Annotated in this window: 110 protein-coding genes, 5 tRNA genes and 2 pseudogenes (1 of these 117 cut by a window edge); 45 read left to right on the top strand and 72 right to left on the bottom strand. The window is 71.1% G+C overall.

Features of this window, described 5'->3' with window-relative positions; all coding sequences use genetic code 11:
- Window positions 1-962 (top strand): transposase (locus ACFYXB_RS12705; protein ID WP_389580943.1); only part of this gene is annotated, 962 nt, incomplete at its 5' end.
- A 60-nt stretch (window positions 963-1022) separates the two neighbouring features.
- Window positions 1023-3497: an SCO7613 C-terminal domain-containing membrane protein gene (locus tag ACFYXB_RS12710; protein WP_389581511.1), complete on the top strand. Its 2475-nt coding sequence runs from the start codon at window positions 1023-1025 to the stop codon at window positions 3495-3497.
- 8 nt (window positions 3498-3505) lie between these two features.
- Here ACFYXB_RS12710 and ACFYXB_RS12715 read toward each other — a convergent pair.
- From ACFYXB_RS12715 to ACFYXB_RS12725, 3 genes and pseudogenes are all read right to left on the bottom strand, one after another.
- Window positions 3506-3628 (bottom strand): annotated as a pseudogene (locus ACFYXB_RS12715) (sugar ABC transporter substrate-binding protein); the annotation flags it as partial.
- A gap of 158 nt (window positions 3629-3786) precedes the next feature.
- Window positions 3787-3858, bottom strand: a tRNA-Val gene (locus ACFYXB_RS12720).
- 78 nt (window positions 3859-3936) lie between these two features.
- Window positions 3937-4389 (bottom strand): TIGR02611 family protein, encoded by a 453-nt coding sequence (locus ACFYXB_RS12725; RefSeq protein ID WP_389580945.1) that lies wholly within the window; start codon window positions 4387-4389, stop codon window positions 3937-3939.
- A gap of 191 nt (window positions 4390-4580) precedes the next feature.
- Here ACFYXB_RS12725 and ACFYXB_RS12730 point away from each other — a divergent pair, with 191 nt between their 5' ends.
- Window positions 4581-4994: an SsgA family sporulation/cell division regulator gene (locus tag ACFYXB_RS12730; RefSeq protein WP_004002642.1), complete on the top strand. Its 414-nt coding sequence runs from the start codon at window positions 4581-4583 to the stop codon at window positions 4992-4994.
- Between the two features lie 269 nt (window positions 4995-5263).
- Window positions 5264-5824, top strand: a complete 561-nt coding sequence (locus ACFYXB_RS12735) for a CGNR zinc finger domain-containing protein (RefSeq protein WP_351350793.1) — start codon at window positions 5264-5266, stop codon at window positions 5822-5824.
- A 66-nt stretch (window positions 5825-5890) separates the two neighbouring features.
- Here the strand turns inward: ACFYXB_RS12735 and ACFYXB_RS12740 are convergent, their stop codons facing one another.
- Both ACFYXB_RS12740 and ACFYXB_RS12745 read right to left on the bottom strand, forming a co-directional pair.
- The gene (locus tag ACFYXB_RS12740) at window positions 5891-6043 is read right to left on the bottom strand and encodes a hypothetical protein (RefSeq protein WP_389580947.1); all 153 of its coding nucleotides are present in this window, start codon (window positions 6041-6043) and stop codon (window positions 5891-5893) included.
- Window positions 6044-6244: 201 nt separating this feature from the next.
- Complete coding sequence (locus tag ACFYXB_RS12745; protein WP_389580949.1) at window positions 6245-6697, bottom strand: hypothetical protein; 453 nt, start codon at window positions 6695-6697, stop codon at window positions 6245-6247.
- A gap of 254 nt (window positions 6698-6951) precedes the next feature.
- Between ACFYXB_RS12745 and ACFYXB_RS12750 the strand changes: the two genes are divergently transcribed.
- Entirely contained in the window at window positions 6952-7479 is a 528-nt protein-coding gene (locus ACFYXB_RS12750; RefSeq protein ID WP_389580952.1) for a DsbA family protein, read from the top strand.
- 19 nt (window positions 7480-7498) lie between these two features.
- On the opposite strand, the gene ACFYXB_RS12755 is transcribed toward ACFYXB_RS12750, so the two are convergent.
- From ACFYXB_RS12755 to ACFYXB_RS12765, 3 genes are read right to left on the bottom strand one after another with little or no spacing between them, the layout of a single operon-like run.
- Window positions 7499-8320 carry a GNAT family N-acetyltransferase gene (locus ACFYXB_RS12755; protein ID WP_389580955.1) on the bottom strand — a complete coding sequence of 274 codons (822 nt, stop codon included), beginning with the start codon at window positions 8318-8320 and terminating at the stop codon, window positions 7499-7501.
- Between the two features lie 53 nt (window positions 8321-8373).
- Window positions 8374-9195, bottom strand: coding sequence for an aminotransferase class IV (locus ACFYXB_RS12760; RefSeq protein ID WP_389580957.1), 822 nt, complete (start codon window positions 9193-9195; stop codon window positions 8374-8376).
- Between the two features lies 1 nt (window position 9196).
- Entirely contained in the window at window positions 9197-10237 is a 1041-nt protein-coding gene (locus tag ACFYXB_RS12765) for a chorismate-binding protein (protein ID WP_389580960.1), read from the bottom strand.
- Between the two features lie 178 nt (window positions 10238-10415).
- Here ACFYXB_RS12765 and ACFYXB_RS12770 point away from each other — a divergent pair.
- The 3 genes from ACFYXB_RS12770 to ACFYXB_RS12780 all read left to right on the top strand — a co-directional run bounded on the left by ACFYXB_RS12770 (window position 10416) and on the right by ACFYXB_RS12780 (window position 10676).
- Window positions 10416-10488 (top strand) — tRNA-Gly (locus tag ACFYXB_RS12770).
- A gap of 38 nt (window positions 10489-10526) precedes the next feature.
- Window positions 10527-10600: transfer RNA gene (locus ACFYXB_RS12775), tRNA-Cys, on the top strand.
- 1 nt (window position 10601) lies between these two features.
- Window positions 10602-10676, top strand: a tRNA-Val gene (locus tag ACFYXB_RS12780).
- Window positions 10677-10755: 79 nt separating this feature from the next.
- On the opposite strand, the gene xerC is transcribed toward ACFYXB_RS12780, so the two are convergent.
- From xerC to ACFYXB_RS12795, 3 genes and pseudogenes are all read right to left on the bottom strand, one after another.
- Window positions 10756-11493 (bottom strand): tyrosine recombinase XerC, encoded by a 738-nt coding sequence (xerC, locus tag ACFYXB_RS12785; RefSeq protein WP_389580962.1) that lies wholly within the window; start codon window positions 11491-11493, stop codon window positions 10756-10758.
- Window positions 11494-11914: 421 nt separating this feature from the next.
- Window positions 11915-12163: a helix-turn-helix domain-containing protein gene (locus tag ACFYXB_RS12790; protein WP_389580964.1), complete on the bottom strand. Its 249-nt coding sequence runs from the start codon at window positions 12161-12163 to the stop codon at window positions 11915-11917.
- A 2-nt stretch (window positions 12164-12165) separates the two neighbouring features.
- Window positions 12166-12675, bottom strand: a pseudogene (locus tag ACFYXB_RS12795) (replication initiator); the annotation flags it as partial.
- Between the two features lie 481 nt (window positions 12676-13156).
- Here ACFYXB_RS12795 and ACFYXB_RS12800 point away from each other — a divergent pair.
- The 6 genes from ACFYXB_RS12800 to ACFYXB_RS12825 all read left to right on the top strand — a co-directional run bounded on the left by ACFYXB_RS12800 (window position 13157) and on the right by ACFYXB_RS12825 (window position 19263).
- Window positions 13157-15649, top strand: a complete 2493-nt coding sequence (locus tag ACFYXB_RS12800) for a SpoIIE family protein phosphatase (RefSeq protein ID WP_389580966.1) — start codon at window positions 13157-13159, stop codon at window positions 15647-15649.
- A gap of 523 nt (window positions 15650-16172) precedes the next feature.
- Window positions 16173-16571 carry a hypothetical protein gene (locus tag ACFYXB_RS12805; protein ID WP_389580968.1) on the top strand — a complete coding sequence of 133 codons (399 nt, stop codon included), beginning with the start codon at window positions 16173-16175 and terminating at the stop codon, window positions 16569-16571.
- 251 nt (window positions 16572-16822) lie between these two features.
- Window positions 16823-17233, top strand: a complete 411-nt coding sequence (locus ACFYXB_RS12810; protein ID WP_389580970.1) for a VOC family protein — start codon at window positions 16823-16825, stop codon at window positions 17231-17233.
- 306 nt (window positions 17234-17539) lie between these two features.
- Window positions 17540-18061 (top strand): helix-turn-helix transcriptional regulator, encoded by a 522-nt coding sequence (locus ACFYXB_RS12815; protein WP_389580972.1) that lies wholly within the window; start codon window positions 17540-17542, stop codon window positions 18059-18061.
- On the top strand, window positions 18061-18723 hold the full coding sequence (locus ACFYXB_RS12820) for a glyoxalase (protein ID WP_389580975.1): 663 nt from the start codon (window positions 18061-18063) through the stop codon (window positions 18721-18723). Before ACFYXB_RS12815 ends, ACFYXB_RS12820 begins: the two co-directional genes overlap by 1 nt.
- 54 nt (window positions 18724-18777) lie before the next feature.
- On the top strand, window positions 18778-19263 hold the full coding sequence (locus ACFYXB_RS12825; RefSeq protein WP_389580977.1) for an iron chaperone: 486 nt from the start codon (window positions 18778-18780) through the stop codon (window positions 19261-19263).
- Between the two features lie 141 nt (window positions 19264-19404).
- Here ACFYXB_RS12825 and ACFYXB_RS12830 read toward each other — a convergent pair whose 3' ends face one another.
- The gene (locus ACFYXB_RS12830) at window positions 19405-19794 is read right to left on the bottom strand and encodes a Tn3 family transposase (protein ID WP_389580979.1); all 390 of its coding nucleotides are present in this window, start codon (window positions 19792-19794) and stop codon (window positions 19405-19407) included.
- Window positions 19795-20576: 782 nt separating this feature from the next.
- On the opposite strand from ACFYXB_RS12830, the gene ACFYXB_RS12835 reads away from it, so the two are divergent.
- Window positions 20577-20939 carry a hypothetical protein gene (locus ACFYXB_RS12835; protein WP_389580982.1) on the top strand — a complete coding sequence of 121 codons (363 nt, stop codon included), beginning with the start codon at window positions 20577-20579 and terminating at the stop codon, window positions 20937-20939.
- A gap of 150 nt (window positions 20940-21089) precedes the next feature.
- Here ACFYXB_RS12835 and ACFYXB_RS12840 read toward each other — a convergent pair whose 3' ends face one another.
- The gene (locus ACFYXB_RS12840) at window positions 21090-21236 is read right to left on the bottom strand and encodes a hypothetical protein (protein WP_389580985.1); all 147 of its coding nucleotides are present in this window, start codon (window positions 21234-21236) and stop codon (window positions 21090-21092) included.
- A 627-nt stretch (window positions 21237-21863) separates the two neighbouring features.
- Here ACFYXB_RS12840 and ACFYXB_RS12845 point away from each other — a divergent pair.
- Window positions 21864-21935 (top strand) — tRNA-Val (locus tag ACFYXB_RS12845).
- Window positions 21936-21990: 55 nt separating this feature from the next.
- Here ACFYXB_RS12845 and ACFYXB_RS12850 read toward each other — a convergent pair.
- The 4 genes from ACFYXB_RS12850 to ACFYXB_RS12865 form a co-directional block, all read right to left on the bottom strand.
- Window positions 21991-22284: a zf-TFIIB domain-containing protein gene (locus tag ACFYXB_RS12850; RefSeq protein ID WP_351353471.1), complete on the bottom strand. Its 294-nt coding sequence runs from the start codon at window positions 22282-22284 to the stop codon at window positions 21991-21993.
- A gap of 80 nt (window positions 22285-22364) precedes the next feature.
- Entirely contained in the window at window positions 22365-23309 is a 945-nt protein-coding gene (locus ACFYXB_RS12855) for a phosphotransferase family protein (protein WP_389580988.1), read from the bottom strand.
- Between the two features lie 469 nt (window positions 23310-23778).
- Window positions 23779-23976, bottom strand: a complete 198-nt coding sequence (locus ACFYXB_RS12860) for a hypothetical protein (protein WP_351353477.1) — start codon at window positions 23974-23976, stop codon at window positions 23779-23781.
- Between the two features lie 197 nt (window positions 23977-24173).
- Window positions 24174-24449 carry a hypothetical protein gene (locus tag ACFYXB_RS12865; RefSeq protein ID WP_351353479.1) on the bottom strand — a complete coding sequence of 92 codons (276 nt, stop codon included), beginning with the start codon at window positions 24447-24449 and terminating at the stop codon, window positions 24174-24176.
- A 196-nt stretch (window positions 24450-24645) separates the two neighbouring features.
- On the opposite strand from ACFYXB_RS12865, the gene ACFYXB_RS12870 reads away from it, so the two are divergent.
- The 3 genes from ACFYXB_RS12870 (at window position 24646) to ACFYXB_RS12880 (ending at window position 26941) form a co-directional block, all read left to right on the top strand.
- Window positions 24646-26034, top strand: a complete 1389-nt coding sequence (locus ACFYXB_RS12870; protein ID WP_389581514.1) for a serine/threonine-protein kinase — start codon at window positions 24646-24648, stop codon at window positions 26032-26034.
- A 31-nt stretch (window positions 26035-26065) separates the two neighbouring features.
- On the top strand, window positions 26066-26464 hold the full coding sequence (locus tag ACFYXB_RS12875) for a helix-turn-helix domain-containing protein (protein ID WP_389580992.1): 399 nt from the start codon (window positions 26066-26068) through the stop codon (window positions 26462-26464).
- 66 nt (window positions 26465-26530) lie between these two features.
- Window positions 26531-26941, top strand: a complete 411-nt coding sequence (locus ACFYXB_RS12880) for a VOC family protein (RefSeq protein ID WP_389580994.1) — start codon at window positions 26531-26533, stop codon at window positions 26939-26941.
- Window positions 26942-26949: 8 nt separating this feature from the next.
- On the opposite strand, the gene ACFYXB_RS12885 is transcribed toward ACFYXB_RS12880, so the two are convergent.
- The 9 genes from ACFYXB_RS12885 to ACFYXB_RS12925 all read right to left on the bottom strand — a co-directional run bounded on the left by ACFYXB_RS12885 (window position 26950) and on the right by ACFYXB_RS12925 (window position 39329).
- A complete protein-coding gene (locus ACFYXB_RS12885; RefSeq protein WP_388499351.1) occupies window positions 26950-27768 on the bottom strand; it encodes a TrmH family RNA methyltransferase in 819 nt (272 codons plus the stop codon).
- Between the two features lie 64 nt (window positions 27769-27832).
- Entirely contained in the window at window positions 27833-29077 is a 1245-nt protein-coding gene (cobA, locus tag ACFYXB_RS12890) for a uroporphyrinogen-III C-methyltransferase (RefSeq protein ID WP_389580998.1), read from the bottom strand.
- A gap of 262 nt (window positions 29078-29339) precedes the next feature.
- A complete protein-coding gene (gene cobT / locus ACFYXB_RS12895) occupies window positions 29340-33158 on the bottom strand; it encodes a nicotinate-nucleotide--dimethylbenzimidazole phosphoribosyltransferase (RefSeq protein WP_389581001.1) in 3819 nt (1272 codons plus the stop codon).
- Window positions 33159-33505: 347 nt separating this feature from the next.
- Entirely contained in the window at window positions 33506-34717 is a 1212-nt protein-coding gene (gene cbiE, locus ACFYXB_RS12900) for a precorrin-6y C5,15-methyltransferase (decarboxylating) subunit CbiE (RefSeq protein ID WP_389581004.1), read from the bottom strand.
- Window positions 34718-34828: 111 nt separating this feature from the next.
- Window positions 34829-35455 carry a GNAT family N-acetyltransferase gene (locus tag ACFYXB_RS12905; RefSeq protein WP_389581007.1) on the bottom strand — a complete coding sequence of 209 codons (627 nt, stop codon included), beginning with the start codon at window positions 35453-35455 and terminating at the stop codon, window positions 34829-34831.
- 152 nt (window positions 35456-35607) lie between these two features.
- A complete protein-coding gene (locus tag ACFYXB_RS12910; RefSeq protein WP_389581010.1) occupies window positions 35608-36441 on the bottom strand; it encodes a MetQ/NlpA family ABC transporter substrate-binding protein in 834 nt (277 codons plus the stop codon).
- Between the two features lie 100 nt (window positions 36442-36541).
- Window positions 36542-37267: a methionine ABC transporter permease gene (locus ACFYXB_RS12915; protein ID WP_389581012.1), complete on the bottom strand. Its 726-nt coding sequence runs from the start codon at window positions 37265-37267 to the stop codon at window positions 36542-36544.
- Window positions 37264-38307 (bottom strand): ATP-binding cassette domain-containing protein, encoded by a 1044-nt coding sequence (locus ACFYXB_RS12920; protein ID WP_351353508.1) that lies wholly within the window; start codon window positions 38305-38307, stop codon window positions 37264-37266. The genes ACFYXB_RS12915 and ACFYXB_RS12920 overlap by 4 nt, the downstream gene beginning before the upstream one ends.
- Window positions 38308-38678: 371 nt before the next feature.
- The gene (locus tag ACFYXB_RS12925; RefSeq protein WP_351353511.1) at window positions 38679-39329 is read right to left on the bottom strand and encodes an HAD family hydrolase; all 651 of its coding nucleotides are present in this window, start codon (window positions 39327-39329) and stop codon (window positions 38679-38681) included.
- A gap of 69 nt (window positions 39330-39398) precedes the next feature.
- Between ACFYXB_RS12925 and ACFYXB_RS12930 the strand changes: the two genes are divergently transcribed.
- Window positions 39399-39758, top strand: a complete 360-nt coding sequence (locus tag ACFYXB_RS12930) for a hypothetical protein (RefSeq protein ID WP_389581017.1) — start codon at window positions 39399-39401, stop codon at window positions 39756-39758.
- Complete coding sequence (locus ACFYXB_RS12935; protein ID WP_389581020.1) at window positions 39739-40179, top strand: hypothetical protein; 441 nt, start codon at window positions 39739-39741, stop codon at window positions 40177-40179. Before ACFYXB_RS12930 ends, ACFYXB_RS12935 begins: the two co-directional genes overlap by 20 nt.
- A 70-nt stretch (window positions 40180-40249) precedes the next feature.
- Here the strand turns inward: ACFYXB_RS12935 and ACFYXB_RS12940 are convergent, their stop codons facing one another.
- The 3 genes from ACFYXB_RS12940 to ACFYXB_RS12950 form a co-directional block, all read right to left on the bottom strand.
- A complete protein-coding gene (locus ACFYXB_RS12940; protein WP_351353602.1) occupies window positions 40250-40747 on the bottom strand; it encodes a GNAT family N-acetyltransferase in 498 nt (165 codons plus the stop codon).
- 45 nt (window positions 40748-40792) lie between these two features.
- On the bottom strand, window positions 40793-41299 hold the full coding sequence (locus ACFYXB_RS12945; RefSeq protein WP_389581023.1) for a sigma-70 family RNA polymerase sigma factor: 507 nt from the start codon (window positions 41297-41299) through the stop codon (window positions 40793-40795).
- 74 nt (window positions 41300-41373) lie between these two features.
- Window positions 41374-42546, bottom strand: coding sequence for a glycerophosphodiester phosphodiesterase (locus tag ACFYXB_RS12950; RefSeq protein ID WP_389581026.1), 1173 nt, complete (start codon window positions 42544-42546; stop codon window positions 41374-41376).
- Window positions 42547-42967: 421 nt separating this feature from the next.
- Here ACFYXB_RS12950 and ACFYXB_RS12955 point away from each other — a divergent pair, with 421 nt between their 5' ends.
- On the top strand, window positions 42968-43639 hold the full coding sequence (locus tag ACFYXB_RS12955; RefSeq protein WP_351353525.1) for a lysophospholipid acyltransferase family protein: 672 nt from the start codon (window positions 42968-42970) through the stop codon (window positions 43637-43639).
- Window positions 43640-43733: 94 nt separating this feature from the next.
- On the opposite strand, the gene ACFYXB_RS12960 is transcribed toward ACFYXB_RS12955, so the two are convergent.
- The 5 genes from ACFYXB_RS12960 to ACFYXB_RS12980 all read right to left on the bottom strand — a co-directional run bounded on the left by ACFYXB_RS12960 (window position 43734) and on the right by ACFYXB_RS12980 (window position 49765).
- Entirely contained in the window at window positions 43734-45257 is a 1524-nt protein-coding gene (locus tag ACFYXB_RS12960; protein WP_389581029.1) for an MFS transporter, read from the bottom strand.
- Window positions 45254-45805, bottom strand: coding sequence for a TetR/AcrR family transcriptional regulator (locus tag ACFYXB_RS12965; RefSeq protein ID WP_389581032.1), 552 nt, complete (start codon window positions 45803-45805; stop codon window positions 45254-45256). Before ACFYXB_RS12965 ends, ACFYXB_RS12960 begins: the two co-directional genes overlap by 4 nt.
- Before the next feature lie 80 nt (window positions 45806-45885).
- Window positions 45886-46857: an aldo/keto reductase gene (locus ACFYXB_RS12970; RefSeq protein ID WP_389581034.1), complete on the bottom strand. Its 972-nt coding sequence runs from the start codon at window positions 46855-46857 to the stop codon at window positions 45886-45888.
- A 155-nt stretch (window positions 46858-47012) separates the two neighbouring features.
- Entirely contained in the window at window positions 47013-48446 is a 1434-nt protein-coding gene (gene argH, locus ACFYXB_RS12975) for an argininosuccinate lyase (RefSeq protein ID WP_389581037.1), read from the bottom strand.
- A gap of 122 nt (window positions 48447-48568) precedes the next feature.
- Window positions 48569-49765: an argininosuccinate synthase gene (locus ACFYXB_RS12980; protein ID WP_389581039.1), complete on the bottom strand. Its 1197-nt coding sequence runs from the start codon at window positions 49763-49765 to the stop codon at window positions 48569-48571.
- A 116-nt stretch (window positions 49766-49881) separates the two neighbouring features.
- Between ACFYXB_RS12980 and ACFYXB_RS12985 the strand changes: the two genes are divergently transcribed.
- Entirely contained in the window at window positions 49882-50469 is a 588-nt protein-coding gene (locus tag ACFYXB_RS12985) for a pyridoxamine 5'-phosphate oxidase family protein (protein WP_351353542.1), read from the top strand.
- A gap of 3 nt (window positions 50470-50472) precedes the next feature.
- Window positions 50473-51180 (top strand): L,D-transpeptidase, encoded by a 708-nt coding sequence (locus tag ACFYXB_RS12990; protein WP_389581042.1) that lies wholly within the window; start codon window positions 50473-50475, stop codon window positions 51178-51180.
- Here ACFYXB_RS12990 and ACFYXB_RS12995 read toward each other — a convergent pair.
- Entirely contained in the window at window positions 51167-52648 is a 1482-nt protein-coding gene (locus ACFYXB_RS12995) for a sensor histidine kinase (RefSeq protein WP_389581044.1), read from the bottom strand. The two genes, ACFYXB_RS12990 and ACFYXB_RS12995, sit on opposite strands and share 14 nt — an antisense overlap.
- A complete protein-coding gene (locus tag ACFYXB_RS13000; protein WP_351353550.1) occupies window positions 52645-53385 on the bottom strand; it encodes a response regulator transcription factor in 741 nt (246 codons plus the stop codon). The genes ACFYXB_RS12995 and ACFYXB_RS13000 overlap by 4 nt, the downstream gene beginning before the upstream one ends.
- 151 nt (window positions 53386-53536) lie before the next feature.
- Here ACFYXB_RS13000 and ACFYXB_RS13005 point away from each other — a divergent pair, with 151 nt between their 5' ends.
- From ACFYXB_RS13005 to ACFYXB_RS13040, 8 genes are all read left to right on the top strand, one after another.
- Window positions 53537-54889: a ferric reductase-like transmembrane domain-containing protein gene (locus ACFYXB_RS13005; RefSeq protein WP_388499310.1), complete on the top strand. Its 1353-nt coding sequence runs from the start codon at window positions 53537-53539 to the stop codon at window positions 54887-54889.
- 7 nt (window positions 54890-54896) lie between these two features.
- Window positions 54897-55361: an FMN-binding protein gene (locus ACFYXB_RS13010; RefSeq protein WP_389581048.1), complete on the top strand. Its 465-nt coding sequence runs from the start codon at window positions 54897-54899 to the stop codon at window positions 55359-55361.
- A 59-nt stretch (window positions 55362-55420) separates the two neighbouring features.
- Window positions 55421-56803: a ferric reductase-like transmembrane domain-containing protein gene (locus tag ACFYXB_RS13015; protein ID WP_389581051.1), complete on the top strand. Its 1383-nt coding sequence runs from the start codon at window positions 55421-55423 to the stop codon at window positions 56801-56803.
- Window positions 56804-56849: 46 nt separating this feature from the next.
- Window positions 56850-57596 (top strand): FMN-binding protein, encoded by a 747-nt coding sequence (locus ACFYXB_RS13020; RefSeq protein ID WP_389581054.1) that lies wholly within the window; start codon window positions 56850-56852, stop codon window positions 57594-57596.
- Between the two features lie 4 nt (window positions 57597-57600).
- The gene (locus ACFYXB_RS13025) at window positions 57601-58389 is read left to right on the top strand and encodes an FAD:protein FMN transferase (protein WP_389581516.1); all 789 of its coding nucleotides are present in this window, start codon (window positions 57601-57603) and stop codon (window positions 58387-58389) included.
- Window positions 58390-58513: 124 nt separating this feature from the next.
- Window positions 58514-58696 carry a hypothetical protein gene (locus ACFYXB_RS13030; protein ID WP_351353568.1) on the top strand — a complete coding sequence of 61 codons (183 nt, stop codon included), beginning with the start codon at window positions 58514-58516 and terminating at the stop codon, window positions 58694-58696.
- 77 nt (window positions 58697-58773) lie between these two features.
- Window positions 58774-60609: an ABC transporter ATP-binding protein gene (locus ACFYXB_RS13035; RefSeq protein WP_389581057.1), complete on the top strand. Its 1836-nt coding sequence runs from the start codon at window positions 58774-58776 to the stop codon at window positions 60607-60609.
- The gene (locus ACFYXB_RS13040) at window positions 60606-61475 is read left to right on the top strand and encodes a serine/threonine-protein kinase (protein ID WP_389581060.1); all 870 of its coding nucleotides are present in this window, start codon (window positions 60606-60608) and stop codon (window positions 61473-61475) included. Before ACFYXB_RS13035 ends, ACFYXB_RS13040 begins: the two co-directional genes overlap by 4 nt.
- Before the next feature lie 12 nt (window positions 61476-61487).
- Here ACFYXB_RS13040 and ACFYXB_RS13045 read toward each other — a convergent pair whose 3' ends face one another.
- The 10 genes from ACFYXB_RS13045 to ACFYXB_RS13090 all read right to left on the bottom strand — a co-directional run bounded on the left by ACFYXB_RS13045 (window position 61488) and on the right by ACFYXB_RS13090 (window position 71836).
- Complete coding sequence (locus ACFYXB_RS13045) at window positions 61488-62255, bottom strand: anti-sigma factor family protein (protein WP_389581063.1); 768 nt, start codon at window positions 62253-62255, stop codon at window positions 61488-61490.
- 7 nt (window positions 62256-62262) lie between these two features.
- Complete coding sequence (locus ACFYXB_RS13050) at window positions 62263-62838, bottom strand: RNA polymerase sigma factor (RefSeq protein ID WP_351353604.1); 576 nt, start codon at window positions 62836-62838, stop codon at window positions 62263-62265.
- Window positions 62839-62934: 96 nt separating this feature from the next.
- Window positions 62935-63468 (bottom strand): arginine repressor, encoded by a 534-nt coding sequence (locus ACFYXB_RS13055; RefSeq protein ID WP_351353579.1) that lies wholly within the window; start codon window positions 63466-63468, stop codon window positions 62935-62937.
- A gap of 7 nt (window positions 63469-63475) precedes the next feature.
- Window positions 63476-64675, bottom strand: a complete 1200-nt coding sequence (locus ACFYXB_RS13060) for an acetylornithine transaminase (protein ID WP_389581067.1) — start codon at window positions 64673-64675, stop codon at window positions 63476-63478.
- Window positions 64672-65583, bottom strand: coding sequence for an acetylglutamate kinase (argB, locus tag ACFYXB_RS13065; RefSeq protein WP_389581069.1), 912 nt, complete (start codon window positions 65581-65583; stop codon window positions 64672-64674). The genes ACFYXB_RS13060 and argB overlap by 4 nt, the downstream gene beginning before the upstream one ends.
- The gene (gene argJ / locus ACFYXB_RS13070) at window positions 65580-66755 is read right to left on the bottom strand and encodes a bifunctional glutamate N-acetyltransferase/amino-acid acetyltransferase ArgJ (RefSeq protein WP_351353587.1); all 1176 of its coding nucleotides are present in this window, start codon (window positions 66753-66755) and stop codon (window positions 65580-65582) included. The genes argB and argJ overlap by 4 nt, the downstream gene beginning before the upstream one ends.
- Window positions 66752-67780 carry an N-acetyl-gamma-glutamyl-phosphate reductase gene (gene argC / locus ACFYXB_RS13075; protein ID WP_389581071.1) on the bottom strand — a complete coding sequence of 343 codons (1029 nt, stop codon included), beginning with the start codon at window positions 67778-67780 and terminating at the stop codon, window positions 66752-66754. The genes argJ and argC overlap by 4 nt, the downstream gene beginning before the upstream one ends.
- Window positions 67781-67805: 25 nt before the next feature.
- The gene (locus ACFYXB_RS13080; protein WP_388499286.1) at window positions 67806-68204 is read right to left on the bottom strand and encodes a GtrA family protein; all 399 of its coding nucleotides are present in this window, start codon (window positions 68202-68204) and stop codon (window positions 67806-67808) included.
- A complete protein-coding gene (locus tag ACFYXB_RS13085; protein WP_351353596.1) occupies window positions 68204-69154 on the bottom strand; it encodes a glycosyltransferase family 2 protein in 951 nt (316 codons plus the stop codon). The genes ACFYXB_RS13080 and ACFYXB_RS13085 overlap by 1 nt, the downstream gene beginning before the upstream one ends.
- A gap of 33 nt (window positions 69155-69187) precedes the next feature.
- The gene (locus ACFYXB_RS13090; RefSeq protein ID WP_389581074.1) at window positions 69188-71836 is read right to left on the bottom strand and encodes a YfhO family protein; all 2649 of its coding nucleotides are present in this window, start codon (window positions 71834-71836) and stop codon (window positions 69188-69190) included.
- A gap of 383 nt (window positions 71837-72219) precedes the next feature.
- Between ACFYXB_RS13090 and ACFYXB_RS13095 the strand changes: the two genes are divergently transcribed.
- Window positions 72220-72657, top strand: coding sequence for a carboxymuconolactone decarboxylase family protein (locus ACFYXB_RS13095; protein ID WP_389581076.1), 438 nt, complete (start codon window positions 72220-72222; stop codon window positions 72655-72657).
- Window positions 72658-72805: 148 nt separating this feature from the next.
- On the top strand, window positions 72806-73258 hold the full coding sequence (locus tag ACFYXB_RS13100; protein WP_389581078.1) for a DUF6314 family protein: 453 nt from the start codon (window positions 72806-72808) through the stop codon (window positions 73256-73258).
- Here ACFYXB_RS13100 and ACFYXB_RS13105 read toward each other — a convergent pair.
- The 3 genes from ACFYXB_RS13105 to ACFYXB_RS13115 all read right to left on the bottom strand — a co-directional run bounded on the left by ACFYXB_RS13105 (window position 73240) and on the right by ACFYXB_RS13115 (window position 75941).
- Window positions 73240-73833, bottom strand: a complete 594-nt coding sequence (locus ACFYXB_RS13105; RefSeq protein WP_351365483.1) for a histidine phosphatase family protein — start codon at window positions 73831-73833, stop codon at window positions 73240-73242. The two genes, ACFYXB_RS13100 and ACFYXB_RS13105, sit on opposite strands and share 19 nt — an antisense overlap.
- Window positions 73834-73936: 103 nt before the next feature.
- Window positions 73937-74443 carry a GNAT family N-acetyltransferase gene (locus tag ACFYXB_RS13110; RefSeq protein WP_389581081.1) on the bottom strand — a complete coding sequence of 169 codons (507 nt, stop codon included), beginning with the start codon at window positions 74441-74443 and terminating at the stop codon, window positions 73937-73939.
- Window positions 74444-74507: 64 nt separating this feature from the next.
- Window positions 74508-75941, bottom strand: coding sequence for a PLP-dependent aminotransferase family protein (locus ACFYXB_RS13115; protein WP_389581084.1), 1434 nt, complete (start codon window positions 75939-75941; stop codon window positions 74508-74510).
- On the opposite strand from ACFYXB_RS13115, the gene ACFYXB_RS13120 reads away from it, so the two are divergent.
- Both ACFYXB_RS13120 and ACFYXB_RS13125 read left to right on the top strand, forming a co-directional pair.
- Entirely contained in the window at window positions 75940-76860 is a 921-nt protein-coding gene (locus ACFYXB_RS13120; RefSeq protein WP_389581088.1) for a DMT family transporter, read from the top strand. The genes ACFYXB_RS13115 and ACFYXB_RS13120 overlap by 2 nt on opposite strands.
- 12 nt (window positions 76861-76872) lie before the next feature.
- Window positions 76873-77076 carry a DUF1918 domain-containing protein gene (locus tag ACFYXB_RS13125; protein ID WP_351365471.1) on the top strand — a complete coding sequence of 68 codons (204 nt, stop codon included), beginning with the start codon at window positions 76873-76875 and terminating at the stop codon, window positions 77074-77076.
- Between the two features lies 1 nt (window position 77077).
- Here ACFYXB_RS13125 and ACFYXB_RS13130 read toward each other — a convergent pair whose 3' ends face one another.
- The gene (locus ACFYXB_RS13130) at window positions 77078-78298 is read right to left on the bottom strand and encodes a glycoside hydrolase family 10 protein (protein ID WP_389581092.1); all 1221 of its coding nucleotides are present in this window, start codon (window positions 78296-78298) and stop codon (window positions 77078-77080) included.
- 165 nt (window positions 78299-78463) lie between these two features.
- Between ACFYXB_RS13130 and ACFYXB_RS13135 the strand changes: the two genes are divergently transcribed.
- Together ACFYXB_RS13135 and ACFYXB_RS13140 are read left to right on the top strand one after the other, a co-directional pair.
- Complete coding sequence (locus tag ACFYXB_RS13135; RefSeq protein WP_389581094.1) at window positions 78464-79324, top strand: 3-hydroxybutyryl-CoA dehydrogenase; 861 nt, start codon at window positions 78464-78466, stop codon at window positions 79322-79324.
- 194 nt (window positions 79325-79518) lie between these two features.
- Entirely contained in the window at window positions 79519-79776 is a 258-nt protein-coding gene (locus tag ACFYXB_RS13140) for a hypothetical protein (RefSeq protein ID WP_389581097.1), read from the top strand.
- Here ACFYXB_RS13140 and ACFYXB_RS13145 read toward each other — a convergent pair.
- The 10 genes from ACFYXB_RS13145 to infC form a co-directional block, all read right to left on the bottom strand.
- Complete coding sequence (locus ACFYXB_RS13145; protein WP_389581099.1) at window positions 79773-80309, bottom strand: NUDIX hydrolase; 537 nt, start codon at window positions 80307-80309, stop codon at window positions 79773-79775. The two genes, ACFYXB_RS13140 and ACFYXB_RS13145, sit on opposite strands and share 4 nt — an antisense overlap.
- A 57-nt stretch (window positions 80310-80366) precedes the next feature.
- On the bottom strand, window positions 80367-81707 hold the full coding sequence (locus tag ACFYXB_RS13150) for a transcriptional regulator (RefSeq protein ID WP_389581102.1): 1341 nt from the start codon (window positions 81705-81707) through the stop codon (window positions 80367-80369).
- A gap of 191 nt (window positions 81708-81898) precedes the next feature.
- The gene (locus ACFYXB_RS13155) at window positions 81899-83017 is read right to left on the bottom strand and encodes a PP2C family protein-serine/threonine phosphatase (RefSeq protein ID WP_389581105.1); all 1119 of its coding nucleotides are present in this window, start codon (window positions 83015-83017) and stop codon (window positions 81899-81901) included.
- Between the two features lie 169 nt (window positions 83018-83186).
- Window positions 83187-85691, bottom strand: a complete 2505-nt coding sequence (gene pheT, locus ACFYXB_RS13160; RefSeq protein ID WP_389581108.1) for a phenylalanine--tRNA ligase subunit beta — start codon at window positions 85689-85691, stop codon at window positions 83187-83189.
- On the bottom strand, window positions 85691-86815 hold the full coding sequence (pheS, locus tag ACFYXB_RS13165) for a phenylalanine--tRNA ligase subunit alpha (RefSeq protein ID WP_389581110.1): 1125 nt from the start codon (window positions 86813-86815) through the stop codon (window positions 85691-85693). Before pheS ends, pheT begins: the two co-directional genes overlap by 1 nt.
- A gap of 126 nt (window positions 86816-86941) precedes the next feature.
- A complete protein-coding gene (locus tag ACFYXB_RS13170) occupies window positions 86942-88093 on the bottom strand; it encodes an ATP-binding protein (protein ID WP_389581113.1) in 1152 nt (383 codons plus the stop codon).
- Window positions 88094-88144: 51 nt separating this feature from the next.
- On the bottom strand, window positions 88145-88993 hold the full coding sequence (locus tag ACFYXB_RS13175; protein ID WP_389581115.1) for a TrmH family RNA methyltransferase: 849 nt from the start codon (window positions 88991-88993) through the stop codon (window positions 88145-88147).
- Window positions 88994-89220: 227 nt separating this feature from the next.
- Window positions 89221-89604 (bottom strand): 50S ribosomal protein L20, encoded by a 384-nt coding sequence (gene rplT / locus ACFYXB_RS13180; RefSeq protein WP_189309714.1) that lies wholly within the window; start codon window positions 89602-89604, stop codon window positions 89221-89223.
- Between the two features lie 97 nt (window positions 89605-89701).
- Window positions 89702-89896, bottom strand: coding sequence for a 50S ribosomal protein L35 (gene rpmI / locus ACFYXB_RS13185; RefSeq protein ID WP_003977225.1), 195 nt, complete (start codon window positions 89894-89896; stop codon window positions 89702-89704).
- 110 nt (window positions 89897-90006) lie between these two features.
- The gene (gene infC, locus ACFYXB_RS13190) at window positions 90007-90708 is read right to left on the bottom strand and encodes a translation initiation factor IF-3 (RefSeq protein WP_389581120.1); all 702 of its coding nucleotides are present in this window, start codon (window positions 90706-90708) and stop codon (window positions 90007-90009) included.
- 333 nt (window positions 90709-91041) lie between these two features.
- Between infC and ACFYXB_RS13195 the strand changes: the two genes are divergently transcribed.
- On the top strand, window positions 91042-91410 hold the full coding sequence (locus ACFYXB_RS13195; RefSeq protein ID WP_389581123.1) for a DUF1844 domain-containing protein: 369 nt from the start codon (window positions 91042-91044) through the stop codon (window positions 91408-91410).
- 25 nt (window positions 91411-91435) lie between these two features.
- Here the strand turns inward: ACFYXB_RS13195 and ACFYXB_RS13200 are convergent, their stop codons facing one another.
- On the bottom strand, window positions 91436-92167 hold the full coding sequence (locus tag ACFYXB_RS13200; protein ID WP_389581125.1) for an SseB family protein: 732 nt from the start codon (window positions 92165-92167) through the stop codon (window positions 91436-91438).
- Between the two features lie 150 nt (window positions 92168-92317).
- Here ACFYXB_RS13200 and ACFYXB_RS13205 point away from each other — a divergent pair, with 150 nt between their 5' ends.
- Window positions 92318-93286: a serine hydrolase gene (locus tag ACFYXB_RS13205; protein ID WP_389581128.1), complete on the top strand. Its 969-nt coding sequence runs from the start codon at window positions 92318-92320 to the stop codon at window positions 93284-93286.
- 9 nt (window positions 93287-93295) lie between these two features.
- Here the strand turns inward: ACFYXB_RS13205 and mycP are convergent, their stop codons facing one another.
- Window positions 93296-94459: a type VII secretion-associated serine protease mycosin gene (gene mycP, locus ACFYXB_RS13210; protein WP_389581131.1), complete on the bottom strand. Its 1164-nt coding sequence runs from the start codon at window positions 94457-94459 to the stop codon at window positions 93296-93298.
- Entirely contained in the window at window positions 94456-95388 is a 933-nt protein-coding gene (locus ACFYXB_RS13215; RefSeq protein WP_389581134.1) for a hypothetical protein, read from the bottom strand. The genes mycP and ACFYXB_RS13215 overlap by 4 nt, the downstream gene beginning before the upstream one ends.
- An 874-nt stretch (window positions 95389-96262) precedes the next feature.
- On the opposite strand from ACFYXB_RS13215, the gene ACFYXB_RS13220 reads away from it, so the two are divergent.
- On the top strand, window positions 96263-97465 hold the full coding sequence (locus ACFYXB_RS13220) for an amino acid deaminase/aldolase (RefSeq protein WP_389581136.1): 1203 nt from the start codon (window positions 96263-96265) through the stop codon (window positions 97463-97465).
- Between the two features lie 9 nt (window positions 97466-97474).
- Here the strand turns inward: ACFYXB_RS13220 and ACFYXB_RS13225 are convergent, their stop codons facing one another.
- Genes ACFYXB_RS13225 through ACFYXB_RS13240 form a run of 4 tightly spaced genes read right to left on the bottom strand, consistent with a single transcriptional unit; the run spans window position 97475 to window position 101908 of the window.
- Window positions 97475-98359 (bottom strand): DUF2510 domain-containing protein, encoded by an 885-nt coding sequence (locus ACFYXB_RS13225; protein ID WP_389581519.1) that lies wholly within the window; start codon window positions 98357-98359, stop codon window positions 97475-97477.
- Window positions 98360-98385: 26 nt separating this feature from the next.
- Entirely contained in the window at window positions 98386-99168 is a 783-nt protein-coding gene (locus ACFYXB_RS13230) for a 3-oxoacyl-ACP reductase (RefSeq protein WP_389581138.1), read from the bottom strand.
- Window positions 99165-100538, bottom strand: a complete 1374-nt coding sequence (locus ACFYXB_RS13235; protein ID WP_389581140.1) for an aldehyde dehydrogenase family protein — start codon at window positions 100536-100538, stop codon at window positions 99165-99167. Before ACFYXB_RS13235 ends, ACFYXB_RS13230 begins: the two co-directional genes overlap by 4 nt.
- Before the next feature lie 11 nt (window positions 100539-100549).
- Window positions 100550-101908 (bottom strand): glutamine synthetase family protein, encoded by a 1359-nt coding sequence (locus ACFYXB_RS13240; protein ID WP_351353257.1) that lies wholly within the window; start codon window positions 101906-101908, stop codon window positions 100550-100552.
- A gap of 96 nt (window positions 101909-102004) precedes the next feature.
- On the opposite strand from ACFYXB_RS13240, the gene ACFYXB_RS13245 reads away from it, so the two are divergent.
- The gene (locus ACFYXB_RS13245; protein ID WP_351353254.1) at window positions 102005-102739 is read left to right on the top strand and encodes an FCD domain-containing protein; all 735 of its coding nucleotides are present in this window, start codon (window positions 102005-102007) and stop codon (window positions 102737-102739) included.
- Between the two features lie 79 nt (window positions 102740-102818).
- A complete protein-coding gene (locus ACFYXB_RS13250) occupies window positions 102819-103517 on the top strand; it encodes a gamma-glutamyl-gamma-aminobutyrate hydrolase family protein (protein ID WP_389581143.1) in 699 nt (232 codons plus the stop codon).
- Window positions 103518-103571: 54 nt separating this feature from the next.
- Here ACFYXB_RS13250 and ACFYXB_RS13255 read toward each other — a convergent pair whose 3' ends face one another.
- Complete coding sequence (locus ACFYXB_RS13255; protein ID WP_389581145.1) at window positions 103572-104513, bottom strand: LysR family transcriptional regulator; 942 nt, start codon at window positions 104511-104513, stop codon at window positions 103572-103574.
- A gap of 70 nt (window positions 104514-104583) precedes the next feature.
- On the opposite strand from ACFYXB_RS13255, the gene ACFYXB_RS13260 reads away from it, so the two are divergent.
- On the top strand, window positions 104584-105741 hold the full coding sequence (locus ACFYXB_RS13260) for a TDT family transporter (protein ID WP_389581148.1): 1158 nt from the start codon (window positions 104584-104586) through the stop codon (window positions 105739-105741).
- Here the strand turns inward: ACFYXB_RS13260 and ACFYXB_RS13265 are convergent.
- The 4 genes from ACFYXB_RS13265 to ACFYXB_RS13280 all read right to left on the bottom strand — a co-directional run bounded on the left by ACFYXB_RS13265 (window position 105653) and on the right by ACFYXB_RS13280 (window position 110584).
- Window positions 105653-106372 carry a helical backbone metal receptor gene (locus tag ACFYXB_RS13265; protein ID WP_351353244.1) on the bottom strand — a complete coding sequence of 240 codons (720 nt, stop codon included), beginning with the start codon at window positions 106370-106372 and terminating at the stop codon, window positions 105653-105655. The genes ACFYXB_RS13260 and ACFYXB_RS13265 overlap by 89 nt on opposite strands.
- A gap of 136 nt (window positions 106373-106508) precedes the next feature.
- Window positions 106509-107078, bottom strand: a complete 570-nt coding sequence (locus ACFYXB_RS13270; protein WP_351353241.1) for an XRE family transcriptional regulator — start codon at window positions 107076-107078, stop codon at window positions 106509-106511.
- A gap of 610 nt (window positions 107079-107688) precedes the next feature.
- Window positions 107689-109503 carry an ABC transporter permease/substrate binding protein gene (locus ACFYXB_RS13275; RefSeq protein WP_389581153.1) on the bottom strand — a complete coding sequence of 605 codons (1815 nt, stop codon included), beginning with the start codon at window positions 109501-109503 and terminating at the stop codon, window positions 107689-107691.
- Window positions 109496-110584, bottom strand: coding sequence for a glycine betaine/L-proline ABC transporter ATP-binding protein (locus ACFYXB_RS13280; protein ID WP_389581155.1), 1089 nt, complete (start codon window positions 110582-110584; stop codon window positions 109496-109498). The genes ACFYXB_RS13275 and ACFYXB_RS13280 overlap by 8 nt, the downstream gene beginning before the upstream one ends.
- 160 nt (window positions 110585-110744) lie before the next feature.
- On the opposite strand from ACFYXB_RS13280, the gene ACFYXB_RS13285 reads away from it, so the two are divergent.
- Window positions 110745-110944, top strand: partial view of a 5'-3' exonuclease H3TH domain-containing protein gene (locus tag ACFYXB_RS13285; protein ID WP_389581522.1) — the 5' portion only. Its footprint extends 730 nt past the window's final position; the window shows 200 of its 930 coding nt (coding positions 1-200); it begins with the start codon at window positions 110745-110747; the stop codon falls past the right edge of the window.

Genomic DNA, 110944 nt, shown 5'->3' on the forward strand with positions numbered 1-110944 from the left:
TGGGCCCCGCGGACGATTCCACACTCGTGACCGCCGCCCAACTGCGCGACGTCGTCGAGCGGTTGACACAGGCGGGGCACTGGCGGCCGGGCGATCCCGAGATCCTGATCGTCATGGACTCCGGCTACGACGTCGCCTACCTCTCCCACGCTCTGGCGGACCTGCCGGTCGTGCTGGTCGGGCGTCTGCGCTCGGACCGCGTCATGCTCCGCGACCCGGGCCCCGCACGCTCCGGGCCCAAGGGCGGCCGCCCGCGCCGACACGGCGGTGTCCTCACCTTCAGCAAGCCCGACAGCTGGCACCGGCCCGAGGTCACCACCCACACGGACACCACCCGCTACGGCACCGCTGAGGCGATGGCCTGGGACCGGATGCATCCCCGGCTCACCCACCGCGGCCCCTGGCTGGAACACGCGAAGGAAGAACTGCCCATCCTCCACGGCACGTTGGTGCGGCTCAAGGTCGAGCGCCTGCCGGGCGACCGCGACCCGAAGCCGGTCTGGCTGTGGTGCTCCGCCACCGCCGCCGCACCCGCGGACGTGGACCGCTGGTGGCAGTCGTTCCTCCGCAGATTCGACCTGGAACACACATTCAGGCTGATGAAGCAGACCCTGGGCTGGACCACCCCGAAGGTCCGCCACGCGGACACCGCCGACCTGTGGACCTGGCTGATCATCGCCGCCCACACACAGCTCCGCCTCGCCCGCCCCCTCACCGAGGACCTCCGCCGTCCCTGGGAACGGCCCGCCGAACCACGACGCCTCACCCCCGCACGTATCCGCCGGGGGTTTCGCAACGTCCACGCGACCGTGTCCCGCCCAGCAGCCGCACCAAAACCGTCCCGCCCAGGCCCGGGACGCCCACCCGGCTCGAAGAACAAGCACCGGGCCAAGCATCATGACGTCGGCAAGACGGTCAAACGAGCCGAATCCATCAAGGAGCACCAAGCCCGCCGAGGTTAAACGTCAAGCTGAGTACTCGTACTCATGGTTTGTGAAGTGACCGGGACCACACTCCTCGGCATGACGCACTTCCCGCCCCCGGCCGAAGAGCTGCGGCTCCTGGACGCCGAGCTGTACCGACTGGACGCCCGGCGCGCCCAGTTGCTGGCGCGCCGCGCCTGGCTGGTCACGGCCTTGCAGTCGGCGGCGCCGGGTCGCGCACCGGCCTTCGCCCCGCGCTCCGAGGCGTCCGCGCCGCGTGTGCAGAACGTGCTGCTTCTGCTGGGCGGCGTCCTGCTGACCATCGCGGCGATGGCGTTCACGCTGGTCAGCTGGGGGCATCTGGGGATTGTCGGGCGGGCGGCGGTCCTTGGCACGGTGACGCTTGCGACCCTCGCGGCTCCGCTGCCGCTGCTGCGCCGGGGGCTGCGCTCGACCGCCGAGGCGGTGGCCGGGTTGGGGCTCGCGCTCATGGTCCTGGACGCCTACGCCCTGCACGAGGCGGCGCTCACGGACACGGACGGCACGGCGTACGCGGCCTTCGCGACGACCGCGCTGGCCGTCCTGTGGGCCGCGTACGGCACCGCGCTCGACACCCTGCGCCTGCCCCGGCCGGCCGCGCTGATCGCGGCCCAACTCCCGCTGCTGCTGGGGGCAATCGCGGTCGACGCGGGTCCGTACGGCATCACGGCCGCGCTCCTCGTGACGGCGGCGGCCGACGCGGGCGTGGCACTTTTCGCGACCACCCCGTCCCTGCGCTCCGTACGGATCGCCGCCGCGATCGGCGCGTACGGCCTGGGCGGCTGGGGAGTCCTGGCAGCCGTTTGGCTGTCCTTGACGTCCCCCGGCCCGAGCGCCGCCGCCCGTGCGGCGGCGCTCCTGACCTTCGCGGCGGCCATCACGGTCACGGCCGCATGGCGGATACCGGAGACGGCGGGCCTGACGGCGACGGCAGCGCCCGGCGCGGCCGGGCGGGCCGAGGACACGGCGCCCGCGGGCAGCACGTCGCCCGGCGCCCTCCCCCAGAGCCCCCCGCCTGCCGACATCCCGATTCTCCGTCCCCCGTTCCTGTCCGCCGCCACCGCGCTGATCGGCGGTCTGTGTCTCCTCGCCGGAGTCGGTGGCGTGCTACGGGTGAGCGTGCCCGGAAGCTGGGCCTTGCCCGCTGAACTGGTCATCGCCGTCGTCCTGTTGGCGGTGGTACGGGGACGGCTGACCGAGACCGTTCGGCGTGGCGTCGGCTGGGCCTGCGCCGCCGTTCAGGCGTTCTCGCTGGTCTGGGCGCTCCCGTTGGCCGCTGTCGCCGTGCTGGGACCGCTCGGACTCCTTCAACACCCCTGGTCCGGTGTACCGGCGGATGCCCGGGCCGCGGTGACGACGGACATCCCTTGGCCGTCGGACACCGGTCCGGGTCTGGCCGTGCTCGTGATCGTCGCCTGGGTCCTGGTCCTGCTGGTCCGGGAGCCGGTCTGGCGTCCGCGGGCATCGATGGGCGCGGTGGTTCTGGTCTGGGCTGCGGCACTCGCCGTGCCCGCGACCTTCCAGCTCCCTTATTCGGTCGGCCTGTTGGTGCCTGGGCTGGTGACGGCGGCGGTTCTCGCGGCCCCGCTCCGGCCGCCCGTCGGTGTGATCCTCGCACTCGTCACGTCCGTCGACCTGGCTCTCCTCGCCCTGGCCGACCGCACCGCGACGCTGACCGTACTGTCCGCCCTGACCGCGCTGTTCGCGGCGGCGTCGACCCGTTCCCGCCTCGCCCCCGTCACGGCACCGGCCGCCCTCGCGTACGCGACCGCGTTGGCCTGTGCCACGGGCGCGGCCGCCGGCTGGCAGCCGCAGCACACGGCCCTGCTGGTCCTGGCCGTCCCGGCGGCCGCGGTGCTGGTCGCGCCCCGGCTCGGCGACGCGGCACGGCTCGGCACCGAGGTGACGGGCGCGGTCGCGGGACTCGTCGCCCTCGCACTCGCCGTCACCGACCCACCGCTGCTGGCCTTGGTGCTGGCCCTCCTCGGGGTGATCGTCGCGGCGACGGCGGTACATCCGGACCGCCGCCGCGTCGGCTACGTGGCCGCCGTCCTGTTCGTCCTGGCGACCTGGATCAGGCTGGCGGCGTGGGAGGTAGCCACTCCGGAGGCGTACACCCTGCCGGTGACCGTCCCGGCGCTGCTGGTGGGCGCCTGGCGCAGGCACCGCGATCCGCAGGCCCGGTCCTGGACGGCATACGGCCCCGGACTGACCGCGACACTCGCGCCCAGCCTGGTCACGACATGGCATGACGAGGGCTGGCAACGGCCCCTGCTCCTGGGCGCGGCGGCGCTGGTGGTGACCCTGCTGGGTGCCCGGCACCGGATGCAGGCCCCGCTCGTGCTCAGCGGCTCGGCGCTTGTGCTGGTCGCGCTGCACGAGCTGACGCCCTATCTGGTGCAGGTGGCCGACGCGCTCCCCCGCTGGGTGCCTCCCGCGCTCGCCGGACTGCTGCTGCTCGCCGTGGGAGCGACGTACGAGCAGCGCATTCGCGACGTCCGGCGGGTGCGGGAGGTCCTGGGGAGGATGAACTAGGCCTCGGCGACACCGGCACGGAAGTGATCCAGGCTCAGTTTTCCTGTCTGGACTCGGGACTTGAGGTCGAAGGGAATGCCTCTCTTGTCGTATTTCCGAAGAAATCCGACGGCATTCTGGAAAACTCCGGGGAATTTCCACCAACGGCCTTTTGATCTTTATCGCCCGTCTCTCGACATCTCACTCGGCATCTCACCACGAGTAACGGAGGATCCAGCCCCACACAGAGCGCCCGGCCACGCACGACGACGGCCCGCCTGCACGTATGCAGGCGGGCCGTCGTTCCGGGTGGGCGATACTGGGTTCGAACCAGTGACCTCTTCGGTGTGAACGAAGCGCTCTCCCACTGAGCTAATCGCCCGGATGCAGGAAGAACATTACCCCATGTCAGGGGGTGCGTCCGACCACGGTCACGCCGCGCCCGCGGCCGCGCGGCACCTCACTGGTCCTTGATGTTCCACGGCATCACGACGCCGAACCTCCAGACGTAGAAGCCGACCAGGACCACCACGATCACCAGGCCGATCACCGTCAATGTGATGTTGCGGCGGCGCACCTTGGGGTCGAGCGCACGCTGGGCCGCCTCGGTGACCTTGCGCTTGGTCCAGCGGAGCACGAGCTGCGCCCAGACGAACTCGGTCGCCCAGATCGCCATGCCGCCGAAGATCACGACCCAGCCCGGCCCGGGCAGGGGCAGCATGATGATGCCGGCGACGACGACCGCGAGGCCGATCAGGAAGACGCCGACCTGCCAGCTCAGGTGCAGAGCGCGGCGCGCCTTGACGAACGCCGGCGCCTTCGACCCGAGCCCCCGCTCGTCCCGCGTTCCCTCCGCGTTCGTGCGGTCCGATGCCACGGCGACCTCGCCCGGCTCGTTACTCCCCGTATTCATACGACCAAACTCTACCCGAGTGAAACCAGTCACCGGAATGGATGTACCTCCCGTACAGGTTCTCGGCCGGAAGAGTTACGTAAAGCCACGCAAAACACTCAGAGGGGTTTACAACGGCACCGTAGGTGGCATGTCGATTTCGCCGACGTGCGAATCCCCGAGCGCACACTGAGCGAAAGGCCCTGGCGCTTATGAACACCACGGTCAGCTGCGAGCTGCACCTGCGCCTCGTTGTGTCGAGCGAGTCCTCCCTGCCTGTCCCCGCAGGCCTGCGGTACGACACGGCCGACCCCTACGCCGTGCACGCCACCTTCCACACCGGAGCCGAGGAGACCGTCGAGTGGGTGTTCGCCCGCGACCTCCTCGCCGAGGGCCTCCACCGGCCCACCGGCACCGGCGACGTGCGCGTCTGGCCGTCCCGCAGTCATGGTCAGGGCGTCGTATGCATCGCCCTGAGCTCCCCTGAGGGTGAGGCCCTGCTCGAGGCCCCGGCGCGGGCCCTGGAGTCCTTCCTGAAGCGAACAGACGCCGCCGTGCCCCCAGGCACGGAACACCGGCACTTCGACCTGGATCAGGAGCTCTCGCACATCCTGGCGGAAAGCTAGGTCGCCCCACGAAGCCCGGCGCCGTCCACTCGGGGAGACGGCTCGGGCCGAGACAACCGCATACGGCATCGCCGACGCCGTCGCCGTGACCTGTCACGGAGGCGGCGCAGGTGTGCCCGGGTCGGCGCGCGCGGGCGCGCAGAACACGCCCGGGGCGCCTGCGGCCAGGAAGCTGGGGGCTCGCAAAGCCGTTCTAACAGGCGGCCAGCCACTACCATCGGCCAGCATCGGCGGGCGCCCGCCCGACCCCCCAGGCCAGGGAGCGAAACGTGCTGATCACCCACGACACCCGGTGCGCGCTCGACACCGTGGTGGATCTGGTGAACACCGTGCCGGAGCACGAGGCGGCGGCGGACGGACTGCCCGATGTGGCAGCGCTCGAGAATTTCGTACGAATGCACGAAATCAGCGATGTCGGGGTGCTTTCGGAGTTCGATCTGTCCGCCGTGCGCAAGATCCGCGGGCGGTTCGCGGGCATCTTCGCCCACCCGGACGCCCGGTCCGCCGCCGGGATGATCAATGACCTGGTGGCCGCCGCGGGCACGACGCCCCGGCTCACGGACCACGACGGCTACGACTGGCATGTGCACTACTTCGCGCCCGGCGCCTCCGTGGCCGACCACCTCGCTGCCGACTGCGGGATGGCGCTGGCGTTCTTCGTCGTCGCCGGGGAGCAGGAGCGGCTGCGACGCTGTGAGGCGCCCGACTGCCGGCGTGCCTTCGTCGACCTCTCCCGCAACCGCTCGCGCCGCTACTGCGACAGCCGCACCTGTGGGAACCGGCTGCATGTGGCCGCGTACCGGGCGCGGCGCAAGGAGGCGGCGGGCTGATCGGCCGGCGGGTTCCTCGATGCCGACGTCAGCCCGGCGGGTGGCGCCGGGACTGACGCGTACGGCTCACAGCAACAGCAGATCGTGCAGCGCAGCCATGAGGATCAGACACCCGATCACCGCAAGGAAGATCATCAGCGGTGGCTGGGAAAGGGCGAAGAGGCACCCGCGCGGCTCGTCCTCCGGCGGCGCGGCATCGCGCTGTGTCGTGTCCAGCATCTCGCGGCGATGATGGCCCAGCGAGCACCCCGTGCGCGATCAACACGCCCGAAATGGGCCGGAGTTCACCTAATTCCGTAATGTCCGGTTCGGTTTCGACCGCGCCATGATCGCTTCCGCGCGCCGCGAGGACGCCCTGTGTCGTTTCAGTGCGTCATGCGACCGACCCGGGCCGCGCTTCTAGCGCCGCCCCTGGTGAGGTCATATGCCGTGCTTCTTGAGGATGGACTCGATGTCGCTGAAATCGTCCGCGGAGTCGGTGGCGGTGGCGCGAGGCGCGGTCGCGGGCCGGGCGGCGGGGCGGGTCGCCGGTCCGAGGGAAGGTGCGGAGGCCGCGGGTGCGACGGCATCGCGCTGCTGCGCGGCGCGGGCCGCCTTCCGCTCGGCCCTGGTGCCCCCGCGGCGGCGTTCGACGGCGCGCGTCGTCGCGAACAGGCCCCATGCCACGCCGAGCACGCCGAAGCCCGCCCAGGCCGTGGGGCTGAACGCGGTGTCGGCCAGCCAGCCGACGACGCCCGTCAACACCAGGCCGACGGGAACGAGCGAGTAGGCCGCGATGCGGGTCGCCGCCAGGAAGCGCTTGCGGTAGACGGTGACCGCCGCGATGCCCAGGCCGGCCGCGGACACGGCGGAACAGACTGTCTCGGCAATCATCCGGTCCTCCGGGCGGGCTCGGTCGGGCAGGGTGAAACGCGCGGAGCGCGCTTCGTCCCTTCCATCCTGCACCGCCCCCCACCCCCAGTGCCATGGGCCGGCCCGACATCAGGGACATCTCCGGGTCACCTCCTTCCCAGGTGCCGGTCACCGGCGTACGCCCCGGAGGCGGGTCACCGCCGTACGACATAGGCGCGGATCACCGCCGTACGGTCGATTGGGTCGCCGGCGTCCGGCCTGGAAGACTGGTGTCCATGAACGACTCCTCCCCCGCACCCGCCCACTCCCCCGCTCCCGTTCTTGACGTGTGGTGCGAACTCCAGTGCCCGGACTGCCGTAGCGCCCGGGACGACCTCCGTGCCCTGCGGGCCCGCTACGGCGACCGGGTGGAGCTGCGGCTGCGGCACTTCCCGCTGGAGAAGCACAAGTACGCGTTCGCCGCCGCGCAGGCCGCCGAGGAGGCGCTGGAGCAGGGGCAGGGCTGGGCCTATGTCGAGGCCGTTCTCGGCCGGGTCGAGGAGCTGGACCGTAAGGGGGAACCCTTCCTGGTCGAGGTGGCCCGTGAACTCGGTCTGGACTCCGAGGAGTTCGACACCGCGCTGATCGACGGGCGGCACATCCTGATCGTCGACGCCGACCAGGCGGAGGGCAAGGCGATCGGCGTGACCGGCACTCCGACGTACGTCATCGGCGGCGAGCGCCTCGACGGCGGCAAGAGCCAGGAGGGGCTGCGGGAGCGGATCGAGGAGATCGCGGACCGGCTGCTCGCCGACCTGGGCTGACGACGGCCCGACCGGCGGCTCAGAGCAGGTTCTTGAACATCCCGTACGCCACCGGCAGATAGTCCAGTGACTCGTAGAGCCGCTCGGCCGGTGTGTTGCCCGCGAAGACGTTGAGGCCGAGGACTTGCTTGCCCGCGGCCACCGCCTGGGCCTCGGCGAGGAGCATCAGCGAGCGGCCGTGGCCTCGGCCGCGGAAGCGTTCGTCGGCCTCGACGTCGTAGACGAAGGCCTTCTCCTGCAGCGCGACCCACAGGGTGCCGACCGGGGTGCCCTTGTGTTCCAGGACGCTCAGGAGCATGTTCTCGGTGGCCAGGCCCCGGGGCAGGAACATGGTGTGGTCCCGCTCGGACTTCTCCCGGGCCTCGGCCTCGGGCACGCCCCGGTCGATCCAGCTCTGCGCGTAGCCCACGAGGCTCATCGCCCGCCATGCCGCGTACTCCGCCTCGGTCATGGGCCTGCCCCGACTGCCCTCGGGGAGCGAGGGCGCGATGGTGCCGAGCCGCTTCTCCATGCCGCGGTTGCGCTGGACGTAGCCCAGGGACGTGGCCAGGCGCAGGGCGGCGACGGCCTCGGCGGGCACCAGCGCCTCGATGCGGGTGCAGCCCCAGCCGCGTGCCACCTCCTCGGCGGCGAGCACGGCGACGGCTCCCCGGCCCCGTCCGCGGTCCGGTTCCTCGATGCGCAAGTCGCGTATCGAGGCGGCCTTCGGGCCGAAGACGGGGTGGGTGGTCAGGTGGATCTCGCCGACGGGGCGGCTGTTCACGCACACCTGGTAGTGGCGCGACAGCGCTCCGTCGGCGGCGCGCTGCAGCGGCTCGGTCGGCCGCAGGGTCGTGGTCATCAGGGGTGTTCTACCCGCCGTACCGACCCATGTCAGCCCGTTTTTCCGGGCTCTTACGGATCTTGGTCGTCCCCGGACCGCTCGTCGAAGATCCGCATCGCCTTGGCGGTCACCGGGCCAGGGGCGCCCGGTAGTTCACAGTCGTCGACCCGGTGCACAGCCTGGACGTCGCGCAGGGTGGACGTCAGGAAGACCTCGTCGGCACGTTCCAGGACGTCGAGCGGCAGATCGGTCTCCTTGGCGCCGGTCCACTCGACCGTCAGCGCACGGGTGATGCCGGCCAGGCAGCCGGAGGCGACCGGCGGGGTGTGGATCTCGCCGTCGAGGACGACGAAGACGTTCGAGCCGGTGCCCTCGCAGAGCTGTCCGACCGTGTTGGCGAACAGCGCCTCGGAAGCGCCCTGTTCGTGGGCGTGGGCGAGGGCGACGACGTTCTCGGCGTACGAGGTGGTCTTCAGGCCGGCAAGCGCGCCGCGCTCGTTGCGCGTCCACGGGACGGTGATCACTGCGGTGGAGTCGGGGCGGCGGCCGGTCTCGCCGAGGGCGACGACGAGGGTCGGGCCGTGTTCGCCGCGGTCGGAGCCGAGGGGGCCGTGGCCGCCGGTGTACGTGATGCGCAGCCGGCCCAGCGCCATCGGGTTGGCCTCGAGAACGGCGGCGCAGGCGCGGCGCACCTCGTCGAGATCGGGGTCGGGCAGCCCGAGGCCGCGCGCCGAGCGGGTCAGTCGGTCGAGGTGCCGGGTGAGCGCGAACAGCTTCCCGTCGACCGCCTTCACCGTCTCGAAGATGCCGTCGCCCACGGTCAGCCCGTGGTCGAACACGGAGACGCGGGCGGACTCGATGTCCTGCAACCCGCCGTCGAGCCAGATCTTCACCTCAGGATTCCTCCCCACGCACCTCGTACGTCCCCGACGCTACCGCGAGCAGCCGGGACGCCTTCAGCTCGGTCTCCCGCCACTCCCCCTCGGGGTCGGATCCCCAGGTGATGCCGGCGCCGGTACCGAAGCGCAGGACGCCTTCCGCGCGGTCGATCCAGAAGGTGCGGATGCCGACGGCCAGCTCGCCGGTGCCCCGGTCGGCGTCGACCCAGCCGATGCCGCCGCAGTACGGGCCGCGGGGCGCCGTCTCCAGCGCCTCGATGATCCTGAGGGCACTGGACTTGGGCGCGCCGGTGACCGAGCCGGGCGGGAAGGCGGCGGCGAACAGTTCCGGCCAGCCGGCGTCGACGCGCAGTTCGCCGCGGACCGTGGATACGAGGTGGACCAGGCCCGGGTGCTTCTCCACGGCGCACAGGTCGGGCACGGTGACGCTGCCGGTGGCGCAGACGCGGCCGATGTCGTTGCGGACGAGGTCCACGATCATCACGTTCTCGGCGTAGTCCTTCTCCAGCAGGTCCGCCTCGGTGCGCCCGGTGCCCTTGATCGGTCCGGACTCGACGGTCCGTCCGTCGCGGCGCAGGAACAGCTCGGGGGACGCGGTGGCGATCTCGACGCCGTGGCCCGGCAGCCGGATCGTTCCTGCGTACGGCGCCGGGTTGCCGCGCGCCAGCAGGGCGGTCAGGGTATCCACGTCGGCGTCGGGGGCGACGGGCGCGGTGAGGACGCGGCAGAGGTTGGCCTGGTAGACCTCGCCGGCGGCGATGTGGTCGCGGATGCGCCGTACGGCCGCGGTGTACGCGGCGTGGTCGAGGGACGACGTCCAGTCGTCCGCCGCCGGGCCGTGCCACTGTCCCGGCACCGGTGCGGGCACCGGCTCCTCGCGTACGTCCGCGAAGCGGGCGCAGGTCAGGCGGCCCTCGAAGTCCGCGCAGACGGCCCAGAAACCGGTGGAGTCCAGGGCGGCGGGATCGCTGGTGACGTCGAGCAGGCCGGCGGCGACGCAGTCGCCGAAGCGGGCGAGAGGAGGGAGGTGGACCACGCGGTCGAGTCTAGGGCGGGGTGTCCCGGGGGTGGCCCGGTGATGTTCCGCGGGTGCCTTGACCACGTCGTCCGGTGGGCATACCGCAGCACGCTGCGTAAACGTGTTTTTGTGCTGGCCCGGGAATCCGCTAGAGTTCAACACGTCGCCGGGACGCGGGAGCGTACCGAAACGACAAGCGGACGTAGCTCAGTTGGTAGAGCGCAACCTTGCCAAGGTTGAGGTCGCGAGTTCGAGCCTCGTCGTCCGCTCGAAGGAAGTGGGGGTTCTCCCGATCCCCTACACTCCTGGTGGAGTGGCCGAGAGGCGAGGCAACGGCCTGCAAAGCCGTCTACACGGGTTCAAATCCCGTCTCCACCTCCAAGGACGATTAGCTCAGCGGGAGAGCGCTTCCCTGACACGGAAGAGGTCACTGGTTCAATCCCAGTATCGTCCACCAGCTCAAGGGCCTGATCCACTCATTGGATCAGGCCCTTGACGTATCCGGGGAGCCACACGGGGAGCCACCGGCCGATTGATCAAGGCTCCGAGTCATCCTCGCCGAAGATCACATCCATGGTGTCGGCCCCCTCGGTGATCACCGGCCGGAGCTGCTTGCGGTAGACGACCTCCGTCGTGGTCGTGCTGCTGTGGCCGACCACGCGAGCGATCTTTTCCACGGGGATACCGTGATCGGACATCAGCGACACGAAGCTGTGCCGCAGCTCCCGAGGCGTCCACTCCGGCGCCAGCCCTGCCGCCTTGACGATCGACCGAAAGGCCCGGCGCACGTTGGCAGCATCGAGCACCTGGCCGGTGGTCGTGGCGAACACCAGGTCGGAGGGGTCCCACAGCAGTCCGTACGCGATCCGTTCGTCTTGCTGCCGGCGGCAATGCTCTACCAGGGCCGCGACGACCAGCGCAGGCAGCTTGAGCGTCCGACGGCTCTTGCGAGTCTTGGTGTCTCCATGCCGCCGCACCGACCGCCACACCTCCACATGGGGTGGCACAGTGCCAGAGGGCCGCAAGTGAACGTGTTCCCAGGTCATCGGCCGAGCCTCCTCGGTGCGCACGCCAACCAGCAAGGAGAGCACCACGTAGGCGTAGAGCCGAGACTCCCGCGCTGCAACCAGCACCGCCCGGGCCTGGTCCAGGGTCAGCGCCTTGCTGAGCCGTCCGGCCTGCCCCTCGGGCACCTCGACGAGCAACGTGACGTTGCGCCGTACCTTGTCCCGCCGCATCGCGTGATCGATGGAGCGGCGAAGGATCGACAGCACGCTACGGAGTGAGGACGTGGCCAGCACCTTTGCGCGATCAACAACCAGTCGTCCACGGCGTCGGCGGTCAGCTCCCGCAGCTTCGCCCGGCCCAGCAGAGGCAAGACGTGTTGCTCGGCCAAGATGCGGTTCTTGTTGACCGTGGCCGTGTCGCGCCCTTTGAGTCCCCGGGCCAGCCAGTCGTTCACGGCGTCTGCCACGGTGTAGTTCGCTGGCGTCCGGTCACCGACCTCCAACTCTTTCCGCAGCTCACGGAGTTTGCCGCGCACCTCGGTCTTGGTCTTGCCGTAGACCTTCGGGCGGCGGCGCTTGCCGGATGGCGTGTAACCCAGCGAAATCGCACCGGCCCAGCGCTGTTTCGACTCATCCCAGTAGATCGAGTCATCGCCATTGCCCGCCTTTGAGCGGCGCCTCTCCCCCGTCATGCCGCACCTTGCCTGACAACGCTCAGCCAGGGTCGTTGTGCCGCATCCTCGGCCAGCGCCTCGCGCTTGAGCAGGTCAACGTACTCCTCTACGTACTCGGCCGGGATCAGACGACGGCGCCCGATCCGAACCGTACGCAGTCGCCCAAGTCGGATCTCCTCGTAGACGGTCGAACGAGCCAGGTCGAGGAGCTGGGCCACTGTCTCTACCCGAAGGAGACGCTGAGGCTCAGTCAGTGCCGCCATAGTCACCACTCCCCCGCGTCGTTGAGATCGGCGAGTGCCTCGCGAGCGGTTTGGCGGTTGAGCTGGAGGTCGCGGGCGATGGTGGCGGCGAGGGCGGACTCGCCGGGGGTGTGGTCATGTCCGGTGTACTGCCAGTCCGCCAGGACGAGGACGGCGTCCGGCTCGACGTCCTCCAAGCCGTCGAGGCCGAGGGCGGCTCGTTCCTGGGCGGCGCGGTAGTCGGCGCGGGCCTGGCGGAGGCTGCCGAGGGTGGTCGAGTAGCGGCGGGACTTGGAGGAGAAGTGGCCGCGGAAGCCGAGCATGTGCGCCCAGGCCCACAGCCGCCGGTCCGGGTACAGCGCGTCGAGGTCGCGGCATGCGGTGATCAGGCGGCGGGCGTGGTCGGGGACGCCGTGGCGGTCGAGTTCGGCGAGTTCGCCGATGCGGCGATCGAGGGTGCCGGTGTTCTCGGCGGCCTTGGTGGCGTACTTGGCGACGTAGGAGGCGACGGCCTGTCCGGTGAGGTCGGAGCCGTACAGTGGCGCGCTCCACCTGGACGCCATGGACCACGCCCGCTCCACGGTGTGTGGGTCGACGGCGGACGGGATGGGAGCTGGGGAGAGTGGTGGGTGAAGGAAGCCCGGGACCTTGAAGTCCCGGGCTATATGCAGGGGGTGCGCGGTTGTGGTCTGTGCATCCCGGGAGGTCTGGCCGCTGCCCTGCCGGATCTGCGGTGCCCGCGTGTTCCCTTCCTCCCGCGGCCCTGCAGCGGCCGTGGTGGACCGCGTTGGTCTCAGCCACGGCTGCAGCCCTGTCACAGATCGGAGCCCTGTCCGGTCCATTACCCAAAAGGCACAAATCTGGTCGGATTGATCTCAGCAGGACCCGGCCGAGGCCGTCCACGTCCTGCCGGGACACATGCTGCTCCAGCCGTCCACCCCGCCGTGGTCCTGGTCGCCGCAACCGCAGCCGACCTACGTGAGAACGAATCGCCTAGGCGAGGAGGACAGCTCGATGACCAGCACTGACAGGGTGACCGTTGGTAAGCGATTGAACACGCACGAGATATCCGAGTCGGCGGTCGCGATGCTCGACGAGGGTGGGACGGTGTTCGCATGGACGCAGGCCGCCGAGCACCTTCTCGGGTACTCCGCCGGGGACGTGGTGGGCCGGTCTGCCGCACTCGTGCTGCCGTCTTCCGAGGAAACGCCGACGATATCGGCGCTCATCGAGCAGTGGCGTGCCCACAATGACTGGTCGGGCACGATGACGGTGCGCCACCGCGACGGCCGCATGCTCGACATCAACCACCGGATCTCGATGTTGTGGGGGCAGGACGGAACATTCCGGTGGCTTGTGTCCGTCACCGACATCGGCACGCTCTCCCGGGAAGCGAGAAACGGATCGGTGCGGGAGTCGCTTCTCACCCACGCGCCGATCGGCATCGTCGTTCGTGACCCGCAGCTACGTTGCGTCTGGGTGAACGACACGATGGAGAGCCACGACGGCATCTCCCGTGACCGACGGTTGGGCCAGCGACTCACCGATTCACGGCCCGGCTTCGAGGCCGAAGCCCTGGAAGCGGTGACGCGGAAGGTGCTGCGGAACGGCACCACCGCGGTCCACGAGTTCCGGGCGTGGCCGACGGAAGATCCGCGCCGGGAGCATGCATTCTCGGCCTCGTACATCTGCCTCCAGGACGCGGACGGCAAGACACTGGGGGTGTGCGGCATCAGCGTTGATGTCACCAGCAGTCAGCGGGCGCGCGAGCGCCTTGCCATCCTCAGCCAGGCCAGCACGCGTATCGGCAGCACCCTGGACGTCATGCAGACCGGGCAGGAACTGGCCGACCTTGCCGTGCCCCTGCTGGCCGACTACGCCTACGTCGACCTGGGGGAATCCGTCCCGTTCGGCGAAGAGCCCTCGACCCGAATCGACACGATGAGCGGTCGCCCTACCGTTTTCCTCCGTGCCGGTCAGGCCTCGATCCACCCAGGAATCCCAGAGTCGACCTTTTCGCGCGGGGAGACGGTTTTCGTCCCCCCAACCTCGCCGCTCGCCGGCGTTCTGCGCACGGGAAGGTCCCACCTGGAATCGGTGCTGGACGCCTCCCCTGGGACATGGGTCGACGAGGATCCAGCGCGGGCGCAAAAGATCCGTGAGTACGGGATTCACTCCCTGATGATCGTGCCCATCATTGCGCGGCGCGCCGTCCTGGGTATCGCGGTGTTCCTCCGCACCGAGGACCCCGTTCCGTTTCACGAGGATGACCTGCTCCTCGCCGAGGAGCTCGTCACCCGGGCCGCGCTGTCCTTGGACAACGCCCGCCAATACACTCGCGAACGCACCACGGCCCTCGCGCTGCAACGCAACCTGCTCCCTCACCGTTTGATGGGCAGCGCGGCGGTCGAGGCGGCCTGGCGCTACCTGCCGGCCGACACGGAAGCCGGCGTCGGAGGCGACTGGTTCGACGTGATCCCGCTGTCCGGCGCCCGGGTGGCCCTCGTCGTCGGTGATGTCGTCGGACACGGCATCAACGCCGCCGCGACCATGGGCAGGCTCCGCACCGCCGTACGCACGCTCGCCGACCTGGAGCTGCCTCCCGACGAACTGCTGGCCCATCTCGATGACACGTTCCAGCGACTGGCCGAGCAAGACGCCGACGCCGCGGACCAGACCCCCACGGTCGTAGGCGCCACCTGTCTGTACGCCGTCTACAACCCGATCACCCGCCGATGCACCATGGCACGGGCCGGACACCCCCCGCCCGCGATCATCGGCCCACAGGGCCGGGTCACCTTCCCCGACCTGCCCACCGGAAGCCCACTCGGCATCGGGCTGGGCGTCCCTTTCGAGGCCGTGGAGCTGGAACTGCCCGAGGGAAGTCTCCTCGCCCTGTACACCGACGGCCTGATCGAAACCCGCGACGACGACATCGACGTGGGAATGCGCCGCCTGGGCACCGCCCTGGCACAACCGAGTCGCTCCCTGGAAGACCTGTGCACCCGAGCGACGGAGACCTTCCCGGGCCAGGCACCATCCGACGACATCACCCTGCTCCTGGCGCGGACGCTCTCACTCAGCCCGCCCCAGGTCGCCTCCTGGACGCTGCCGAACGACCGGACCGCTGTCCCCAGCGCCCGGCACATGGCAGCCCGCCAGCTGACCGAATGGGGCCTGGAAGGTCTCCAGGATCCCACGCAACTGATCGTCAGTGAACTGGTCACCAACGCCGTCCGCCACAGCACAGGCCCGATCGGACTGCGTCTGATCCAGCACCAAGTCCTGACCTGCGAAGTATTCGACACCGACGCCAACTCCCCGCGTCTGCGTCACGCACGCGCCATTGACGAAAACGGCCGCGGCGTCTTCTTGGTCAGCCAGCTGTCCCGCAGATGGGGTGTCCGCTCGGAATCGGGCGGCAAAGTCGTCTGGGCCGACCAAGACCTGGACTCCGCACCCTCACACGCACGGGCCTCCGGCACGCCACCCCCGCGCAAGGAGTAACCGGGTCATCCCTCTCCGCCGCGAGCATCGGGCATGCTCCGCTGCGGGGGACACCCCGGCCGCCTAAGCGGGGCCGTCTGTGGGCCGTCCTCGGGAAACCAAGGACGGCCAACGACGACAGAGAACAACGGCGTCCTTGCTGGTCAGGAAAACAGTGGCGGCAATCCGCCGAGGTAGCCGAGCCAGGACATCACTTCTTCGGCCACTGGTGGAGGTGGGCCCGCCCGTCGACACACGTGCCGTGCCCATGCGTGCTCCTACCTGGCCGGGACCGTGCCCGTTGCGTGCCCGTTCCGGCGGGACGCAGCGGGGAATCACGGGGAAGAGCGGCGCCGATCGCGCTCCGGCCCAGGTCAGTGCCTTGCCAGGTCAGCCGCGATCCGCATACGGCGTCTTCCAAACTAGTGCTCCAGGACCCGGGCAGCGGCCCTTGACAGGATCATTGAGAGTCCAGCCCAAAGCCGTTTCGCCGACCTCGCGCTACGGTGTCCACTCAACATGGGAACTTGAGGGGCAGTGGCGGATGGCAGCAGAAGGCGATCGCGCAGTGCACGCGATGACAGAGCTGTACGAGACGCTGGAGAACACGCACGACGCTGCAGGCGACGAGACCTTCGCGAAGAGCGCTGCGTGCAGCTGCTCGCCCAGCTGGCCAGGATTGGAGACCACCGCCAATGGCTACGTGCTCCGGGCGGTGCCTTCCTCGCATTACAGCATCATGACGGACCCGGAGGTGGGGACCTTCGTGGCCCGCTGTTCCGGCTGCTACGCCCGGTATCCGGAGCCCTGGGTCATGGACAAGAAGGAGCGCATGCCCTACGCATGGGCACGTGAGCGTGACGAGCGCCCGCGACGACGCAACCGTTGGGGCCGTCTCTGGGCCGTCCGACGCCGCTCGACGCTGACAGACAACGACAACTAGTCCCGGCATCTGGGCAGGTCACCGGCTCAGCTACAGCGGGCCGCCGCACGTGAAAGACTTGGGTCACCACTTCCAGAAGAACTAGTCGGACTGTCCGACAGGGTCCCTGGAGGGCGGCTGACGGGGCGTCGGGTGCACTGTCGCGGGAAGCGAGTGCGCTCCGCGTGACATGCCCGTGAACGTCCCGGCGTGTCCGGATCGATCAGGAATCGAGAAGCGCGGTTCACGGAGTCGCCTCTAGCCTGCTCGTCATGGACATCACCATTCACACGACTTCTCTTCCGCACGACGACCCGGACGCGTCGCTCGCCTTCTACCGCGACGTCCTCGGCTTCGAGGTCCGCAGCGATGTCGGGCAGGGCAGGACGCGCTGGATCACGGTCGGCCCGGCCGGTCAGCCGGGCACGTCGATCCTTCTGGCGCCGCCTGCCGCCGACCCGGGAGTCACCGAGGACGAGCGCCGCACGATCACCGAGATGATGGCCAAGGGCACCTACGGCTGGATCCTGCTGGCCACCCCGGACCTCGACGCCACGTTCGAGAAGGTGCAGGCCGGTGATACTGAGGTCGTCCAGGAGCCGACCGAGCAGCCGTACGGCATCCGCGACTGCGCGTTCCGCGACCCCGCGGGCAACCTGGTCCGCATCCAGGAACTGCGCTGAGCTGTGCGGGTATCGATGCGGCCGTGCGGACCGACATCGCGACCACCCATAAGGAACGCGGCGGCGCACCAGAGCGGAAGTGCCTGCCCTGCCGGTTGCCCGCCAGGGCCGCGTCCGGGTCCTCGTTGAACCGGTCATGAGCCCGGACTCCGTCCCGCTATTGTCCGGCAGTTGCTCGACCGTCTGGTCGAGTCCGGCGGGCCGGTCGACACCACCGAGCGTCTGGGGTGCCCGCCCCGGCGGGCACCCCAGACGCTCGAAGACGTCGATGGAAATGGAAGATGAAAGACAAAGGGGAGGGTTCTCATGTGTAAGCCTGAATGGCGGCGTGCACGCGTCCAGGCGCAGCGCCTAGCTGATCTCGCGCGGCTGCGCCGCGTCCGCGACCGGATCGACAGGGAATACGCGCAGCCGCTGAACGTGGAGGCGCTCGCCCGTGATGTGAACATGTCCGCCGGGCACCTGAGTCGGCAGTTCCGGGCCGCCTACGGTGAGTCGCCGTACGCGTACCTGATGACGCGTCGCATCGAGCGGGCGACGGCGCTGCTGCGGCGGGGCGACCTCAGCGTCACCGAGGTCTGCTTCGCGGTCGGCTGCGCGTCGCTGGGCACGTTCACCACCCGCTTCACCGAGCTGGTCGGCATGCCGCCCGGGGCCTTCCGGCGCCAGGCGGCGGATGCGGCGGCCGACCATGCTGATGCTGCGGGTACGGCCCGCGATGCGGTGTCGGCGATCAAGGTGGAGGGGATGCCGGCGTGTGTGGCGAAGCAAGTCTCAAGACCGGTCAGGAATCGAGAAGCCCCGGCCGCCGCGCAGCCCCTAGCGTGATGGTCATGGCAACTACTTCCACCGCAGCCAACACGTCCCTCGCGTCCGTCACCCTTGAGGTGGCCGACCCCGAAGCCTCCCGCCGCTTCTACAGCGCCTTCGGCGTGGACACGTACATACGCCTGCGGGCGTCCGAGGCGCACTCCACCGGATTCCGCGGCTTCACCCTGGCGCTCACGGTGTCCGGGCCGGCCACCGTCGACAGCTTCGTCGGCGCCGCTGTGGACGCCGGCGCCACGGTGCTGAAGCCCGCCGCGAAGTCGCTGTGGGGCTACGGCGGCGTCGTCCAGGCCTCGGACGGGACGATCTGGAAGATCGCGACCTCGGCGAAGAAGGACACCGGCCCCGCCACCCGCGAGATCGACGAGGTCGTCCTGCTGCTCGGCGTCGAGGACGTGAAGGCCACCAAGCAGTTCTACGTTGGCCGGGGCCTGACCGTGGCCAAGAGCTTCGGTGGCAAGTACGCCGAGTTCGCCCCCGGTGAGTCCAGCCCCGTCAAGCTGGCGCTGTACAAGCGCCGTGCCCTTGCCAAGGACCTCGGCGTCCCCGCCGACGGCACCGGCTCGCACCGCATCGTCCTCGGCAGCACCGACGACACCTTCACTGACCCGGACGGGTTCGCCTGGGAGGCTGCCGCGTCGCTCGCCCCCACGCTGTCCTGACGCCCGGCCCTCGCACTCCCGCCCTGCCTCACCCTGCACGAAGGGAAACTTGCCATGCCGTCCACGAAGTCGCCCGCCGAGGACTCCGGCACGACCACCGAGAAGTACAACGCATTCACCGCCGAGGAGCGGGCCGCGATGAAGGAGCACGCACGCGAGGAGAAGAAGGCGGCGGCGCGTCGCGGTTCGTCCCGGGCGGAGAAGGAGGCGGCGGCGGAGCGGGACGTGCTCGCGAAGATCGCCGAGATGTCGGAGGCGGACCGCGTCCTCGCCGAGCGGATCCACGAAATCATCAAGACCGCCGCTCCGGACCTCGCGCCCAAGCTCTGGTACGGGATGCCCGCATACGCCAGAGACGGCAAGGTCGTCTGCCACTTCCAGAGTGCGGAGAAGTTCAAGTCGAGGTATGCCACGCTCGGCTTCAGCGACCAGGCGGCACTCGACGACGGCGCCATGTGGTCGACTGCCTACGCCGTGAGGGAGCTGACCGCGGCCGACGAAGAGCGCATCAGCGCGCTTGTCAAGAAGGCGGTGGGCTGAGGCCGGCCGGGGCAGAACCGGCGGCGAAAGTGACCGAGCCGTGGAAGATGTTCACACCCTGGCACAACGCGTCGCCACGGCCCTGCTGGTCCCGCAGGAAGGCGAGCCGTAACGCGTCAGTTCCGCCTTCCACCGACGCGCTCAGCCCGGCAATGCTGAGGCGGACTCGGGGGAGCGTGGCCGGGGCACATTGACCGAAAGCCCCAGGTCGAGCCGCTTGTCCATGTCGAGCCGGAACGTTCCATACGGGTTGATGTTCGACCAGAACAGCGCGGTCAGCCCGCGCCGGCCCTCGTCACTCAGCTTCTTCGCCCAGGCCGGTTCGGCGAGCACCTGCTGGAGCAGCAGGGTGTTGATGTGCACGAGACTGCTCTGGAGAAGGTGCAGGGCGAGCATCGAGGTCTCGGCGTGCTCCTTGTCCGGGCCGGTCAGGGCCAGCCTGACGAAGCCCCGGTGCCCGTGCCCGCAGGACGATGGAGAGTCCGCGCGTTCTACAAGACCGACGGGTCCCCTTCGGTCGGTGTGGTCCAACTCCTGCCAACAGCTGGTCCTTGATACCTAGGTAGCATCCGGGCAGGGCAGACGCGACCCGTGTACGGAGCCTTCCAAACTGGTGGTTCAGGTCGGCGAGAAGAGCCGCACTTGTCAAGACCGCGTGCAGTGGCTGACACCAACAAGCGCGAACAGCAGCGGTCGGCGCCGGACCTCAATGGACGATCGACCAAGGCGCCAGGGCCGTTGGCCGACGTTGACAGACCCCCGTGATCGACCTGATAAGGATGAGGCCAGATCTCGAACTCTGTGTCCAGCCCATGGCTGACGCCCGCCGACCCGCCGCCACCCAAGTTACTTCGGGACAAAGTAGTCCCAAATATCACCCGTCAGGCAGCGCGGAGCCCATCGGCGCACTTGTACGAGTGTTGAGATTTGTGTGACAAAAGTTGTTGTTGTTGCGCTGAGGTAACTAGGTGGCCAGTCCAGTGCCGCATTACGGGTTGACCACGGGTGATCCACGTGCCTCTCCGGCACTGTTCAACTAGAAAGTCACTGCTTTGAGTCACTCCCGAACCACCCTCTCACTCGCAATCGGTGTCCTCACGATGCTCGCCTGCACGAGTTGCAAGGGTTCAACCGACAATGCGTCCGCGCCCCCGCCGTCAACCCGCACCGCCAGCGCGTCGGCCAGTGCCGCCCACACCTCGCCAAAGCCCAAACCATCACTCCAGGCGCCCCCGGCCACCGTCGATGCGGCGTGCCCACTGCTCCCGGTAGGCGATCTCAGAAGACTGCTCGGCGGAAGCAGCTCCTCGCAGGTGGTCGCCACCGAGGACCACAGCGAGAAGCCGAACGGTAATGTGATCAGCCATCAGTGTAGGTATAGCAAGCCCGGCGCCGCCTCCTCCGCCTTCGCACTCGACGTCGAAACGCATGCCCATCCCGTGCTCTCCCCCACGCAGGTCATCGCCAGCGTTGCCAAGGGGGCGCCAGCTCCGGCACACCCTGTGTCCGGCGTGGGGCAGGCAGCGACGTTTTACACGCAGTCGGACGGCTTGTCGGTCATGGCTGCGGCCAAGCGGTCCGCCAGCCAGGTGCGGATTGTGGTATTCGCGGCGCCCACCATCGTGCCGGAGCAGAAGTTCATCGACGTGGAGAAGCTGGCGCTCAGCCGCATCTGACACGATGCGCTGGCGCCACCGGCGTACGCAGTCCCACCGGCCCTCACGGGCCTCCCGGCAGCCTGCACGGGGATCTGCGATACAGCAGCGAAGTACAGCAACCCCAGCAATTGGCAGCGCCGGTGCCTGCGAGGCCACGCGCTCCAGCGCCTAGAGGAACTGCCGGCGCTCTCCGGAATCCATCCTGCCGAGCTCAGAGGCGATGCCTTCCAGGGTGCTCAACGCCATGTGCGAGTCGTGCCCCACCTGGATGAGATCCTCCAAGGTCGCCATCGCCGTCAGAAGGGCCTTGACCACTTCGTCTCCCTGAGCCACGGCTTCACCCAACTTCAACACGACTGATCGGGAGAGAATGCTGTCACCCAGAGGTGTCCAGGACACCACCGGTGCTAGAGCTCCACGACCGCTCACGCCTATTTGGGGATGCCGGTGCTTTGCGCCTCCTGACGGCAGAAGATGACGGCAACAGAGGCGTACGCGCCGGAACCTTGGCGGTAGCAGGGGGACTGCCTTGAGCCCTTGGAGTAGCAATGCGGCAGCACGCACGTAGCTGTGAATGAACTCCTAAAGCGGTGCTCACGCCGTCACGCCGGAACCGAGACGCCGCGGGCGAGGTGGGCATCGACGTGGTCTGGCGTATCTGCCACTAGCACCTGAACCGAGCACCGTGCCACACCCGTGCCAGACGAGGTGGGCAACAGCGGGGACTCACGGGGAACGACGGCGAATCGCGAGCTCCCTCGCGCGTCAGCACCTGATCGGCCTCACCCCGCCCGAAGCGTAGGGGAGCCACCGGAGGAGCCACTCAGGGAGCCACCCGACGCAGACGCTCCTGGACGGCGGCGGACGGACGCGGACGCCGGAGCCGAATTGGCGCAGGTGGCGGAGGATGCGCTACTGTCTTCCACGTCGCCAAGGCGACGAGGACGATTAGCTCAGCGGGAGAGCGCTTCCCTGACACGGAAGAGGTCACTGGTTCAATCCCAGTATCGTCCACACACCGAAGCCCCCGGCCCTGTGGCCGGGGGCTTCTTCGTGGGCTCGGGCGGGCTCAGCTGGAGAACAGCATGTGGCCGAAGCTCTTGTGGCGGTGGTGGCCTCCGTAGTGACCGCCACCATGGCCGCCACCGTGCGGGGCGCCCCAGGCGGGGGCCGAGGGGGCCGGGTACGCCTGCGGGGCCGCCGGGGGCGGCGGAGCCGGCTGGGACCACTGGGACTCCAGGCGGGTCAGCGCCTCCAGCTCCCCGTAGTCCAGGAAGATGCCGCGGCAGCCGCTGCACTGCTCGATCTGGACGCCGTTGCGGTTGTAGGTGTGCATCGGCGCGTGACACTTCGGACACTGCATGCTCGGCTCAACTCCTCGCCGGTTGGTCCTGCTTCGTGGTTCCCCAGGACAGACTCCGTCCGGCCCTGGTCGGTTGCACCCTACTTCGGGAATCCGTCCGTCAACTCCGGCGGCGCGGAACTCATTCGGGCACAGGCGTCGACCACGGCCTGTTCCGCCTCGTCCAGGGGGCGGTCGGCGGCGAGGGCCTTGGTGAGGGCGAGGGCGGCGGTCTGCACGGTGAGGGCACGGGCCGGGACGTCCAGGGCGGGCCAGGGGTCGCCGTCGGCCGGGACGGCCGTACCGCCTGCGACGCGGTACGCGGTCAGGAAGCGGGTCCATTCGTCGGGCGGGAGGAGTCCGCAGGCGTACCAGGCGGCGGGGCGCGCGAGATCCCAGGACGGGACGCCCACGCCGAGGTCGTCGACGTCGATCAGCCGCCACGGGCCGTCCGGCGCGGGGCTTCGCACGAGCTGGCCGAGGTGCAGGTCTCCGTGGCAGAGGGCCGCGGCGCCGGTCATGGGTGCTTCGGCGCGAGCCCAGGCGGGGAGGGCGGCCCAGGCGTTCAGGACGGGGGGTGCGGCGGGGGTGCTCGTCGTGGTGAGGACCGTCCGGAGGCGGGCGATCGCCCGGGCGGCTTTGCGGGGGCCGCGCATCGGGGGCAGGGCGGTAGGCGGCGGGGTGCGGTGGAGGTGAGCGAGGAGGGTCGCGGCGGCTTCCCAGGGTGCGGCGTCCGGGTCGTCCGGGTCGACGGGGGTGCCGTACGGCCAGAACGTCGCCAGGCGATCGGGCAGGGGTGCCGGGGTCGTGGTGAGCGGGGCGAGGAGGATGTGCGGGAGGCGGCCGGCCGTGGTGAGGCGCAGAGTCAGTTCGGTGGGGTCGGTGCCGGGGGCGTGGGCCTTCGCGACGGTGGCCGCGTGGCGGACGACGGTGGCATCGGGGCGCTCGGTGAGGGTTTCGGTGGCGCCGCAGGCGCAGGGGGCTCCGCCGGGGTGGGCGGTGGCTTCGGCGTGCTTGGCCAGTTGTTGCAGTACGTCTGTGGTCACGGGGGTCCTGGGTGGGTGCGGGTGCCTTCGGCGAGGGTACGGGGGGTGAGGTGGGCCGGGGGTTGTGCGGGTGGGGTTGGTGCGGGGGTGGGCTGTGCGGCCCGGTGCTGATCGGGTGCCGTCGGCTGTGGCTGGGCGGGGGTGGGTTTCACTTGCCCGCGCTTGCAGGGTGCCTCCCCCACTCTCGGCTTCGCTCGAGCGGGGGGACCCCCATCGCCCACCCGTGCCGCCTGGGGGTCCCCCCGCTCGAAGAGTGGCGGAGGCACGACTGCCCGCAGCTAAGGGGACGAGACGAGTTGCCGAGCACGGCTCACCGCAGCTGCGGCAGCGCGTGGCGTGGGAAAAGGCAATGCCGGCGCAGCTCCCCAGCTGCGCCGGCATTCTTGCCGTCCGCCGCACCCCCGTCCCCACGGGGTTTCATGGGTGGATGTCCCCGCCCGGACCGCTCTTCCGGGCCTAGGGTCGCCGCTCAGCGCCCCAGCATCACGCCCACGGACGACGCCTGTGTGGCCACCGTCTCCCAGCCGTCGAAGACCAGCAGGAGCAGGGCCGCCAGGGGGAGGGCCATGAGCGTCGCCACCAGGGGGTGGCGGCGGCCCGTACGGCGGGGGCGGAACGCTGTGCGTCCCTGGGTGCGGAGCAGTGTCCGCGGTGCCGTGTAGGCCATGGTCCCTCTCCTGACCGTCTCTGTTGTCCTTGGCAGCGGCGGGTGTCTGACCTCGGGGGACGAGTGCTGCACCCGCCGCTTGACCTCAAATCTAGGCTTGAGGGGCCTGGCGGACGTCATGCCCTCGTACCGAATCGCGGGCCTCCCGGAGGATGAGCCATGACCTGCGGAGTACTCCCCTGGGTGGAGACGGGGTCCTAGGTCTCGGGGTCTTCCCCGAGGGGCCGTCCGGTGTGTCCGGGCTTTTCCGAGCTGTCCTCGCGGGGTACCGGCTGCTCGACCAACGCCAGCACCCGATTCGCCATGAAGCGTGCCGTGCGGACGACCGACCCATTGCGGGTGACTTCGCTCACTTCCACCACCCCCCGGCGCACCGCCGTCTCCACCCGGCGGCCCGCTCTGCTGGCCACCACCTCGTACGTTCTCGTCGTGTCCCCTGCGTCCACGACTATCTCCACGCGGTCACCCTTCACGCGGTCAATCCCCCTTCTGCGACGGGCGGTTGGAGTCACAGCACGGCCAAGGCCGCTGGCGCGCACGGCTTCCTGACCACCCTTCAATTGTCCCACCCGGCACTGACAATCCATCGGTCCGAGAGGGCGCGGCCTCTGCGCGCGTGCGGCTGTGGAAACGTAAGCTGTGGCACGTCACACGGACCGGGCAGCGGGGATGAACATGGCGATGATGCGCCTGAGGCGCGAGGACCCGCGCGTCGTCGGCTCGTTCAGGCTTCACAGACGGCTCGGCGCGGGTGGGATGGGCGTCGTCTATCTGGGCTCCGACAAGAAGGGGCAGCGCGTCGCACTGAAGGTGATCCGGCCCGATCTGGCGGAGGACCAGGAGTTCCGTTCACGGTTCGCGCGCGAGGTCTCGGCCGCCCGGCGGATCAGGGGCGGCTGCACGGCCCGTCTCGTGGCGGCCGATCTGGACGCCGACCGGCCGTGGTTCGCCACCCAGTACGTGCCGGGGCCCTCGTTGCACGACAAGGTCGCCGACGAAGGGCCGCTCGCCGCCGCCGAGGCCGCTGCCGTCGGTGCCGCCCTCTCCGAGGGGCTGGTCGCCGTGCACGAGGCGGGAGTCGTGCACCGGGACCTGAAGCCGTCCAACATCCTGCTGTCCCCGAAGGGGCCGCGGATCATCGACTTCGGCATCGCCTGGGCGACCGGCGCCTCCACGCTCACCCACGTCGGCACCGCGGTCGGCTCCCCCGGCTTCCTGGCGCCGGAGCAGGTGCGCGGGGCCGCCGTCACGCCGGCCACGGACGTCTTCTCCCTCGGTGCGACCCTGGCGTACGCGTCGACCGGTGACTCGCCCTTCGGGCACGGCAGTTCCGAGGTGATGCTGTACCGCGTGGTACACGAGGAGCCCCAGCTGCACGGCGTACCGGACGCGCTCGCCCCGCTGGTGCGCGCCTGTCTGGCGAAGGACCCTGAGGAACGGCCCAGCACGCTCCAACTGTCGCTCAGGCTCAAGGAGATCGCGGCCCGCGAGGCGCAGGGCCTGGCCGACGTACGGCCGCCCGCGCCGCGCACCGGCGAAGCCGACCGGCCGACCGGGCGGCTCACCGAGACCTACCCGGAGCGGCAGCGCACCCAGCGGCGAGCGCAGCCGACTCCCGGCGCTCCCGGCACGACGCCCTTGCCCCGCGCAGGCGGTCCCGCCCGGAGTGGTACGCCGTCGCGCGGGGGCGGCTCGTCGCGTGGCGCCAGCGGGGTTCCGTCGCGGGGCAGCAATGGGGCGCGGCCGACCCCGGCGTCGCGCAACACCACCCGCTCCGGCAGCGGGGGCCGTCCCGCTCCGCGCAGCGGTGCCGGGCGGCCAGGACCGCGCACGACGGGGACGGGGCGACGGCCCGCCAATCCGCGGCTGCTGCGGCAGCGGCTGTTCGTGTTCGTGGTGGTGACCCTGCTGGTCGCCCTCGGTATCGCGCTGGCGCAGGGCTGCCAGGGTCCCGAGCGCGGGCTGGGCGGTGTGTCGGGCCGTGCCGGCGGTGGCGTACCTGCGCAGCACCAGCCGCGGACCGCGCCGCCGGACGTCGGAGCTTTGGCCGGGCTGTAGCGCTCGCGGTGGGCCGTGATGTGATGGCGGCGTGAGTCGCGCCGCCGAGGAGACCAACCGCCACATGCTGCGCGCACGGGACGCGATGGACCGCGCCTACGCGCAACCGCTGGACGTGCCGGCGCTGGCCCGGATCGCCCATGTGTCTCCGGCGCACTTCTCACGGACCTTCCGGGCCACGTTCGGCGAGACGCCGCACCGGTATCTGCAGCGTCGCCGGGTCGAGCGGGCGATGTTCCTGCTGCGGGAGAGCGACCGCAGGGTGACCGACATCTGTTTCGAGGTCGGCTTCGGCAGCCCGGGGACGTTCAGCCGTACGTTCCGCGACATCGTCGGCCGGTCGCCGCGGGAGTATCGCAAGGAGGCGGCGGCAGCGGCCGTACCGACGTGCTTCGTGAAGGCGTGGACGCGGCCGGGCTCCGGGCCCTGAGGGCGAGCGGGTGACCCAGCAGTTCTGGATAAGTTTTCGCGTGGGCCGGCCCGTAGCGTGAAGGACATGTTCACAGCCATCACGCACTCGCAGATCTACGTCCTCGACCAGGACGAGGCCCTCGACTTCTACGTCGGCAAGCTGGGCCTGGAGGTGAGCGCCGACGTCGACCTGGGCTTCATGCGCTGGCTGACCGTCAGCGTCCCCGGTCACCCCGAGCGCCAGGTCCTGCTGGAGAAGCCCGGCCCGCCTGCGATGTCGGAGGAGACGGCTCAGCAGGTCCGCGAACTGGTCACCAAGGGTGCGACGGGCGGCTGGCTCATCTTCAGCACGGACGACTGCCGCAAGACGTACGAGACGCTGCGCGGCCGGGGCGTCGAGTTCACCCAGGAACCGACGGAACGCGACTACGGCATCGACTGCGGCCTGCGCGACCCCTTCGGCAACGGCATCCGCTTCACCCAGCCGAAGGTCTGAGTCGCTGGTCAGTCCTGGGGGCGGCCGGTCGCTACCGCGTAGAAGGCGACCGCGGCCGCGGCGCCCACGTTGAGCGAGTCGACGCCGTGGGCCATGGGGATGCGGACCCATTCGTCGGCGGCGACCAGGGCCTGGGTGGACAGGCCGTCGCCCTCGGCGCCGAGCATCAGGGCCACCCGGTCCATCCGGTGCGGGGCGGCCTCGTCGAGGGTCTTGGCCTTCTCGTCCGGGGTGAGCGCGAGGAGGGTGAAGCCGGCCTCGCGGACCGACTCCAGGCCCTTGGGCCAGGTGTCCAGGCGGGCGTACGGCACGGAGAAGACCGCGCCCATGGAGACCTTCACGCTGCGGCGGTACAGGGGGTCGGCGCAGTCCGGCGAGAGCAGCACGGCGTCCATGCCGAGCGCGGCGGCCGAGCGGAAGATCGCGCCGATGTTGGTGTGGTCGTTGACGGCCTCCATGACCACCACCCGGCGGGCAGAGCGCAGCAGTTCGGACGCCGTGGGCAGCGGCTTGCGCTGCATGGAGGCGAGGGCGCCGCGGTGCACGTGGTAGCCGGTGACCTGTTCGGCGAGCTCCGGGCTCACCGCGTAGACAGGGGCGGGGAGTTCGTCGATGACGTCCCGCATGACGTCGACCCACTTCGCCGAGAGCAGCATCGACCGCATCTCGTAGCCGGCGTCCTTGGCCCGTCTGATGACCTTCTCCCCCTCGGCGATGAACAGGCCCTCGGCGGGCTCGCGCTTGCGGCGCAGCTCGACGTCGGTCAGGCCCGTGTAGTCACGCAGGCGGGGGTCGTCGGGGTCGTCAACGGTGATGAGATCGGCCACAGGGTGATACTGCCTTGTCCTGGGTGTGGTGCCAACGGCTCGGAACGGGTTGCGTTACCCGCGGTTACTCGGAGGGCTGCGGCGTGGTGCGCGGGCCCACGCCGACGACCTCGCCGACGACGATGACCGCCGGGGGCTTCACGTCCTCGGCGCGTACGGTCTCGGCGACCGTCGCCAGGGTCGCGTCGACGCGCCGCTGCGCCGCCGTCGTGCCCTCCTGGACCAGGGCGACCGGGGTGTCCGGCGACTTCCCGTGCATGACAAGCGCCTCGGCGATCTTCCCGATCTTGTCGACGCCCATCAGGATCACGAGGGTGCCGGTCAGCTTCGCCAGGGACGGCCAGTCGACCAGGGAGCGCTCGTCGTCGGGGGCGACATGGCCGCTGACGACGGTGAACTCATGGGCGACGCCCCGGTGAGTGACCGGGATGCCGGCCGCGCCGGGCACCGAGATCGAGCTGGAGATGCCGGGCACGACCGTGCACGGGATCCCGGCCTCCGCGAGCGCCTGGACCTCCTCCATGCCCCGGCCGAAGACGAAGGGGTCGCCGCCCTTGAGCCGTACGACCGACCTGCCCTGCTTGGCGTGCTCGATGAGGGCGTTGTTGATGGCCTCCTGGGCCATGTAGCGGCCGTACGGGATCTTCGCCGCGTCGATCACCTCGACGTGCGGCGGGAGTTCGGCGAGGAGGTCGCGGGGGCCGAGGCGGTCGGCGATGACGACGTCGGCCTCGGCGAGGAGGCGGCGGCCGCGGACCGTGATGAGGTCGGGGTCGCCGGGGCCGCCGCCGACCAGGGCGACGCCGGGGGTGCGGGTGCGGTGGTGGGGCGCCACCAGCGTGCCGTCGCGCAGGCCCTCCACGACCGCGTCGCGGATGGCGGCGGTGTGGCGGGGGTCGCGGCCGCGCGCGTCGGTGGTGAGGACGGCGACGGTGACGCCCTCGCTGTGGCCGGTTGCGGGGGTCCAGGCCGTCGCCGCGTCGGCGTCGTCGGAGCGGACGCACCAGACGCGGGTCCGCTCCGCTTCGGCGGAGGCGTGGGTGTTGGCCTCGTGGTCACTGGTCGCGATCAGGGCGTACCAGGCTTCGGTGAGGTCGCCTTCTTCGTACGGGCGCCTTTCCCAGGTGATCTCGCCCGCGTCCGCCATGGCCTCCACGGAGGGGGTGGCTTCCGGGGACACGAGGGTGATGTGCGCGCCTGCCGCGATCAGGGCCGGGAGGCGGCGTTGGGCCACCTGGCCGCCGCCGAGGACGACCACGCGGCGGCCGGAGAGGCGGAGGCCTACGGGGTAGGCGGGGTGGTCGGCCATGAGGGTGCGGCTCCATCTCTTTGGCGGTGCGGTTGCCCTGACGTGCGGATTTTACGGGGCGGGCGATTTGGGCGGCATCGCTGTCCGGGGGCCGGGCATCGTGGCCGGGTGCGGCTGCGTGGGTCCGTGCCCACCCTCCCCCCACTCTCGGCTTCGCTCGAGCGGGGGACCCCCATCGCCCTGCGGAACAACTGCCCACAGACCCGCGTACGGACATGCGCAGGAGCCCGGCACCGCAGTCCCGGGCCCCCGTTGTCGGCGCCTACTTCTCCGTTACCCCCGCCGAATCGAACGTCGCCACCTCGTGCATCGCCCTCGCCGTGCTCTGGACCAACGGCAGCGCCAGGAGCGCGCCCGTGCCCTCGCCGAGGCGGAGGTCGAGGTCGACCAGGGGGCGGAGGCCCAACTTGTTGAGGGCTGCCACGTGCCCCGGTTCTGCGCTGCGGTGGCCCGCGATGCAGGCCGCCAGGACCTCGGGGGCGATGGCGCGGGCCACCAGGGCGGCGGCGCCGGCGCTGACGCCGTCCAGGATCACCGGCGTACGCAGGGACGCGCCGCCGAGGAGGAGGCCGACCATGGCCGCGTGTTCGAAGCCGCCGACGGCCGCGAGGGCGCCGATCGGGTCGGCCGGGTCGGGCTGGTGGAGTTCCAGGGCGCGGCGGACGACATCGGTCTTGCGGGCGAGGGTCTCGTCGTTGATGCCGGTGCCGCGGCCGGTGACCTCGGCCGGGTCGGCGCCCGTGAACACCGAGATGAGCGCGGCGGACGCCGTTGTGTTGGCGATGCCCATCTCACCGGTCAGCAGGCCCTTGTTACCGGCCGCCACCAGGTCGCGGGCCGTCTCGATGCCGACCTCGATGGCCTGCTTGGCCTCCTCGCGGGTCATCGCGGGACCGGTCGTCATGTCGGACGTGCCCGCGCGGACCTTGCGGGGCAGCAGGCCGGGGGTGGCGGGGAGGTCGGTGGCGACGCCCACGTCGACGACGCAGACCTCGGCGCCCACCTGCCCCGCGAAGGCGTTGCAGACCGCTCCCCCGCCGAGGAAGTTGGCCACCATCTGCGCGGTGACCTCCTGCGGCCAGGGGGTGACGCCCTGGGCGTGGACACCGTGGTCGCCCGCGAAGATCGCGACGGCCGCGGGCTCCGGGATCGGCGGCGGGCACTGCCGGGACAGCCCGGACAGCTGCGCGGAGATGATCTCCAGCATGCCGAGCGCGCCCGGGGGCTTGGTCATCCGCTTCTGCCGCTCCCAGGCCTCGCCGAGCGCCTTGGCGTCCAGCGGGCGGATTCCGGCGACAGTCTCGGCGAGCAGGTCGTGCGGGTCCTCGCCGGGCAGCGCGCGGCGGCCGTACGTCTCCTCGTGCACGACCCAGGACAGCGGGCGGCGCTTGGACCAGCCCGCCTGCATCAACTCGGGCTCGTCCGGGAACTCGTCGACGTACCCGACGCAGAGGTAGGCGACGGCCTCCAGGTGCTCGGGCAGGCCGAGGGCGCGGACCATCTCGCGTTCGTCGAAGAAGCTGACCCAGCCGACCCCGAGGCCCTCGGCGCGGGCGGCGAGCCAGAGGTTCTCGACGGCGAGCGCGGAGGAATACGGCGCCATCTGGGGCTGTGTGTGCCGGCCCAGGGTGTGACGGCCGCCGCGGGTCGGGTCGGCGGTGACGACGATGTTCACCGGGGTGTCGAGGATGGCCTCGATCTTCAGTTCCTTGAACTGCTTGGCCCGGCCCTTGGGCAGCGACTTGGCGTACGCCTCGCGCTGGCGCGTGGCCAGTTCGTGCATCGTGCGGCGGGTCTCGGCGGACCGGATGACGACGAAGTCCCAGGGCTGCGAGTGGCCGACGGAGGGCGCGGTGTGAGCGGCCTCCAGGACGCGGAGCAGCACCTCGTGCGGGATCGGGTCGCTGCGGAAGCCGTTGCGGATGTCGCGGCGTTCGCGCATGACCTTGAGGACGGCCTCGCGCTCGGCCTCGTCGTAACCGGGGGCGGCCGGTCCGGTGGACTGTCGTGCTTCCGCCACTGCGGCCGTGCTCTCCTCCTGGTCGGCGGCCCTGGTCTCCAGGTCTTCCGCCCGCTGTACGACATCGGGGTCCGACACCTGAGTGGGCTCGGCCTCGCGAGGTGCGGGGACCGTCACGAAGGCTTCCTCCGGCCCTGCGGGCGGCAGCTGCGTCTCGCCCTGGTCCTGCGTCGGGAGGATCAGGGGCTGCGGCGGGGTGGGCGCCAGGTGCGGGGTCGTCGGCACCTGCCCCTCGACCGGCACGAACTGGCCCAGCGGCTGGTCGGGTTGCGGTTCGAGGGGGACGCTGCTCGGCAGCGGGGTCTGGTAGCCGGGGGGCTGTTCGGCCGGAGACGCCTCGGGCGCGGACGCGGCTTCCGGGGCGGGTACGGCCTGCTGCGGCTCGGCGGCGTCCGGGGTCGGCTGTCGGCGCTGCGACTCGGCCGCGTCTGCCTCCGGAGGGATGCTCTCGTGCGGCGCGGTGGGGGCGGGAGCGCCCTCGGTCGGAGTCACGGGTCCCAGCGCGATGGGCCCGGTGGCGCGCCGCGTCTGCCGACCCTGCTCGGGCTGTGCGTCGGGCGTGTGCTGGGGTCCCTGGGCCTGCGTGGCGGGGTCCGCCTCGGCGAACTGCGGGACGCCATGGGCGGGAGTGCCGTCGGCGTTCCGCGGGACGCCGCGTGCGGGGGTGCCGTGGGCGGGCGTCGGCGTGCCGTCACCGGCGGGGTGCGTCCGTACGGCGTCCGGGGCGGCCGGTAGCGGTGCGGCGCCCGGCATCGCGATGGCGCCCGATGCGGCTCCCGGCATCGGGATGGCGGCGCGGGACTCGATCGCGGCGGACTGCTGCGCGGGTGCGCCGGCGTCGGGGGCCGGTGCTTCCGGCTGCACCGGGCTCCCGTGGGAGGCGTGGGTGCCTTGCGGCATGTGTACGGCGCCGTTCCGGCCGCCCTGAGAGTCGTGCGCACCGTGCCGCATGTGCACGGAGGCATCCTGGCCGTCCTGCTGAAGGTGCGCCGGGGCGTCCGGAAGCGGTGCCTCCGGCTGGGCCTGGGAGGCGTGGGCGTCCTGCTGAGCGACGGCGTCTCCGCTCGGCATGCCTTCAGGCGCGTAGGGCGCCTGAAGGAAGCGCAGGCCCTCCGGAGCCGGGGCGGCCTGCGCGTCCGGCATGCCCTCCGGTGCGGTGGCCGGGGCGATCCCGTCCGGTCTGCCCGGCAGCCCCTGGACGGTTTCCGAGCCCTGGGCGGCCTGCGGTGCGATCGGTGTCCCGGAGACGTTCGCGTCCCCCGTCACCGGTCCGCCCGTCGTACCGTGCGCACCGTCGGGGAACTGCGTGGCCATGGCGGGCTGTCCGGCCTCCGGGCCGTACAGACCCTCGGCACCCGGACGGCTCTGCGCCGCGTACGTCCCGTCGTGACCATGGAACGTGGGAACGTCGAGGTGCGGGTGCGCCTGGGCATCGGCCACGAGGCCCACGATGGACGGCTCGCCCGAGGCAACCGTTTCCGCTGCCGGTGCCTGCGCGGCGACCTGGGCCACGGGTGCCTCCACCGCACCCCAGGGCGCCGCGCTCTGCGGGGCCAGGTCGAGCAGCGGCTGGACGTCGAGGTACTCGGGGCCGGTCGTGGGCGGGCCAGGCTGCCGTACCGGCGCGCCCGCGGGGCCGCGGTCGGCGAGGGAGCGCACCGGGCTGGCGGAGGCGTCGGGGATCGCCGGACCGAGGTGCAGCGGGCGGCGTGGGGTCTGCGGGGCCGACTGGTCGTGCGGGGCGGTGAGGATGGGGGACGGCGGGACCGAGACCGGCATCGGGTCGGGCAGCCGGACACCGCCGAGGTCGACGGAGCCGCTGTCGCGGCCGGCCGTCTCGTGCGGACCCGGCTGGTGGACGGTCTCGACGACCGGCTCTGGGGCGGGCGGGGGCACTTCGTTGCCCCACGCGCCCTGGGCACCCGGCAGCAGCAGCTCGTCGTCCTCGGCGGGAGACTCGGCGAGGTAGGTGTACGCGCCGTGCGGGGGGACGCCCGGCTGCTCCACCATGCCTGCGTTCTCCGGCAGCCCTTCGCCCGGGACCTGGCCGGTGTCGGTCATGCGTACCCCTCGCCCATCGGTTTCGTGCTTCTACGACCAGCTCACCCGGAACGGCGCACCGACCGCCCCGCCGTGAAGAACGAGCGTGCGTGCCCAGCGGCACGAACGACCCGCCGGAAAAGCGACAAAGCCATTCAGTGGCATTGTCCCGGCCGTTCCCCCGTCGCGACAGCATGATCCGCGACAGCCCGCTGTGGGCTGCGCCACGTTGCGCTCGCCCTCCGGTTCTGCCGTACCACACCCGCCCCAAAAGGGGCGGGTTTTCCGGACATTGACGAACGAAATTCCGGGCCACCCGGTGCGGTACAACGATCGGCCAGCCTACCGCGCGCGGTACGACAACAGGATCACGGGGCGCGATCCGGGAGCACTCCACTGAGCAGAAACACGACGTTCCGCTCGGTCTCCGTCCAGGCCCTGGTGTCGAGTTCGACCGATTGCAGAAGGGCGCATTCGACCCGGTATCCGTGTTCGGTCAGGTCACGTCCGACGAGTTCGGCGGCGTCGCGGGTCGCGGCGTGGGTGACGATGCGCTGCGGGCGTCGGTCGGCCACGGCGGAGACGAGGGCCGCTCCCCCGCAGCCGATGCGTACGACGTCCGGTTCGGGCAGGTTCTCCAGGACGTGCGGGGCGGTGCCGTGGACGATCTGGAGGTGGACGCCGAAGCCACGCGCGGCCGACTCGGTGCGGGCGCACGCGCCGGGGTCCCGGTCGATGGCGATGACGGCCGCGCCGGCCCGCGCGGCCTCCGTGGCGAACGCGCCGCCGCCGCAGCCGATGTCCCACACCAGATCGCCGACGCGCGGTCCCAGGCGGGCGAGTTGGGCCGCCCGGAGCAGCTGCGTCTCGCCTTCGCCGAGTTCACCGTTGTACGCCTCGTCGGGCTGCACCCAGCCGCGCGGGCCCGCGCCCGGGTCGCGCCCGGCGATCCAGCCCCCGCCCTCGGCCGACCCCACCGGACCGCCCATGACGATGACGACGTTGGGGTCGCGCCAGGTGTGGTCGGCGGCCTTGTCGGAGGTCACGACGGTGACCTGCTCGCGCTCGGTGCCCAGTTCCTCGCAGATGACGAAGGTGCGGTGCACGCCGTCGAGCAGCAGGCCGAGTTCGGCGGGACCGGCGCCGGGTGAGGTGAGGACCGCCACCTTGGTGTGGGCGCGGCACACGTTCACCGCGCGTCGCAGGGTGCGCCGGTGTGCGACGACCACCTGGGCGTCGTCCCAGGGCATTCCGGCGCGGGCAAAGGCGGCGGCGACGGAGGAGACGGCGGGGACGACCTCGACCTCGAGGCCGAACTCGGGTGCGCGCAGGGTCCGTACGACGCCGAAGAAGCCGGGGTCGCCGTCGGCGAGGACGACCGCGGTGCCGCGGTGTCCGGCGATGCGGCGGGCGGCCAGGGCGACGCTGCCGAGGCGGATGCGCTCGGCGGTGTGCGGCACTTCGGGGAGGGCCAGGTGGTGGGCCGCGCCGGCGACGAGGGTGGCGGCGCCCAGGGCGGCGCGTGCCGCGGCGGTCAGCGGCGAGCCGTCCCAGCCGATCACCGTCACGCGGTCGGCCATCGTCGTCAGTCTCCAGTGTTTTCGCAGGTCGTCAGGGTGCGGGCGCCATGAGAGTACCCGGTGGAGCTGTCAGGCGCGTGACCAGCACAGTCACCCGTGAAACCAGTGTGCTCAGTTCCAGTCGGAGAACGCCGTGAATCCGCCGGGGTCGGTGACCCCGGCGAGGTCCTCGGGCAGCAGGCTCCAGACGATCACGTCCGTGCGCACCTCGACCCATTCCCCGGTCCCGGTCCGGGTCCGTGCTATCCAGGCCCCCCGCAGGACGCCCTCGCTGATGCAGCCGATCTTCTGGGCGACCTGCTGGGAGGCGGTGTTGTCGGCCGCGGTGCGCAGCTCGAGCCGCCCGAACTTCTGGTCGTGGAACAGCCATTGGGCCGTGGCCAGCGCGGCCTCGGAGGCATAGCCCTCGCCTCGGGCCCAGGGGGCGACGACGTAGGCGATCTCGCTGGAGCGGACGCGCCAGTCGGTGTTGCGCAGATGCACGATGCCGACCAGGCGCTGAGTGAGGAACTCGGTGACGGCGAAGACGATGCCCCTGCCCTCGGTCCGTTCGGCGGGCGCGAGTTCGGTGATCCAGGTCCGGGCGTCGTCCTTGGTGTAGGGGTGCGGGACGGACGTCCAGGCGGTGACGAGTTCGTCGTTCATCATCTCGGCGAAGGCCTCGATGTCCGGCTCCTCGAAGGAACGCAGCACCAACCGCTCCGTGCTGATGGAGATGTCGGGGAAGGTGCTAGTCATGCGCCGCTCCGTAACCTTCGGAAACCCTCAGGGCCTGGTGAACTGCCTGAACTGCCCAGCATGCAGCATGAAAGCAGTGAACCGCATCACGGGGCCCACTCCAACTGAAGGAGTGGGCCCCGTGCGTGGCGTTACGCGGGTATACGCCCCCGTCAGAAGGAGGGGATGACCGAGCCCTGGTACTTGTCCTCGATGAACTTCTTGACCTCGGGCGAGGTGAGGAGCTTGGCGAGCTTCTTCACACGCGGGTCGTTCTCGTTGCCCTTCTTCACGGCGAGGAAGTTTCCGTACGGGCTGTTCTGCGCCGACTCGAGGACGAGGGCGTCCTTGGCGGGCTTGAGGCCGGAGGCGATGGCGTAGTTGCCGTTGACGACCGCGGCGTCCACGTCGTCCAGGGAGCGCGCGGTCTGGGCCGCCTCGACCTCCTTGAACCGGAGGTTCTTCGGGTTGTCGGCGATGTCCTGCGGGGTCGCCTCGGTGCCCGTGCCGTCCTTGAGGGTGATGAGCTTGTTGGCGGCGAGCAGCTTCAGGGCGCGCGCCTCGTTCACGGCGTCGTTCGGGACGGCGATGGTCGCACCGCTCTTGATCGCGTCGGCGCTCTTCACCTTGTGCGAGTAGAGACCGAGCGGCTCCAGGTGCACCGTGACGACGGGCACGATGTGGGTGCCCCGCTTCTTGTTGAAGTCGTCGAGGTACGGCTGGTTCTGGAAGTAGTTGGCGTCCACCGAGCCGTCCTCGGTCGCCGTGTTCGGCACGATGTAGTCCTGGAACTCCTTGACCTCCAGGTCGAGTCCCGCCTTCTTCGCCAGGTTCTGCTTGACGAAGTTGAGGATCTCGGCATGCGGGACGGGGCTCGCTGCGACGACCAGCGGTCCGCTGTAGTCGGCGGAGGAGGAGCTGTCCTTGCCGGAGCCGCAGGCGGTGAGCCCGACGGTGAGGGCTCCTGCTGCGAGGACGGCGGCGGTGATCTTGGCGGTGTTACGCACGAAAAGTGCCTTTCCTTAAGGGTGGTGCGACCCCTTGGACCAAGGGGTGCGACGCGAAGCGCCGTCGTTGGGGGGTGGCGGGCGGGGAGTCCTGGTGAGGTCAGACGGTCTTGCTCGTCGCGGTCACGGCCTTGAGCAGGCGCAGCCTCGGTGCCGGTCCGGACTGGCCGCCGCGCCGGTGGAGACCGCGGGCGGCATAGTCACCGGCGAACTGGATGACGGAGATCACGACGGCGAGGATGGCCACGGTGATCCACATCAGTTCGGTCTCGAAGCGCTGGTAGCCGTACCGGATGGCGATGTCGCCGAGGCCGCCCGCACCGACCGTGCCGGCCATCGCGGAGTAGCCGATGAGGGCGACGATCGTGGTCGTGGTGCTGGAGATGAGGGAGGGCAGGGATTCCGGGACGAGGACCTTGCGGACGACGGTCCAGGTGTTGCCGCCCATCGACTGCACGGCTTCGACGAGCCCGCCGTCCACTTCGCGGACAGCCGTCTCGACAAGGCGCGCGAAGAACGGGATCGCACCGATGGCGAGCGGCACGATGGCGGCCTCGCGGCCGATGGTGGTCCCGGTGATCCAGCGCGTGAACGTCATCAGCGCGACCATCAGGATGATGAACGGCATCGAGCGGGCGACGTTCACGATCTGCCCGATGACCTTGTTGGCAAGGACGTTCTGCAGCAGTCCGCCCCGGTCGGTCAGGACCAGCAGGATGCCCAGCGGGAGTCCGCCGACGACGGCGATGAGCGTGGACCAGCCGACCATGTAGAGCGTGTCCCAACACGCCTGGGACAGCAGCGGCTGCATCTCGGACCAGCTCACTTGGCACCTTCCTTCACCAGCGTGGGCTCCTGGCCCTCGTGGCTGACGACATCGATCTGGAGGCCCTGCTCGCGCAGGAAGCCGATGGGCACGACGTTGTCTTCGTAGCGGCCGGGCAGTTCGATGCGCATGCGGCCGATCTGGAGACCGCCGACGGTGTCGATGGCGGCGCCGAGGATCGAGATGTCGATGTTGTAGGTGCGCGACAGCTGGGAGATGACCGGCTGGGTCGCGGCCTCGCCCTGGAAGGTGACGTCGAGGACGGTGCGGTCGGCGCCGGAGGCCTCACCGCCCACCGGGAAGAGCGCGGCGGCCAGTTCGGAGCCCGGGGTGGCGAGCAGTTCGCTGACGGTGCCGGACTCGACGATGCGCCCGTTCTGCATGAGCGCGGCGGAGTCGCAGATGCTCTTGACGACGTCCATCTCGTGAGTGATGAGCAGGACGGTGAGGCCGAGCTGCTGGTTCAGGTCGCGCAGCAGTTGGAGGATCGAGCGGGTGGTCTCCGGGTCGAGGGCGCTGGTGGCCTCGTCGGAGAGCAGCACCTTGGGGTCGCCGGCCAGGGAGCGGGCGATGCCGACGCGCTGCTTCTGACCGCCGGAGAGCTGGGCGGGGTAGGCGCCCGCCTTGTCGGCGAGGCCGACCAGGTCGAGGAGTTCGAGCGCCTTGCGGGAACGCTCCTTGCCCGACTTGCCGAGGATCTCGAGCGGCAACTCGACGTTGTCCTGCACGGTGCGGGAGGAGAGCAGGTTGAAGTGCTGGAAGACCATGCCGATCCGGCTGCGCGCCCGCCGGAGTTCCTTCCCGGCGCGCGGACCGTGTCCGGCGAGCGCCGTGAGGTCCTGACCGGCGACGGTGACCGTGCCGGACGTCGGACGCTCCAGCAGGTTGACGCAGCGGATGAGCGAGGACTTGCCGGCGCCGGACTGACCGATGACGCCGTACACCTCGCCTTCGCGGACGTGCAGATCGACGCCGTCGAGGGCGGTGACCTCGCGGCCGCGCGAGCGGTAGACCTTGGTCAGGCCCGATGTGGTGATCACGTGGGTTTCCGTCACTGTCGAGTGTCCGGGCGTGGGTGTGCCCAGGCACATTTGCGTTCGTTCGGGACGCGGCACGGTTCTCGCGGTGGCGCGGATGTGGGAGAACGTGTGCGCGGCGAGGCGTCGGTCACATACGCGTACCGGGTACGGCGTACGGACATGCCACGGGCGTCTCGCTTCGGGGCGCGAGGCTCAGGTGGTGCGGGGGCCCTCTAGAAGGCGCACATTCGACACAGACAACGAGCACCGGGCGTCATGGTCGCCTCGGTCGCAAGGGTGCGGCAGCTCGTCGTGGTCATGCGATCAGTAAACCAGACGTACGGTCCTTACAAGCCGCCGCTGTCCACATGCTGGACAGCGGCGGACAGGGGTCAGCGACGCTCGGAGATCTCGACTCCCCCGGCGGTGACCAGCGCGGACAAGGCCGAGAGGTCATCGACCACCAGGTCGGCGTCGAGCTCGTCGGCCCGGTGCGTTGTGGCCAAGGCCACGGTGGTCATCCCGGCGGCGCGGCCCGCCCGGAGGCCGGCCGGGGCGTCCTCGAACACGACGCAGTGGGCCGGGTCGACGCCCAACTGCCGGGCGGCCAGCAGATACGGCTCGGGGTCGGGCTTGCCGTGGGTGACGTCGTCGGCGGCGACGAGTGTCTTGGGCAGGATCCCGACGGCTTCGAGCCGGGCGTCGGCGAGCCGCCGGGTGGCGGAGGTGACCACGGCCCAGCGGTCGGCGGGCAGGGAGTCGAGGAAGTCGCGGGTGCCGGGCAGCAGCCGTACGCCGCCGTTCGGCACGTCCTCCACCTCCAGTTGCTCGACCCGCGCGACCGCCTCCGGCACCAGGTCGGCGGGCAGCAGGTCGGCGACTATCTCCGCCGCGGTACGCCCGTGCAGTTCCACCCGCCCGAACTCCTCGGCCGTGATCCCGTACTCCCGGGCCCACCGCGTCCAGCAGCGCTCGACGGATGCGAGGGAGGAGACCAGGGTCCCGTCGTTGTCGAACAAGATGGCTTGTGCATGGATCGTCATGGCCTCGACCTTACGGTGTTGGGCGGGGGCGATCTCCGGGGAGCGTTTGGGGCGTAATAGGGTCACCGCATGCTCAATGCCCTGACCCTGGTGACCGGGGTCGCCGCGTTGCTGCTCGCCGCCTGGTGCGGGTGGGCGGCCTACCGTGATCAGCCGACCAAGGACTGGCACTTCATCGGGATGGCCGTGGTCTCGGTCCTGGCTCTGGCGCAGTTGGTGATCGGGGTCGTGCAGCTGGCGCGGGGCGAGAAGCCGGAGCAGGGGACGACGATCTTCGTGGCGTATCTGCTGGGCGCGTTCGCGTGCGTGCCGGCGGCGGGGTTCATGTCGCTGGCGGAGCGGACCCGTTGGGGGTCGGTGACGGTGGCCGCGGGTGGCGTTGTGCTCGCCGTGCTCGAGGTGCGGCTCTATGACATCTGGGGAGGCTGAGGTGACCGTGGCGGAGGAGAAGCCGACCCGGCTGATCAGCGGGCCGGGAATGCTGCTCGTCTGGTTCTACGGCGTGATGGTGGTCGGTGCGGTGTCGCGCTCGGCGTACCAGATCGCCACGGACTTTCAGCGGGCGCCGCTCGCGTACTCGCTGTCGGCGGTGGCCGGCGTGGTGTACGGGTTCATCACGTACACGCTCGTCCGGGGCGGAGAGAGGGCCCGCAAGGCGGCGCTGGTGTGCTGCGCCGCCGAGTTGGCGGGCGTGCTGATCGTGGGTACGTGGACCCTGGTGGAGCCCTCGGCCTTCCCCGACGCGACCGTGTGGTCGGACTACGGGATGGGGTACGTCTTCATTCCGGTGCTGCTGCCGCTGTCCGCCATGTATTGGTTGCGGAAGGCGCGGACGCAAAGGGGCGCTTGAGGAGCGTTCGCGACTGCTGGTGCGTAGTGGCTTGTCGCGCAGTTCCCCGCGCCCCTTCGGGGCGCGTTCATCAGGCCGTGGTCACAAACGTCCCCGCGGGCTTCTCCAGGACGATCAGTTCCACGCCGTCGTTGCCCTTGGACCTGCCCACCGCCTCGTAGCCGACGCGGCGGTACAGGCGGAGGTTGCCCTCGCTGCGGTGGCCCGTGTGGAGGCGGAAGCGCTTGGCGCCGTGTTCGTCCGCCAGTGCCGTCTCGGCCGCGCGCAGCAGTCGTGCTCCGATGCCGTGGCCCTGCAGGCGCGGGTGCACACAGAGCTTGCCGATGGCGGCCGCGCCGTCCTCGGTGACCGAGCCCCGTACCGACCCGACCACCTCCTCGCCCAGCCTGGCGACGAAGACGCAGTCGGAGGCGACCTCCTGGCGGACGGAGTCGAGGCTCTGGACGAGCGGGTCGATGCGGTAGTTGCCGTACAGCGCCGCCTCGCTCTGGAAGCACAGGTACTGGAGCCTGAAGATCTGCTCTGCATCCTGCTCGGTCGCCACCGAGATGGTCACGCTCATGCCCATGTGCGCACGCCTCCCGCTCACCTGATCGCCTGTTGTTCCTCACTCCTATCCCCGCGCTTCGCGGGCCGCAACCTCCGGCGTGAGCAATCGCCGTAGACATTCAAGACATTTGGAGCGTTCCGGGCCAAGACTGCCCTGTGAGATACCCAACTCCCCCGCGATCTCCCGGTATGTGAGGTCCTTCGGGGAGAGGAGGGCCGTCATGAGACGGGGGCAGCGGCCCGGCAGCCGGCGGACCGCGTCGCGCAGGGCGCGGTGCCGGGCGGCGGTGAGTGCGGTCTGCTCCGGGTCGGGTCCTCGATCGTCGGCGGGCTCGCCGTCGTACGGCCGCTCGATCCGGGTCGTACGGCGGCTGCGACGGGCCTCTGCGCGAACGGCCCTACGCAGCCAGTCCTGCGGGTCGTGCGGTGGGCCGGCGGAGTCGACCCGCTCCAGGAGGCGGAGCCAGACGGCCTGCTCCAGGTCACCGGGCTCGGCACCCGACGCGTATGCCTCCGCCGAGGCCTCGGCGGTGAGCAGGGGACCAAGGGCGGTCACCAGGTCGTGCGTCATGTGCAGAACGACGCGGCCGCCCCGGCGGCGGTTGCCGGGGCGGCCGTGGGTCGACCCGAACGGGTCGGACGGGCTCAGCCGTTGACGAAGTCCTCGCGGGCGAGCAGGCCGGTGTCGGCGTTGTCGGTGAAGACACCGTCGATGCCGGTGGCGAAGTAGGCCTTGAAGGCGCCGAAGGCGTCTCCGTAGGCGTCCGCGGCGGTGCCCTTGCGGAACTCCGTCGGCAGGAAGGGGTTCTCGTTGCGCATGGTGTAGGGGTGCAGGATCAGCCCCACCTTGTGCGCGTCGGCGACGAGGCTGCTCGGCGTGCCCAGGCTGCCGTCGGCGTTCCTCGGGATGATCAGGTCGAGGGTCGGGCCGATGCCCTGCGCGTAGCCGGCGATCTCCCGCAGTCCGGCGGGCGAGATGAGGTCGGCGACGGTGCGCGGGTCGCCCGAGTCGACGAAGTCCCAGGGGCGGCTGTTGGCGGTCGAGAGCAGGACGGCGAGGTTGTTGTCGACCAGCTTGTTCAGCCGCTGGATGCTGGTCGGCTCGAAGGACTGCAGGATGACCGGCGAGTTCCGCTTGTCCTTGCCGTACTTGCGCAGCAGCTTGGCGACCCGCTCCTCGAGGCCGAGGCCGAGCTTGCGGAAGTAGGTGGGGTGCTTGGTCTCGGGGTAGATCCAGACCTGCTTGCCGCGCTTGCGGGTCTCCTCGTCCTGCCACTTCAGGACCTCTTCGAACGTGGGGATCTCCCAGCGCCCGTTGTAGAGGTTGTTGTGCGGACGGTTGGCCGGGATGCGCTCGATGGCGCGCAGGGTCTTCAGCTCGGCGAGCGTGAAGTCCTCGGTGAACCAGCCGGTGGTGGAGACGCCGTCGAGGACCTTGGTGGTCTTGCGGTCGGCGAACTCGGGGTGGTCCGCGACGTTCGTGGTGCCGCCGATCTCCGGCTCGTGCCGGCAGACCAGGTGCCCGTCCTTGGTGGGGACCAGGTCACCGGCCTCGACGATGTCGGCGCCGAGGTCGAGGGCCAGGTTGTACGAGCCGAAGGTGTGCTCGGGGCGGTAGCCGCTGGTGCCCCGGTGCCCGATGATCGTCGGTACCGGCAGGCTCTTCAGGCCGCCGCCGTACCCTGCGGTCCGGGCCTCGGCGGCTCGCGCCATACCCGGCAGTCCGAGGACCGCTCCGCTCGCACCGAGCACCGCGGCGCCGAGCAGCGCCCGCCGTCCGGTTCCGCGTCCCTGCTCGTCCGACACCTGCGATCCCATGACTGCCTCCAGCCGTCCTGACATGTCTTGTCGCGCTCCGCCTCCGGGGCGCCTCAGCCGGTGTCGAGGGGGCCCCTCCGGCTCCGCGCCGTCGTTGCGCGCCGATCGTAGGGGCGTGTGCATGGCGGCCGGGAGACCTCGGCCGGAACACGGGGGTGACGCCGGATGTCATCTGACACCCGGACGGACACCGGGAGCTGACGGTCCGTCGGCGGGGGTGTGCGGGCTCCGGGCGCGATGTCGGTCACATCGTTCCGGGCGGGTTACCGGCGGGCGACGGGACGCAACCGCAGGTTAAGCCGAGTCAACAGTGCGTAAGACCTCGGTGAATCGCCCGCACCTGATGTGCGCTTCCCCCTGAGCCGCGAGTAATGTCCTCACCTGCACAGACACATATCGACCCTCGGCATCGGAGGACCCGTTGTCCCGCTTCGCGCTCATCAAGGCAGTGCTCGGACCGATCATGCGCCTGATGTTCCGCCCTCGGGTGGAGGGCGTGGAGCACATCCCGGGGGACGGTCCGGTGATCCTGGCGGGCAACCACCTCACGTTCATCGACTCGATGATCCTGCCGCTGGTGTGCGACCGGCAGGTGTTCTTCATCGGCAAGGACGAGTACGTCACCGGCCGGAGTTTCAAGGGCCGGCTGATGGCGTGGTTCTTCACCGGCGTCGGCATGATCCCCGTGGACCGCGACGGCGGCCGGGGCGGTGTCGCCGCGCTGATGACCGGGCGCCGGGTGCTGGAGGAGGGCAAGGTCTTCGGCATCTATCCCGAGGGCACGCGGTCGCCCGACGGCCGTCTGTACCGGGGCCGTACCGGCATCGCCCGCCTGACGCTGATGACGGGTGCTCCCGTGGTGCCGTTCGCGATGATCGGTACGGACAAGTTGCAGCCGGGTGGGGCGGGGATGCCGCGGCCCGGGCGGGTGACGGTCCGCTTCGGTGAGGCGATGGAGTTCTCTCGGTACGAGGGGATGGACCGGGATCGGTATGTGCTGCGGGCCGTTACCGATTCCGTGATGGCTGAGGTCATGCGGTTGTCCGGGCAGGAGTACGTGGACATGTACGCCACGAAGGCCAAGGCTGCGTAAGGGATCGTTGTCGGGTGCGGGTGCGTCGTGGTTGCTCGCGCCCACGCGGCGGAGCCGCAAATCGATACAGCCCCGCGCCCTGAGGTTGGGACAGTTACCCCGCGCTTTCCAGGCGCTGTCCCTTCAGCATGAACCATGCCGCTGCCGCCGTTGCCAGCAAGACCGCTGCTCCCGCCCCCGACGCCAGTTGCAGGCCGTGGACGAAGGAATCCCTAGCCGCCGTCAGCAGTGCGTCCGACGTGTGCGGTGGCAGGGTCTTCGCCGCCTCCACCGCGCCGCCCAGTGATTCGTGGGCCTCGGCCGGGGTGCCCGCCGGGCCGGTGAAGTCGCGGTAGACGCCCGTCACGATCGAGCCCAGCAGGGCGATGCCCAGCGCCGCGCCCAGTTCGTACGCCGTCTCGGAGACCGCCGAGGCCGCGCCCGCCTGGTCCTTGGGGACGCTGGAGAGGATGACGTCGGCGGTCACCGTGAACGAGAAGCCGGCGCCCATGCCGACGACCAGCAGGGCGGTACCGAGCAGCGGGTATCCGGTCGATTGGCTCAGGGTCATGAGTACGGCCAAGGCCAGCCCCACCGCCGCCAGCCCACCTGAGACCACCGCCCGGACCGAGTAGCGACGGGCCGTGCGGCCGGCGACCAGGCCGGCCGCCACCGCGCCCACGGCGGCGGGGAGTTCGGCCAGACCCGCCTCGAACGGGCGCCTGTCCTGGACGAGCTGCAGGTACTGGGAGAGGAAGAACACCAGCCCGGACATGCCGAGCACGGTCAGCAGGTCGGCCAGGACCGCTCCGCTGAAGCCACGGCCCCGGAACAGCCGCATGTCCAACAGCGGGGTCGGCAGGGTGAGTTGGCGTCGGACGAAGCCGACCAGGGCCGCCGCGCCGAGCGCGCCGGTGGCGAGCGTGGTCCAGGTGAAGCCGTGTGTGGCGGCCTCCTTGACCGCGTAGACGACGGCGATCATGCCGACCAGGGACAGGACGACGCTGGTCAGGTCCCACGGGCCCGGATTCGGGTTGCGGGACTCCGGGAGGGTGCGGATCCCCACCAGGACGAGGACCGCCATCACGGGGAGGTTGATGAGGAAGACCGAGCCCCACCAGAAGTGTTCGAGCAGCAAGCCGCCCACGATCGGGCCGACGGCCGTACCGGCGGAGGCGGTGGCGCCCCAGATGCCGACGGCGAGGCTGCGCTCGCGCGGGTCGTGGAAGAGGTTGCGGATCAGGGCGAGCGTGGCGGGCATCAGAGTCGCACCCGCGACACCGAGCAGCGCTCGCGCCAGGATCATCAACTCCGGTGTCGTGGCATAGGCGTTGAGGACGGAGATCGCGCCGAACGCCGTGGCGCCGCAGAGCAGGATCCGCTTGCGGCCGATGCGGTCGCCGAGGCTGCCCATGGAGACGAGCAGACCGGCGATGACGAAGGAGTAGACGTCGCCGATCCACAGGAGCTGGGTGCCGGAGGGCTTCAGGTCTTCGCTGATGTAGGGGGTCGCGAGGCCGAGGACGGTCGCGTCGACGGCCACCAGCAGCACGGCCAGGACGAGCACGGAGAGCGCGAGCCAACGGCCCGGGCGCTTCTCCGCCTCCGTCGCGACGGCCGGCCGCAGGGTGCTGGTCATGATTCCTCTCTCCGTAGCGCGCCGCCGAGCAGCAGCTCGACGATCATGTGGGTGAAGTCCTTCGGGGCGACGCGGCCTTCCGACACGGCCCAGGCACCGGAGGCCAGCAGGCCGTACAGCGCCTCGGTGAGCCAGCCCGGGGTGAGGTCGATCCGGAACTCGCCCGCCGCCTGGCCGCGTCGGAACAGGGCGGCGATGCGTTCGTCGATCCGGGTCCAGCCCTGGTTCTGTTCCTCGCCCTCGAACAGCTGATTCTCGGTGTAGAGGAAGGCCAGCAGACCTGCGGCCGGTTCGATCTCACGCACCAAGCGGCGTACGGCGTCGCCCGCCGGGCCCTCGTCCAGGCGGGCCGCATCCAGGGCGGCCTCGCACTCCTCGATGCCCAGGGACTCCAGTGCCCGGACGAGCGCGTCGCGTCCGGCGAAGTGGCGGTGCAGTGTGGCGCGGCTGATCCCGGCCGCCTTGGCGACCTCGTCCATGGTTGCGGTGGATTTGCGGGTCAGCAGGGCGGCCGCACTGCGCAGCACGTGGTCACGGTCGAGGGCCATGAGACAATCGTAGCCCAGATGAGACACTCATGTCTCATCATAGGCATGGAGGTCTCAGAAACCCCTGCTCAGGAGGTGGCTCAGTGCCAGGGCAGCTGCCCGCGCCGCTGCCAGTACGCGCCCGGCTCCTCCACGAGCGCGGCGAGGCGGGCCAGCTGGTCCTCGTCCAGGTCGACCACGGCGGCGTGCAGGTTGGCGGCGAGCTGGCCGACGGTCGCGGCGCCGGAGAGCACGACCCCGGTCCAGGGCCGGCGGAGGACCAGGGCGAGGGCGACGGCGTCGGCCCCGAGAGACGTTTCCTCGGCCACCTCCTTCAGCGCGTCCGGCGCGTACGGCTCGGCCAGCCGTCCGTTGGCCATGGCCTCCTTGACGATGACTGTGAGGCCGGCGTCGTGCGCCTCGGCGAGGGCGGGGCCGGCCGAGGTCTCCAGGGCGTTGTACGTCGACTGGACGGTACGGAAGAGGGGCTCGCCGTCGACGGTGACCTCGAGGGCGGCGCGGATCGCCTCCGCCTGGGCGGGGCCGCTGGTGGAGAAACCGAGGGACAGGCCCCCGGCGGCGGCCTCGGCGAGCCGGGCGTGGAGTTCCTTGTCGGTGAGCGCCGGGCTGTCCGGGGTCACCGAGTGGATCTGGTAGAGGTCGAGCCGGTCGCCGAGGAGCGCATCGGTCTCGGCGCGCTGTCTCTCGTACGTCTGAACGCTGTGGTCCTTGACCTCGTGCTGCTCGGCGTCGGTGGTCCAGCCGGCGGTGTAGGTATAGCCCCACTTGCTGCCGACGACCACGTCGTCGATGTCGGGCCGGGCGTTCAGCCAGTCGGCGAGGAACTCCTCGGAACGGCCGTACGAGCGGGCGACGTCGAAGTAGCGGACGCCCTGGGCGTAGGCGGCGTCCAGGAGTTCATGGGTACGGTCGCGCAGGGCGTCGACGCTGCGGTTCTCTCCGAGGTCGTGCTCTCGGCCCAGGTTGATGTAGCCGGGGCGGCCGACGGCGGCGAGACCGAGTCCGATGTGGCAGGTCGGGGTCGTGGCGGTCGCGAGACGGGCGAAGGGCATCGCGGGCTCCGTTCGGTCGGCTCCGGTACGACTCCTGACCAACGTATCCCGTGATGGCCTTCGCCTCAGAGCACGGTTCATACGGCGCTTCGGCGAGTGCGGGTGCGTCGTGGCTTGTCGCGCAGTTCCCCGCACCCCTTTCAGGGGCGCTGCCCTCAGCTCTTCTTGTTGGCGTCCGCCCACTGGTGCTGCTGTGCCACGTCCGCCTTGATCTCCGTCAGCTGGACCGCTACCGCGCTGGGCGCCGTACCTCCGCGGCCGTTGCGCGAGGCCAGGGCGCCGGGGACGTTGAGGACGGAGCGGACCTCGGGGGTGAGGTATGTGGAGATCTTCGCGAACTGGTCGTCCGTCAGCTCGTCCAGCTCCTTGCCCTCGGCCTCGGCCGCCTTGACGCACTCGCCGGCGACCTCGTGTGCGACCCGGAACGGCACGCCCTGCTTGACCAGCCACTCGGCGATGTCGGTGGCGAGCGAGAAGCCGGCCGGGGCCAGTTCCTCCATGCGCTCGCGGTGCACGGTCAGCGTGGCCATCATGCCGGTGAAGGCCGGGAGCAGGACCTCCAGCTGGTCGATGGAGTCGAAGACCGGCTCCTTGTCCTCCTGGAGGTCGCGGTTGTAGGCGAGCGGGAGGGCCTTGAGCGTGGCCATCAGGCCCGTCAGGTTGCCGATCAAGCGGCCCGACTTGCCGCGCGCCAGCTCCGCGATGTCGGGGTTCTTCTTCTGCGGCATGATCGACGAGCCCGTGGAGAACGCGTCGTGCAGGGTCACGAAGGAGAACTCCTTCGTGTTCCAGATGATGATCTCCTCAGCGATCCGGGAGAGGTTGACCCCGATCATCGCGGTGATGAAGGCGAACTCGGCGACGAAGTCACGGGAGGCCGTGCCGTCGATGGAGTTGCCGACGCTGCCGTGCTCGAAGCCCAGGTCCCTGGCCACCGCCTCGGGATCGAGGCCGAGGCTGCTGCCCGCGAGCGCGCCCGAGCCGTACGGCGAGACGGCCGTCCGCTCGTCCCACTGGCGCAGCCGCTCGGCGTCCCGGGACAGCGACTGGACGTGGGCCAGCACGTGGTGGGCGAAGAGCACCGGTTGGGCGTGCTGGAGGTGGGTACGGCCGGGCATCGCCACGTCCGGGTGGGCCTCGGCGAGGCCGATCAGGGCGTCCTGGAGCTCGGCGATCAGGCCCCCGATCGTACGGGCGTGGTCGCGCAGGTACATGCGGAAGAGGGTCGCGACCTGGTCGTTGCGGGAGCGGCCGGCGCGCAGCTTGCCGCCGAGGTCGGGGCCTAGGCGTTCGAGGAGGCCGCGTTCGAGCGCCGTGTGGATGTCCTCGTCGGCGATCGTGCCGACGAAGGAGCCGTCGGCCACGTCCGACTCCAGCCGGTCGAGCCCGGCGAGCATCCGGGTCAGCTCGTCGTCCGTGAGCAGTCCCGCCTTGTGCAGCACGCGCGCGTGGGCACGCGAACCGGCGATGTCGTAGGGCGCGAGGCGCCAGTCGAAGTGGACGGACGCGGACAGCTTTGCCAGGGCCTCGGCGGGACCGTCGGCGAAACGGCCGCCCCAGAGCCGTACGTCACCGCTGTTGCTGCTCACTGCGTTGCTCCTCGGAAGATGTCTCTGTGCGACCGCCTCCCCACCCTTGCAGGTGAGGAGGCGGTTGTCAGTCTGATGCGTGCGAGGTGACCCGGACGGGGTCACACCAGGTCTGCGTCGGGCTATGCCTGCAGATCACGCCGCGCCGCGATCTTCGACGACAGGCTGTAGATGTCGATGAAGCCCTTGGCCGCGGCCTGGTCGAAGGTGTCGCCGGTGTCGTAGGTGGCGAGGTTGAAGTCGTACAGCGACGACTCGGAGCGCCGGCCGGTGACGACGGCGCGGCCGCCGTGCAGGGTCAGCCGGATGTCGCCGTTGACGTGCTGGTTGGCCTCGTTGATGAAGCCTTCCAGGGCGCGCTTGAGCGGGGAGAACCACTGGCCGTCGTAGACCAGTTCGCCCCAGCGCTGCTCGACCTGCCGCTTGTAGCGGGCGAGTTCGCGCTCGACGGTGACGTTCTCCAGCTCCTGGTGGGCGGTGATCAGGGCGATGGCGCCCGGAGCCTCGTACACCTCGCGGGACTTGATGCCGACGAGGCGGTCCTCGACCATGTCGATCCGGCCGATGCCCTGGGCGCCGGCACGCTCGTTGAGCTGCTGGACGGCCTGCAGGACGGTGACGGCCTTGCCGTCGATGGCGACGGGGACGCCCTGCTTGAAGGTGATGATCACCTCGTCGGCCTCACGGGGCTCGGCCGGGTTGGAGGTGTACTCGTAGATGTCCTCGATCGGGGCGTTCCAGATGTCCTCCAGGAAGCCCGTCTCGACCGCGCGCCCGAAGACGTTCTGGTCGATGGAGTACGGGGACTTCTTGGTGGTGGCGATCGGGAGCTGCTTGGCCTCGCAGAAGGCGATCGCCTTGTCGCGGGTCATCGCGTAGTCGCGGACCGGGGCGATGCACTTGAGGTCGGGGGCGAGAGCGACGATGCCGGCCTCGAAGCGGACCTGGTCGTTGCCCTTGCCGGTGCAGCCGTGGGCGACGGTCGTGGCGCCGTGCTTCTTGGCGGCGGCGACGAGGTGCTTGACGATCGTCGGCCGGGAGAGGGCGGAGACCAGCGGGTAGCGGTCCATGTAGAGGGCGTTGGCCTTGATCGCCGGGAGGCAGTACTCGTCGGCGAACTCGTCCTTGGCGTCGGCGACCTCGGCCTCGACGGCGCCGCACGCGAGGGCGCGCTTGCGGATGACGTCCAGGTCCTCGCCGCCCTGGCCGACGTCGACCGCAACGGCGATGACCTCGGCGCCCGTCTCCTCGGCGATCCAGCCGATGGCGACGGAGGTGTCCAGACCGCCTGAGTAGGCGAGTACGACGCGCTCGGTCACGGGTTTCTCCTCACAGTGCATTCGCTGATATGCATGAGTATGCAGCACTCTGCATGATTCGTCAATCCGACCGGATGCGTGACGTGTGCCGCCGTCGGCGCCGATAATCGGTGGCCATGGGACAGACCTACGAGCGCATCGACGGCAGGCTCCGCACGTTCATCGAGGAACAGCCCCTCTTCTTCACCGCCACCGCGCCGCTGTCCGGCGACGGCACGGTCAACCTCTCCCCCAAGGGCCTCAAGGGGTCCTTCGCCGTGCTCGACGAGCACACCCTGGCGTACCTCGATTTCGCCGGGTCGAACGCCGAGACAATCGCCCATCTGCGTGAGAACGGCCGGATCACCCTGATGTGGTGCGCGTTCCAGGGACCGCCCAACATCGTGCGCGTGCACGGGCGCGGCGAGCCCGTCTTCCGCGACGACCCGCGTTTCAACGAACTGCTCACGCGTTTCCCGGACATCGACCCGACCCCGCACGGCCTACGCGCGGTCATCGTCGTGCACGCCGAACTCGTCCGGGACTCCTGCGGCTACGCCGTGCCCCACATGGCGTACGAGGAAGACCGCGACCTGCACGGGCGGCGCTTCGCGCGCGAGGACGACGCCTCACTGAGCGACTACTTCCAGAAGAAGGACCACGTGGCGACGAGCCTGGATGGCCTACCCGGGCTGCCGTTGCCGCTGCCGCCGTCTACCGTCTGAGCCATGCGCCCCCGTGTCGTCGTCACCCTCGTGTCCGCGTCCCTCCTCGTGCTCGGTGCCGCGCCCGCCGGCGGCTTCGAGGGCGACCCGCTGCCCTCGCGGATGGCGGACACGGGTGGCGGCAGCCAGCTGATCACCGCTCAGGCGCCGCGTGCCGGCACCACATCGGGGACGGTCACCTGGTGGGACCTGCGGGGCGGAAAGTGGGTGCAGGCCGGTTCGGCCGCGGCCCGCTTCGGTGCGAACGGGCTCGTCGAGGGCGCCGAGCGGAAGCAGGGCACGAACACGACGCCGACCGGGCTGTACGACCTGCCGTTCGCGTTCGGTGTCGAGGCGGCGCCGGGTGGAACGGGCGTCGACTACCGCCGCGTGCACGAGGACTCGTGGTGGTGTCAGGACAACGACTCGCGCTCCTACAACCGGTGGACCGAGCCCCGGCCCGCCGACTGCCGGGCCGCCGAGTCCGAGCATCTGATCTCGTACCCGACGCAGTACGCGCACGCGCTGGTCATCGGGTTCAACTACCAAAAGCCGGTGCGGGGGCGGGGTGCGGGGATCTTCCTGCACGTCAACGGGCGTGCGGCGACGGCCGGTTGTGTGTCGGTACCCGGAGACGCGATGCGGCGGATCCTCGGCTGGGTGAAACCGGCGGCGAAGCCGCACATCGCGATCGGGACGGAGAGCGGGGCGACCGCGATCACGCGTTACTGACGTCGCCCGCGGGCAGCCGCACCGTGAACGTCGTGGCCCCCGGCCGGCTCTCCAGGCCCACGCTTCCCCTGTGGGCCTCCACCACCGCTGCCACGATCGACAACCCCAGTCCCGCACCCCCGCCGGAGGCGTCCGCGTGGCGGCGGTGATCGGCTCTCGTGAAGCGTTCGAAGACTCCCGGCCGGATCTCCTCGGGCACTCCGGGGCCGTCGTCGTGGACCTTGAGGGAGGCCGTCGTGCCGTCGGTCTCCAGGGACACCGCCACCTCTGTGCCGACGGGCGTGTGCAGACGGGCGTTGGCCAACAGGTTGGCCAGCACCTGTTGGAGGCGGTGGGCGTCGCCCGTCACCGTGACCGGTTCCTCCGGAAGCTCGAGGGTCCAGCGGTGGCCGGGGCCCGTCGCGCGGGCGTCCGTGACCGCGTCCAGGACCAGTCGCGTGAGGTCGACGGGGCGGCGCTCCAGGGGGCGGCCCGCGTCCAGGCGGGCGAGGAGCAGCATCTCGTCGACCATCTCGCCCATACGGGAGGACTCGGCCGCGATGCGTTCCAGGGCACGGGTCACCTCCGGCGGTACCGGGCCCGGGTGGAGGAGGGCCAGCTCGGCGTGGCCGCGCACCGAGGCGACGGGCGTGCGCAGCTCGTGGCTGGCGTCGGCGGCGAACCGGCGCAGCCGCTCCTCGCTCGCGTGCCGCTTGGTCAGGGCGTCCTCGACATGGCCGAGCATGCGGTTGAAGGCGCCGGCGACCCGGCCCACCTCGCTGCGCGGGTCGGACTCGGGGGCGCGCGGCGGCAGGACGACCTCGCCGCTGGCCAGCGGGAGCTCGCTGACCCGGGTGGCCGTCGCGGCGACCCGGCTCAGCGGACGCAGCGACCAGCGCACCCACAGCGCGCCCGCGACCCCGGTGACGGCGAGGGCCAGCCCGAAGACGATCGCGGCCACCAGCTCCAGCCGGTGCACCGTGGCCTGCATGGGCTCCAGCGGGAGTCCGACGATCAGTACGTCCCCGTCCTTGCCCGGTGACGCGACGACCCGGTAGTCGTCCAGCGCGGAGAGCTCGACGGTGTGGGCCCGGCCGTCGACCGGAACCGCCGCCAGCCGCTGTTCGTCCGTGGCCGTGAGGTCGACGTTCAGGTCGGCGGCGAGGTCGTCGGAGCGGACGAGTGCCTTGTTGGTCACCGTGCCATTGACCAGACGGGCGCCGAAGGTGTCGGTGGCCTGGCGGCGGGTGTCGCCGTACTCGTCGCCGTCGTGGTCGCTGGGCACCGGGCCCTTGTGCTCCAGGCTCGCGGGGAGCCGTGTGCCGACCTCGCTCAGCTGCTGGTCGAGACGCTGGGTGAGGAACCCGTTCACGCCGACCACCGCGGCGATCCCGACAGCCGCGCAGCTCACCGCGAGCAGCACGACAAGCCCGAAGGTGAGCCGGGCGCGCAGGGTCTGGGGGCGGGGCAGGCGCCGTACGACGTTCATCGGGTCCCCGGCTTGAGGACGTACCCGGCGCCGCGCACAGTGTGGATCATGGGCTCGCGGCCCGCGTCCACCTTCTTGCGCAGGTAGGAGATGTACAGCTCGACCACATGGGCCTGGCCGCCGAAGTCGTACGACCACACCCGGTCGAGGATCTGTGCCTTGCTGAGGACCCGGCGCGGGTTGCGCATCAGGAAGCGGAGCAGTTCGAACTCGGTCGGGGACAGCTCCACCAGCTCGCCGGCCCGCGTCACCTCGCGGGCGTCCTCGTCCATGACCAGGTCGCCGACGACCAGGCTCGGCCCCTCCTCCAGCTGCCGGGCCATGCCCGCGCGGCGCAGCAGTCCGCGCAGTCGGGCGACGACCTCCTCAAGGCTGAACGGCTTGGTGACGTAGTCGTCGCCGCCCGCGGTGATGCCCGCGATCCGGTCCTCGACCGCGTCCCGGGCGGTGAGGAAGAGCACACAGACGTCGGGCTTCACCTCGTGCAGGTCGCGCAGCACGGCGAAGCCGTCGGTGTCCGGAAGCATCACGTCGAGGACGACGGCGTCGGGCAGCAGATCGCGCGCGGTCGCGAGGGCGGTGGCGCCGTCGCCCGCCGCGCGGACCTCCCAGCCCTCGTAGCGCAGGGCGCCGGTGAGCACCTCGGCGAGGTCGGGGTCGTCGTCGACGACGAGGACACGCAGGGGTGTGCCGTCGGGGCGGGTCAGGGCGGGGCGGCCGGAGCGAGTGGTGTTCATGTCGTCTTCCAGCATCACCCGGCGCGAGGGCCGCGGTCCTCCGGGAACGCTCTGAGTTTCCTCTGAGTCCGCCGGGCCGGGCGCCCGCTCAGAGGGGTCTCAGAGGTTCGCACAGCACAGTGGCAGGCCTGGCGGGAGAGAGGACGTACCCATGACCACCGTGTACGAGCAGCGGACGGCGCCGCCCGTTCCGCTCGCTCCGCGCCGCTCCCCCGCGGGCCCGCTGCTGGCGTTGCTGTGGGCGGGCGCGGCGGCCGTGGTCGCGCTGTGGTGGGCCGACACCGGCACGGTGGTCGGGGCGGCGGGCTGGCTGACCGGGGCCGGGCGGATCGCCGGGCTGCTCTGCGGGTACGCCTGCGCGGTCCTCGTGGGGCTGATGGCGCGGGTTCCGCTGCTGGAGTCCCGGATCGGCTCGGACCGGGTGGCACGCTGGCACGCGATGGCCGGCCGGTACACGGTGTGCCTGCTGGTCGCGCACATCGTGCTGATCCTCGCCGGGTACGCCGCCCAGGACCACGCCTCCCTGGTCCACGAGACGCTCACGGTGGTCCTGGACTATCCGGACATGCTGAAGGCCACCGCGGGCACGGTGATCCTCTTCTCGGTCGGCATCACCTCGGCGCGTGCCGTGCGCCGCCGCACCAGCTACGAGTTCTGGTACTACGTGCACCTGCTCACCTACGCCGCCGTCTTCCTCGCCTTCTTCCACCAGCTGACCCTCGGAAACGACTTCAACGGCAAGCCCGTGCCCACCGCCGCCTGGTACGCCCTGTACCTGGGTGTCGCGGCCCTGGTGGTGTGGTTCCGGCTGCTCGTGCCGATGCGGCTCAACCTGCGGCACCGGCTGCGCGTGGAGTCGGTGCGCCAGGAGGCGCCCGGCGTCTACTCGGTGGTCGTACGCGGCCGGCGGCTGACCGAACTGGGCGCGCGGCCGGGGCAGTTCTTCCGCTGGCGGTTCCTCGGCGAGGGCATGGGCTGGACGTCGACGCCGTACTCCCTGTCGGCTCCGCCGCGCCCGGACCGGCTGCGCATCACGGTCAAGGCGCTCGGCGACCACAGCGCGGCCGTCCCCCTGCTGCGCCCCGGCACCCGGGTGTGGGCGGAGGGCCCGTACGGTTCACTGACCGCCGACCGGGCGACCCGGCACCGCTCCCTGCTCATCGCGGCCGGCGTCGGCATCACCCCGCTGCGGGCGCTGTTCGAGACGCTGCCCGGGGACGTCACGCTCCTGTACCGGGCGCGGACGGCCCAAGACCTTGCGTTGGGCGGCGAGTTGGAGGCGATCGCGCGGTGGCGTGGCGCGAAGGTGCTCTACGCGCTCAACGGACCGCAGGGGCAGCGCCCGGACATCAGTGCCGAGGCCCTGCGCGCGACGTTCCCCCGTCTCGCCGGGCACGACGTCTACATCTGCGGTCCGCACGCCTTCGCCCAGGAGCTCTACACGCAGTTGCGCGCCGCCGGGGTGCCCGACCGCCGTATCCACCACGAGTCGTTCGAGCTGTGAGGCCGCCGTGCACGCGTTGAAGAAGACCCGCCCCCTGCGCCGTATCGTGCTGGCCAGTGCCGCCACCGTCTCCGGGATAGTGCTGCTCCTTGCGCTGAAGCCGCACACGAACCCGGCGGTGGCAGCCGGTGTCCCGATACCCACGCCCGCCGGCAGCGCCGGCGCCTCAGCCTCCGCCGCTGCCCCCGCCACCGGCAGCAAAACCGTCACCGGCAACTCGGTGGACACCCGTTGGGGCCCCGTCCAGGTCCGCATCACCCTCAAGAACGGCAAGCTCACCGACGTCACCCCGGTCGTCTACCCGCAGGAGAACCCGCGCGACCAGGAGATCAACAGCTACGCCCTCCCCCAACTGCGGCGCGAGGCGCTGGCGGCGCAGAGCGCGCAGATCGACACCGTGTCAGGAGCGACGTACACAAGTGACGGTTATCGCCAGTCACTTCAGTCCGCACTCGACTCGGCAGGCAGCTGAACACTCGTGAAGCGGAGCACGTATCTGTGGGCCAAGGGTCCCGTCCCCACGGAGGAACCGTGACCACCACGCTCGCAGGCGGACGTGCCGCCCGCCGCCAGACGATGCGCCGCATCCGCCCGCGCCGCTCCCCGGCCGTCCCGCTGCTGCTCGCAGTGTGGGCGGGCGCGGTGGGCGTGCTGGGGCTGTGGTGGCACAACACGCCGTCCATCGCGGACGACAACAGCAGGATCCTCAATGCGGGCCGCATCACAGGTCTGTTGGCCGGATACGTGATGGCCCTTGTCGTGCTCCAGATGGCCCGGGTGCCCGCCCTGGAGCGGCGGGTCGGCTCGGACCGGGTGGCGCGCTGGCACGCGATGAGCGGCCGCTACACCCTGTGCCTGGTCTTCGCGCATGTGTTCCTGATCATGTGGGGCTACGCGCTCCAGGCGGGAAAGTCGCTCGGCGACATCGTCCAGCAGACCATCGACTCCATCAACCAGCTGCCGGACATGGGCAAGGCGGCCATCGGCACGGGCCTTTTCGTGCTGATCGGGCTGACGTCGATCGGCGGGGTCCGCCGCAGGCTGTCGTACGACACCTGGTACCACGTCCATCTGATGACGTACGCGGCGGTGTTCCTGACGTTCTGGCACCAGATCACCACCGGCAACGACTTCGCGGTCGAGCCCCTGGCGAAGACCTTCTGGTACGGGCTGTACGGCGCGGTGACCGCGCTGGTGGTCTGGTACCGGATCCTCACCCCGATCCGGCTCAACCTGCGGCACCGGATGCGCGTCGAGGCGGTCATCGAGGAGACGCCGGGCATCGTGTCCGTGCTGATCGGTGGCCGCAGGCTGCACCGGATGGGCGCGGAGGCCGGGCAGTTCTTCCGGTGGCGGTTCCTGGCGCCGGGCATGCGGTTCAGCTCGCACCCCTACTCGCTGTCGGCGGCGCCCCGCCCGGACATGCTGCGGATCACGGTGAAGGCGATCGGCGACCACAGCACCCGGCTGCGGGAGTTGAGGCCGGGCACGCGAGTATGGGCCGAGGGCCCGTACGGCGCGCTGACCGCGTCCCGGCGCAGCCGCGGCAAGGTGCTCCTGGTCGCGGGCGGCGTCGGCATCACCCCGATGCGGGCGCTGTTCGAGACACTGCCCGGAGCGTCCGGCGACCTCACCCTGCTCTACCGGGCCGACACCACGCAGGACCTGGCCCTCTGGGACGAGTTGGCGGCCATCGCCACGGAGCGCGGGGCCCGACTGATGTACGCGGTGAACAGCCCGGAGGGCGAGCGGCCGGACATCTCCGCGGACAGCCTCCAGCGCAAGATCCCGGACATCGACCGGCACGACGTGTTCATGTGCGGCCCGCCCGGGTTCGCGCAGTCGGTGTACGAAGCACTGCGCGGCGCGGGGGTCCCCGCCCGCCGTATCCATCACGAGTCGTTCGAGATGTGAACGACGGGACACCACGGGAACCACGCGAGATCAGGAGATCGGTCGGATGAGGAAGAGCCATCCCCTACGGCGCATCGTGCTGGCCACCGCCGCCACCGTGTCCGGAGTCGTCCTGCTGCTGTCACTCAAGCCGGCCTCGGACCCGGCTTCCGCGTCGGCCGCCGCCCCGCAGCAGACGGCGGCCGGGCGGGAGTCACCGCAGGGCGGGTCGCAGGCCGCCGGGTCGAACACGGTGACCGGTGACGTGGCCCGGACGCAGTACGGGGCCGTGCAGGTACGGCTGACCGTCAGCGCCGGGAAGATCACCAAGGCCGAGGCGGTCCAGGCGCCCAAGGGCGGCACCAGCGACCAGAAGACCGCACTCGCCGTACCCAAGCTCAACCAGGCAGCGGTCACGGCCGGAAACGCGCAGATCGACTCCGTCTCCGGAGCGACGTACACGAGCAACGGCTACAAGCAGTCGCTCCAGTCGGCGCTGGACAAGGTGAAGGCGGCCGGCGACGCGGCGTCGGCACCGGCGCCCCGAACCCTCACCGGCAAGGTCGCACAGACCCAGTACGGGCCGGTCCAGGTGCGGATCTCGGTCAGCGACGGCAAGATCACCAAGGCCGAGGCGGTCCAGGCGCCCAAGGGCGCCACCAGCGACCAGAAGACCGCACTCGCCGTACCCAAGCTCAACCAGGCAGCGGTCACGGCCGGAAACGCGCAGATCGACTCCGTCTCCGGAGCGACGTACACGAGCAACGGCTACAAGCAGTCGCTCCAGTCGGCGCTGGACCAGGCCGGTGGCTGACGCCGTGGCGGAGCCGGCGGAGGCACCCGCCACGCTGCGGCACGCGGAGGAGGTCATGGGGACCGTGTTCTCCTTCGACGTGCGCGGCGGGGAACCCGGAGCCGTGCGCGGCGCCCTGGACGAGGCGGTGGCAGGGCTGCACCGGGTCGACGAGGTGTTCAGCACGTACCGCGAGGACAGCCAGGTGTCCCGGCTGGCGCGCGGTGAGCTGACCGTGGCCGAGTGCGCTCCCGAGGTCGCCGAGGTGCTGGAGCTGGCGGCCGAGGCGGAGCGGGTGAGCGAGGGGTGGTTCAGCACGACGTACCGGGGGTGGCTCGATCCGACCGGCATCGTCAAGGGCTGGGCCGCGGAGCGCGCCGCCCGGGCGATCGCGGGGGTCGGGGTGAGCGGCGTGAGTGTGAACGGGGGCGGGGACGTCCAGATGTTCGGCACGCCGGAGCGGCTGCGGCCGTGGCGGGTGGGCGTGGCGGATCCGCTCCGTCCGGGGGGCCTGGCGGCGGTGGTCTCGGCGGCCGGGGTGGACCGGTTGGCGGTGGCGACGTCCGGTACGACCGAGCGGGGCGCGCACATCGTGGACCCGCGCACGGGCAAGTCGGCGGTCACGGACCTGGTGGCGGTGACGGTGGTGGCGCCCCGGCTGACCTGGGCGGACTGCTGGGCCACAGCGGCGTTCGCGATGGGGTCGCGGGAGGGGCTGGCGTGGCTGGAGTCGTTGCCGGACGTGGAGGCTCTGCTGATCACGGCGGGGGACGAGGTGCGGTGCACCGGGGGGCTCGCGGCGCGGCTGGGGTGACAGCAGGCCGGGGTGGCTGAGAGTACGACCGCAAGTCAGCACATATATGAACCTTCACCCACAAACGCCATCCAATTCCCGTCCTGAGACGTATCCCCTGTGCAGCAAGTTTCAGGAGGAACACATGGCAATCTTCAGCAGTCTGCTGCCGGCCAGTCACCGGGACGACTGGTGGGACACGTCGGATCACGACGACAGGTCCCGCCACGGGCACCGGCATGACCACGGGCACGGCGACCACGACCATGGCGACCGTCACGGGCACGACCACGGCGACCGCCACGGACACGGACACAACGGGTACTGATCGCCCACGAAGGCTGAGCGGACCGGAGACGGGAGGCCCCGGTCCGTCTCGCCGTTCATTCACGAGGAACCGGTGCCATGACGCACGTCCTACGGCGTCTGCTGTCGGTGGGTGAGACGTCCGACGCCGTGGTCGCGGCCGCTCCCCCGGTCGCGCCGCGCGAGGTGTTCCGGCGTTTCTGGCCGTACACCCGCGGTGGCCGCCGCTGGTTCGTGCCCGTCGTGATCTTCAGCCTGGTCGGTCCCGCCATCGACGCCGGGGAGATCTGGCTCTTCAAGATCGTGGTGGACGACGTCCTCGTCCCCCGTGACGTCGGACCGCTCCTGTGGATCGCTCCGGCCTATCTGGGGCTCATCGTCGGTTCCGGCGTCCTGGGGTTCGCCGACGACGTGACGTCCACCTGGGTCAGCGAACGCTTCCTGCTCACGCTCCGCTCCGCCGTGTTCCGGCACGTCCAGGGGCTGTCGCTCGGATTCTTCGAACGTCGGCGGCTCGGGGACGTGCTGTCGCGCGTCACGGGCGACGTCGACGCGGTCGAGACGTTCCTGCTCTCCGGGGTGGCGGACGCCCTCTACTACCTGATCAGTCTGGGCATCTACCTCGGCCTGCTGTTCTACCTGCAGTGGGACCTCACCGTCCTCGCACTGGTCATCGTGCCGCTGTTCTGGGGGACGGCCCGGCGCTTCTCCCGGCTGGTCAAGCAGGCGTCGCGGGAGCGCCGGCGCCGCGGCGGCTCGATCAGCGCGATCGCCGAGGAGTCGCTGGGCAATGTCGCCCTCGTGCAGGCCTACAACCGGCAGGGATGGGAGGAGCGCCGGTTCGAGCGGGAGAACCTCGGCAGGTTCCGGGCGGCGATGGCCTCGGCGCGGATCCGGGGCGTCTACGGGCCGATCGTCGAGTTCATCGAGGTGTCCGGCGGCCTCGCGGTCATGGGCCTGGGCACCTGGAAACTCGCACAGGGCCAGCTCACCCTTGGCGGGTTGCTGGTCTTCCTGGCGCTGATCGGCAAGCTGTACGGCCCGGTCCGCGACCTGTCCCGCCTCGGCACCAGCTTCTACGCGGCGTCCGCCTCGGCCGAGCGGATCATCGAGTTGCTGGACGAGCAGCCCCAGGTCGCCGAGCCCCCGGGCGCCCGGCGGATCGGCCGTGCGCGGGGTGACGTGGAGTTCGACGGCGTCGGCTTCCGCTATCCCGGCACCTCGTCCTGGGCCCTGTCGGACGTCTCGTTCCATGTCGAACCGGGCGAGACACTGGCGCTGGTCGGGGCCAGCGGGGCCGGCAAGTCGACCGTCGCGAAACTGCAGTTGCGCTTCTACGACCCCGACCGGGGCGCGGTCCGTCTCGACGGGACGGACCTGCGGGACCTGCGCCTGTCGGACGTGCGGGAGAACGTCGCAGTGGTGCTGCAGGAGACGCTCGTCTTCCACGGAAGTGTGCGGGACAACATCGCCTACGGCCGGACGGACGCGACCGAGGCCGAGATCGTCGCCGCGGCGCGCGCCGCGGACGCGCACGAGTTCATCGAGCTGCTCCCGGAGGGCTACGACACGCTGGTGGGCCAGCGCGGCCGGACACTCTCCGGCGGCCAGTGCCAGCGCCTGGCGATCGCCCGAGCGATGATCAGGGACGCACCCGTGCTCCTGCTGGACGAGCCGACCACCGGGCTCGACGTCCGGTCGGGCCGGCGGATCATGGACCCGCTGCGTCGGCTCATGGCCGGGCGGACGACCATCGTCATCTCCCACAATCTGCTGACCGTCCGGGACGCCACACGCATCGTGGTGCTCGACCACGGCCGGGTGGTCGAGCAGGGCGCCCACGACGACCTGCTCGGGCGCGACGGGACGTACGCCAGGCTGCACCGGTTGAACGCCACGACCGGGTCCACGCCTCAGGGGAAGGTCCTGTCGTGAGCGGCTCCAGGGGCCCGCCGCCCCTCGCACCGGGCACGCAACCGGTGCCGGGTTACGAGGTGTTGGCGCATCTGACGCGCACCGGCTGGCTGGACGTCCACGACGCCTGGAGCGAGGAACGGGCCTGCCGCTGCGTGCTCAAGGTGGTGCGTCCCGACCGCCGGGACGAGGAGCGGCTGGGCGAGCGGCTGCTGAGGGAGGGTCGTTTGCTGCGGGACTTCACCCATCCGCATCTGGTGCGCGCCTACGAGACCTTCGAGTCGCCCGAGCCGCTCGTCGTGCTGGAGACGCTGACCGGTGAGACGCTGTCCCATCTCGTACGGCGGTTGCGGCGCCGCCCCAGCGCCGCCGACGTGGCGCTCCTCGGTGTACAGCTGTGTTCGGCGGTCCACTACCTCCACGGCCGGGGCCTGCTGCACCTGGATCTCAAGCCGGCCAACGTGGTGGTGGACCGCGGTCATGCGAAGGTGCTGGACCTGAGCGTCGCGCGGCCGCCCGGGCCCGCGCCCGCCGGGGTGGGCACGTTCTGCCATCGCGCTCCGGAACAGGACCGCGGCGGACCGCTCACGGCCGCCGCCGACGTGTGGGGCATCGGCATCACGCTGTTCGAGGTCGCCTGCGGTGACCTGCCCTTCGACCGCGGCGAGACCCCCGACGAGCCCCACGCCGGGGACGAGCGCGCCGGTCGCCAGGAGGACCGGCCCCCGCGGAGCGCCCCGCCTATCGCGTCCCGCCGCCGTATGCCCGCCGCTCTCGCCGCTGCAGTCGACGGCTGTCTGCGGGCGGATGCGGCCTCCCGGCCCACGGTCGACGGGCTGGCCGCCGCGCTCCAGGCGACGCTGCCCGGCCCGCCACCCCGCGCCTGAGGCCCGGCGGGTTCACTGCTCCGGAGCCACGACGTGGCCCGTCTCCAGGTCGGCCGTGGCGAGAACGGTGCCGTCGGAGGCCGTGAGGCGGACGCCGGACAGCGCATGGGGGTCGACGGTGGCCCGCCCAGCCCAGTCGCCGTGCCCGTCGCGCACAGTGAAGTCGCCGACGCGGGACGTCGTACCGTCCCGGTGTTCGAGCAGGCAGGTGACCTGGCCGGAGTACGGGGTGCCCGGGCCGGTGAGATCGACGGACATGAAGATCCAGCCGGGGGTCCCGGGGTTGGCGTAGACCTCGCCGACCGGCCGCCCTTGGTTCCTGGCCGAGGTCAGGTCCCCCAGCAGAATGGGCTCGGTCTCGACGGCGGGCGGGGGCGAGGCCGTGATCGTCTCGACGGCGGTGCCGATCCCCCAGCCGGCGAGCCCGAAGGCGACGGCGAACGCGGTCGCGACCGCGGCGAACCGCAGCCGGGCCCGGCGGACGCGACCGCGCAGACCCTGACGCGCCGGGCCGGACGCGTGCGTGCGGCCCTCGTGCGCCGCCGCGTCCTCGGCCAGACGGCGCGCCACCCGGGCCTCGAACCCGGACGGAGCCTCGCGGTCCGGCAGCAGGCCGATCAACCGGTCGCCGACGAGGGTCAGCTGCTCGACGTACTCCCGGCAGTCCGCGCACTGGTCCAGATGCGCGACCGCCTCGGCCCGTTCCCGGCCGGGCAGGACGCCCAGCGCCAGCTCGGCGCCGAGCTCTCGCATCTTGTCGCAGTTCACGTCACTGGACATGATCGCCTCAGCCTCGCTTCGGAGAAGCGAGCGTGGTCCGTAGTTTCGCCATCGCCGTCCTGATCCGCGTCTTGGCGGTACCCAGTGGGATGTGCTCGTAGTCGGCGACCTGCTGGGCCGTCATTCCGTAGATGCCCGCCATCACCAGCGCACGGGCCTGTTCCCTCGGCAACCGCGCCACCGCGGCCCTCAGCCGGGACGAGGTCTCGTCGGCCAGCGCCCACTGCTCGGGGGTCTCGGTGACAGTGCCGAGCATGGCGTCGAGATCCTCGGGCGCCACCGGCTCCGTCCGCCGTGTCCGGACGGCGTCGATGGCGAGGTTGTGCGCGATGGTCGTCAGCCAGGTCGCGACCGAGCCGCGGCGCGAGTCGTAGATCTGGGCGTGCCGCCACGCACGCTCGAATGTCTGCTGGGCGATGTCCTCGGCCAGCTGTTGATCCCCGGTGACGGCCATGGCCACACCGAACACCGTGTCCTGGAACCTCCGTACAAAGGTGACCGCGAGCTCCGGATCTCCGGTGGCCAGCCCGGAAAGCAGCGCCTCGTCCGGGAGGCGACCCTCGGGGAACCGGAAACCCGACACACCTCTGTATACGGTCAGTCGCCGCCAGGGGATTGCCCGCTCACCGCGGAAGATCACATTCCCATTGTCCGCCGTCGGGCCGGGCCGTGCATGGGCTCAGTGCCCGTTCTGCGCCAGCCTCAGCAGATGGTCCGCCAGCGCCTGCCCCCCGGTCGGGTTCCGGCTGATCAGCAGAAGGGTGTCGTCGCCGGCGATCGTCCCGAGGATGTCGTGCAGTTCGGCCTGGTCGATCGCCGAGGCCAGGAACTGCGCGGCCCCCGGAGGCGTGCGCAGGACCACGAGATTCGCTGAGGCCTCCGCGGAGATCAGCAGCTCCTGGGAGAGCCGCCGCATCCGCTCCTCCTTCGCCGACTCCCCCAGCGGAGCGCGCGGCGTGCGGAATCCGCCCTCGCTCGGCACCGCGTAGATCAGGTCGCCGTCGGTGTTGCGGATCTTGACCGCGTTCAGCTCGTCCAGATCCCGGGAGAGCGTCGCCTGCGTGACGTTCAGCCCGTCGTCCGCGAGGAGCTTCGCCAGCTGGCTCTGCGACCGCACCGGCTGCCGGTTGAGGATGTCCACGATCCGGCGGTGGCGTGCCGTGCGGGTCTGCGGCAGGGCCGGCCCGGCCTGCCCTTGGTCCTGCTGGCTCATCGTCGTCTCATTCCCCGGCTCGTCCGTCCCCTTGCACAGCGTCGAGGATGCCGGGCAACGCACGGAGGAACGCCTCCGTCTCGTCGTCGCCGAGGTTCAGCGGCGGCATCAGCCGTACGACGTCGGGAGCGGGCGCGTTCACCAGGAGACCGGCCTCCTGAGCCGCCTGCTGCACCTGGGGCGCGAGCGGCTCGGTGAGCACGATACCCAGGAGGAGGCCGGCGCCCCGGACATGGGCGATCAACGGATGGCCGAGGGACTCGACTCCCTCCCGCAGCCTCTCGTTCTGCCGCTTGACGTTCTCCAGCAACCCGTCGCGCGCGATGGTGTCGAGCACGGCGAGTCCCGCGGCGCAGGCGACGGGGTTGCCGCCGAACGTCGTCCCGTGCTGGCCGGGCTGGAGCAGCTCGGCGGCGCGTCCGAAGGCGACGGTGGCACCGAGCGGCAGCCCGCCGCCGAGGCCCTTGGCGAGCGTGACGACATCGGGCAGGACGCCCTCGTGGGCCTGGTACTCGAACCAGTTCCCGGTGCGGCCGACCCCGGTCTGCACCTCGTCCAGGACCAGCAGCGAACCGGTGGCGGCGGTGATCGCACGGGCCGCCTTCAGATAGCCGGCCGGCGGGACCACGACTCCGTTCTCGCCCTGGATCGGCTCGATGATCACGAGTGCCGTCTCCCCGGTCACCGCGGCGGCCAGCGCCTTCGCGTCGCCGTACGGCACATGGGTGACGTCGCCGGGCAGCGGCAGGAACGGCTCCTGCTTGCCGGGCTGCCCGGTGAGCGCGAGAGCGCCCATCGTGCGGCCGTGGAAGCCGCCCTCGGTGGCGACCATGTGTGTGCGCCCGGTCAGCCGGCCGATCTTGAAGGCGCCCTCGTTGGCCTCCGCGCCGGAGTTGCAGAAGAAGACCTTGCCGCTGCGGCCGAAGAGCTGGAGGAGCCGTTCGGCGAGGGCGACGGGCGGTTCGGCGACGAACAGGTTGGAGACGTGGCCGAGGGACGCGATCTGCGTACTGACCGCCTCTACGACGGCCGGATGGGCGTGGCCGAGCGCGTTGACCGCGATGCCGCCGACGAAGTCGAGGTACTGCGTGCCGTCGGCGTCCCACAGCTTCGTGCCCGCGCCGCGGACGAGGGGCAGTCGCGGGGTGCCGTAGTTGTTCATGAGCGCGCCCTGCCAGCGCTGGGTGAGCTCCTGGTTGGCGGTCATGCCACGTCCCCCTCGTGCTCGTCGGGCACGACCATCGTGCCGATGCCTTCGTCGGTGAAGATCTCCAGCAGGATCGAGTGCTGGACCCGGCCGTCGATGACCCGGGCGGTGGTGACGCCGCCCCGTACGGCGTGCAGGCAGCCCTCCATCTTCGGCACCATGCCGGAGGACAGCTCCGGCAGCAGTTTCTCCAGCTGGGTGGCGGTGAGGCGGCTGATCACCTCGTCCGAGTTCGGCCAGTCCTCGTAGAGGCCCTCGACGTCGGTGAGGACCATGAGGGTTTCGGCGCCCAGTGCCGCAGCGAGTGCCGCAGCCGCCGTATCAGCATTGACGTTGTAGACATGTCCGTCGTCCTGACTGCGGGCGATGGAGGAGACGACCGGGATACGGCCGTCGGCGAGCAGAGCCTCGATCGCGCCCGTGTCGATGTCGGTGATCTCGCCCACCCGCCCGATGTCGACCAACTCGCCGTCGATCTCGGGCGTGTGCTTGGTGGCGGTGATGGTGTGCGCGTCCTCGCCGGTGAGTCCGACGGCGAGCGGTCCGTGCTGGTTGAGCAGCCCGACCAGTTCGCGTTGGACCTGTCCGGCCAGCACCATGCGAACGACGTCCATGGCGTCGTCGGTGGTGACCCTCAGGCCCGCCTTGAACTCGCTGACGATGCCGTGCCGGTCGAGGGCGGCGCTGATCTGCGGGCCGCCGCCGTGCACGACGACGGGGCGGAGCCCGGCGTGCCGCAGGAACACGACGTCCTGCGCGAAGGCGGCCTTCAGCTCCTCGTTCACCATGGCGTTGCCGCCGAACTTGATGACGACCGTCTTGCCGTGGTGCCGGGTCAGCCAGGGCAGCGCCTCGATGAGGATCTGGGCCTTGGGCAGCGCGGTGTGTTTCCTCGTCGGCGTGCTCATGAGCTGTACGCGCTGTTCTCGTGGACGTAGTCGGCGGTCAGGTCGTTGGTCCAGATGGTGGCGGTCTCGGTGCCGGCGGCGAGGTCGGCGACGATGTGCACCTCGCGGTAGCGCATGTCGACCTTCTCGCGGTCCTCGCCGACGCCGCCGTTCTTGCACACCCGGACGCCGTTGATGGCGACGTTGAGCCGGTCGGGCTCGAAGGCGGCCTTCGTGGTGCCGATGGCGGACAGGACGCGGCCCCAGTTGGGGTCCTCGCCGTGGATCGCGCACTTGAGGAGGTTGTTGCGGGCGATGGAGCGGCCCACCTCGACGGCGTCGTCCTCGGTCGCGGCGCCGATCACCTCGACCTTGATGTCCTTGCTGGCGCCCTCGGCATCCCGGATGAGCTGCTGACCGAGGTCGTCGCAGACCTGCCGTACGGCCTCGGCGAACTCGTCGTACTCGGGGGTGACGTCGGATGCGCCCGACGCGAGCAGCAGCACGGTGTCGTTGGTGGACATGCAGCCGTCGGAGTCGACGCGGTCGAAGGTCGTGCGCGTGGCGGCCCGCAGCGCCTTGTCGAGTACGTCGCTGTCGAGGGCGGCGTCGGTGGTGAGGACGACCAGCATGGTCGCGAGGCCGGGGGCGAGCATGCCCGCGCCCTTGGCCATGCCGCCGACGGTCCAGCCTCCCCCGGACTCCGTCCGGGGGGACCCCCAGGTCACCACGGCGGTCTTGTGGACGGTGTCGGTGGTCTTGATGGCGATGGCGGCCTTCTCGCCGCCGTGCTCGGAGAGCTGCCCGGCGGCGGTCTCGACGCCGGGGAGCAGTTTGTCCATGGGCAGCAGCACGCCGATGAGGCCGGTGGAGCACACGGCGACCTCGATGGCACCCCTGCCGAGGACGTCGGCGACCTTCTCCGCGGTCGCGTGAGCGTCCTGGAAGCCCTTCGGTCCCGTACAGGCGTTGGCGCCGCCGGAGTTGAGGACGACGACGGAGACCTCGCCGCTCTTCAGGACCTGCTCGGACCACAGGACGGGCGCGGCCTTCACACGGTTGGAGGTGAAGACACCGGCGGCGGCGCGGCGGGGCCCGTCGTTGACCACGAGGGCCAGGTCGGGGTTGCCGTTCTCCTTGATTCCGGCGGCGATGCCCGCCGCCCGGAACCCCTGTGCTGCCGTGACGCTCACGGTGCGACTCCGATCGTGGAAAGCCCGGTGGTCTCGTCGAGTCCGAGGGCGATGTTCATGCTCTGGACGGCACCGCCCGCGGTGCCCTTGGTCAGGTTGTCGATGGCGCTGATCGCGATGATGCGGCCCACGGCGGCGTCGAAGGCGACCTGTACCTGAACGGCGTTGGAACCGTGGATGGACGCGGTGGCCGGCCACTGTCCCTCGGGCAGGAGGTGGACGAACGGTTCGTCGGCGAAGGCCTTCTCGTAGGCGGCGCGCACGCTCTCGCCGGTGACGCCGGGCCTGGCCTTCGCGCTGCACGTGGCGAGGATGCCGCGGGGCATCGGCGCGAGGGTGGGCGTGAAGGAGACGCCGATCCTCTCGCCGGCGGCCGCGCTGAGGTTCTGGATCATCTCCGGGGTGTGCCGGTGGCCACCGCCGACGCCGTACGGCGACATGGACCCCATGACCTCGCTGCCCAGCAGATGCGGCTTGGGCGTCTTGCCCGCGCCGGAGGTGCCCGAGGCGGCGACGATCACGGCCTCGGGCTCGGCGAGGCCCGCGGCGTACGCCGGGAAGAGCGCGAGGGAGACGGCGGTGGGGTAGCAACCGGGCACCGCGATGCGCTTGGACCCCGTGAGCCGGGCGCGGGCACCTGGAAGTTCGGGGAGGCCGTAGGGCCAGGTCCCGGCGTGCGGGGAGCCGTAGAAGTTCTCCCAGTCGGCCGCGTCCTCGAGCCGGAAGTCGGCGCCCATGTCGACCACGAGCACGTCCGGGCCGAGTTGTTCGGCCACGGCGGCAGACTGGCCGTGGGGCAGGGCGAGGAAGACGACATCGTGCCCGTCGAGGGTCTCGGGGGTGGTCTCCTCCAGGACTCGGCCGGCGAGCGGCAGCAGGTGCGGCTGGAGCGCGCCGAGCCGCTGGCCCGCGTTGGAGTTGCCGGTCAGGGCACCGATCTCGACCTCGGGGTGTGCCAGGAGCAGCCGCAGGACCTCTCCGCCCGCGTATCCGCTCGCACCGGCCACCGCCGCACGTACCGCCATGTCACCCTCCTCCTGGAGGGCATGACTATACGTACTCCTGCACTTTTATGCAATCCTCCTGGTCCTTGGGCAGCATGACCATGCGGGAGACGAGGAACGTCACTGGGATCGCCGCCGCGGACGCGAGCAGCGGGGCGAACCGGCTCCCGCCGTGCAGGACGTCGACGATCACATAGACACCCGCCGTGGTGATCAGGAAATTGGCGGCATTGGTCAGCGGGAACAGCAGGAATTTCCGCCAGGTGGGACGTGTCCGGTAGGTGAATCGCGCATTGAGGAAAAAGGACCCCGTCATACTGAGCGCGAACGCGAGAATATGGGCACCGAGATAAGGCAGCCAGCCGAGGAACAACAGGTAAAGACCGTAGTAGGTGGCCGTGTTGATCACACCGACCACGGCGAAGGTGAGCAGTTGCCTCGACATCAGGGAATGAGGTCCTTCGCTCGTTCGACGTTGGTCGCCTTCACCAGGAAGTGCGGTCGCCGCTTGACTTCGTAGTAGATCCGGCCCGTGTACTCGCCGATCACGCCCAGCATGATCATCTGGACGCCGGCGAGCGCGGTCACCGCGGTGACGATGGTGACATAGCCGGGCGTGTCCACACCGTTGATGAGGGCGGCGCCCACGATCCACGCCGTGTACACGCCCGCGCACAGCAGCAGCGCCATGCCGAGGTAGAGCGCGGCGCGCAGGGGCCGGTTGTTGAAGGAGAGCACTCCGTCGAGACCGTAGTTGAGCAGGCTGCGGAAGGACCAGGAGCTGCGGCCGGCCTCGCGCACGGCGTTCTCGTACTCGAAGGTGGTGGCCGGGAACCCCACCCAGGCAAAGAGCCCCTTGGAGAAGCGGTTGTACTCGCTGAGGGACAGCACCGCGTCCACCACACGGCGCGACAGCAGCCGGAAGTCGCCGACGCCGTCCACGAGTTCCACGTCGACGAGCCGGTTGACGAACCGGTAGTACAGGCGGGCGGTGAATGTTCGGGTGATCCGCTCGCCGCTCCTGCTGCGCCGCGCGATGACCTGGTCGTAGCCCTGGGTGCGCAGGTCCACCATGCGCCGGATGAGTTCGGGCGGATGCTGGAGGTCGGCGTCCATGACGACCACGGAGTCCCCGGAGGCGTGGCGCAGTCCGGCGAGCAGGGCCGCCTCCTTGCCGAAGTTGCGGCTGAAGGAGACGTAGCGGACGCGCGCGTCGAGGTCGGCGAGGCGTTTCAGGGCGGCGAGCGTCCGGTCGCTGCTGCCGTCGTCGACGTACACGAACTCCATGTCGTGGCCGAGCGGCAGAAGTTCCTCCGCGACCTGCTGGACCTGGTCGTGGAAGCGCTCGATGACGTCTTCCTCGTTGTAGCAGGGCGCGACGATCGATATCAGCACGGTTCTTCCCTTGGGGCGGTCTGCGGGTGTCGGTCAGGCGATGGTGGGCGGCCCGGTCGCCCGCCGTCGGCGGACGGCGGTGAGCGTGCCGAGCAGGATCAGGGCGAGCAGGGAGGCGGCGCCGACCGCCCCGCCCAGCCGCAGTCCCGGTGGATGAAAAGTGCAGGTCAGACTGGTCGAGGAGCCGTCGAGGGGGACGGCGATCAGCCCGTGGCGGTCTGCCGCGGGTACGGCGGGAGCGTCGCCCGTGGCGCAGCGCCAGCCCGCGATCCGGGGTGCCGCGACGACCGCGGTTCCCCTGCTGCCCGCGGGGAGTTCGGCGTGGAGGGTGCCGTCGGAGACGGTCACCTTCGTGGCGCCGGTGGCCGCGAGCCGGGCGGCGGCGGTGTGCAGCCGGGCGGTGTCCAGGCAGCCGACCGCGCCGTCCGGGACGCGGCTCGAGCGGTCCGGGGACAGCTCGATCCGCACCCGCCCGGACGCCGGGACGGTGCCGAGCCGCCGCATCACGGCGATCTTGGCGCCCAGGGCGTCCGACCGGAACTTCCCGTCCTCGCCGCCCGCGAGCCGCGCCGAGCCCGAGAAATGCGGCGCCCACAGGTATACGTCGGTTCCGGCCGGGCAGCTCGCCGTGATCGTCGGCTTTTGTGCGCCGGTCGCGGCGGCGGTGACGAGCAGCCCCGGGTGCTGGGCGTCGCCGCGCTGCGGTGGCTTTCCGCCGCTCGTGCGCACCGTCGCACGGGGCACGGTGTAGACCCGGGCGCCGAGCAGCAGTTCCTGGTTGCGGTACGGCGACGGGCCGAAGGCGGCGGTGCTCCCGGCGGCCGGGTGCACCGTGACCAGGGGCGGTACGTCCTGCCGGGACACGGTCACCGGGCCACTGTCCCGGGGCTGCCAGGTCTGGTGCGGGTCCGGCGGGGAGTGCACCCGGGCGCCGACGGAGAAGATCACGTCCGTGACGGGGTTGTCCAGGCTCTGCAGGCTGCGGCCGTGCGAGGTCCAGCCGTCACCGAGAGCGGTGAGCGTGCGGCCGAGGACATCGGAGGTGAGGCTGCTGTAGTACTGGGCGCCCTGGCCGCCGACCATCAGCGGATCGTTGGAGACGGTCTGCTCGCGGCCCGGGTCGGTGCGGTACCGGGGCCAGCCGTCGGCCCTCGCGATCGCGTCCGCCTGCACCTCCTGCCGCTCCCCCCAGGGCGCGTAGTCGTCCATGTGCCCGAGCCGCAGCCGGGTGGCCACGGCGGACGTGGCGACGGTCTCGCCGAGCTGCCCGCCGACGAGCAGTACGGCAGCGATCGCGGTCAGTGCGGTACGGCGTCCGCCGCCCCGGAGCCAGGAGGGGACCGGCGCGGTCCGGCTCCCTCTGTCCCGCAGGCCGAGCAGGGCAAGCCCGGCCAGTGCGCCCGCCGCCGCGAGCAGCAGCACCAGCCAGGTGTACCGGTGTACCAAGGTGCTGCGGCTCGCGCCGGCGACGATCAGGACGAGCAGCGCGGCACCCGCGCCCAGCGCGCGCCGGTCCGGCGGGCCGTATGCCAGCGCGTGCCAGGCGGCGATCACCAGCAGTGCGCACAGGACGAACGCCTGCCGGTACTGGCTGCCCTGCGGAGTGGCGAAGGCGTGCCAGACCAGCTGGGTCGGCGCCCACTGCATCGACAGCAGCACCCCGGCCACCAGCAGCGTCCACCCGGCGCGCACCCGCCGGGGCACCGCCCGGTGGAACGGCAGGGTGAGGGCGAGGAGCAGGGCCGTGAGGCCCACGTACACAGCCGGCGAGCCGTAGCTGTACGTCGTCGGCAGCAGCCGGGCCAGCAGGTCCTTGGCGGCCACCGGGACGAAGTGGCCCTCCCGGCCGGGGTAGGCGTGCCCGGTGCCGAAGAACACCACCGCAACGAGCGGTGCGGCCAGGCCCATCCCCAGGGCGACGGTGAGGGCGGCCCGGCCCGCCGCCGCGAGCGCCCTGCGGCGTGGGAGGTCGGCGAGCAGCAGTCGCAGCAGCAGGACGAGGCCCGCGCCGAGGGTGGCCATGTAGGCGGTGTAGAAGTTCGCGGTCCAGGAGAGCGCGACGACGAGCACACCGAGCACCGGGCGCTGTGCGCGCAGCGCCCATTCACCGACCAGGCACAGCAGCGGCAGCGCGACGAGACCGTCGAGCCACATCGGGTTGTACGCGGCGACGGCCACGCTCCAGCCGCACAGGGCGTACGAGGCGCCCAGCAGGCCGGCCGCCCACCAGCGGCCCCGGCGCAGGGTGAGCAGCAGCCAGGCCATGGCGGCAGCGGCGCACGCCGTCTTGAGCACGGTGATCACATACACGGCGAGGTCGATCTCGTCGCGCGGGAACACCGCCACGAGCAGGGCGAAGGGGCTGCCGAGGTAGGTGCCGAGGTCGGGGAGGAAGGAGGACCCGTACCCGGACTGCCAGTTGACGAGGAGACCGCCGTCGGCCCTGCCGTGCAGGAGGTCCCACAGGTGGGCGTGGAACGGCACGTACTGGTTGCCCAGGTCGTTGACGCTGCGGGTGCGGGGGCCGAAGGGGTAGCTGCGGGCAACGATGTCGGCGGCGCAGAACGCGGTGACGGTGATGACCGCCGCGAGCAGGCCGGCGACCCACGGGGGGCGGCCGGGCGCGCGCGGTACGACTGCGGCGACTACGGTCTTCGGCTCCGGACGGACGGGGGCTTTCACACCCTGTTCCTGTCCGGGCGCGGCCGTACGTTCCATTCTTTCCGTGCCCCCAGCGACATCGCGACGCATGGCGTCTCGTCCGGGGGTGTCACTCCCCGCGTTTCTCCGATTCGCCGAGTTAGACGGGCCAGCTTTCCGAATGGTTGTCCACGTGCCGAAAAGTGGTGGACCGAATTCCGCAAGAGCGCACTTTCGGAAGAGGAATGGCGACTTTCAGGAAAACAACAGACGTCGTAAGAGTGTCCGAAAAGTAAAACGACATCAGCGCGGCCCAGAAGTCCTTCCGAGGATGATCGACGAGCGGGCTTGACCTGGAGCGTTCTCCAAGTCCTACGGTCCTTGTCCGAACGGATTGATCTCTCCCGAACCCGAAGGGGACCGACGTGAGCGAGAGCACCACGCGTGAAGAGCGTTTCGCGCACGGCCTGGAGGTTCTGCGGACAGTGGACGGCGAGGCGGGACAACGGGTCGTCGACTCGCTCGCGGACATCAATCCCGAGCTGGGCCACCAGACCGTCGCCTGGGCCTTCGGCGAGATCTACTCCCGCCCCGGACTCGCCCCGCGCGACCGCCAGTTGGTCACCCTGGGCATGCTCACCGCGCTGGGCGGCTGCGAGGCTCAGCTGGACGTGCACGTGAACGCGGCACTCAACGTGGGTCTCACCCCCGAGGAGATCACCGAGGCGCTGCTGCACTCCGCCGTCTACTGCGGCATCCCCAGGGCGCTGAACGCCACCTTCGCCGCGAAGAAGGTGTTCGCCGAGCGCGGACTACTGCCGGTGGGAGAGCGGCCCGCACCGGACGCGGCGGCCTCCGCCTGATCCCCCGGACGGTGCCGGCGTCCGCCGGTATGGACCCGCGTCCGTGGACGTAAAGTCGACGTATGCGTGTGCTGCTGCCCTCTTCGGCCCTGTTCGGCGGGCCGACCGTGGTCCTGGGGTTCGTCACCGGTTCTCCGGACGGCCGGGCGTGACGACGGGCGAGGAGTTCTGGCCCGTACCGGACGTGCTGGCGCATCTGGCCGGGCGGTGGCGCGTGGCGCGTGTCGTGCGGGATCTCATGAGCGGCGACGAGGGGTATTTCACGGGTGCCACCGACTTCCGGGCGCTGCCCGGCGGTGGGCTGCTGCACGAGGAGTCCGGCTCGTTCACCTGGCGGGGTGTGTCCCGGCCCGCCGAGCGCACGCTGCGCTTCCTGCCGGGGGCGGCGGTGGGCACGGCCGACGTCCGCTTTGCCGACGGGCGGTACTTCCACGACCTGGACCTGACTTCGGGGCGGTATGTCGCCGACCACCCGTGCTCCGCGGACCTCTACCGGGGCGAGTTCATCGTGCGGGACGCGGACCACTGGCGGACGGTGTGGCGCGTGGCCGGTCCCGCGAAGGACCTCGTGCTCGTCACGGACTACGCGCGCGTGCGCTGAGGCCGGGCGCCGTCGAAGCGCAGGTTCCAGCGACCCGTCCGGCCGGTGACGGTGGTCGTGGACAGAGGGCGGACGTCGATGTTCCAGTACGTCGCCGGCGGGGCCTTGAGGACGTAGACCAGGGCGGCGCGGATCACGGAGGGTTCCGCCACGGCGACGATCCAGCCGCCGTCGTCGGCGGGGCGGGTGTCGAGCCAGCCGCCGACCCGCGAGATGAACGCCAGCAGCGACTCGCCGCCGTGCGGTGTGGAGCGCGGGTCGGCGAGCCAGGCGTCCACCGACGCCGGCTCGCGGGCCATCGCCTCGCCGAGCGTGAGCCCGCGCCAGCGGCCCATGTCGCAGTCGCGCAGGGCGAGCTGCACCAGTGGTGCGTAGCCCAGGGCGTCGCCGGTCGCGCGGCTGCGCGGGGTGGGCGAGCAGTAGCGCAGTTCGGCGGCGGCCAGCGGCAGCAGGTCCCCCGCGGCGTGCTGCACCTCCCCCCAGCCCGCCTCGTCCAGCGGCCGGTCGTCCTCGAAGCGCTCCGCGAGCAGCGGTGAGCTGCGCGCGGCGGCGACGAACGTGACCCGAAGTTGCATGCGGTGATGGTGTGCCGCGCGAGAACACAGGTCAAGGGGCTTTGACGCTGCGTTACCGGGGGTGTACGAAACCTTACTCGTAAGTCAGGAACTGCCGGACAAGTCATCCGAAAACGGTGTCAGTCGGGGTCGGTCGGGGTTCACCCGAGGCTTTTTCCGGGGTTTCGTCCTGGGTTTCGTAGTACAGCGCCATCCACTGGTCCGGGCGCTCCAGCGGCGCGAAGCCGAGCTTCTCGTACACACCGTGCGCGTCGTGCGTGGCGAGCAGCACGCGGTGCAGCCCGTACGCCCGCAGATACTCGCGCACACCGCCGACCAGCGCCGTGCCGACGCCCTTCCCGCGCACCGACGGATCGACGTACACATCGGCGAGCCAGGCGAACAGCGCCCGGTCGGTGACGACGCGCGCGTACGCCACCTGCTCCCCCGAGGCCGTGTCGTACACCCCGAAGTTCAGCGACGCCGCCATGGCCCGCTCGTGCTTGTCACGGTCCCGCCCGATCGCCCAGTAGGCGTCGGTCGACAGCCAGCGGTGCACTCGCTCCACGTCGACCCGCCCGGTGTCGGCGGAGAGTTCGTATCCCTCGGGAAGATCAGGTGTGTCACTCATGCCGGGATCCTGCCAGCCGGATCGGCCGCCGGTCGAACGGATTCCGCCCCACCGCCACCGCGCGTCAGAGCAGTTCCTCGTACGCCGTCCGCAGGCGTCGTACTCCTTCCGTGAGCTCTCCCGTCCCGGCGACCGCCGCGAAGCTCAACCGGATGTGCGGGGCCGGGGGTTCGGCGCTGAAGTAGGGGCGGCCGGGGGTGATCGCCACCCCGGTGCGCAGGGCCGCCGCCGTCAGTGCCGAGTCGTCCGTGCCGTCCGGGAGGCGGAGCCAGAGATGGTAGCCGCCGGACGGGACGTGGGGCAGGGCCAGTTCGGGCAGGTGGAGGCGCAGCGCGGTGGTCAGGGCGTCGCGGCGGTTCTTCAACTCCGCTGATACGGCGCGGAGATGGCGGGGCCAGGCCGGTGAGCCCACCAGTTCGAGTGCGGCTTCCTGCAGGGGGCGCGGGACGAAGAAGGTGTCGACGACCTGGATGGCGCGCAGGCGTTCCAGTACCGGCCCGCGCGCGGCCAGGGCGCTCACCCGGAAACTCGGCGAGGTCGCCTTCGTGAGCGAGCCGACGTGGACGACGACGCCGTCCGGATCGTCGGCGGCCAGCGGACGCGGCAGCGGCCCGGCGTCCGCGTGCACCAGGCGCCGTACGAAGTCGTCCTCCACCAGGAACGCGCCCGCCTCCCGCGCGATGCGCAGCACTTCACCGCGCCGCTCGGGGGCGAGCACGGCGCCGGTCGGGTTCTGGAACAGGGGCTGACAGACGAACACCCGGGCGCCGGTGGCCCGGAACGCGTCGGCGAGCAGGTCCGGCCTCACCCCGTCGGGGTCCACGGGGACGGGCACGGGGCGCAGACCGGCCGCGCGGGCGATGGCCAGCATGCCCGGATACGTGGGCGACTCCACGAGCACCGGCGCCCCCGGCGGGGCGAGGGCGCGCAGCGCGGTGGCGAGCGCCGACTGGCCACCCGCGGCGATCAGCACCTCGGCCACGTTCACCGGGCCGCCGATGCCGCGCGCGAACCACTCGCGCAGCTCCGGCAGCCCCTCCATCGGGGGCCGCCCCCAGGCACCGGGCCGCCGCCCGGCCCGCGCCAGCGCCGCCGCCATCGCCCGCTCGGGCTGCAGCGAGGGGTGCAGATAGCCGCCGCTGAACTCCAGCACCCCGGGCGGCGGCGCGGCCAGCGAGACCGTGACCCCGGACGCGTCGACCGTGCGCGGGACGAGATCGGCGGCGCCGTCGGCGCTCAGCGCGACCTCCTGCCAGGAGGTGTCCCCGGCGGGCGCGGGCGTGGCGCGTAGCCGGGCACGGAACGCCCCGGCGCCGGGCCGGGTCACCACCAGCCCCTCCGCCGCGAGCCGCGCCAGGGCCCGCGAGACCGTCACCGGGCTCACCCGGAACCGCTCGACGAGCACGCGGCTCGACGGGAGCTTTCCACCCGGTGAGTAGCGGTCGAGTTCCACTCGCAGCCGGTCCGCCAGTTCGCCCACACTGCTACGCTCGTGCATGAGAGCACAGAGTAGCGCTACTACCGCGACCCCGATAGCGGTCACCGGCCCCCGCCGCGAGCACACCGGCGTCGGCACCCTCCAGGCCGCCCTCGGCGTCATCGCCTTCTCCCTCACCTTCCCGGCCACCGCCTGGGGCCTGGAGGGCTTCGGCCCCTGGACCCTGGTGGCCGTACGCGGTGTCCTCGCGGCGCTGATCGCGGGCGGCTGCCTGCTCGTCCTGCGCGTCCCGCTGCCCGAGCGCCGGCACTGGGCGGCCCTCGCCGTCGTGGCCTCCGGCGTCGTCCTGGGCTTTCCGTTGCTGACCACGCTCGCTCTGGAGACCTCGACCACGGCGCACGCCGCCGTCGTCGTGGGCCTGCTCCCGCTGACCACCGCGCTGCTCTCCGCCCTGCGCATGGGGACCCGCCCCTCCCGCACCTTCTGGACGGCGGCCCTGGCGGGCGCGGCCGCGGTCCTGGCCTTCACCGTGCGGCAGAGCGGCGGCGCGCTCACGGCCGCCGACGGGTTCCTGTTCGCAGCCCTCTTGGTGTGTGCGGGCGGATACACCGAGGGCGGCCGGCTCGCCCGGGTCATGCCGGGCTGGCAGGTCATCGGCTGGGCGCTGGTGCTGTGCCTGCCGCTGACCGTCCCGGCCGCCGCGCTGGCCCTGTCGTACGAACCCGTACGGCTGACCGGGCACGCCGTGGCCGGACTGCTGTGGGTGGCGGCGGGCTCCCAGTTCCTCGGCTTGGTCGTCTGGTACCGGGGCATGGCCGCAATCGGCATTCCCCGGGCCAGCCAGTTGCAGTTGGCCCAGCCGCTGCTCACACTGGTGTGGTCGGTGCTGCTCCTGGGCGAGCACCTCACGGCGGCCGCTCCCCTGACCGCCGCCGCAGTGCTCGTGTGCATCGCCGTCACGCAACGATCGCGTTCGTGAGGAGGCCCCCAGATGCGCGCAACCGTGGGCGACCGCCTTGTCCAGCACGGCAGGGTGGTTGGCCAGCACGACCAGGTCACGGAAGTCGTCGAAGTGATGGGCACGGAGGGCAACCCGCCCTACCGCGTCCGTTTCCCGGACGGGCACGAGGCCGTGATGTCCCCCGGGGCCGACTGCGAGGTCCGGCACCGGGAACAGCAGACCCAGGCCCAGTAGATCAGCGCGGGGCAGTCGCCGGCTGCCCGTAGTGGTCGGCGATGACCCGTGCCATCGCACCGATCGGGTCCTTCGCCACGTCCTGCGCGGCGAAGTAGACGTGCCCGCTCACCTCGGGGTGAGCGGCGGCACGGGTGAGGTGCCGGGACAGTTCCGCCGGATCCTTCCAGGCGGCGGGCTGCCCGGCCGCGCCCGCCTTGTAGAGCGCCTCGCCGATGTAGAGCCTCGTCCCCGTGCCCTTCGCCACGCCCGCCCACCAGGACACGAGCTTCGTGTAGTCGGCGGCGGCGAACCCGATGTTCCAGTACACCTGCGGGACGAGATAGTCGATCACGTTGTCGCGAACCCAGGCACGGGTGTCCGCGTACAGATCGTCGTACGTCTGGACGCCCGCCCGGGTGTCCGAGCCCCGTGAGTCGGTCGCGGCGTTGCGCCACACCCCGAAGGGGCTGATCCCGAACCGCGTGCCGGGCCTGACCTCCCTGATGCGCGCGGCGGTCTCCTTCACCAGCCGGTTGATGTTGTCGCGCCGCCAGGCGGCCCGGTTCGTGAAGGACCCGCCGTAGGTGTCGTACGCGGCGTCGTCGTCGAAGCTCTGTCCCGCGACCGGATACGGATAGAAGTAGTCGTCGAAGTGGACGGCGTCGACGGGGTATCTGGCCACCGCGTCGAGCATCGCGTCCTGCACGAACGCGCGGACCTTCGGCAGCCCCGGGTTGTAGTAGAGCTTGCCGCCGTACGGCACGACCCAGTCGGGGTGCTTGCGGGCGGGGTGCGAGGCGACCAGCCGCCGCGGGTCGGTGTGGTTGGCGATGCGGTACGGGTTGAACCAGGCGTGCAGCTGGAGCCCGCGTGCGTGGGCCTCCGTGACGGCGGTGCCCAGCGGGTCCCAGCCCGGGGATCTGCCCTGGGTGCCGGTGAGGAACTGGGACCACGGTTCGTACGGCGAGGGCCACAGGGCGTCGGCCGTGGGGCGGACCTGGAAGATCACGGTGTTGAGCCGGCCACGGACCGCCCGGTCCAGGTGGGCGATCAGCTCCGTGCGCTGCTGGGCCGCGGTCAGACCGGTGCGCGAGGGCCAGTCGCGGTTGTTGACCGTCGCGACCCACACGCCCCGCATCTCGGCCGCCGCCCGCCGCCGCGGTACGGCCGTCGCGCCCTGCGCCATCATCAGCGTGGACAGCCCCGCCACCGTGAACGCCCGGCGTGACATTCGCCCCATCCGCACACCCCATACGCTCCGGATCCGCTCCGTCACGGATCGTTCCGCGCCCCAGGATGCCCCGACCCGGACGATCGATCATCGATACTTGGGAGTAACGTGCACGATCGGAGCAGGCACCGGATCCGGAGGACCTGCGAGCCGTAGACCAGCGAAGGGGACGATGTGACCGACATCGAGCGCGTCGGAGTGGTGGGCTCCGGCCAGATGGGCGCCGGCATCGCCGAGGTGTGCGCCCGCGCCGGCCTGGACGTGAAAGTCGCCGAGATCACCGGCGAGGCCCTGGAGTTCGGCCGTACCCGGCTGTTCAACTCCCTGGCCAAGGCCGCCGAACGCGGCAAGATCAGCGAGGAGGAGCGCGACGCCACGCAGGCGCGCCTCAGCTTCACCACCGACCTCGGCGAGTTCGCGGACCGCGACCTGGTGATCGAGGCCGTCGTCGAGAACGAGCAGGTCAAGACCGAGATCTTCCAGGTCCTCGACCAGGTGGTGACCCGCGCGGACGCGATCCTGGCCTCCAACACCTCCTCCATCCCGCTGGTGAAGCTGGCTGTCGCCACCTCCCGCCCGGACCACGTGGTCGGCATCCACTTCTTCAACCCGGCCCCGGTGCAGAAGCTCGTCGAGCTGATCCCGGCGCTCACCACGTCCGAGGGCACGCTCAGCCGCGCCCAGGTCTTCGCCGAGAAGGTGCTGGGCAAGCACGCCATCCGCGCCCAGGACCGCTCCGGCTTCGTGGTCAACGCGCTGCTCGTGCCCTACCTGCTGTCCGCGATCCGCATGTTCGAGTCGGGCATCGCCAGCCGCGAGGACATCGACAACGGCATGGAGATGGGCTGCGCCCACCCGATGGGCCCGCTCAAGCTGTCCGACCTGATCGGCCTGGACACCATCGTCTCCATCGCGAACTCGATGTACGCCGAGTACAAGGAGCCGCTGTACGCCGCTCCCCCGCTGCTCCAGCGCATGGTCGAGGCCGGCCGGCTCGGCCGCAAGACCGGCTCGGGGTTCTACACCTACGGCTGATTACGAGAAGCGACGCTCCGTGGGCCCGGCACCGCATTCGGTGCCGGGTCCACGCGTTTCACACGCCGTGTGCGCGCCGGGCCCGCATATGCCGCTCGCACACGCTCCCCTCGCGCCCACCAGGCGAGTTGACTCCTGATGCGCATGCAAGGGATGTGGAACAACCACATGTGACTACAGAGAGGAGTGGACCCGTGACCGCCGATCCCGAGCATCTCGTGGCCCATGGAGAACTCGCAGAGTTACGTCGCCGCCTCGACGTGGCGTACGCCCGAGTCGAGGGAGGACTGGCCCTGCTCAACCATCGCACCGAGGAGGCCGCCAAGGAACTGGACGAGCTGAACAGCCGCATGCACTCGCTCGAGCACACGCGCTGGCCGCTCCCGTCCGTCGCCGCCCTCACGGCTGTCGGAGCACTCGTCGTGACGATCTGGCAGGCGCTGGCCCGCTAACCGTCGGCGAGCCTGAGATGGTGCAGCAGAAGTAACGCGGCTGCCATGTTGGCGGCCGGGACCTCGCCACGCGCGACCATGTCGGGGACGAGCTTGAGGGGGACCCATTCCCGGCGGTCCGATTCGAAGTCGTCCACCGGATGCCCGACGTACGTGCTCTCGCCGGCCCAGTAGATGTGGTGCCGGGCGTCCGTGAGGCCGTTGGACGGCTCCACGCTCATCAGGTGGTGCAGGGGCCCCGGCCGCCAGCCGGTCTCCTCCTCGAGCTCCCGCGCGGCCGCGCTCGCGATGTCCTCGCCGTCCTCCACGACGCCCGCGGCAAGTTCCCACCCCCAACTGTCCGTGATGAAGCGGTGGCGCCACAGGAGGAGTACCTCGTTGGCGTCGTTGACCACCGTGGCCACGGCCACCGGCCGCAGCCGTATCAGGAAGTGGTCGAGGTGCCGGCCGTCCGGCAGCTCGACATCTGCGAGATTGACGCTGAACCAGCGATTTGCATACACGGTTTGTTCGTTCAGTTTCGTCCACTGCACGGTTCTGCCACCTTCCGCCGAGTAAGTGGCAATATCGCAGCAGCAGCCTTGTGTGTCCTACAGCGGTACGCGCAGTGCCCCGTCGATGAGTTCGGCGGCTTCGGCGGTTCCGGCCGAGCCGCTGCGCACCAGGTGCTCGCGTACCGCGCGCAGTCTGTCGCGCAGGCGCTGGGACTCCATTCCCCGGGCCTGCTCGGCCATCTGCACCGCCGTGGCCACCGCCTTGTCGGCGTTGCCCTGCCGCAGTTCGATCGTGCTGAGCATGGCCAGCCGGTGCACCCGGCCCCGATCGTGCGCCGGGTTGTCCACGGCGGCAGCCGCGTGCTCCCGGGCGGCGGCCAGTTCGCCGAGACTGAGCAGCGCCTCGGCCACCTGGACGTTGACCAGGCCCGGCTGGACATAGCCGGTCTCGTCGGGTTCATAACCGCGCCGGATGCGTTCGGCCGCCGTCTCCGCCCGCCGGATGCAGGACAGCGCACTCGTGCCGTCGCCGAGGTGGGCGTACGCCTTGGCCTGCATCGCGTACAGGTCCGAGGCGAGCGCCGGGGTGATGTGCTTGCCCGCGGCGCGCAGCGCGGCCTCCGCGAAGGCGACGGCCTGCCGCCACTCCTTCATGAACAGCGCCTGGTTGACGAGCAGCGCGATGACGTACGCACCGAGTCCCCGGTCCCCACTGGCCTTCGCGAGCCTGAGCGCCTGGTGGAAGTAGCGCTGCGCGAGTCCGTGCGCGTCCGAGTCGTACGCACAGATGCCGGCGATCGCCACCAACCCGCCCGTGGCCCGGTGCAGTTGACGGCCGGTCGCGTCGGTGTAGCTGCCGCGCAGCAGCGGCGCCGCCTCGGCGTTGAGGAAGCCGACGATGCGGGTGCGGGTGGCCATGCCGCCGGCCTTGCGGTACATCTGCTCGTAGTGGGTGCGGGCGCAGCGCAGCATCTCGAGGTCGGCCGGGGTGACCCGGTGCCGGCCGCCGCGCGAGACGTCCACGTCCTCGGGCGGGTTCTCCCACTCCCACACGGGCATCACGGCGGGCGTGCCGGTGACGGCGGGCGCGCCGAGTATGTGCGGGCGCTGCTGCTCGTCGGAGCGCCACAGGGCGGTGGCCCTTTCGACGAAGCCGGACAGCGAAGTGGCGTGCGGAGTCGAGGGCTCGCCCGGGATGCCGAGGCCGATGTCGTCGAGCGTGACGGGCCGGTGCAGGCGACCCGCGAGCACCTCACAGATCAGGTCGGGCACCTGACCGCGGGGCCGCTGTCCCTTCAACCACCGTGCCACGGCGGTGTGTTCGTAGCGAAGCGCGAGGCCCCGGGCCCGGCCCGCCTGGTTGACGTGCGCGGCGAGACCGGCGTGCGAGATCCCCGCCTCGTCCAGGATCGCGTCGAGCAGAGTGTTGGGCTGCATGATGCCCCCCGAATGGCCTGGTGTCGTCAGAGTAGTGCGAGCGCCTTCACACGGGGTGTGAACGAAGTACGCGAATCCGCGCTGTGCGCGCGCTGTCGCGGAGAGTGTCGAAACGGCTTGACTGAACTGCCTCGCAAGAGGCCGGCCGGGCCGCCGGCTCCCCCTCGTACAGCGGCGGCTTGGCCGTGCGACTAAGGGGGTGCCGCTAAGGATGCGTCGTCGGCTGCGGGTTGCGGGGGCTGGTCGCGCCCACGCGGCGGAGCCGCATATCGAGACAGCCCCGCGCCCCTGGAGGGCTCGCTGCGCTTCGCCCTCTGCCGTTCGTTCCGGAGGATCAGAACAGCGACATCGTCTGTCGGGGTGCCTCGCGTGTGATGGAGCAGGGCCGCGAAGACCTTGCGCAGGATCGTCTGCGGTGAGATCGCGGGAGGACGTGCCGCCTCCGCCAGGACTTCCGGCAGGGAGAAGAAACGGCCCCGCGCGTCCCGTGCGTCCTCCGCGCCGTCCGTGTAGAGGACCAGTGACTCGCCGGGGCGCAGTTCACCGCGGGGTGCGGCGGTCAGGTCGGCCGGGAGTGGGAACGGGCCGAGGGGTGGCAGGGGGTCGGTGTGCGCCAGCGGCTCGACTCCGTGGCCGCCCAGCCGATACGGCCACGGATGGCCGCAGTTGAGGGCGCTCACCTGTCCGTCGCGGCCGATCTCCAGGAGCAGTACCGTGACGAACTCCTCGGCCACCGGGTTGTCGGGGTCCCGGCAGCTCGACGGGTGTTCGGCGCGAGCGCGTTCGCGCAGGTGCCGGGCGAGCGCCCGCTCCAAGCGCCGTAACACACCGGCGAGTTCGGGCTCGTCGTGGGCCGCCTCGCGGAAGCTGCCGAGCACGGCGGCGACGGTGCCGAGCGCGGCGAGGCCGTGGCCGCGTACGTCGCCCATCACGACCCGCACGCCGTGTTCGGTGGCTATCGCCTCGTACAGGTCGCCGCCGATGGCCGCGCCCCGGTCGGCGGACAGTTGGGCCGCGGCGACGCCCAGGCCGTCGAGCCGTGGCGGCAGGGGCCGCAGCAGCACGCTCTGCGCGGCGCCGGCGACCTTGCGCATCTGCCGGAGCTCGCGCAGCAGGGTGCGCCGGACGTGGACGATGAGCCCGGTGCCGACGGCGAAGAACACGGCACTGGTGACGATCCGCGCGCCGAGCCCGTTCTGCTGGGCGAGCGGACAGGCCAGCTTGTACGTGATCGCCACACTGCCCCAGGCCGTGGGGAGCCCCAGGGAGAGAAGACGCCGGGTGGGTGCCCGTGCCTTGATGCGGATCATGCCAATGCCCCCATACAGGCCCTGACACAACAGAATCGGACCGACCCCGAAAGGCCGGTCCGATTCTGTCGATGGCGTGACCCGGCAGGACCGGATCATCCCAAGTTGCCACCCGAACGAGTGAGCCACCCTGCATTTATGCAGGTAGACCAGCCGTTCCCCGCGGCGACTAGGCCCTCAGAACAGCTCCCGTACGCTCGCCCGCAAGGGCAACCGCCGCATCCCGAGCCGCCGACGCCTCATCCACCGTCAGCGTCCGGTCCCCGGCCCTGAAGCGAAGCGCATACGCGAGCGACTTGCGCCCCTCGCCCAACTGCTCCACGTTCTCGTACACGTCGAACAGCCGGATGGACTCGAGGAGTTCACCCGCACCCTCACGCAACGCGGCCTCGACGTCGTCGTGCGGCACGACCGTGTCGACGACGAGCGCGACATCCTGCGTGGCCACCGGGAACGTCGAGATGTGCGGCCCCTTCACCAGTCCCGCACTCGCCGCTTCCAGCACGTCCAGGTCCAGCTCCATCGCGCAGGTGCGCGCGGGCAGGCCCAGGGTCTTCAGGACGCCGGGGTGCAGCTCACCGGCGTACCCGATGACCCGCTCCGCGCCGTCCAGCACGACGACCAGCTCGGCGCAGCGGCCGGGGTGCCAGGGGCCGTACTGGCCCTTGCGGACGGTCAGTTCGGTGCCGGTCTCGCGGGCGAGAACACGCGCCGCCTCAATGGCGTCGGCCCAGTCGGCCGGGCGGCCCTTGCCCCACCAGCCGGCCTGCTCGCGGGCGCCCGCGAGGACGACGGCGGCGTGCCGGGGCTGCTCGGGCAGCGCGGTGTCGAGGGAGGCGATCTCTTCGTCGGTGGGCCGGCGATCGACGGGCAGACGTGCCGCGACCTTCAGCTCCTCGCGCGGGTGGAAGACCAGGCCGGTCTCGAACAGTGCCAGGTCGTGCGAGCCACGGCCGTCGTTGCGGCGCAGGGCGCCGAGGAGTCCGGGCAGCAGCGTCGTACGGAGCGCGGGCTCCTCGTCGGAGAGCGGGTTGACCAGCTTGACGACTCGGCGCTTCGGGTCGTCGGCGGCCAAGTGGAACTGGTCGAAGATCTGCTCGCCGATGAACGGGTAGTTCGGCGCCTCGACGTAGCCCGCGCCGGCCAGCGCGCGGCCGATGCGGCGGTGCAGACGCTGCCGGTCGGTCAGGCCCCGGCCCGCGGGGGGCTTGGGCAGCGTGGAGGGCAGGTTCTCGTAGCCCTCGAGCCGGATGACCTCTTCGGCCAGGTCGTTCGGGTCGGTGAGGTCGGGCCGCCAGGACGGGACGGTGACGATGAGCTCGTCCTGCCCGTAGACGTCGCAGCCGACCTCCTGGAGGCGGCGTACGACGGTCTCGCGGCCGTAGGCGACGCCCGCGACCTTGTCCGGGTGGTCGGCCGGGATGGTGATGGTGTGCGGTGCGGAGGGCGCGATGACCTCGGTGACGCCGGCGTCGGCCGTGCCGCCCGCGAGCAGAACGAGCAGGTCCACCGTGCGCTGCGCTGCGGCGGACGCGGCCTGCGGGTCGACGCCGCGCTCGAAGCGCTTGGACGCCTCGGAGGCCAGCTTGTGGCGGCGGGCGGTGCGGGCGATGGAGAGCGCGTCGAAGTGGGCGGCCTCGACGACGACCTCGGTGGTCGTGCCGTCCGTCTCGTCGATCTCCGTGTTGGCACCGCCCATGACTCCCGCGAGACCGATCGGGCCGCGGTCGTCGGTGATGACCAGGTCCTCGGCGTCCAGCGTGCGCGTGACGCCGTCGAGGGTGGTGAGCTTCTCGCCCGCCTCGGCCCGGCGCACACCGATCGCGCCCTGGACGCGATTGCGGTCGTACGCGTGCAGGGGCTGGCCCAGCTCGAGCATCACGTAGTTGGTGATGTCCACGGCCAGCGAGATCGGGCGCATGCCGGCCTTCTGCAGACGGCGCTGCAGCCAGATCGGGGAGCGCGCCTCCGGGTCGAGGCCGGTGACGGTGCGGGCGGTGAAGCGGTCGCAGCCGAGCGGGTCGGAGACCTCGACCGGGTAGCCGTAGGCGTTAGGGGCCGGTACGTCGAGCAGCGCCGGGTCACGCAGCGGCAGGCCGTAGGCGGTGGCGGCCTCGCGGGCGACACCGCGCAGGGACAGCGCGTAGCCGCGGTCGGGCGTGACGGCGATGTCGAGGACCTCGTCGACGAGCTGGAGCAGCTCGATGGCGTCGGTGCCGACCTCGGTCTCCGGCGGCAGCACGATGATGCCCTTGGTGCCGTCGTCACCCATGCCGAGCTCGTCGCTGGAGCAGATCATGCCGTGGGAGGTCTTGCCGTACGTCTTGCGCGCGGCGATCTCGAAGCCGCCGGGCAGCACGGCGCCCGGGAGGACCACGACGACCTTGTTGCCGACGGCGAAGTTGCGGGCGCCGCAGACGATCTCCTGGGGCTCACCGGTCCCGTTGGCCTGGCCGACATCGACGGTGCAGAAGCGGATCGGCTTCTTGAAGCCCTCCAGCTCCTCTATGGTCAGCACCTGGCCGACGACGAGCGGGCCCTTGAGGTCGGCGCCGAGCTGTTCGACGGTCTCCACCTCGAGGCCGACCGAGATCAGCTTCTCCTGGACGTCGCGCCCGGTCCGAGTCGCCGGCAGGTCGACGTACTCCCGCAGCCAAGAAAGCGGGATCCGCATCAGATCTCCATCCCGAACGGCCGGGTGAACCGGACGTCACCCTCGACCATGTCTCGCATGTCTTCGACGTTGTGGCGGAACATCAGCATCCGCTCGATGCCGAACCCGAAGGCGAATCCGCTGTACTTCTCGGGGTCGACACCGCAGGCGACGAGCACCCGCGGGTTGACCATGCCGCAGCCGCCCAGCTCGATCCAGCCCTCGCTGGAGCAGGTGCGGCAGGGCCGGTCGGGGTTGCCGACGGAGGCGCCCTTGCACACGTAGCAGAGCATGTCCATCTCGGCGGACGGCTCGGTGAAGGGGAAGTAGTTCGGCCTGAGCCGGGTCTTCATGTCCGAGCCGAACAACGACTGGACCATGTGGTCGAGGGTGCCCTTGAGGTCGGCCATGGTCAGGCCCTCGTCGACGGCCAGCAGCTCGATCTGGTGGAAGACCGGGGTGTGCGTGGCGTCCAGCTCGTCCGTGCGGTAGACGCGGCCCGGGCAGACGATGTACACGGGCGGCTCGCGGTCCAGCATGGAGCGGGCCTGCACGGGCGAGGTGTGCGTGCGCAGCACGACGCCGGACTCGCCGTGGTCGCCCGTGGGGCCCTCGACGAAGAAGGTGTCCTGCATCTGCCGGGCCGGGTGGTCCGGGGTGAAGTTCAGGGCGTCGAAGTTGAACCACTCCGCCTCGACCTCGGGGCCCTCGGCGACCTCGTACCCCATGGACACGAAGACGTCCGCGACCCGCTCCATGAACGTGGTCAGCGGGTGCCGGGCGCCGGGCGGTACACGGTCGTACGGCAGCGTGACGTCCACCGCCTCCTCGACCAGGACACGGGCGTCGCGCTCGGCCTCCAGCTCGCTCTGGCGGCCGGCGAGGGCCTTGTTCACGGTGCCGCGGGCCTGGCCGACCAGCTTTCCGGCGGCGGCCTTGGCGTGCGGAGGCAGGGCGCCGATCTCGCGGTTGGCGAGGGCCAGCGGAGAGGCGGGGCCGGTGTGGGCGACCTTGGCCTCGTGGAGCGCGTCGAGGGAGGTCGCGGCGGCGAAGGCGGCGAGCGCCTCGTCCCGCATGCGCTCGATCTCTTCCGGTTTCAACGCCTCTACCTCGACAGGGTCGTACGACTTATTGGGTGCCGACATCTCTTCCCGTGCTTCCGTTTGGCTGGCTGAAGTCCCCGTCACCGACTGACAGCGCCGTGTGCAGGACACATAGGTGCCAAAGGCCGAGTCTAACGGGGTTGAGGTGGACGAATGCGCCCGCGGGCCTCAGGCGAGATACGCCGGGGTGCCCGCGGGCAACGTAAATCGGAACTCGGCGCCGCCGCCGGGGGCGCGGCCGACCGTGATGGTGCCGCCGTGGGCCTCGACGATGCCCTTGACGATGTAGAGCCCGAGGCCCGTGCCACCGCGTTTGCTGCCCCGCCAGAAGCGGGTGAAGACGCGGTTCATGGATTCCTCCGGGATGCCGGACCCCTCGTCGCTCACTGTGACCGACGTGGCCGTGTCGTCCGTGCTGTCCGCGTTCTCCGTCTCGCGCGGGGACGCCGCGGGCGTGACCTCGATGGTGACGGTTCCCTCGCCGTGCCGCACGGCATTTTCCAGCAGGTTGCTGAGGACCTGGTCGACCTTGTCGGGGTCGGCCCACAGGGCGGGCAGCGGCTGCTCGATGCGCAGCAGGAACCGGTCGGCGAGCTGCCCGGCGGCGACGTACGCCTGGATGTGCCGTCCGACGGCCGCGCCCATGTCGACGGGCTGGCGGCGCACCTCGAGGCGCCCGGAGTCGATGCGGGAGATGTCGAGCAGCTCGGCGATGAGCCGCGTGACGCGGTTGGCGTCGGCGTCGACGGTCTCCAGCATCAGCCGCTTCTGGTCGTCGGTGAACCGTTCCCACTTGGCGAGCAGCGTCGCGGTGAAGCCCTTGACGGAGGTGAGCGGGGAGCGCAGCTCGTGGGCGACGGTGGCGATCAGCTCGGCGTGGCTGCGCTCGGTGCGGCGGCGGGCCTCGGTGTCACGCAGGCAGACGACGACACGGCGGACGGGCCCGGTGGGCTCGCCGCGGATGTACTGCGCCGACACCAGGACCTCCCGCCCGCCGGGCAGCAGCAGGTTGCGCTCGGGCTGCCTGACCCGGGTGGCGAGCCCGCCGTAGGGGTCGGTGAGCTGCCACCAGCGCCGCCCCTCCAGGTCCTCCAGCGGCAGGGCCTTCTCCAGGTACTGTCCGAGGGCGTCCTCGGGGCGTACGGCGGTGATGCGGGCGGCGGCCGAGTTGAAGTAGACGACCTGCCCGTCCTCGTCGGCGATCACCAGGCCGTCGGGCAGTTCCTCGGGGTCGATGCCGGGTCCGGCGGGATCATGGTGCCGGGGCGCGGGCACACGCCGTGCGTCCCGCCCGCCCGGGGCACTGCTCGTGCCGCTCATCCCCGTAACCCCACCCTTCAGCTGCCGTGGGCCCCCGAGCTGGTCACCTTACTAGCTCTCGGTGACGGAACGGCACCCTCCGGAGGCGCGCTGTGCACGGGCCGACGCGTAGAGACATACGGCGGCGGCGGTCGCGAGGTTCAGACTCTCGGCCCTGCCGTGGATGGGGACGCGTACGACGGCGTCCGCGAGCGCGCGCGTCTCCTCCGGGAGCCCCCAGGCCTCGTTCCCGAACACCCAGGCGGTGGGCCCGCCCATGGTCCCCTTGTCCAACTCGTCGTCGAGATCGTCCTGGCCGGCCCCGTCGGCGGCGAGGATGCGCACCCCGGCGTCCTTGAGCCCGGCGACGGCCCGCTCGACGGGGACACCGACGGCGACGGGCAGATGGAAGAGCGAGCCGACGGAGGCGCGCACGGCCTTCGGGTTGTAGAGGTCGACGGAGGCGTCGGTGAGGACGACGGCCTCGGCACCGGCGGCGTCGGCACAGCGCAGGACGGTGCCGGCGTTCCCGGGGTCGCGTACGTGCGCGAGGACGGCGACGAGCCTGGGCCGCGCGGCGAGGATGTCCTCGAACGGGGTGTCCACGAACCGGCACACACCGACCAGGCCCTGCGGGGTGACGGTGGTGGAGATGTCGGCGATGACCTGCTCGTCGGCAAGGTGCACCCGGGCGCCGGCGTCGCGTGCCTCGCCCACGATGTCGGCGTACCGCTCCGCGGCCTCGACGGTGGCGAACAGCTCGACGAGCGTGTCCCGATGCCCCGCCGCCTCCCGTACGGCCTGCGGCCCCTCGGCGAGAAACAGCCGCTCCTTGCTCCTGAAGTTCCGCCGCCCCAGCCGCCGGGCGGCGGAGACGCGGGCGGAACGGGGGGAGATCAGCTCGGGGCTGGCGGGGGCCATACAACTCACCTTCGGTTACCAATTTTCCACCGCAGCCCGGATTTCAGCCGCAGCAACTCATCTCCGCCGCAGCGGCGATCCACCACGACGGCGGACCCTGGGGTCCCCCCACGCCCTCAAGGCAGTGGGGGAGGTGCCGAACCGGCCGCCACCACACAACGCAACGGACCCGCAGGCAAAAAACCCACGGGTCCGACCACTCACGTCGGCCTAAGCCCGGCGCAGCGTCACGCCGCCTTCGGCGCGTTGACGTCCGCCGGCAGCGCCTTCTGCGCGGCCTCGACGAGCGCGGCGAACGCGCTCGCGTCGTTGACCGCGAGCTCCGCCAGGATCTTGCGGTCGACCTCGATGTTCGCGGCCTTCAGACCCTGGATGAAGCGGTTGTACGTGATGCCGTTGGCGCGGGCAGCGGCGTTGATGCGCTGGATCCACAACTGACGGAAGTCGCCCTTGCGCTTCTTCCGGTCGTTGTAGTTGTAGACCAGCGAGTGGGTGACCTGCTCCTTGGCCTTGCGGTACAGGCGCGAACGCTGACCGCGGTAGCCGGAGGCCTGCTCGAGGATCGCCCGGCGCTTCTTGTGGGCGTTGACTGCCCGCTTGACGCGTGCCACTTGTTAACTCCTTGTAGCGGGGCCGCGGTTGGACTCACGCGGCCCGGAAACGACTGGGTCCCGGTCCTGGCGCTGGGCGCTCATGCGCGCCCGTGCGTCACTTGCCGAGAAGCTTCTTGATCTTCGCGGCGTCGCCCGGGGCCATCTCGGCGTTGCCGGTGAGGCGACGCGTCACGCGGGACGACTTGTGCTCGAGCAGGTGGCGCTTGCCGGCGCGCTCACGGAGCACCTTGCCGGAGCCGGTGATCTTGAAGCGCTTGCTGGCACCGCTGTGCGACTTGTTCTTCGGCATAGCGCCGTTATCTCCTCGTCGGTGGCGCTCCGGTGCCCGGTCGTCAGAACCGGGCACGGTGGAGCGTCGCTGCTGTTTCGGTTACGTCCATGGGACTCGCGTCCCGTGGATCACGCCTCGGCGTGCTCCTCGGCGGGCACCTCAGCCTCAGCCTCGGCCTCGGCCTCGGCAGGGTTCTGCGAACGGCCCGGGTTGGCCTTCGCTTCCGCCTTACGGGCTTCCTGCGCCTGACGAGCCTCGGCCATCGCCTCGGTCTTCTTCTTGTGCGGACCGAGAACCATGATCATGTTGCGGCCGTCCTGCTTCGGGTTCGACTCCACGAAACCGAGGTCCTGGACGTCCTCCGCGAGACGCTGCAGCAGTCGGTAGCCCAGCTCGGGCCGGGACTGCTCGCGACCACGGAACATGATCGTGATCTTGACCTTGTCGCCCTGCTTGAGGAACCGGACGACGTGACCCTTCTTGGTGTCATAGTCGTGCGGGTCGATCTTCGGCCGGAGCTTCATCTCCTTGATGACCGTGTGCGCCTGGTTCTTGCGCGCCTCACGGGCCTTCATGGCCGACTCGTACTTGAACTTCCCGTAGTCCATGAGCTTGCACACGGGCGGACGGGCGTTCGCCGCGACCTCGACCAGGTCGAGGTCGTACTCCTGCGCAAGCTCCAGGGCCTTCGCGAGCGGCACAATGCCGACCTGCTCGCCACTGGGACCGACAAGTCGCACCTCGGGAACGCGAATCCGGTCGTTGATGCGGGGCTCGGTGCTGATGGATCCTCCTCGGTAGCACCATGCGGTCGCCTGGCGGACGACCACTTATGTCTGGTTGACATGGAGACCAACCATCCCGGCACATGAAAAATGCCCCGGACGGGACACAGGCGGGACTCCGAAGCCTCCGGAGCACCGCCGCGGTGAGCCCGCGGGGCGCGATTCGGACGACTCCACCGTCCGTACGGAACGGTGGTCGTCGTCTGACCGGTGACCCGCCGCCCCGGGGGACGGTCAGGTGGGAGATCGGAGCCTCCACTTGTGGGCCGGGCACGCAGGTGTCCGACCGGTCGCTGAACAAGGCTAGCAGCTCGGGACGGGAAGGGCTAACCGAGGCCAGCTGGGGACTCACCGCCTCGGGCGCCTATCGTGTCCCGCATGAGTGAGACCACCCCCTCCGGCGCCGACGGGCAGCCCGACTTCGACGAGATGACCCGCGACATCGCCGAGGTCCCCGCGGTCGAGGTGATCGTGACGGTCGCCGTCAACCTGATGAGCGCCGCCGCCGTGAAGCTCGGTCTGACCGAGGAGGGCGACAAGTACAAGGACCTGGACGAGGCCCGCAAGCTGGTCAGCGCCCTCGCCGGACTGCTGGACGCGAGCGCGACCGAGATCAGCTCCTTCCACGCGGCGCCGCTGCGCGACGGCCTGAAGTCGCTGCAGCTGGCGTTCCGCGAGGCGTCGATCGTCCCGGACGAGCCGGGCCAGGGCCCCGGTGAGAAGTACACGGGGCCGATCTACGGCTAGTACAGCCAGTACATCGGCGTACGGCTCAGCCGCGTACGAACAAGGGCTCGCCCGGAGGCGTGGTCCCGGCCGGCAGCACTGCCAGGTCGAGGCCGCGCACCAGGCGGGCCCTCAGCATGTCGTCGCCCGCGAGGCGCTGCGCCACGGCGCGGGCGGCGTCGGCGGGCACGGTGGCCGGGTCGAGCACGAGGGCGAGGGTGCCGTCCGCCTGCCCGGGGCCGAGGTGGGCGCGCAGCACGGCGGGCTCGGCGGCGACGACGGCGCGTACGGCCTCGACGACGGCCGGGTCGGCGAGCGGGTCGGTCGTCGTACGGCCCTCGGCGAGCGCCAGCAGGGCCGGGCCCGTCAGCTCGAACGGCACCGGCCCCGACATGTCCAGGACGACCGTGTCCGCCTTCTCGTGCGCGGCCGCCTGCAGCGCCTGGTGCAGGGGTACGGCGACGGGACGGGCCGCCGGATCCCAGCGGGCGAGGGACTCGGTGGACGTGAAGGCCGGCAGAGCCGTCCGGTTCCCGGCCTTCAGGGTCGGTACGGCCATGTCGCTGGTCTTCTCGCGGCGCAGCCCGTTCTCGTCCATTTCCACCTCGCCGAGCACGGCCACGACAGGCACAAGCAGCCGGGCGCCCTTGAGGGCGTCCAGGACCGGGCCCACGGCGGTGCGGTCCTCGGCCCACGCGGCGAGCGCCGCGCTCAGCCGGGGGTCGGCGGAGCCGTCGTCGTCGGAGAAGCCGGGGTCGGGAATGTTCTTGTTCGCCACGGTCACCGACCCTATAGGGGGGATGCTGCTGGGCTTGTGCGGCCCCCGAAACCAGGGGGACACGCGCTTCACGGGAATCTCAGATTTCCCTGACACAGATCTAACGTCGGCCTAACGGAGCGCACAGTCCCCGCCTCGAGCATCGCGGGCATGAAGCCTTCCGGAGCGAGCCGTCAGCTTGTCCACGCCATGGTCGCCGCCGTGGCCGTCGTGGGGGTGACGGCGGCCGGGACCGTGTACGTGAAGGCGCGAGCGCACTCCGGTCCGGGCCTCGTATCCTCGACGGCGTCGCGGTCGTCGTCGCTGTCGCCGACGGTTTCCGTCTCGGCCTCGGCGAGCGAGGAGGAATCGGTGGAACCGGTGACCGAGCCGACCGTGGAACCGGACGAGCTGCTGAGCAGGGCGATGGCGGACGTGCGCGTGCCGTCGGGCGCGAAGGTGGCTGTGGCGGTGCTGGACCTGGACTCCGGTGCGAGCGCCGCGTACGGCCGCGGGACGTTCGACACGGCGAGCATCGTGAAGGTCGACATCCTGGCGACGCTGCTGCTGCGGGCGCAGGACGCGGACCGGCGTCTCGCGGCGACCGAGAAGGCGTACGCCACGAAGATGATCGAGAACAGCGACAACGACTCGGCGACGGCGCTGTGGCGGATCATCGGCGGTGCGGAGGGGCTCGACGCGGCGAACAGGCGCTTCGGACTCACCGACACGGCGGGCGGCACCGGCGACCTGTGGGGGCTGACGCAGACCACGGCGGCCGACCAACTCACGCTGCTCCAGCAGGTGTTCGGGGACGACTCGAATCTGAGCGCGCCCTCGCGGGCGTATCTGCGGGGGCTGATGGAGTCCATAGCGGCTGGCCAGGCGTGGGGGGTCTCGGCCGTGACCGACGGTTCCGCCTGGGCCCTGAAGAACGGCTGGCTGCCGCGCAGTACGACCGGGCTGTGGGACGTCAACAGCATCGGGCGGGTGACGGCCGACGGCAGCGGCTATCTGGTGGCCGTGCTCTCGAAGGGCACCGTCTCGCAGGAGCGAGGCATCACCCTGGTCGAGGCGGCGGCTCGCGCGGCGGTGAAGGCGTTCACCCCGAGCGAGCCCTCCGCATCCGCGACCGATTGACGCAGGGACTCAGTCGCCCGGCTCGCGGCGGCTGCGCCACAGGACCACCGCCGCGACGAGCAGGACTCCGCCCGCGCTGCCCGCGAGGGGGCCGGCCCAGCCCGCGGCGCCAGAGGACGCCTCCTGGATGTCGGGGCCGGAGCCGAAGTACTTCTCGCCGTACGCCGCCGAGTGCAGGTCCAGTGGTTTGAGGCGGCCGGCCGCCTTGATGGCGGCGGCGGGGTCGATGAAGCCGAAGCCCCGGGAGTCGTCGCGGCCGCCGCTCGGGGGGTTGCGGGCGGTGTCCTCCAGGAGCTTCTTGATCTGGGCCGGGGTCAGTCCGGGGTGGGCCGCCTTGATCAGGGCCACCGCACCCGACACGAAGGCGGAGGCGGCGCTGGTCCCCCAGCCCTCGTAGTACTTGTGGTCGGGGTCGGCGATGACGATGTCGACGCCGGGCGCGCTGACCGTGGCGTACCAGCGACGGGTGGAGAAGGCGGCCCGGGTGCCGTAGCGGTCGACCGCGGTGGCGGCGATGACGCCGGGGTAGGCGGCCGGGTAGGAGATGTGGTCGCCCTTGTCGCCGCCGTTTCCGGCCGAGGCGACGACGACCACGCCCCGCTTGAGGGCGTACTGGACGGCCTCGTCCTCGCTCGGTTCCGGGTGCGCGGAGTCGGAGTCGTCGCCGAGGGAGAGGTTGATGACGTCGGCGCCGTGGTCGGCGGCCCAGCGGATGCCCTCGGCCAGGGCGTTGCCGCGGGTGCTGCGGGCCTTGCCGCGGGCGGAGTCGCCGTCCTCCAGGATCACGCGTACGGGGAGGATCTTCGCCTCGGGCGCGACGCCCATGACGCCGTCGGCGTTGCCGGGGCCGTGGCCGTGCCCGGCGATGATGCCGGCCATGGCAGTTCCGTGCCGGGCCCAGGAGCGGTCGCCCTGCTTGGCGCCGAAGCCGATGAAGTCCTTGGTGGGCAGCACGTTGCCGTCGAGGTCGGGGTGGTCGGCCTCGACGCCGGTGTCCAGGACGGCGACGGTGATGCCCTTGCCTTGGGTGGTGCGCCAGGCGTCCTGGGTGTGCAGGGCGGACAGGGCCCACTGCTGGGCCCGTATGCCGTCGGCGTGCGCGGCGGTGGCGGGCAGGAGGGCGAGGGAGCCGGCGAGCAGCAGGCTCAGGGCGCCGCCGATGGTGCGGTTCATGAGGGCGTCTCCGTGGCCGAGCCGACGGTCTTGCGCAGGCGCCGCTCGATACGGTCGGCGAGGCCCTGCGCCTCCTGGCCGAGACCGGCCTGGGCGGGGGCCGTGGTGGCGCCGGCCTCACTGGCGACTGCGGCGGGCTGGGGGGTGTCGACGCTGCGGCCGTCGCTCCAGCCGGAGACCGCGTAGGCGACGATCGGGGCGTCGGTGAGCACGGAGATGGTCCAGGAGGCGCGCTGCTTGTCGCCGAAGCGCTCGGCGACGGTGTCCTTGGTGGCGTACGGGCGGGGCATCAGATCGGTACGGCGGTCCAGGGCCTCGTCCTTGAAGCGGGCGGCGAGGGAGGCCATGGCGGCGGAGTCGGCCTTGGTGAACAGGAGGCCGACGGTGGTGACATAGCTCTGGGTGGCGTCGGTGTAGGTGGCGCGCAGGAGGCGGTGGCAGCCGACGGGGGCGAGTGCCTTGCGCAGCAGGGGGTCGAAGGCGTGGGCGCAGCCGCTGTCCGGAGCGACGGCGATCCGGGTCCAGGTCCGGTCGGCTCCGCCGGGTCCGGCGCCGGTGCCCTGCACGGTGGGCGGGAACAGGTCGTCGACGGGGACGCTGTGCCAGAGTCCGGCAGCCGCGCTGAAGGTACCGCCGCTCCCGCTGCCTCCGGTGTCCCCCGTGAGCCAACTCCCGGTCACGGCACCGCCGATGAGCCCGAGACCGAGCACGACGCAGGCGGCGGCAGCGGCGGTACGGGGCCGTATGCGCGCTCCCAACGGCCGCGCCCGCATCCGCTCGTCGTACCCCTCGGGCTCCCCGAACGACACGACGGGCCGCGCCGCCCCTTGCAGCGGAGGCGCGCTCCAGGACAGGGCGGGGTCGGGGGACAGCGCAGCGGCTCCGGGTACGTGACCGCCGACGGGAGGGCCGGGGCGGGTGGCGGGCATGGGCGGGACGGGTGGGAGGACGGTGGCACGGGGGCGCGGGGCGAATGCCTGGAAGTCGGGGTCGGGGTTCGAGCCGGTTCCGGTCTCGGGAGTACGGGAGGGAGTACTGCCGGTCCCGGACCGGGGCCCCGGCGCGTACTCGGCCTTCGGCGCCGGGGGTACCGGACGCAGGCGCGTCGTCGTCTCCGACGGGGTCTCGGCGGGGGCGGGGCGGGGCGGGACCGTGGGTCGCTGCGCGGGCCGGGGCGGCATGCCGACGGGGGCGGTGTCGCGGCCGGCGGTGGGCGGGGTATCCGGGAAACGCGCCGAGGCGGGCGGCGGGGGCGGACCGGCGGGACCGGCAGCGTGCGGCGCACGAGAGGGCCGAAGGCTGGGGAACCGGGGCCCGGCCACAGCACGCGCGGCACTATCGGCGGACATCTCACTCCCGTCCGAACGGGGTGCCTCGGTCCCACCGGCACCCGACCGTTCAGCCCTGCCGGCCGCCGAAGGGTTCACCGCAGCCGCGCACTCGCCATCCGCCTCACCAGCACCGCCGCCCTTGAGCCCCGCCCGCGGTTCGGCCTCCGAGACCTCGCCCGCCGGGACGTCGTCCGTCCCCGTGTCGGTCGGTCGTGGGTCGGTGTCCCTGGACGGCGTCGGGGCGTGGCGGGAGTCCGTGGTCATTCGTCCCCCGTTTCCTCGTCCCCGGGCCGTCTGCTCGTGCGCGCGGGACGGCGTCCCGGCGCAGGTGCTGCGGCCGGGGGCGTCCCGTCGTGCGTGCGCGTCACTCTACGGGTTGTTCCGCGGCGAACGGGAACCAGTCCGCGACCCCGGGGCATCTGCCCGGAACGTCCCCCTACCCTGCGGTAATCCTGTCTGGCAGGCTTCGTTCATGACTGCGCGCGCCGCCGACCGGGCTCGGTACGACAAGGCCACCGCCTCTCTCGACGCCCCTCTCGCGATCGTGGACCTGAACGCCTTCGACGCCAACGCGGCCGATCTGGCGCGTCGTGCGGCGGGCAAGCCGGTCCGGGTCGCCAGCAAGTCCGTGCGCTGCCGTGCGCTGCTGGAGCGGGTGCTCGCGAAGGACGGCTTCCGGGGGATCATGTCGTTCACGCTGGCCGAGTCGCTGTGGCTGGCCCGCTCCGGGTTCGACGACGTCCTGCTCGCCTACCCGTCCGCCGACCGCGCCGCCTTCGCCGAGCTGGCCGGTGATCCCAAGCTCGCCGCCGCGGTGACGGTGATGGTCGACGACCCGACCCAGCTCGATCTGATCGACGCCGCGCGCGCCGGGGGCCGTGAAGTGGTGCGTGTCTGCCTGGAGTTGGACACCTCGCTGAAGCTGCTGGGCGGCCGGGTGCGCGTGGGGGCGCGCCGTTCCCCCCTGCACTCCCCTGGTCAGGTCGCCGAGTTGGCCCGGACCGTGGCCCGGCGGCCCGGTTTCCGGCTCGTGGGGATCATGGCGTACGAGGGGCACATCGCCGGTGTCGGGGACGCGGTGGCCGGCCGGCCGTTGCGTTCGCGTGCGATACGGCTGATGCAGGCCGCCGCCAGGCGCGAGCTGGCCGACCGGCGGGCGGCCGTGGTGCGGGCCGTGCGGGCCGTGGCGCAGGACCTGGAGTTCGTCAACGGCGGCGGCACGGGCAGCGTGCAGCACACCGCGGCCGAGGACGCCGTCACGGAGATCGCGGCCGGTTCGGGGCTGTACGTGCCGCGGCTCTTCGACAACTACACATCCTTCACCGGTCGCCCGGCGGCCCTCTTCGCCCAGCCCGTCGTACGGCGCCCGGGCGTGGGCGTGGTGACCGTCCTCGGCGGCGGTTACCCCGCCTCGGGCGCCGCCGGTGCCGACCGGCTGCCGGTGCCGTACCTGCCCGAGGGGCTGTCGTACGACCCGCAGGAGGGGCCCGGCGAGGTGCAGACGCCGCTGCTTGGCGCGCCCGCCGACGATCTGCTGCTCGGCGACAAGGTGTGGTTCCGGCACGCCAAGGCCGGTGAACTGTGCGAGCGGTTCGACGTGTTGCACCTCATCGAGGGGGACGCGGTGACGGCGACGGTGCCGACCTACCGCGGCGAGGGCCGCACGTTCCTGTGAGCTGAGGGGCTAGCCGGTCGGGCCGATGCTGCTGCCGACTCCGCCGCCGGTGGCCGCGTCGCCCACAGGCCGGATCCCGCGGGTGATGGTGTCCATATCGGACAGCGGCGGTCCGTCCGGGCCCGCGTCGAACACGAAGCGGACGACGACGGGCGCCTCGCTGCCGACGCTGGAGGGGAAGACGAGGGACTGGACGTAGCCGCCGGGCCCCTTGGCCGTGGTGACCCGCCAGCGCACGAAGTACCCGGCACGGCCCGCGACCGCGACCTGCCCCGACCCCACGAGATGGTGGGACTTGATGCCCCCGAAGGGGCGCTGTCCGGCGAAGTCCTCGTCGTAGGCGAGGTCGGCCGCGTCCTCGATGTCCTGCTTGGCGAGGGTCTCGGGTGACGTCCCGTCGGCCGCGCTCGCGGTGCTCGTGCTGACGAGGCCGTGCCGGCACAGGCCGACGCCCGCAGGGCAGTCGTAGGTGCCGTCCGTGGTCATGACGACGTCGTGCTGCGCGACGTACTGGGGCCGGATCCAGCCGTCGGGCAGCGGCAGGGTGATGCCGTTGAGCTGGTCGACGACGCGGTTCGGATCGCCGGAGGGCGAGGGGGCGGGCGTCGAGGGCGACGGGCTGGTCGTCGTGGCCGCGGACGCAGTGTCCACGGCCGTGGCGCCGTCGCCCCCGTCGTCGGTGCGGAGCACCAGCGCGCTGACGACGATCGCCGCGACCAGCACGGCCCCGGCGGCGACGAGCGCGACGACCTTCGCGCGGCCGGCGCCGTCCTTGGGCGGGGGCTGGGGCGTCTCGCCCGGTGCGCGCCGGTGTTCGGTCCAAACCGTGCCGTCCCACCAGCGCTCCAGGTACGGGGCGTGCGGGTCGCGGTACCAGCCCGGTGGGGGTGTCATGCTCACTCCGGCACTGTAGGACGTCCCTACAGCGGCGTGACGTACGCGCTCGAAATTCCGCCGTCGACCAGGAAGTCGGTGGCGTTGACGAAGGACGAGTCGTCGCTGGCCAGGAAGGCGACCGCGGCGGCGATCTCGTCGGCCTCGGCGAACCGGCCGACCGGGATGTGCACGAGCCGGCGCGCGGCCCGCTCCGGGTCCTTGGCGAACAGCTCCTGCAACAGCGGGGTGTTGACCGGCCCCGGGCACAGTGCGTTGACGCGGATGCCCTCCCGCGCGAACTGGACGCCCAGTTCGCGGGACATGGCGAGCACGCCGCCCTTGGACGCGGTGTACGAGATCTGCGAGGTGGCCGCGCCCATCCGCGCCACGAAGGATGCGGTGTTGATGATGGAGCCCTTGCCCTGGCGGCGCATGTACGGAATGGCGGCCTTGCAACACAGGTACACGGAGGTCAGGTTGACCTCCTGGACCCGCTTCCAGGCCTCGAGACCGGTCTCCAGGATGGAGTCGTCGTCGGGCGGCGAGATGCCGGCGTTGTTGAAGGCGACGTCCACGCTGCCGTAGGCGTCGAACGCCGTCTTGAACAGGGCCTCGACCTGCTCGGCGTCGGTGACGTCGACCTTGACGAAGAGTCCGCCGACCTCCTCGGCGGCCGCCTTGCCGCGGGCCTCGTCGACGTCGCCGCAGACGACGTGGGCACCCTCGGCGGCGAGCCGACGGGCGGTGGCGAGGCCGATGCCGCTGCCGGCGCCGGTGATGACGACCGTACGGCCGACGAGACGCCGGCAAATGTTCTCTGCGCTCACTGTGCGGGACCCTCCGTGCTAATGAAGACGTTCTTGGTTTCGGTGAAGGCGGTCAGGGCGTCCGGGCCCAGCTCCCGGCCGAGTCCGGACTGCTTGAAGCCCCCGAAGGGGGTCCAGTAGCGCACGCTGGAGTGGGAGTTGACGGACAGGTTGCCCGCGCGGACGGCCCGGGAGACGCGCAGGGCACGGCCCAGGTCACGGGTCCACAGGGAGCCGGCCAGGCCGTACGGGGTGTCGTTGGCAAGGCGGATCGCGTCGGCCTCGTCGGTGAAGGGCAGCAGCACGGCGACCGGGCCGAAGACCTCTTCGCGGGCCGCCTCGGAGTCCGGCCGCTCCCCCGTGAGCACGGTCGGCGCGAACCAGAAGCCGGGCCCGTCGGGCGCGCCGCCGCGCAGGGCGGGCGCGTCGTCGGGCACGAACGACCGTACGCGGTCCAGCTGCTGACGCGAAATCAGCGGACCCATCTGCGTCTTCTCGTCGGCCGGGTCGCCCACGACCACGGCGGCCAGCGCGTCGGCAAGCAGGTCGCGGACCTCGTCGTACACCGTCTCCTGGACGAGGATGCGGGTGCGGGCGCAGCAGTCCTGGCCGGAGTTGTCCAGGAACGAGAAGGGGTCCACCGCCGCCGTCAGATCGGCGTCGGCGAAGACGATGTTCGGGCTCTTGCCGCCGAGTTCGAGGGTGACGGGCTTGACGTGGCGGGCGCAGCGCTCCATGACCTCGCGGCCGGTGCGGGTGGAGCCGGTGAACACGATCTTCGCCACGTCCGGGTGGTCGACGAGGGCGCGGCCCGCGATGTGGCCGTACCCGGGCAGCACCTGGAAGAGGTGCTCGGGCAGGCCCGCCTCCAGGGCGAGTTCGGCGAGTCGGAGCGCGGTGAGCGGGGTGGTCTCGGCGGGCTTGAGGACGACGGCGTTGCCCGCGGCCAGGGCCGGGAAGGAGCCCCAGGCGGCGATGGGCATCGGGAAGTTCCAGGGGGCGATCACGCCGACCACGCCGAGGGGTTCCTGGAAGGTGACGTCCCAGCCTCCGGGCACGGGGATCTGCTTGCCGAGGAGGCGTTCGGCGCCGCCGGCCGCGTAGAGGAGAAGGTCGCGGGCGTTGCCGGCCTCCCAGCGGGCGTTGCCGAGCAGATGGCCGGCCTCGCGGACCTCCAGCTGCGCCAGTTCCTCGGCGTGCGTGTCGACGGCGTCGGCGAAGCGGCGCAGCAGACGGGCGCGGTCGGCGGGCGGGAGCGCGGCCCACTTCGCCTGGGCGCGCGCGGCCCGTACGACGGCGGTATCCACGTCGGCCGCGGTGGCGGCGGGGACAGTGGCGACGACTTCCTCGGTGGCCGGATTGAGGACCTGGAGCTCGGACTCGTTCGACACGAAAGGACCTTTCACATGCGTTCGAAGGAGCGGCGCAGCTCCCAGTCGGTGACCGCGGCGTCGAAGGCGTCGAGTTCGACGCGCGCCATGTTGCCGTAGTGCGCGACGACTTCGTCGCCGAAGGCCGCCCGGGCGATCGGGCTGTTCGCCCAGAGGTCGGCGGCCTCCCGCAGGGTGGTGGGGACGTGCGCGAACTCGGCGGTGTAGGCGTTGCCCGGGCAGGGCTCGGGCAGCTCCAGCTTGTGCTCGATGCCGTACAGCCCGGCCGCGACCAGACCGGCGACGGCGAGGTGCGGGTTGACGTCGCCGCCGGGCAGCCGGTTCTCGAAGCGCAGGGAGCGTCCGTGGCCGACGACGCGCAGGGCGCAGGTGCGGTTGTCGTGGCCCCAGGCGACGGCGGTGGGGGCGAAGGAGCCGGGCTGGAAGCGCTTGTACGAGTTGATGTTGGGGGCGTAGAGGAGGGAGAAGTCGCGCAGCGCGGCCAGTTGCCCCGCGAGGAAGTGCCGCATGACGTCCGACATGCCACCGTCACCCGCCATCACGTTGCCGCCGGCCGCGTCGGCGAGCGAGAGGTGGATGTGGCAGGAGTTGCCCTCGCGCTCGTTGTACTTCGCCATGAAGGTCAGGGACACACCCTCCTGGGCGGCGATCTCCTTGGCGCCGGTCTTGTAGATGGCGTGCTGGTCGCAGGTGACCAGGGCCTCGTCGTAGCGGAAGGCGATCTCGTGCTGGCCGGGGTTGCACTCGCCCTTGGCGGACTCGACGGTGAGGCCGGCGCCGGCCATGTCGTTGCGGATGCGGCGCAGCAGGGGCTCGATGCGACCGGTTCCGAGGACGGAGTAGTCGATGTTGTACTGGTTGGCCGGGGTCAGGCCCCGGTAGTTCGCGTCCCAGGCCTGTTCGTAGGTGTCCTTGAAGACGATGAACTCCAGCTCCGTGCCGACCTGGGCGGTGTAGCCGAGCTCGGCGAGACGCTCCAGCTGGCGCCGGAGGATCTGCCGGGGCGCGGCGACGACCGGGGAGCCGTCGTTCCAGGCGAGGTCGGCGATGAGCAGGGCGGTGCCGGCGTTCCAGGGGACCCGGCGGAGGGTGGCCAGGTCGGGGTGCATGGCGAAGTCGCCGTAGCCGCGGTCCCAGGAGGACATCGCGTAGCCGTCGACGGTGTTCATGTCGGCGTCGACGGCGAGGAGGTAGTTGCAGCCCTCGGTGCCGTGGTGAAGGACCTCGTCGAGGAAGAAGCGGGCGGCGAAGCGCTTGCCCTGGAGACGCCCTTGCATGTCGGGGAACGCCAGGACGACAGTGTCGATCTCACCGCTCGCGACGAGGGCGTGCAGCTCCTCGACGCTGAGCGGGGGTGTGCGGTCTGCCACGGGAGTGCTCCTTCGGCTTCTGCGCGCTTTTTCGTCCGGGCCGGGAGCCATAAGGTATTGCCGAGAACCATTGCTTGGGAAGGGGGTGGCGGCCGGATGCCACCGAATGCCGAGGGCGGTCTCGGCGACCGGCTCACTCCGGTGCTGCGACCGGTGCGGGCGGGCAACGGCTTCGAGGAGGCGCTGGAGCAGATCCTCCAGGTCGTACGCCTTGGCCTGGTGCCCGGCGGTGAACGGCTGCCGGCCGAGCGGGAGTTGGCGGAGCGGCTCGGGATCAGCCGGGTGACGCTGCGCGAGGTGCTGAAGGTGCTTCAGGACCAGGGGCTGGTCGAGTCGCGGCGCGGGCGGTACGGCGGGACGTTCGTGCTGCCGCGGGCCGACGCCGGCGGCGAGGACGAGCTGCGGCGGCGGATCGCCGAGGTGGACATCGAGGACGTGCTGCGGTTCCGGGAGGTTCTGGAGGTGGGTGCGGCCGGGCTGTGCGCGACGCACGGGCTGAGCGAGGAGCAGAAGGGGCGGCTGCGGGAGGCGCTGGCCCGCACGCACGACGCGCCGCTCGCCGAGTACCGGCGCCTGGACACGCTGCTCCACCTCACCCTGGCCGAGCTGTGCGGCTCCCCGACGCTGACAGCGCAGTACGCGGCGGTGCGGGCGACGGTGAACGACCTCCTCGACTGCATCCCGCTGCTGGTGCGCAACCTCGAGCACTCCCAGCGGCAGCACACCGCGCTGGTGGAGGCGGTGCTGGACGGGGACGCGGACGGGGCACGGGAGATGATGCGCGAGCACTGCGCGGGGACGGCGGCGCTGCTGCGGGGGTTCCTGGCGTGAGGCGTGGGTGGTGGGGCCTGCCGGACGCGGCACCCTGAGCAAAGGTATGCGTTGAGGCCATTGACGGGAGGACGGTCATATGACGAGCAGGCCGCTGATCGGTGTCAGTACGTATCTGGAGTCCGGGGCGCGGTGGGGCGCGTGGGAGCTGGAGGCGGCGTTGCTGCCGGCCGGTTATCCACGGCTCGTACAGCGGGCGGGGGGGCTCGCCGCGATGCTGCCGCCGGACGCACCCGAGCACGCGGCTGCGGCGGTGGCCCGGCTCGACGGGCTGGTGATCGCGGGTGGACCGGACATCGAGCCGGTCCGGTACGGCGCGGAGCGCGACGCCCGAACGGGACCCCCCGCGCGGGCGCGGGACGCGTGGGAACTGGCGCTCGTCGAGGCGGCGTTGGCGGCGGGACTGCCGCTGCTGGGCATCTGCCGGGGCATGCAGCTGCTGAACGTCGCTCTCGGCGGCACGCTGCTCCAGCACATCGACGGGCACGCCGGGGTGATCGGGCAGTTCGGCCGACACCCGGTCAAGCCGGTGCCGGGGTCGCGGTACGCCGCAGTCGTACCGGAGGAGACCTCCGTACCCACGTTCCATCACCAGGCCGTCGACCGGCTCGGTGAGGGGCTCGTGGCGTCGGCGCACGCGGCGGACGGGACCGTGGAGGCGGTGGAGCTGCCGCTCGGTGCGCCGTGGGTGCTGGGCGTGCAGTGGCATCCGGAGATGGGGGAGGACGTGCGGGTGATGCGGGCGCTCGTGAAGGCGGCCGGGCCGGCCACTTCCTGAGCCGGGGCCGGCGCCCCGCCGCAACCCCGTGTATGGACCAACGGCAAGCCTGAGCTAACCCCGAGTCAGCGACAGCAGCTCCCTCGCCGGCCCCACCGGCCGGTGCCCGGTCGGCCAGATCGCGCGCAGGTCGCGGGCGAGGGTGACGTCCTCGACCGGCACGGTCACCAGTCGCCGCAGCGCGAGTTCCTCGCGCACGGCCAGTTCGCTGAGCACCGCGGGCCCCGCACCGCTGACCGCCGCCGCCTTCACCGCCGTAGTGGAGGAGAGCTCGATCAGCGGGCGGGCCAGGCCGCCGAGCGCGGTGTCCAGGACCTGGCGGGTGCCGGAGCCCTTCTCGCGCAGAATCAGGGGCGTCGCGGCCAACTCGGAGGATTCCAGGGGGCGTCGGCGGCGGCTCCAGGGGTGGCCTGGGGCCGTCACGACGATCAGGTGGTCGTGGGCGATGACCACGGAGTCGAGGCCGGTCGGCACCGTGAGCCCCTCCACGAAGCCGAGGTCCGCCTCGTCGGCCAGCAGGCGTTGCGCCACCGCCGCCGAGTTCCCGGCGTGCAGGGAGACCGCCGTGTCGGGGCGTTCCGCACGCAGGGCCAGGAGCCAGCCGGGGAGGAGGTACTCGGCGATCGTCATGCTCGCCGCCACGCGCAGCCGGGAGTCGCGTCGGTGCCGTAGTGCCTGTGCGCCCGCGTCGAAGGACTCCGCCGCCTCCACCACCCGCCGCGCCCAGTCGGTCACCAGGGCGCCGGTGTCGGTGAGCCGGGAGCCGCGGGGTGAGCGGTCGACCAGGGCCAGGCCCAACTGGCGTTCCATGGAGCGGATGCGGCTGCTGGCCGCGGGCTGCGTGATGCCCAGTTCCCGCGCCGCCGCACCCAGGCTGCCCAGCCGTGCCACGGCCAGCAGCAGTTCCAGCGCGCCCAGGTCCGGCACCCGGTGGGCCAGGGTGCCGCCGGGGCCACGTCGATCGTCCGGCTGCTTCGGTTCCTCCACCCTGCTCATAAGACCAGTTTATGTCTCCATAGAGGCAAACCCCCTGGTCGAGCCGATCGGTTCGCGGGACCGTGACCGCATGGTCACCGTTGTCCAGTCCTTGCCCTTCCCCCGCGCCTCCCGTGTGCGTCATCTCGGCCCCAACTGGTACGCCTCCGTCATGGGCACCGCCATCGTCGGGTCGGCCGGTGCCGCGCTGCCCGCCGGGAGTCGTGTTCCCGTTCCCGTGTGTGCGGTTGTGTGGGCCTTGTCTGCCGGGGGCCTCCTGATGCTCATGGGCTCGCGGGTCCGGCACTGGGTTCGTCATCGCGATCAGGCCGTGGCTCATCTCCTCGACCCGGGCATGGCCCCGTTCTACGGCTGCCTGGCCATGGCGCTGCTCGCCGTCGGCGGCGGCGCCCTGACCGTCGGGCGGGTCTGGATCGGCACGGGGGCGGCCGTCGCGGTCGACTCCGTACTGTTCGTCGCCGGTACGGCCGTCGGGCTCGCGTCCGCCGTCGCCGTGCCGTACCTGATGGCCGTACGGCATCGGGTGGAGCCGGGGCAGGCTACGCCCGTATGGCTGCTGCCGCTCGTCGCGCCGATGGTGTCCGCCGCGCTCGGACCGCTGCTCGTGCCGCATCTGCCGGCGGGGCAGCCCCGCGAGACCCTGCTGCTGGCGTGCTTAGCGCTGTTCGGGGTGAGTCTGCTCGCCACGCTGCTGATGCTGCCCCTCGTCTTCGCCCGGCTGATCACCAGGGGACCGCTGCCGCTGGCGCTCACGCCGACGCTGTTCCTGGTCCTGGGGCCGCTCGGGCAGTCCACCACCGCCGTCGGGAACTTCGCGGACGTCGCGCCCGGGGTCGTACCCGCCCCGTACGACCAGGGCTTCGGCCTGCTCGCCGTGCTCTACGGGGTGCCCGTCATGGGTTTCGCGCTGTTGTGGCTGGGGCTCGCCTCGGCGCATGTGGTGCGGGCCCTGCGGGAGGGCATGCGGTTCTCGATGACCTGGTGGGCGTTCACCTTCCCGGTGGGCACCTGCGTCACCGGCGCGGCCGCGCTGGCCCGGCACACGGGGCTCGCCGTGTACGGATGGCTCGCGATCGGCCTGTACGCCCTTCTCGTCGCCGCGTGGGGCGCGGCAGCCGTCGGCACGGTGCGCGGGCTGGTCAGCGGCGAGCTGCCCGCAGAGCCTCGCCCAGTACCCGCGGCGCCTCGGTCAGGGACGGGCCGTACCAGGTCAGATGCCGTCCGCTGACCAGCGCGCAGGGCAGGCCGGGGAAGGCTTCCGGGCCGTCGTCGCGGGTGAAGCGGTAGGGCTCGTCCGGGAGGACGACCACGTCGGGGGCCGCCGCGCGCAGGTCGTCCAGCGGGACCTTGGGGTAGCGGTCCGCGTGGGTGGCGTGGAGGTTGTCCACACCGAGGCGGGACAGGACGTCGCCCGCGAAGGTGTCGCGGCCCAGGACCATCCAGGGGCGCCGCCAGATCGGCACGACCGCCGTGGCACGGTGCGCGGGCTGCGGGAGCGACGTCCAGGTCGCCTCGGCCTCGTCCAGCCAGCGGGGGCGTGCGGACGCGCCACACGCGGTCAGTACCCGGGCCAGTTCCGCGAAGGCCTGCGGGACCTCGCGCACCTCGGTGACCAGCACCTCCAGGCCCGCCGCGCGCAGGGCGTCGAGGTCGGGGGCGCGGTTCTCCTCCTCGTTGGCGATCACCAGGTCGGGGGCGAGGGTGAGGATGCGGTCGAGGTCGGGGTTCTTGGTGCCACGGACGCGGGTGACCTCGACGTCGGCCGGATGGCTGCACCAGTCGGTGGCACCGACGAGAACCCCGGGCAGCGTGACGGCGACGGCCTCGGTGAGGGAGGGAACCAGGGAAACGACTCGCACTGATCGGCTCCGGCCTGGGCAGCGCCCCGAAGGGGCGCGGGACTGTGTCGATGTGCGGCTCCGCCGCGTGGGCGCGACCAGCCGCAGAGGACCCGCAGACCAGCGACGGCCCATCACGCACCTTCCTGCCGAACTCTCAGCGAGCCCGGTCCTGGACCGCCTCGATGTGTTCGGCCACCGCCACGACGATCACGCGGGTGTCGGGAACTGTCGCCCGCCAGCGGTGGCGGACCCCGCCCGTGAGGTAGAGGGTGTCGCCCCGGCCGAGACGGTAGGCGCGGCCCTCGGCCTCTATCTCCACGGCGCCGTCGGCGACGTACATCAACTCGTCGTTGCGGTGCTGGAATTCGCGGCCCGCGTCGTGGTCGCCGGTGAACTCCGAGGCGTGCAACTGGTGATGACCGCGCACCAGGGAACGCACCCGGGGTGCGAAGTCCTGCTCGGCGGACTCGGCGCGGACGACATCGACGCTGCACGCGGGGTCGGCGGCGGCGAGGAGTTCGACGGCCGTGGTGCGCAGGGCGTCGGCGACCTTCTCCAGGGAGCTTCTGCTGGGGCGTGCCCGGTCGTTCTCGATCTGGCTCAGGAAGGGAACCGACAGTCCACTGCGCTGGGCCACGACGGCGAGAGTGAGCTCCAGCGCACGGCGTCGCCGCCGGACGGCCGCGCCCACGCGCACAGGCTGTTGTTCTTTGTGGTCGCCCATCGCTCCGGCTCCCTCCTTCGCTCGTCGCTCTGCCGACCGGGTGCCCGGTGTCGGGTGCACATCTTCTGATGAGTTCTCTGCACCCTACGCATGTTCGGCAAACCGTTTCATGCGGGCGTCACATCCATCTCACGTCCGGCCGATGCAACCCTCACGGTTCGCGCCAGTCTGCTGGCTCCCCTCACGCGCCGGGCGCGGACTCCTCCTCGGGGGCGAAAAGGGCCGGTCACCGGGGCCGGACGGCCGTCGGGCCGGTCGCGGGATCACAGGCATGGGCCGCTCCCGACATCGTCACGGCACCGTCGAAGCTCGATCAGCAGGAAACGGCGCCTACTCATTTCAATGCGCGAGCGGTCTCCCGTGTTCCCGTCCCGGGGCACGAGTCCGGAGGGCTGCGTCGAGGCGCTGGCCAGGGAGGGCGAACTCCGCCTGACGGGAAGGGAGTTGGGGTGCGGCGGGAGGAGGGCGGGGCCGGTGGCCGGGGCAGGGCGCTGCCGCCGGCGCGGGTCGGGAGCGCGGGCGGCGCGGGGCATGACGTAGCGCTTCGTGGTTGGCCGGATCCTTACCGTAGGCAAGGATCCGGCCCTGTGGCGGGACCGGGCGCGTCAGGTCACCCGGCCGCCTGCTTCTCGGCCACCGGCGCCCACTTCTCGGCCAGGCCCGGGTTCTGCCCCAGCCAGGTGCGGACGGCGTCCTGCTCCTTGCCCTTGCCGGACTTCTGGATCTGCGCCTCCAGGCCGGTCAGCTGCTTCTCGGTCATCGAGAAGTTCTTCAGCCAGGCGCCGACCTGGGGATTGTCGGCGGCGAAGCCCTTGCGGGCGAGGGTGTGCACGCCGTCGCCCTGACCCCAGGCGCCCTTCGGGTCCTCGAGCTTCTTCAGGTCGTAGTCGCTGTACGCCCAGTGCGGCGACCAGAGCGTGACGACGACCGGCTGCTTCTTGGCGTAGGCGCGCTTGAGCTCGGCGAGCATGGCCGGGGTGGAGCCGTCGACGACGTCGTACGAGCCCTCGAGGCCGTACTCCTTGACGACCTTGTCCTTGAGCAGGCCCATCATGCCGGCGCTGGGCTCGATGCCGATGATCTTGCCGCCGAACTCGGCGGCGTGGTCCTTGAGGTCCGCCAGGGAGTTCACGTCCTTCACGTACGAGGGGACGGTGAGCTCCAGGGAGGTGGGGCCGTACCACTTGCCGACGTCGTCGAGCTGCTTGCCGTACTTCTTCCAGTACTCGGCGTGGGTGGTGGGCAGCCAGGAGTCGGTCTCGAAGTCGAGCTGGCCGGTGGCCAGTCCCGTGTAGAGGGGACCGGCGGCGTACTGGGAGGTCGTCACCTTGAAGCCGCGCTCCTCCAGCAGCTCCTTCCACAGGAAGGTGGAGGCGATGCCCTCGTCCCACGGGATGTAGCCGAGCTTGATCTCCTTGCCCTTGCCGATGTTCGTGGCCGAGGCTTGGGCGCTGCCGGCGGACGAGCCGAAGATGCCCATGCCGCCGGCGACCAGGGCGAGGACGACCACACCGACGACCGCGACGACCGGGTTCGGCCGGTGCTGCCAGAGCCTGGCGCCCTGGGCGGTACGGGCCCGGGCGGCGGCGCGGCGGCCCAGCGGTGAGAGCTGGGTGCCGAGGGCGCCGGTCATGCGGTCCAGATAGATGGCGAGGACGACGATGCCGACGCCCGCCTCGAAGCCGAAGCCGATGTCGAGCTGGCCGATGGCCTCGTTGACGGCGCCGCCGAGGCCGCCGGTGCCGACCATGCCGGCGATGACGACCATCGACAGGCCCAGCATGATGACCTGGTTGACGCCGGCCATGATGGTCGGCAGGGCGAGCGGCAGCTGGACGCGCAGCAGGATGTCGCGGGGTGTGGTGCCGAACGCCTCGGCGGCTTCGACGAGTTCGGCGTCGACCTGACGGATGCCCAGCTCGGTCATGCGGACGCCGGGGGCGAGCGCGAAGATCAGCGTGGCGATGACGCCCGCCGCCGTGCCGAGGCCGAAGAAGAGGATCGCCGGGATCAGCAGCACCATCGACGGCATCGTCTGGAGCAGGTCCAGGACGGGCCGTACGGCCGCGCTGACCGCCTTGGAGCGGGCGGCCCAGATGCCGAGCGGGACGGAGATCACCAGCGCGATCAGCGTCGCGACGAGCACGAGGGCCAGGGTCGACATCGCGCGGTCCCACAGGTCGAGCGAGTCGACCAGCGCGAACCCGGCGAAGGCGAGGACGCCCGCGACCAGGCCGCGCAGCCACCAGGCGAGCACGGCGAGGATGCCCGCCAGCAGCAGGGGCTCGGGGGCGGTGAGGACGGCGTCGATGCCGTCGTACAGGCCCTCCACGACCGCGCGGATCGCGTCGAAGAGCCAGGACATGTGGTCGACCAGCCAGTTGACACCGGAGTCGACCCAGTCGCCGAGATGGATCCTAGGCACGGGCGGTCACCTTCCCGTCCCGGCCGTCGCGCGGGCTGTCGCAGGGCGCGGGCTCACCTGCCTCGTCGCCGAGGAACCTGACGAGGCGCTGCCGGGGTACGACACCGACGAGTCCGCCGTCGGCGTCGACGACCGCGACCGGGTGGGTCAACCGGGCGCTGATCGCGCAGAGTTCGGCGAACGCCGTGTCCGGGGCGGCGATCTCGCAGCGGCAGTCGGCCTCGTCGCCGCGGACGCCGGTGTCCATGACGGCGGAGGCGGTCAGGACACGGGAGCGGTCGACGTCCTTGGTGAAGGAGGCGACGTAGTCGTCGGCGGGCCGGACGAGGATGTCCTCGGCGGTGCCGGTCTGGACGATGCGTCCGTCGCGCATGACGGCGATGCGGTCGCCCAGGCGCATGGCCTCGTTGAGGTCGTGGGTGATGAACACGATGGTCTTCTTCAGGGTCTTCTGCAGTTCGAGCAGCTGGTCCTGCATGTCACGACGGATCAGCGGGTCGAGCGCACTGAACGACTCGTCCATGAGCAGCAGGTCGGCGTCGGTGGCGAGCGCGCGGGCGAGGCCGACGCGCTGCTGCATACCGCCGGACAGCTCGTCGGGCCAGGAGTCCTCCCAGCCGTCCAGACCGCACAGGGCGAGCGCCTCGTCGGCGCGGGCTTCGCGCTCGGCGCGGGGCACGCCCTGCACGGCAAGGCCGTAGGCGGCGTTGTCACGGACACTGCGGTGCGGGAAGAGCGCGAAGTGCTGGAAGACCATGCTGATCTTCTTCGAGCGCAGCTCGCGCAGGGCGCCTGCGCTCAGCCCGGTCAGGTCCTGGCCGTCGAAGCGGACGCTTCCGGCGGTGGGCTCGGACAGGCCGTTGAGCATGCGGAGCAGGGTGGACTTGCCGGATCCGGACAGGCCCATCACGACGAAGATCTCGCCGGGTTCCACCGTGAAGGAGGCATCGATCACGGCGGCCGTGGTGCCGTCGCCGCGCAGCTCCTCCCGCCCGGCGCCCTGCCGGAGCCGCTCCACTGCCTCATCGGGTCGTCTCCCGAACACCTTGTAGAGATGTTCGGCCTCAAGCCTGGATGACACGCGTACCTCTCGTCAGGACTACATGGGGACAGTTGGCGCGCCTGCCCGGGACCCGTTGGACCAAACCCCGAGGTGGCCCGCCTCACAGCGCGTTCACGAAGCCTCTGGGGGATCTCGCCGGCCGGGGAGATGCCGCCGTCTGTCAGTGCCCTGCGGCATGATGCGTGGCGTGACCGGACGACTGATGCTTCTCGACACCGCCTCGCTGTACTTCCGCGCCTACTTCGGCGTGCCGGACTCCGTGAAGGCGCCCGACGGCTCGCCGGTGAACGCCGTGCGCGGGCTGCTCGACTTCATCGACCGGCTGGTGAAGGACCACCGGCCCGACCTGCTGGTGGCGTGCATGGACGCCGACTGGCG

Origin of the sequence: Streptomyces sp. NPDC002619 (assembly GCF_042889305.1) — a bacterium.
In the GTDB taxonomy this organism is placed as follows: Bacteria; Actinomycetota; Actinomycetes; order Streptomycetales; family Streptomycetaceae; genus Streptomyces.

Bases quoted from the DNA above. Each gene is read 5' to 3' on its own strand.
- ACFYXB_RS12710 (WP_389581511.1), top strand. From the start codon at position 1,023: ATGACGCACTTCCCGCCCCCGGCCGAAGAGCTGCGGCTCCTGGACGCC.
- ACFYXB_RS12725 (WP_389580945.1), bottom strand. From the start codon at position 4,389: ATGAATACGGGGAGTAACGAGCCGGGCGAGGTCGCCGTGGCATCGGAC.
- ACFYXB_RS12730 (WP_004002642.1), top strand. From the start codon at position 4,581: ATGAACACCACGGTCAGCTGCGAGCTGCACCTGCGCCTCGTTGTGTCG.
- ACFYXB_RS12740 (WP_389580947.1), bottom strand. From the start codon at position 6,043: ATGCTGGACACGACACAGCGCGATGCCGCGCCGCCGGAGGACGAGCCG.
- ACFYXB_RS12745 (WP_389580949.1), bottom strand. From the start codon at position 6,697: ATGATTGCCGAGACAGTCTGTTCCGCCGTGTCCGCGGCCGGCCTGGGC.
- ACFYXB_RS12750 (WP_389580952.1), top strand. From the start codon at position 6,952: ATGAACGACTCCTCCCCCGCACCCGCCCACTCCCCCGCTCCCGTTCTT.
- ACFYXB_RS12755 (WP_389580955.1), bottom strand. From the start codon at position 8,320: ATGACCACGACCCTGCGGCCGACCGAGCCGCTGCAGCGCGCCGCCGAC.
- ACFYXB_RS12790 (WP_389580964.1), bottom strand. From the start codon at position 12,163: ATGGCGGCACTGACTGAGCCTCAGCGTCTCCTTCGGGTAGAGACAGTG.
- ACFYXB_RS12800 (WP_389580966.1), top strand. From the start codon at position 13,157: ATGACCAGCACTGACAGGGTGACCGTTGGTAAGCGATTGAACACGCAC.
- ACFYXB_RS12805 (WP_389580968.1), top strand. From the start codon at position 16,173: ATGGCAGCAGAAGGCGATCGCGCAGTGCACGCGATGACAGAGCTGTAC.
- ACFYXB_RS12810 (WP_389580970.1), top strand. From the start codon at position 16,823: ATGGACATCACCATTCACACGACTTCTCTTCCGCACGACGACCCGGAC.
- ACFYXB_RS12815 (WP_389580972.1), top strand. From the start codon at position 17,540: ATGTGTAAGCCTGAATGGCGGCGTGCACGCGTCCAGGCGCAGCGCCTA.
- ACFYXB_RS12820 (WP_389580975.1), top strand. From the start codon at position 18,061: ATGGTCATGGCAACTACTTCCACCGCAGCCAACACGTCCCTCGCGTCC.
- ACFYXB_RS12825 (WP_389580977.1), top strand. From the start codon at position 18,778: ATGCCGTCCACGAAGTCGCCCGCCGAGGACTCCGGCACGACCACCGAG.
- ACFYXB_RS12850 (WP_351353471.1), bottom strand. From the start codon at position 22,284: ATGCAGTGTCCGAAGTGTCACGCGCCGATGCACACCTACAACCGCAAC.
- ACFYXB_RS12860 (WP_351353477.1), bottom strand. From the start codon at position 23,976: ATGGCCTACACGGCACCGCGGACACTGCTCCGCACCCAGGGACGCACA.
- ACFYXB_RS12870 (WP_389581514.1), top strand. From the start codon at position 24,646: ATGAACATGGCGATGATGCGCCTGAGGCGCGAGGACCCGCGCGTCGTC.
- ACFYXB_RS12880 (WP_389580994.1), top strand. From the start codon at position 26,531: ATGTTCACAGCCATCACGCACTCGCAGATCTACGTCCTCGACCAGGAC.
- cobA (WP_389580998.1), bottom strand. From the start codon at position 29,077: ATGGCCGACCACCCCGCCTACCCCGTAGGCCTCCGCCTCTCCGGCCGC.
- cobT (WP_389581001.1), bottom strand. From the start codon at position 33,158: ATGACCGACACCGGCCAGGTCCCGGGCGAAGGGCTGCCGGAGAACGCA.
- cbiE (WP_389581004.1), bottom strand. From the start codon at position 34,717: ATGGCCGACCGCGTGACGGTGATCGGCTGGGACGGCTCGCCGCTGACC.
- ACFYXB_RS12905 (WP_389581007.1), bottom strand. From the start codon at position 35,455: ATGACTAGCACCTTCCCCGACATCTCCATCAGCACGGAGCGGTTGGTG.
- ACFYXB_RS12925 (WP_351353511.1), bottom strand. From the start codon at position 39,329: ATGACGATCCATGCACAAGCCATCTTGTTCGACAACGACGGGACCCTG.
- ACFYXB_RS12930 (WP_389581017.1), top strand. From the start codon at position 39,399: ATGCTCAATGCCCTGACCCTGGTGACCGGGGTCGCCGCGTTGCTGCTC.
- ACFYXB_RS12935 (WP_389581020.1), top strand. From the start codon at position 39,739: ATGACATCTGGGGAGGCTGAGGTGACCGTGGCGGAGGAGAAGCCGACC.
- ACFYXB_RS12940 (WP_351353602.1), bottom strand. From the start codon at position 40,747: ATGGGCATGAGCGTGACCATCTCGGTGGCGACCGAGCAGGATGCAGAG.
- ACFYXB_RS12945 (WP_389581023.1), bottom strand. From the start codon at position 41,299: ATGACGCACGACCTGGTGACCGCCCTTGGTCCCCTGCTCACCGCCGAG.
- ACFYXB_RS12950 (WP_389581026.1), bottom strand. From the start codon at position 42,546: ATGGGATCGCAGGTGTCGGACGAGCAGGGACGCGGAACCGGACGGCGG.
- ACFYXB_RS12960 (WP_389581029.1), bottom strand. From the start codon at position 45,257: ATGACCAGCACCCTGCGGCCGGCCGTCGCGACGGAGGCGGAGAAGCGC.
- ACFYXB_RS12965 (WP_389581032.1), bottom strand. From the start codon at position 45,805: ATGGCCCTCGACCGTGACCACGTGCTGCGCAGTGCGGCCGCCCTGCTG.
- ACFYXB_RS12970 (WP_389581034.1), bottom strand. From the start codon at position 46,857: ATGCCCTTCGCCCGTCTCGCGACCGCCACGACCCCGACCTGCCACATC.
- ACFYXB_RS12985 (WP_351353542.1), top strand. From the start codon at position 49,882: ATGGGACAGACCTACGAGCGCATCGACGGCAGGCTCCGCACGTTCATC.
- ACFYXB_RS12990 (WP_389581042.1), top strand. From the start codon at position 50,473: ATGCGCCCCCGTGTCGTCGTCACCCTCGTGTCCGCGTCCCTCCTCGTG.
- ACFYXB_RS12995 (WP_389581044.1), bottom strand. From the start codon at position 52,648: ATGAACGTCGTACGGCGCCTGCCCCGCCCCCAGACCCTGCGCGCCCGG.
- ACFYXB_RS13000 (WP_351353550.1), bottom strand. From the start codon at position 53,385: ATGAACACCACTCGCTCCGGCCGCCCCGCCCTGACCCGCCCCGACGGC.
- ACFYXB_RS13005 (WP_388499310.1), top strand. From the start codon at position 53,537: ATGACCACCGTGTACGAGCAGCGGACGGCGCCGCCCGTTCCGCTCGCT.
- ACFYXB_RS13020 (WP_389581054.1), top strand. From the start codon at position 56,850: ATGAGGAAGAGCCATCCCCTACGGCGCATCGTGCTGGCCACCGCCGCC.
- ACFYXB_RS13030 (WP_351353568.1), top strand. From the start codon at position 58,514: ATGGCAATCTTCAGCAGTCTGCTGCCGGCCAGTCACCGGGACGACTGG.
- ACFYXB_RS13035 (WP_389581057.1), top strand. From the start codon at position 58,774: ATGACGCACGTCCTACGGCGTCTGCTGTCGGTGGGTGAGACGTCCGAC.
- ACFYXB_RS13045 (WP_389581063.1), bottom strand. From the start codon at position 62,255: ATGTCCAGTGACGTGAACTGCGACAAGATGCGAGAGCTCGGCGCCGAG.
- ACFYXB_RS13055 (WP_351353579.1), bottom strand. From the start codon at position 63,468: ATGAGCCAGCAGGACCAAGGGCAGGCCGGGCCGGCCCTGCCGCAGACC.
- ACFYXB_RS13060 (WP_389581067.1), bottom strand. From the start codon at position 64,675: ATGACCGCCAACCAGGAGCTCACCCAGCGCTGGCAGGGCGCGCTCATG.
- argB (WP_389581069.1), bottom strand. From the start codon at position 65,583: ATGAGCACGCCGACGAGGAAACACACCGCGCTGCCCAAGGCCCAGATC.
- argC (WP_389581071.1), bottom strand. From the start codon at position 67,780: ATGGCGGTACGTGCGGCGGTGGCCGGTGCGAGCGGATACGCGGGCGGA.
- ACFYXB_RS13080 (WP_388499286.1), bottom strand. From the start codon at position 68,204: ATGTCGAGGCAACTGCTCACCTTCGCCGTGGTCGGTGTGATCAACACG.
- ACFYXB_RS13105 (WP_351365483.1), bottom strand. From the start codon at position 73,833: ATGCAACTTCGGGTCACGTTCGTCGCCGCCGCGCGCAGCTCACCGCTG.
- ACFYXB_RS13110 (WP_389581081.1), bottom strand. From the start codon at position 74,443: ATGAGTGACACACCTGATCTTCCCGAGGGATACGAACTCTCCGCCGAC.
- ACFYXB_RS13120 (WP_389581088.1), top strand. From the start codon at position 75,940: ATGAGAGCACAGAGTAGCGCTACTACCGCGACCCCGATAGCGGTCACC.
- ACFYXB_RS13115 (WP_389581084.1), bottom strand. From the start codon at position 75,941: ATGCACGAGCGTAGCAGTGTGGGCGAACTGGCGGACCGGCTGCGAGTG.
- ACFYXB_RS13125 (WP_351365471.1), top strand. From the start codon at position 76,873: ATGCGCGCAACCGTGGGCGACCGCCTTGTCCAGCACGGCAGGGTGGTT.
- ACFYXB_RS13130 (WP_389581092.1), bottom strand. From the start codon at position 78,298: ATGGGGCGAATGTCACGCCGGGCGTTCACGGTGGCGGGGCTGTCCACG.
- ACFYXB_RS13150 (WP_389581102.1), bottom strand. From the start codon at position 81,707: ATGCAGCCCAACACTCTGCTCGACGCGATCCTGGACGAGGCGGGGATC.
- ACFYXB_RS13155 (WP_389581105.1), bottom strand. From the start codon at position 83,017: ATGATCCGCATCAAGGCACGGGCACCCACCCGGCGTCTTCTCTCCCTG.
- pheT (WP_389581108.1), bottom strand. From the start codon at position 85,691: ATGCGGATCCCGCTTTCTTGGCTGCGGGAGTACGTCGACCTGCCGGCG.
- pheS (WP_389581110.1), bottom strand. From the start codon at position 86,815: ATGTCGGCACCCAATAAGTCGTACGACCCTGTCGAGGTAGAGGCGTTG.
- ACFYXB_RS13170 (WP_389581113.1), bottom strand. From the start codon at position 88,093: ATGAGCGGCACGAGCAGTGCCCCGGGCGGGCGGGACGCACGGCGTGTG.
- ACFYXB_RS13175 (WP_389581115.1), bottom strand. From the start codon at position 88,993: ATGGCCCCCGCCAGCCCCGAGCTGATCTCCCCCCGTTCCGCCCGCGTC.
- rpmI (WP_003977225.1), bottom strand. From the start codon at position 89,896: ATGCCGAAGAACAAGTCGCACAGCGGTGCCAGCAAGCGCTTCAAGATC.
- ACFYXB_RS13195 (WP_389581123.1), top strand. From the start codon at position 91,042: ATGAGTGAGACCACCCCCTCCGGCGCCGACGGGCAGCCCGACTTCGAC.
- ACFYXB_RS13205 (WP_389581128.1), top strand. From the start codon at position 92,318: ATGAAGCCTTCCGGAGCGAGCCGTCAGCTTGTCCACGCCATGGTCGCC.
- mycP (WP_389581131.1), bottom strand. From the start codon at position 94,459: ATGAACCGCACCATCGGCGGCGCCCTGAGCCTGCTGCTCGCCGGCTCC.
- ACFYXB_RS13215 (WP_389581134.1), bottom strand. From the start codon at position 95,388: ATGCCCGCCACCCGCCCCGGCCCTCCCGTCGGCGGTCACGTACCCGGA.
- ACFYXB_RS13220 (WP_389581136.1), top strand. From the start codon at position 96,263: ATGACTGCGCGCGCCGCCGACCGGGCTCGGTACGACAAGGCCACCGCC.
- ACFYXB_RS13225 (WP_389581519.1), bottom strand. From the start codon at position 98,359: ATGACACCCCCACCGGGCTGGTACCGCGACCCGCACGCCCCGTACCTG.
- ACFYXB_RS13245 (WP_351353254.1), top strand. From the start codon at position 102,005: ATGCCACCGAATGCCGAGGGCGGTCTCGGCGACCGGCTCACTCCGGTG.
- ACFYXB_RS13250 (WP_389581143.1), top strand. From the start codon at position 102,819: ATGACGAGCAGGCCGCTGATCGGTGTCAGTACGTATCTGGAGTCCGGG.
- ACFYXB_RS13255 (WP_389581145.1), bottom strand. From the start codon at position 104,513: ATGAGCAGGGTGGAGGAACCGAAGCAGCCGGACGATCGACGTGGCCCC.
- ACFYXB_RS13260 (WP_389581148.1), top strand. From the start codon at position 104,584: ATGGTCACCGTTGTCCAGTCCTTGCCCTTCCCCCGCGCCTCCCGTGTG.
- ACFYXB_RS13270 (WP_351353241.1), bottom strand. From the start codon at position 107,078: ATGGGCGACCACAAAGAACAACAGCCTGTGCGCGTGGGCGCGGCCGTC.